106 protein-coding genes (1 of these 106 running past the window's edge) are annotated in these 115,343 nt (G+C 33.5%); 48 read left to right on the top strand and 58 right to left on the bottom strand.

What is annotated here, in order from left to right; all coding sequences use genetic code 11:
• From JOD96_RS17405 to murQ, 7 genes are all read right to left on the bottom strand, one after another.
• Positions 1-440: the 5' portion of a DUF294 nucleotidyltransferase-like domain-containing protein gene (locus tag JOD96_RS17405; protein WP_209565503.1), read on the bottom strand. It extends 1,483 nt beyond the left edge of the window; only the first 440 of its 1,923 coding nucleotides appear in the window; it begins with the start codon at positions 438-440; its stop codon lies off the left edge, out of view.
• Positions 441-560: 120 nt separating this feature from the next.
• On the bottom strand, positions 561-932 hold the full coding sequence (locus tag JOD96_RS17400; RefSeq protein ID WP_209565502.1) for a DNA topoisomerase IV: 372 nt from the start codon (positions 930-932) through the stop codon (positions 561-563).
• Between the two features lie 63 nt (positions 933-995).
• Positions 996-1,571 (bottom strand): DUF1572 family protein, encoded by a 576-nt coding sequence (locus JOD96_RS17395; protein ID WP_209565501.1) that lies wholly within the window; start codon positions 1,569-1,571, stop codon positions 996-998.
• Positions 1,572-1,573: 2 nt separating this feature from the next.
• Positions 1,574-2,146: a pentapeptide repeat-containing protein gene (locus JOD96_RS17390; RefSeq protein WP_209565500.1), complete on the bottom strand. Its 573-nt coding sequence runs from the start codon at positions 2,144-2,146 to the stop codon at positions 1,574-1,576.
• A gap of 33 nt (positions 2,147-2,179) precedes the next feature.
• Entirely contained in the window at positions 2,180-2,401 is a 222-nt protein-coding gene (locus tag JOD96_RS17385; protein ID WP_209565499.1) for a DUF6095 family protein, read from the bottom strand.
• Positions 2,402-2,403: 2 nt separating this feature from the next.
• Positions 2,404-2,868 (bottom strand): hypothetical protein, encoded by a 465-nt coding sequence (locus tag JOD96_RS17380; RefSeq protein WP_209565498.1) that lies wholly within the window; start codon positions 2,866-2,868, stop codon positions 2,404-2,406.
• 20 nt (positions 2,869-2,888) lie between these two features.
• A complete protein-coding gene (murQ, locus tag JOD96_RS17375; protein ID WP_209565497.1) occupies positions 2,889-3,704 on the bottom strand; it encodes an N-acetylmuramic acid 6-phosphate etherase in 816 nt (271 codons plus the stop codon).
• 177 nt (positions 3,705-3,881) lie between these two features.
• Between murQ and JOD96_RS17370 the strand changes: the two genes are divergently transcribed.
• Both JOD96_RS17370 and JOD96_RS17365 read left to right on the top strand, forming a co-directional pair.
• Positions 3,882-5,015 (top strand): helix-turn-helix domain-containing protein, encoded by a 1,134-nt coding sequence (locus JOD96_RS17370; RefSeq protein ID WP_209565496.1) that lies wholly within the window; start codon positions 3,882-3,884, stop codon positions 5,013-5,015.
• A 155-nt stretch (positions 5,016-5,170) separates the two neighbouring features.
• Positions 5,171-7,558: an outer membrane beta-barrel family protein gene (locus tag JOD96_RS17365; protein WP_209565495.1), complete on the top strand. Its 2,388-nt coding sequence runs from the start codon at positions 5,171-5,173 to the stop codon at positions 7,556-7,558.
• 171 nt (positions 7,559-7,729) lie between these two features.
• Here JOD96_RS17365 and JOD96_RS17360 read toward each other — a convergent pair whose 3' ends face one another.
• On the bottom strand, positions 7,730-8,398 hold the full coding sequence (locus JOD96_RS17360) for a ZIP family metal transporter (RefSeq protein ID WP_209565549.1): 669 nt from the start codon (positions 8,396-8,398) through the stop codon (positions 7,730-7,732).
• A gap of 87 nt (positions 8,399-8,485) precedes the next feature.
• Entirely contained in the window at positions 8,486-9,250 is a 765-nt protein-coding gene (locus tag JOD96_RS17355) for a class I SAM-dependent methyltransferase (RefSeq protein ID WP_209565494.1), read from the bottom strand.
• A 159-nt stretch (positions 9,251-9,409) separates the two neighbouring features.
• Between JOD96_RS17355 and JOD96_RS17350 the strand changes: the two genes are divergently transcribed.
• Both JOD96_RS17350 and JOD96_RS17345 read left to right on the top strand, forming a co-directional pair.
• Positions 9,410-10,567, top strand: a complete 1,158-nt coding sequence (locus JOD96_RS17350; RefSeq protein ID WP_209565493.1) for a class I SAM-dependent RNA methyltransferase — start codon at positions 9,410-9,412, stop codon at positions 10,565-10,567.
• A 250-nt stretch (positions 10,568-10,817) separates the two neighbouring features.
• Positions 10,818-11,054 carry a hypothetical protein gene (locus JOD96_RS17345; protein WP_209565492.1) on the top strand — a complete coding sequence of 79 codons (237 nt, stop codon included), beginning with the start codon at positions 10,818-10,820 and terminating at the stop codon, positions 11,052-11,054.
• A gap of 182 nt (positions 11,055-11,236) precedes the next feature.
• Here JOD96_RS17345 and JOD96_RS17340 read toward each other — a convergent pair whose 3' ends face one another.
• From JOD96_RS17340 to rlmD, 3 genes are read right to left on the bottom strand one after another with little or no spacing between them, the layout of a single operon-like run.
• Positions 11,237-12,031, bottom strand: a complete 795-nt coding sequence (locus tag JOD96_RS17340) for a DUF6048 family protein (RefSeq protein ID WP_209565491.1) — start codon at positions 12,029-12,031, stop codon at positions 11,237-11,239.
• Positions 12,003-12,530: a DUF6452 family protein gene (locus JOD96_RS17335; protein ID WP_209565490.1), complete on the bottom strand. Its 528-nt coding sequence runs from the start codon at positions 12,528-12,530 to the stop codon at positions 12,003-12,005. Before JOD96_RS17335 ends, JOD96_RS17340 begins: the two co-directional genes overlap by 29 nt.
• 12 nt (positions 12,531-12,542) lie before the next feature.
• Positions 12,543-13,955 carry a 23S rRNA (uracil(1939)-C(5))-methyltransferase RlmD gene (gene rlmD, locus JOD96_RS17330; protein WP_209565548.1) on the bottom strand — a complete coding sequence of 471 codons (1,413 nt, stop codon included), beginning with the start codon at positions 13,953-13,955 and terminating at the stop codon, positions 12,543-12,545.
• Between the two features lie 383 nt (positions 13,956-14,338).
• On the opposite strand from rlmD, the gene JOD96_RS17325 reads away from it, so the two are divergent.
• Positions 14,339-15,163, top strand: a complete 825-nt coding sequence (locus JOD96_RS17325; RefSeq protein WP_245188440.1) for a sensor histidine kinase — start codon at positions 14,339-14,341, stop codon at positions 15,161-15,163.
• Here JOD96_RS17325 and JOD96_RS17320 read toward each other — a convergent pair.
• The 5 genes from JOD96_RS17320 to epsC form a co-directional block, all read right to left on the bottom strand.
• Positions 15,160-15,606, bottom strand: coding sequence for a hypothetical protein (locus JOD96_RS17320; protein ID WP_209565488.1), 447 nt, complete (start codon positions 15,604-15,606; stop codon positions 15,160-15,162). The genes JOD96_RS17325 and JOD96_RS17320 overlap by 4 nt on opposite strands.
• 127 nt (positions 15,607-15,733) lie before the next feature.
• On the bottom strand, positions 15,734-16,483 hold the full coding sequence (locus JOD96_RS17315; RefSeq protein WP_209565487.1) for a hypothetical protein: 750 nt from the start codon (positions 16,481-16,483) through the stop codon (positions 15,734-15,736).
• 117 nt (positions 16,484-16,600) lie between these two features.
• Positions 16,601-17,587 (bottom strand): aldo/keto reductase, encoded by a 987-nt coding sequence (locus JOD96_RS17310; protein WP_209565486.1) that lies wholly within the window; start codon positions 17,585-17,587, stop codon positions 16,601-16,603.
• A 128-nt stretch (positions 17,588-17,715) separates the two neighbouring features.
• Positions 17,716-18,603, bottom strand: coding sequence for a cysteine synthase CysM (gene cysM, locus JOD96_RS17305; protein WP_209565485.1), 888 nt, complete (start codon positions 18,601-18,603; stop codon positions 17,716-17,718).
• A 1-nt stretch (position 18,604) separates the two neighbouring features.
• Positions 18,605-19,396: a serine O-acetyltransferase EpsC gene (epsC, locus tag JOD96_RS17300; RefSeq protein WP_209565484.1), complete on the bottom strand. Its 792-nt coding sequence runs from the start codon at positions 19,394-19,396 to the stop codon at positions 18,605-18,607.
• A 192-nt stretch (positions 19,397-19,588) separates the two neighbouring features.
• On the opposite strand from epsC, the gene JOD96_RS17295 reads away from it, so the two are divergent.
• Positions 19,589-20,290, top strand: coding sequence for a DUF1003 domain-containing protein (locus tag JOD96_RS17295; protein ID WP_209565483.1), 702 nt, complete (start codon positions 19,589-19,591; stop codon positions 20,288-20,290).
• A gap of 15 nt (positions 20,291-20,305) precedes the next feature.
• Here JOD96_RS17295 and JOD96_RS17290 read toward each other — a convergent pair whose 3' ends face one another.
• Positions 20,306-20,590: a DUF2752 domain-containing protein gene (locus JOD96_RS17290; RefSeq protein ID WP_209565482.1), complete on the bottom strand. Its 285-nt coding sequence runs from the start codon at positions 20,588-20,590 to the stop codon at positions 20,306-20,308.
• Between the two features lie 104 nt (positions 20,591-20,694).
• Here JOD96_RS17290 and JOD96_RS17285 point away from each other — a divergent pair, with 104 nt between their 5' ends.
• Both JOD96_RS17285 and JOD96_RS17280 read left to right on the top strand, forming a co-directional pair.
• Complete coding sequence (locus JOD96_RS17285; RefSeq protein WP_209565481.1) at positions 20,695-20,880, top strand: hypothetical protein; 186 nt, start codon at positions 20,695-20,697, stop codon at positions 20,878-20,880.
• Complete coding sequence (locus JOD96_RS17280; RefSeq protein ID WP_209565480.1) at positions 20,870-21,418, top strand: Smr/MutS family protein; 549 nt, start codon at positions 20,870-20,872, stop codon at positions 21,416-21,418. Before JOD96_RS17285 ends, JOD96_RS17280 begins: the two co-directional genes overlap by 11 nt.
• A gap of 140 nt (positions 21,419-21,558) precedes the next feature.
• Here JOD96_RS17280 and JOD96_RS17275 read toward each other — a convergent pair whose 3' ends face one another.
• On the bottom strand, positions 21,559-22,548 hold the full coding sequence (locus JOD96_RS17275; RefSeq protein ID WP_209565479.1) for a hypothetical protein: 990 nt from the start codon (positions 22,546-22,548) through the stop codon (positions 21,559-21,561).
• An 83-nt stretch (positions 22,549-22,631) separates the two neighbouring features.
• On the opposite strand from JOD96_RS17275, the gene JOD96_RS17270 reads away from it, so the two are divergent.
• On the top strand, positions 22,632-23,756 hold the full coding sequence (locus tag JOD96_RS17270; RefSeq protein ID WP_209565478.1) for a cysteine desulfurase family protein: 1,125 nt from the start codon (positions 22,632-22,634) through the stop codon (positions 23,754-23,756).
• A gap of 100 nt (positions 23,757-23,856) precedes the next feature.
• Here JOD96_RS17270 and JOD96_RS17265 read toward each other — a convergent pair whose 3' ends face one another.
• Together JOD96_RS17265 and JOD96_RS17260 are read right to left on the bottom strand one after the other, a co-directional pair.
• Positions 23,857-24,429 (bottom strand): L-threonylcarbamoyladenylate synthase, encoded by a 573-nt coding sequence (locus JOD96_RS17265; RefSeq protein ID WP_209565477.1) that lies wholly within the window; start codon positions 24,427-24,429, stop codon positions 23,857-23,859.
• A 43-nt stretch (positions 24,430-24,472) separates the two neighbouring features.
• Positions 24,473-25,549, bottom strand: coding sequence for a DegT/DnrJ/EryC1/StrS family aminotransferase (locus tag JOD96_RS17260; protein ID WP_209565476.1), 1,077 nt, complete (start codon positions 25,547-25,549; stop codon positions 24,473-24,475).
• Between the two features lie 255 nt (positions 25,550-25,804).
• Between JOD96_RS17260 and JOD96_RS17255 the strand changes: the two genes are divergently transcribed.
• From JOD96_RS17255 to JOD96_RS17225, 7 genes are all read left to right on the top strand, one after another.
• The gene (locus JOD96_RS17255; RefSeq protein ID WP_209565475.1) at positions 25,805-26,035 is read left to right on the top strand and encodes a phosphopantetheine-binding protein; all 231 of its coding nucleotides are present in this window, start codon (positions 25,805-25,807) and stop codon (positions 26,033-26,035) included.
• A 68-nt stretch (positions 26,036-26,103) separates the two neighbouring features.
• Positions 26,104-27,096, top strand: coding sequence for a ketoacyl-ACP synthase III (locus JOD96_RS17250; RefSeq protein WP_245188438.1), 993 nt, complete (start codon positions 26,104-26,106; stop codon positions 27,094-27,096).
• Positions 27,093-28,181 (top strand): aromatic ring-hydroxylating oxygenase subunit alpha, encoded by a 1,089-nt coding sequence (locus tag JOD96_RS17245; protein ID WP_209565473.1) that lies wholly within the window; start codon positions 27,093-27,095, stop codon positions 28,179-28,181. Before JOD96_RS17250 ends, JOD96_RS17245 begins: the two co-directional genes overlap by 4 nt.
• Entirely contained in the window at positions 28,181-28,924 is a 744-nt protein-coding gene (locus JOD96_RS17240; protein ID WP_209565472.1) for an SDR family NAD(P)-dependent oxidoreductase, read from the top strand. The genes JOD96_RS17245 and JOD96_RS17240 overlap by 1 nt, the downstream gene beginning before the upstream one ends.
• Positions 28,925-28,932: 8 nt before the next feature.
• Positions 28,933-29,946, top strand: a complete 1,014-nt coding sequence (locus JOD96_RS17235) for a ketoacyl-ACP synthase III (protein ID WP_209565471.1) — start codon at positions 28,933-28,935, stop codon at positions 29,944-29,946.
• Positions 29,943-30,578, top strand: coding sequence for an acetyltransferase (locus JOD96_RS17230; RefSeq protein ID WP_209565470.1), 636 nt, complete (start codon positions 29,943-29,945; stop codon positions 30,576-30,578). The genes JOD96_RS17235 and JOD96_RS17230 overlap by 4 nt, the downstream gene beginning before the upstream one ends.
• 31 nt (positions 30,579-30,609) lie before the next feature.
• Positions 30,610-31,578, top strand: coding sequence for a glycosyltransferase family 2 protein (locus tag JOD96_RS17225; RefSeq protein ID WP_209565469.1), 969 nt, complete (start codon positions 30,610-30,612; stop codon positions 31,576-31,578).
• Positions 31,579-31,594: 16 nt separating this feature from the next.
• On the opposite strand, the gene JOD96_RS17220 is transcribed toward JOD96_RS17225, so the two are convergent.
• Entirely contained in the window at positions 31,595-32,599 is a 1,005-nt protein-coding gene (locus tag JOD96_RS17220; RefSeq protein WP_209565468.1) for a glycosyltransferase family 2 protein, read from the bottom strand.
• 127 nt (positions 32,600-32,726) lie between these two features.
• Between JOD96_RS17220 and JOD96_RS17215 the strand changes: the two genes are divergently transcribed.
• On the top strand, positions 32,727-33,593 hold the full coding sequence (locus JOD96_RS17215; protein ID WP_209565467.1) for a hypothetical protein: 867 nt from the start codon (positions 32,727-32,729) through the stop codon (positions 33,591-33,593).
• 2 nt (positions 33,594-33,595) lie between these two features.
• On the opposite strand, the gene JOD96_RS17210 is transcribed toward JOD96_RS17215, so the two are convergent.
• Positions 33,596-34,672, bottom strand: coding sequence for a glycosyltransferase family 4 protein (locus JOD96_RS17210; RefSeq protein ID WP_209565466.1), 1,077 nt, complete (start codon positions 34,670-34,672; stop codon positions 33,596-33,598).
• Positions 34,673-34,755: 83 nt separating this feature from the next.
• Between JOD96_RS17210 and JOD96_RS17205 the strand changes: the two genes are divergently transcribed.
• Complete coding sequence (locus tag JOD96_RS17205) at positions 34,756-35,523, top strand: Kdo domain containing protein (RefSeq protein WP_209565465.1); 768 nt, start codon at positions 34,756-34,758, stop codon at positions 35,521-35,523.
• Here JOD96_RS17205 and JOD96_RS17200 read toward each other — a convergent pair.
• The 4 genes from JOD96_RS17200 to JOD96_RS17185 all read right to left on the bottom strand — a co-directional run bounded on the left by JOD96_RS17200 (position 35,504) and on the right by JOD96_RS17185 (position 40,273).
• Positions 35,504-36,289 (bottom strand): glycosyltransferase family 2 protein, encoded by a 786-nt coding sequence (locus JOD96_RS17200; protein WP_209565464.1) that lies wholly within the window; start codon positions 36,287-36,289, stop codon positions 35,504-35,506. The two genes, JOD96_RS17205 and JOD96_RS17200, sit on opposite strands and share 20 nt — an antisense overlap.
• Positions 36,286-37,359 carry a glycosyltransferase family 9 protein gene (locus JOD96_RS17195; RefSeq protein WP_245188437.1) on the bottom strand — a complete coding sequence of 358 codons (1,074 nt, stop codon included), beginning with the start codon at positions 37,357-37,359 and terminating at the stop codon, positions 36,286-36,288. Before JOD96_RS17195 ends, JOD96_RS17200 begins: the two co-directional genes overlap by 4 nt.
• A gap of 119 nt (positions 37,360-37,478) precedes the next feature.
• Positions 37,479-39,347 (bottom strand): LTA synthase family protein, encoded by a 1,869-nt coding sequence (locus JOD96_RS17190; RefSeq protein ID WP_209565463.1) that lies wholly within the window; start codon positions 39,345-39,347, stop codon positions 37,479-37,481.
• 110 nt (positions 39,348-39,457) lie between these two features.
• On the bottom strand, positions 39,458-40,273 hold the full coding sequence (locus JOD96_RS17185) for a 2,3,4,5-tetrahydropyridine-2,6-dicarboxylate N-succinyltransferase (RefSeq protein ID WP_209565462.1): 816 nt from the start codon (positions 40,271-40,273) through the stop codon (positions 39,458-39,460).
• A gap of 263 nt (positions 40,274-40,536) precedes the next feature.
• Between JOD96_RS17185 and JOD96_RS17180 the strand changes: the two genes are divergently transcribed.
• The 3 genes from JOD96_RS17180 to JOD96_RS17170 all read left to right on the top strand — a co-directional run bounded on the left by JOD96_RS17180 (position 40,537) and on the right by JOD96_RS17170 (position 43,314).
• Positions 40,537-41,148, top strand: a complete 612-nt coding sequence (locus tag JOD96_RS17180) for a PAS domain-containing protein (RefSeq protein ID WP_209565461.1) — start codon at positions 40,537-40,539, stop codon at positions 41,146-41,148.
• A 130-nt stretch (positions 41,149-41,278) separates the two neighbouring features.
• Positions 41,279-41,695, top strand: coding sequence for a Holliday junction resolvase RuvX (gene ruvX / locus JOD96_RS17175; RefSeq protein WP_209565460.1), 417 nt, complete (start codon positions 41,279-41,281; stop codon positions 41,693-41,695).
• 122 nt (positions 41,696-41,817) lie between these two features.
• Entirely contained in the window at positions 41,818-43,314 is a 1,497-nt protein-coding gene (locus tag JOD96_RS17170) for a malate:quinone oxidoreductase (protein ID WP_209565459.1), read from the top strand.
• 37 nt (positions 43,315-43,351) lie between these two features.
• Here the strand turns inward: JOD96_RS17170 and JOD96_RS17165 are convergent, their stop codons facing one another.
• Positions 43,352-45,574 (bottom strand): FUSC family protein, encoded by a 2,223-nt coding sequence (locus tag JOD96_RS17165; protein ID WP_209565458.1) that lies wholly within the window; start codon positions 45,572-45,574, stop codon positions 43,352-43,354.
• Positions 45,575-45,772: 198 nt separating this feature from the next.
• Between JOD96_RS17165 and def the strand changes: the two genes are divergently transcribed.
• From def to mazG, 3 genes are all read left to right on the top strand, one after another.
• A complete protein-coding gene (def, locus tag JOD96_RS17160) occupies positions 45,773-46,363 on the top strand; it encodes a peptide deformylase (protein ID WP_209565457.1) in 591 nt (196 codons plus the stop codon).
• Between the two features lie 57 nt (positions 46,364-46,420).
• A complete protein-coding gene (locus tag JOD96_RS17155) occupies positions 46,421-46,918 on the top strand; it encodes a DUF5606 domain-containing protein (protein WP_209565456.1) in 498 nt (165 codons plus the stop codon).
• Positions 46,919-47,020: 102 nt separating this feature from the next.
• Positions 47,021-47,791, top strand: coding sequence for a nucleoside triphosphate pyrophosphohydrolase (gene mazG / locus JOD96_RS17150; protein WP_209565455.1), 771 nt, complete (start codon positions 47,021-47,023; stop codon positions 47,789-47,791).
• Here the strand turns inward: mazG and JOD96_RS17145 are convergent.
• Positions 47,786-48,472, bottom strand: coding sequence for a Crp/Fnr family transcriptional regulator (locus tag JOD96_RS17145; protein ID WP_209565454.1), 687 nt, complete (start codon positions 48,470-48,472; stop codon positions 47,786-47,788). The two genes, mazG and JOD96_RS17145, sit on opposite strands and share 6 nt — an antisense overlap.
• A gap of 202 nt (positions 48,473-48,674) precedes the next feature.
• On the opposite strand from JOD96_RS17145, the gene JOD96_RS17140 reads away from it, so the two are divergent.
• The 8 genes from JOD96_RS17140 (at position 48,675) to JOD96_RS17105 (ending at position 57,297) form a co-directional block, all read left to right on the top strand.
• Entirely contained in the window at positions 48,675-51,065 is a 2,391-nt protein-coding gene (locus JOD96_RS17140; RefSeq protein ID WP_209565453.1) for a heavy metal translocating P-type ATPase, read from the top strand.
• 112 nt (positions 51,066-51,177) lie between these two features.
• Positions 51,178-51,360: a cbb3-type cytochrome oxidase assembly protein CcoS gene (gene ccoS / locus JOD96_RS17135; RefSeq protein WP_209565452.1), complete on the top strand. Its 183-nt coding sequence runs from the start codon at positions 51,178-51,180 to the stop codon at positions 51,358-51,360.
• Between the two features lie 12 nt (positions 51,361-51,372).
• Positions 51,373-53,556: a cytochrome-c oxidase, cbb3-type subunit I gene (gene ccoN, locus JOD96_RS17130; RefSeq protein WP_209565451.1), complete on the top strand. Its 2,184-nt coding sequence runs from the start codon at positions 51,373-51,375 to the stop codon at positions 53,554-53,556.
• Between the two features lie 8 nt (positions 53,557-53,564).
• Entirely contained in the window at positions 53,565-53,759 is a 195-nt protein-coding gene (locus JOD96_RS17125) for a CcoQ/FixQ family Cbb3-type cytochrome c oxidase assembly chaperone (protein WP_209565450.1), read from the top strand.
• A 1-nt stretch (position 53,760) separates the two neighbouring features.
• Positions 53,761-54,696: a cbb3-type cytochrome c oxidase N-terminal domain-containing protein gene (locus JOD96_RS17120; protein ID WP_209565449.1), complete on the top strand. Its 936-nt coding sequence runs from the start codon at positions 53,761-53,763 to the stop codon at positions 54,694-54,696.
• A 9-nt stretch (positions 54,697-54,705) separates the two neighbouring features.
• On the top strand, positions 54,706-56,124 hold the full coding sequence (gene ccoG / locus JOD96_RS17115) for a cytochrome c oxidase accessory protein CcoG (protein WP_209565448.1): 1,419 nt from the start codon (positions 54,706-54,708) through the stop codon (positions 56,122-56,124).
• Between the two features lie 12 nt (positions 56,125-56,136).
• Positions 56,137-56,589: a FixH family protein gene (locus JOD96_RS17110; RefSeq protein ID WP_209565447.1), complete on the top strand. Its 453-nt coding sequence runs from the start codon at positions 56,137-56,139 to the stop codon at positions 56,587-56,589.
• A 6-nt stretch (positions 56,590-56,595) separates the two neighbouring features.
• On the top strand, positions 56,596-57,297 hold the full coding sequence (locus tag JOD96_RS17105; protein ID WP_209565446.1) for a sulfite exporter TauE/SafE family protein: 702 nt from the start codon (positions 56,596-56,598) through the stop codon (positions 57,295-57,297).
• Positions 57,298-57,302: 5 nt separating this feature from the next.
• Here JOD96_RS17105 and hemN read toward each other — a convergent pair whose 3' ends face one another.
• From hemN to prfB, 8 genes are all read right to left on the bottom strand, one after another.
• Positions 57,303-58,667, bottom strand: a complete 1,365-nt coding sequence (gene hemN / locus JOD96_RS17100) for an oxygen-independent coproporphyrinogen III oxidase (protein ID WP_209565445.1) — start codon at positions 58,665-58,667, stop codon at positions 57,303-57,305.
• A 119-nt stretch (positions 58,668-58,786) separates the two neighbouring features.
• Positions 58,787-59,263, bottom strand: a complete 477-nt coding sequence (locus JOD96_RS17095) for a hypothetical protein (RefSeq protein WP_209565444.1) — start codon at positions 59,261-59,263, stop codon at positions 58,787-58,789.
• 112 nt (positions 59,264-59,375) lie between these two features.
• Positions 59,376-59,723 carry a hypothetical protein gene (locus JOD96_RS17090; RefSeq protein WP_209565443.1) on the bottom strand — a complete coding sequence of 116 codons (348 nt, stop codon included), beginning with the start codon at positions 59,721-59,723 and terminating at the stop codon, positions 59,376-59,378.
• Between the two features lie 121 nt (positions 59,724-59,844).
• A complete protein-coding gene (locus tag JOD96_RS17085) occupies positions 59,845-60,267 on the bottom strand; it encodes a DoxX family protein (RefSeq protein ID WP_209565442.1) in 423 nt (140 codons plus the stop codon).
• A 121-nt stretch (positions 60,268-60,388) separates the two neighbouring features.
• Positions 60,389-62,017: an acyl-CoA carboxylase subunit beta gene (locus tag JOD96_RS17080; protein ID WP_209565441.1), complete on the bottom strand. Its 1,629-nt coding sequence runs from the start codon at positions 62,015-62,017 to the stop codon at positions 60,389-60,391.
• 154 nt (positions 62,018-62,171) lie between these two features.
• Positions 62,172-63,170, bottom strand: coding sequence for a UDP-3-O-(3-hydroxymyristoyl)glucosamine N-acyltransferase (lpxD, locus tag JOD96_RS17075; protein ID WP_209565440.1), 999 nt, complete (start codon positions 63,168-63,170; stop codon positions 62,172-62,174).
• 590 nt (positions 63,171-63,760) lie between these two features.
• Positions 63,761-64,207, bottom strand: a complete 447-nt coding sequence (gene msrB, locus JOD96_RS17070) for a peptide-methionine (R)-S-oxide reductase MsrB (RefSeq protein ID WP_209565439.1) — start codon at positions 64,205-64,207, stop codon at positions 63,761-63,763.
• 70 nt (positions 64,208-64,277) lie between these two features.
• Positions 64,278-65,376, bottom strand: a protein-coding gene (prfB, locus tag JOD96_RS17065) for a peptide chain release factor 2 (protein ID WP_209565438.1) whose coding sequence is annotated in 2 segments (ribosomal slippage) — positions 64,278-65,312 and positions 65,314-65,376 — 1,098 coding nt in all. Because the reading frame shifts where the segments join, the coding sequence is not laid out codon by codon here.
• A 150-nt stretch (positions 65,377-65,526) separates the two neighbouring features.
• Here prfB and JOD96_RS17060 point away from each other — a divergent pair.
• Positions 65,527-66,546: a threonine aldolase family protein gene (locus JOD96_RS17060; RefSeq protein ID WP_209565437.1), complete on the top strand. Its 1,020-nt coding sequence runs from the start codon at positions 65,527-65,529 to the stop codon at positions 66,544-66,546.
• A 68-nt stretch (positions 66,547-66,614) separates the two neighbouring features.
• On the opposite strand, the gene JOD96_RS17055 is transcribed toward JOD96_RS17060, so the two are convergent.
• Entirely contained in the window at positions 66,615-66,935 is a 321-nt protein-coding gene (locus tag JOD96_RS17055; protein WP_209565436.1) for a YbaB/EbfC family nucleoid-associated protein, read from the bottom strand.
• A gap of 141 nt (positions 66,936-67,076) precedes the next feature.
• On the opposite strand from JOD96_RS17055, the gene JOD96_RS17050 reads away from it, so the two are divergent.
• The 3 genes from JOD96_RS17050 (at position 67,077) to JOD96_RS17040 (ending at position 71,533) form a co-directional block, all read left to right on the top strand.
• Complete coding sequence (locus JOD96_RS17050; protein WP_209565435.1) at positions 67,077-69,140, top strand: S9 family peptidase; 2,064 nt, start codon at positions 67,077-67,079, stop codon at positions 69,138-69,140.
• Between the two features lie 69 nt (positions 69,141-69,209).
• Complete coding sequence (locus JOD96_RS17045) at positions 69,210-70,250, top strand: PLP-dependent cysteine synthase family protein (RefSeq protein ID WP_209565434.1); 1,041 nt, start codon at positions 69,210-69,212, stop codon at positions 70,248-70,250.
• A gap of 353 nt (positions 70,251-70,603) precedes the next feature.
• Positions 70,604-71,533: a LamG domain-containing protein gene (locus tag JOD96_RS17040; RefSeq protein WP_209565433.1), complete on the top strand. Its 930-nt coding sequence runs from the start codon at positions 70,604-70,606 to the stop codon at positions 71,531-71,533.
• A 61-nt stretch (positions 71,534-71,594) separates the two neighbouring features.
• On the opposite strand, the gene JOD96_RS17035 is transcribed toward JOD96_RS17040, so the two are convergent.
• The 4 genes from JOD96_RS17035 to gcvT form a co-directional block, all read right to left on the bottom strand.
• The gene (locus tag JOD96_RS17035; protein ID WP_209565432.1) at positions 71,595-71,786 is read right to left on the bottom strand and encodes a hypothetical protein; all 192 of its coding nucleotides are present in this window, start codon (positions 71,784-71,786) and stop codon (positions 71,595-71,597) included.
• A 133-nt stretch (positions 71,787-71,919) separates the two neighbouring features.
• On the bottom strand, positions 71,920-72,633 hold the full coding sequence (locus JOD96_RS17030) for a YebC/PmpR family DNA-binding transcriptional regulator (RefSeq protein ID WP_194655583.1): 714 nt from the start codon (positions 72,631-72,633) through the stop codon (positions 71,920-71,922).
• Positions 72,634-72,882: 249 nt separating this feature from the next.
• The gene (locus JOD96_RS17025; protein ID WP_209565431.1) at positions 72,883-74,913 is read right to left on the bottom strand and encodes a S41 family peptidase; all 2,031 of its coding nucleotides are present in this window, start codon (positions 74,911-74,913) and stop codon (positions 72,883-72,885) included.
• A 180-nt stretch (positions 74,914-75,093) separates the two neighbouring features.
• Positions 75,094-76,176, bottom strand: coding sequence for a glycine cleavage system aminomethyltransferase GcvT (gene gcvT / locus JOD96_RS17020; RefSeq protein ID WP_209565430.1), 1,083 nt, complete (start codon positions 76,174-76,176; stop codon positions 75,094-75,096).
• A gap of 263 nt (positions 76,177-76,439) precedes the next feature.
• Here gcvT and JOD96_RS17015 point away from each other — a divergent pair, with 263 nt between their 5' ends.
• The 3 genes from JOD96_RS17015 to JOD96_RS17005 all read left to right on the top strand — a co-directional run bounded on the left by JOD96_RS17015 (position 76,440) and on the right by JOD96_RS17005 (position 78,593).
• Positions 76,440-77,288 carry an NAD(P)H-hydrate dehydratase gene (locus JOD96_RS17015; RefSeq protein WP_209565429.1) on the top strand — a complete coding sequence of 283 codons (849 nt, stop codon included), beginning with the start codon at positions 76,440-76,442 and terminating at the stop codon, positions 77,286-77,288.
• 149 nt (positions 77,289-77,437) lie between these two features.
• Positions 77,438-78,220 (top strand): HipA family kinase, encoded by a 783-nt coding sequence (locus JOD96_RS17010; RefSeq protein ID WP_209565428.1) that lies wholly within the window; start codon positions 77,438-77,440, stop codon positions 78,218-78,220.
• Positions 78,210-78,593, top strand: coding sequence for a DUF3037 domain-containing protein (locus JOD96_RS17005; RefSeq protein ID WP_209565427.1), 384 nt, complete (start codon positions 78,210-78,212; stop codon positions 78,591-78,593). Before JOD96_RS17010 ends, JOD96_RS17005 begins: the two co-directional genes overlap by 11 nt.
• Before the next feature lie 270 nt (positions 78,594-78,863).
• Here the strand turns inward: JOD96_RS17005 and JOD96_RS17000 are convergent, their stop codons facing one another.
• Positions 78,864-79,370 carry a GNAT family N-acetyltransferase gene (locus JOD96_RS17000; RefSeq protein WP_209565426.1) on the bottom strand — a complete coding sequence of 169 codons (507 nt, stop codon included), beginning with the start codon at positions 79,368-79,370 and terminating at the stop codon, positions 78,864-78,866.
• Positions 79,371-79,718: 348 nt separating this feature from the next.
• Here JOD96_RS17000 and JOD96_RS16995 point away from each other — a divergent pair, with 348 nt between their 5' ends.
• Positions 79,719-80,489: a hypothetical protein gene (locus JOD96_RS16995; RefSeq protein WP_245188436.1), complete on the top strand. Its 771-nt coding sequence runs from the start codon at positions 79,719-79,721 to the stop codon at positions 80,487-80,489.
• Between the two features lie 172 nt (positions 80,490-80,661).
• On the opposite strand, the gene JOD96_RS16990 is transcribed toward JOD96_RS16995, so the two are convergent.
• From JOD96_RS16990 to thrA, 5 genes are all read right to left on the bottom strand, one after another.
• On the bottom strand, positions 80,662-81,186 hold the full coding sequence (locus JOD96_RS16990) for a hypothetical protein (protein ID WP_209565425.1): 525 nt from the start codon (positions 81,184-81,186) through the stop codon (positions 80,662-80,664).
• A 2-nt stretch (positions 81,187-81,188) separates the two neighbouring features.
• Positions 81,189-81,791, bottom strand: coding sequence for a hypothetical protein (locus tag JOD96_RS16985; protein WP_209565424.1), 603 nt, complete (start codon positions 81,789-81,791; stop codon positions 81,189-81,191).
• Between the two features lie 210 nt (positions 81,792-82,001).
• Positions 82,002-83,291 carry a threonine synthase gene (gene thrC, locus JOD96_RS16980; protein ID WP_209565423.1) on the bottom strand — a complete coding sequence of 430 codons (1,290 nt, stop codon included), beginning with the start codon at positions 83,289-83,291 and terminating at the stop codon, positions 82,002-82,004.
• A 297-nt stretch (positions 83,292-83,588) separates the two neighbouring features.
• Complete coding sequence (locus tag JOD96_RS16975) at positions 83,589-84,509, bottom strand: homoserine kinase (protein ID WP_209565422.1); 921 nt, start codon at positions 84,507-84,509, stop codon at positions 83,589-83,591.
• 151 nt (positions 84,510-84,660) lie between these two features.
• Entirely contained in the window at positions 84,661-87,108 is a 2,448-nt protein-coding gene (thrA, locus tag JOD96_RS16970) for a bifunctional aspartate kinase/homoserine dehydrogenase I (RefSeq protein ID WP_209565421.1), read from the bottom strand.
• Between the two features lie 563 nt (positions 87,109-87,671).
• Between thrA and hutH the strand changes: the two genes are divergently transcribed.
• The 5 genes from hutH (at position 87,672) to JOD96_RS16945 (ending at position 94,647) form a co-directional block, all read left to right on the top strand.
• Entirely contained in the window at positions 87,672-89,186 is a 1,515-nt protein-coding gene (gene hutH, locus JOD96_RS16965; RefSeq protein ID WP_209565420.1) for a histidine ammonia-lyase, read from the top strand.
• Positions 89,187-89,234: 48 nt separating this feature from the next.
• The gene (locus JOD96_RS16960; protein WP_116754333.1) at positions 89,235-89,879 is read left to right on the top strand and encodes a DUF47 domain-containing protein; all 645 of its coding nucleotides are present in this window, start codon (positions 89,235-89,237) and stop codon (positions 89,877-89,879) included.
• Positions 89,880-89,910: 31 nt separating this feature from the next.
• Positions 89,911-91,251: an inorganic phosphate transporter gene (locus tag JOD96_RS16955; protein WP_209565419.1), complete on the top strand. Its 1,341-nt coding sequence runs from the start codon at positions 89,911-89,913 to the stop codon at positions 91,249-91,251.
• A 586-nt stretch (positions 91,252-91,837) separates the two neighbouring features.
• Positions 91,838-93,349 (top strand): WG repeat-containing protein, encoded by a 1,512-nt coding sequence (locus tag JOD96_RS16950; protein ID WP_209565418.1) that lies wholly within the window; start codon positions 91,838-91,840, stop codon positions 93,347-93,349.
• Positions 93,350-93,702: 353 nt separating this feature from the next.
• A complete protein-coding gene (locus JOD96_RS16945; protein ID WP_209565417.1) occupies positions 93,703-94,647 on the top strand; it encodes a hypothetical protein in 945 nt (314 codons plus the stop codon).
• A gap of 157 nt (positions 94,648-94,804) precedes the next feature.
• Here JOD96_RS16945 and JOD96_RS16940 read toward each other — a convergent pair whose 3' ends face one another.
• The 3 genes from JOD96_RS16940 to JOD96_RS16930 form a co-directional block, all read right to left on the bottom strand.
• Complete coding sequence (locus JOD96_RS16940; protein WP_209565416.1) at positions 94,805-95,323, bottom strand: DUF421 domain-containing protein; 519 nt, start codon at positions 95,321-95,323, stop codon at positions 94,805-94,807.
• 213 nt (positions 95,324-95,536) lie between these two features.
• Positions 95,537-96,907 (bottom strand): 30S ribosomal protein S6--L-glutamate ligase, encoded by a 1,371-nt coding sequence (rimK, locus tag JOD96_RS16935; protein ID WP_209565415.1) that lies wholly within the window; start codon positions 96,905-96,907, stop codon positions 95,537-95,539.
• A 140-nt stretch (positions 96,908-97,047) separates the two neighbouring features.
• Positions 97,048-99,594 (bottom strand): ATP-dependent Clp protease ATP-binding subunit, encoded by a 2,547-nt coding sequence (locus JOD96_RS16930; protein WP_209565414.1) that lies wholly within the window; start codon positions 99,592-99,594, stop codon positions 97,048-97,050.
• A 257-nt stretch (positions 99,595-99,851) separates the two neighbouring features.
• Here JOD96_RS16930 and gyrA point away from each other — a divergent pair, with 257 nt between their 5' ends.
• Both gyrA and JOD96_RS16920 read left to right on the top strand, forming a co-directional pair.
• Positions 99,852-102,491, top strand: a complete 2,640-nt coding sequence (gene gyrA, locus JOD96_RS16925) for a DNA gyrase subunit A (RefSeq protein ID WP_209565413.1) — start codon at positions 99,852-99,854, stop codon at positions 102,489-102,491.
• A gap of 44 nt (positions 102,492-102,535) precedes the next feature.
• The gene (locus JOD96_RS16920; RefSeq protein WP_209565412.1) at positions 102,536-103,804 is read left to right on the top strand and encodes a tetratricopeptide repeat protein; all 1,269 of its coding nucleotides are present in this window, start codon (positions 102,536-102,538) and stop codon (positions 103,802-103,804) included.
• Positions 103,805-103,872: 68 nt separating this feature from the next.
• On the opposite strand, the gene JOD96_RS16915 is transcribed toward JOD96_RS16920, so the two are convergent.
• From JOD96_RS16915 to JOD96_RS16885, 7 genes are all read right to left on the bottom strand, one after another.
• Complete coding sequence (locus tag JOD96_RS16915; RefSeq protein ID WP_209565411.1) at positions 103,873-104,292, bottom strand: OsmC family protein; 420 nt, start codon at positions 104,290-104,292, stop codon at positions 103,873-103,875.
• Positions 104,293-104,624: 332 nt separating this feature from the next.
• Positions 104,625-106,613 (bottom strand): DUF349 domain-containing protein, encoded by a 1,989-nt coding sequence (locus JOD96_RS16910; RefSeq protein ID WP_209565410.1) that lies wholly within the window; start codon positions 106,611-106,613, stop codon positions 104,625-104,627.
• Between the two features lie 247 nt (positions 106,614-106,860).
• A complete protein-coding gene (locus JOD96_RS16905; RefSeq protein WP_209565409.1) occupies positions 106,861-107,601 on the bottom strand; it encodes a lipid A phosphoethanolamine transferase in 741 nt (246 codons plus the stop codon).
• Positions 107,602-107,670: 69 nt separating this feature from the next.
• Positions 107,671-108,420: a shikimate dehydrogenase family protein gene (locus JOD96_RS16900; RefSeq protein WP_209565408.1), complete on the bottom strand. Its 750-nt coding sequence runs from the start codon at positions 108,418-108,420 to the stop codon at positions 107,671-107,673.
• Positions 108,421-108,422: 2 nt separating this feature from the next.
• The gene (locus tag JOD96_RS16895; protein WP_209565407.1) at positions 108,423-109,817 is read right to left on the bottom strand and encodes a tetratricopeptide repeat protein; all 1,395 of its coding nucleotides are present in this window, start codon (positions 109,815-109,817) and stop codon (positions 108,423-108,425) included.
• A 208-nt stretch (positions 109,818-110,025) separates the two neighbouring features.
• Positions 110,026-111,222 carry an aspartate aminotransferase family protein gene (locus JOD96_RS16890; RefSeq protein WP_209565406.1) on the bottom strand — a complete coding sequence of 399 codons (1,197 nt, stop codon included), beginning with the start codon at positions 111,220-111,222 and terminating at the stop codon, positions 110,026-110,028.
• 122 nt (positions 111,223-111,344) lie between these two features.
• Complete coding sequence (locus JOD96_RS16885; RefSeq protein WP_410744291.1) at positions 111,345-113,027, bottom strand: OstA-like protein; 1,683 nt, start codon at positions 113,025-113,027, stop codon at positions 111,345-111,347.
• Between the two features lie 346 nt (positions 113,028-113,373).
• Between JOD96_RS16885 and JOD96_RS16880 the strand changes: the two genes are divergently transcribed.
• Positions 113,374-115,245, top strand: a complete 1,872-nt coding sequence (locus tag JOD96_RS16880) for an alpha-amylase family glycosyl hydrolase (RefSeq protein WP_209565405.1) — start codon at positions 113,374-113,376, stop codon at positions 115,243-115,245.
• Positions 115,246-115,343: the final 98 nt, after the last annotated feature.

The following is a 115,343-nucleotide window of genomic DNA, read 5'->3' as shown; positions in this document are numbered from 1 at the left end:
TCTTTATGAATATCTGAGTACGGATTTCGGGTATTAGAAGCGTAACTTTCGATCAGGAAATTTCCAACATTTCTATTTTCAAGTGCATAGGGTTTAAAAACTGCAATAGGAACGGCATATAAAATACTTTCTTCATGCGTTACAGCTTCCATGATATAATTTTCCTGTGCCAAAAGCGGACGTAATCCAAAAATATCCCCTTCGTCGCACATGTCCAAAACCACATTTTTCTGATTTTTCTTTAAAGCCACAGCGCCTTTATGAACAACATAGAAAGAATCATGTGTTTCTTCGTTTTCGGCAAAAATTACAGCATCTTTATCTTTATAAACAATAGAAATTTGTTCAGAAAGTTTTTCAAGATCTTTTTGATGCAAAAAACTAAACGGCGGATAATTTTTTAAGAAGTCGGCAACTCTCTGGGAAATGGTATTTTTCATTTGGTTAGATTAGAGTTCTAAATTACTATTAAAAATAGAAATGTAAAAGAAACACCATTAAAAAAAAAATCTCAAAAAAAAGCTCCAAAAACTGGAGCTTCAATAGTATATAAATCAGATTTAATCAATTTTAACAACCGTTCCGCGTTGTTTTTCCTCAGAGCCAACCATACCAAATTCAAATGTGTAAGAATCTTTGGTTGTTGTTAGGATTTTCATATTAATAGCCTTTTCTTCGGCCATATTTTTAGGATGTTTTTTTTGCAGAATATATTCGCAATCGCTTACCCAACGTACGGTAGATGTATCGGTTTTGCCATCAAAAGTTTCAATTTCAATACTGTCTTTGCGTTCAAAAATCGTTGTTTTTTTTACACCGTTTACTTCAAATTCAAATTTAAATTTCCCGTTTTTAAAATCCTTGCAATTGTGTTCTGCGTTATAACATGATACTAAGGCCAATAACGGAAGTAAGAATATAATTTTTTTCATAATTAATTGTATGTTGTATTTTAAGAATGCTCAATTCCTTTGCGGCCAGAGCCGTCATTTTGACTATTTTAGCCTTTTGAGTTCATCATCGGTAAAGTTCTTAATTTCTTTCTCTTTGGCAAACTTTTCGGCATTGTAACTTCCGGATTTATTTTTTGGAATTGACAAACTGCTCCAGTCACTTTTTTTCAATTGTTTGGCATAAAAAACAATCTGCCCAATATGATATGGATAATGCGCCAGTTGGCGATTTATGGCTTCGATAACTGTATGGCCTTCATTTCTAATGTAAATGATATCAGAAAGTTGTTCCGGTTTTAGTTCATTTAGCGCATTTTCAAAACAATCCCAGCCTTTGTTCCATACAGACAAAACTTCTTGTTTGTTTTGCAAATCATTTTCAAATTCGGCATCTCGTTTTCGCCATTCTTTTTCACCATCAGAAGTTAAAAAGTCTGTCCAGCGCGAAAGCATATTTCCCGAAATATGTTTTACGATTGTAGCAATGCTATTAGTATCTTCATTTACAGCAACAAAAAGCTGTTCAGGCTCCAGTTGTTCCATGGCTTTTTCGCCTAAAGCTTTATAATATAAAAATTGCTTTTTTGCACTTTCTAAATAGGAATTATCGGCACTCATAATCAAATGATTTTAATATCGTATTTGTCTAAAAGCCCTTCAATTCCCTGAGTTGAGAATTGTGCTTTTCGCATCGGATTAAATTCCGGGTCAATTTTGTAATTATAAGCCGTTCTAAAATCAACTCCGGCTAATTGTGTTTCATTAAAGATTGCTCCTTCAAGGTTACAATTATTAAAAACAGAACTGGTTAAATTTACGCCAATAAAAGTAACATCACGTAAAGAAGAATTTATAAACTTTGTTTTTGGCATTTTCTTATTTGAAAAAGCAGCATAATCTAAACTGCATTCTTCAAAATAAACCTGAAATAAAAAATCATCACATTCATTAAAAGCAATTCCGAGAAGTTTGCAATTTTTAAAAGTTATATTTTTTAAGCTAGTTCCGGCCAGACTTGTCATTGACAAGTTACAATCGACAAATTCACAGTCTAAAAAACTGTTGTAAGCAAAATTACTGTTCGAGAAATCACAGTTTTTAAAAACACAATCTTCAAACTCCCGATTGTTTATTTTTTTGTCAATATAAATGACTTTTTCAAATGTTTTCTGAATGTGGATCAGACTTTCCATAGTATCGTTTTTGCAGGTTTATTAAATTGAAAATTAGTCATTAAACAAACCTTTCATAATGATTTTTAATCCATAAAAAATTAAAAACATAGCACTTAAACAAGCAATGATACCAATTCCTAATACCAAATAATGCCAAGCGGTGTGCTGATTCATAAATGCATTATAAATCAACGAAGGCCCAATAAATAATAAAGGCAATGAACCCGATAGATATTTAATTCCTTTTCCTAATAACTGTTTGTTTGTTGCCATTTTTAAAAAGATAGTTGCATCCCTATTCCGTTTCTATTTGTTATGAGACTCATTTTGTCAACCGAAAATCCAACTTTCCCGGCAGATGAATTATTGTAACCATCAATTGCAGACTCAATTTTTTTTGTGCGTCCTGATAGAACAGGTATTGAAATTAAGGTAGCTGCCAAACCTACATAAGTTAGAGCAGTTGGGTATTTTATATCCTGTGTTAGACCTCCTACTAAGTCTGCTGCAGTTAAACCAAGTCCAAATCCTAAAAGGAACCCTCCGGCCTTGCTTTTTGTTCTCCCTGCATTATATGTTGCTAAAAGTTCAGGCTGTGATGACAATAAATTTTTCACTTCGGCATTTGATAATTTTTGACCATTTGAATCTAATATTTTACCTTTTTGATAACTAAGCTGCTGAGAAAAAGAGCATACAGAAATTAATAAGAATAGTAGAATCAGAATTTTTGTTTTCATGTTAAAGTAGAATGTAAGGATTATATTTTATTGAAGTTGTCAACTGCATTTCTCACGCTGCCGTATTTTTTTAATAATTCAGAAGCTTCTTCATAAGAAACGGGAATTTCTCCCATGATCATTTTCACTCCACGATCTACTAATTTGATATTACTTAACTGCATATCGACCATTTTGTTTCCTTTTACTTTTCCAAGCTGGATCATAGCTGCAGTAGAAATCATGTTTAAAACCAATTTCTGAGCTGTTCCTGCCTTCATTCTCGAACTTCCCGTAACGAATTCCGGACCCACTACAACTTCTACAGGAAATTGTGCAGTCAACGCCAATGGACTTCCTGCATTATTAGTAATACAACCCGTAAGGATATTATTTTGGTTACAAGTTTCTAAACCGCCAATGACATAAGGTGTAGTACCAGAAGCCGCAATCCCGATTACAACATCATTTGCACCAATATTATGAGCTTGCAGATCAATCCAGGCTTGGGTTGCATTGTCCTCGGCATTTTCTACCGCACGACGAATAGCAGTGTCACCGCCGGCAATGATTCCGTTTACTAAATCAAAAGGAACTCCAAAAGTAGGGGGACATTCAGAAGCATCAACAACACCCAGACGTCCTGATGTTCCGGCACCAATATAAAATAGTTTTCCGCCCAGCTTTAGCTTAGTCACTACTTGTGCTACAAGGGTTTCTATTTGGGGTATGGCTTTTTCTACTGCATCAGGAACTGTTTTGTCTTCATTATTAATGTTGGTAAGCAGTTCATGAACTGACATTTTCTCCAAATGTTCGTATTTTGAAGATTGTTCGGTTGTTTTTGTAAAGGTCATTTTTTACTGAAATAGTTATCCTCCAAAATTAAACTTTTTTATCGCAATTTGGGAAAAATCAGAAAGCAAAGTCACTATGATTTTAAATCTTTTTTGAATGATTTCTTTTGATGAAACCACTTTGTAAATCTTGTTGGAACAAGTAAAATATTATATTTGTTAAATAATAGGAGATAAATGGATCAATTAGTTTTATTAGAAGGGATAGCCCGGATTTCAGTTTTTGTTTCTTTGCTAATGGCATTTTTTCTGCTGACTGTTAAAACCGACAATAAACTCGCTAACCGTTTATTTGCTTTCTTTTTTATATTCTCTGCTATTGATCTCAGCGGGTTTTTTATGTATATGTATACAGAGAATCACAGGAATCTTGAGATTTTCAGATCGACTTTCTGTTTGTTAGGAATGCCGTCGTTTTATCTTTATGTGATGGCTGCCTGCTATTCTGATTTTAGATTACAATGGAAACATTTAGTTCATCTGATCCCTTTTATAATTATCAATTTGCTTTTTATTCCCAGAATTTACATCAGTATTGATGAAGGAAGTTTTATTGGGCCTTTAAATCAAATGTCTGAAACTTACTTTATTCAGATTTTGATTGAATTTCAATATGTATTTTATATTGTGAGTGTATTTTTGATTTTGAAAAAATACAAAGAAATCTATTTAGAAAATTACACCAATCCAGGTACTTCGACTTACAAATGGCTTTTTCAGATGACATGTGTTTTTCTTGCGGCACATTCTGTTGTAGCATTAAAAAATATAATACGATACAGTGGTTTTAGGGAAGTTTTCCTTTGGGCAAATGTTCTTGTTGGCACTATTGCCTTATTTATAACCTGCTGGTTTATAATGAAAGCACTAAAGCATCCGGAACTTTTCAGGGGAGTTAATTCTAAATTGAAACTTACAAAAGATATCCTTCCAGAAGTAGAGGAGAAGCCTGAGTCTGCAAATGAGCAAAACGATTTGATAAGAAGACAGATAACAGAACTGAAATACTATATGACCGAAAAAGAACCTTTTCTTGATCCATCCCTTACTATTCAGGAACTGAGTAATCAGATTAATATTCCGGTTCGGGATTTATCCATTTTGATTAATCATCATATTGACCAGCATTTTTTTGATTTTGTAAATGAATACCGTATTCAGAAAGCAATGAATATTTTAAAGGATCAGTCGAAAAGCCAGCTTACGGTTCTTGAAATTTTATACGAAGTGGGGTTCAATTCAAAATCTTCGTTTAATACTTCTTTTAAGAAATATACAAATCTGACACCGACAGCCTACAGAAATAGTTGAAAATAAACTATTTGTAAAAAGTCGTACTTCATGGCCAATAAAGTCGAACCAATTTCTGTGATAGAAAATGGTTCGACTTTTTTTGTCGGTCGCGTACGGAGATTTTCTAAGGCAACTTTGCTTCAAATTAATCGAACAAGTTAAAATTAGAAATCATGAAAAAAGCAAATCTCCTTATTTTTTTAGTATTGCCTTTATTTTGTTTTGCGCAGTCAAAATTAAGATTAAAAGGGAAAATAACAAGTGAAACAACTTCTCTGGAATGGGCAGATGTTTCTATAACAAACTCAGAAGGAAAAATTATAGACGGAACGACAACCAAACAAGATGGTTCTTTTGAAATGAATCTTAAAAACGGTTTTTATAAAATCGGAATTAATCTTTTGGGATTTACTGATTATGAAAAAGATTTTTTATTAGAAAAAGACACCGATCTGGGGATCATTATTCTAAAGGAAAACACAACAAAATTAGGCGAAGTTGTCATTCAGTCCAAAAAGAAAACAATTGAGCAGAAAACAGATCGTTTGGTTTATAATCTGGAAAATAATGTTACAACAACTGGAGGCGATGCTTTGAGTGCGATTAATACAGCGCCTGGGGTGGTTGTAAAAAATGATCTGATTATGATATTAGGAAAAGGAACTTCACGTGTCATGATCGATGGACGTTTGATTGAATTAACAGGTGAGGAACTGAATAATTTCTTAAAATCAATATCGGCAGGTGATATCAAAAATATTGAAATCATTAGTAATCCTCCCGCAAAATATGAAGCAGACGGAACTGGCGGACTTATCAATATTATTATGAAAAAAGGAGTGCGTGATTCCTGGAAAAATACAACTACGGCTTCTTATGACCAGAATAAATATGGTGTTTATACTTTGAGAAATAATTTTTTCTACAATAAAAATAAGTTTAGATTTTCTGCAAGTGTAAACGGAAAAACGGGTTATAAAAATGCCGATGAATCTCTTAAAATGTATTTTCCTGACGGGCTTTCTAAAATGAGCAGTACAACAAAAGTTAAGGATGAAAATCTTTCGGGAAAACTAGCTTTGGATTATGATTTTTCTAAGTCGACAACAATTGGTTTTCAGTTTTTGAATGACAGGAACAATCCGGATTTTGGTTCAGATATCAGAATTGAAAAATATAATCTTCAAAATGAATTGAAGGATGTAACATTGAATAAGAGCTTTACTGATAAAGGATCTAAAAACCAGACTTACAATGCGCATTTGATAACTAAATTAGATTCTCTGAACCGAAAGTTGTCTTTTGATGTGGATTATTTTAATTACAGTTCAAAATTCGACCGTGACTTTATCGCCAATAATTATACTCCCGATATGCAATTTGTTGATGTAAATCAGGCAGGGAGAAATATTTCGAATCAGGATATTGATAACTGGAGTTTCAAGGCAGATATGGAACATCCGCTTAAGGCATTGAATTTATCTTATGGCGCAAAAATGAGTTTTACAAATAGTGTGAGCGATGTACTTTTTTACAATAATACTACAGGAACGCCAGAATTAGACCCAAACCAATCTAACCGATTTAAATACACTGAAAATAATCAGGCAATTTATATTAACGGAGATAAAAAAATAAATGAAAAATGGAATCTTCAAATGGGATTAAGAATTGAAAATACCCAAACAAGCGGATTTTCTGAAACGCTGAACCAGGAAAATGTAAATGATTATTTGAAATTGTTTCCAACATTTTATGCTTCATATAAGAAAAACGAGAATAACAGCTTTAGTCTCAATTATGGAAAAAGAATCAACAGGCCCCGTTTTGATTTACTGAATCCGTTTAAGGTTTATATTAACAGTAATAGTTATTCTGAAGGAAATCCTTTTTTAAGACCTTCATTTAGTGATAATTTTGAATTGTCACATTCGTATAAAGAGATTCTGAGAACGAGCATTTTTATGAATGTAATTACAAATGGATATGGCGTTGTATTCACCTCAATTCCCGAAACAAACACGCAGATTATCACGCGTGAAAACTATTTTAAAGGTTTGAATTATGGACTGGGAGAAAGTTACTCAGCTGGTTTTTCAGACTGGTGGCAGAGTGAAAATTCGTTATACTTTTTGGGCTCAAAAACTGAATTTATAAAAGATATAAACGCAACACCGTCAAACAGCCTGCAAATTGATTTTTCTACAAATAATACTTTTATTTTAGGAAAAACCACGAAACTTCAAATTGATTTTAGTTACAGTACGCCTTTTAAAAATGGTTTGTATGAAGTTGGATATATGTCAAGTTTTGACATTGGTTTCAAACAGGATTTTTTAAATAAAACATTACAGGTTGCATTTCTGGCCAATGATATATTTAATACTTCTTACTTAAAAGATTTTGTTTCGGTTGTAAATGGTGTAAAACAAGTTTACAGTCAAAATGAAAGTAACCGATTTGTTCGTTTATCTGTGGTTTACAATTTTGGAAACAAAAAGATTAATGTGAAGGAACGTAATTTTGGAAATCAGGAAGAAAGAAAGAGAACGGGAAATTAGATAATTAGCCAATGAGATGATTAGATAATTTGAAACAGAAATATAATAGTTAGTATCCTAACAGGTTTTTTTCAACCTGTTAGGTATTTTTTTTCAGTATGTGTAAATTTATACCTAACAGGTTGAAAAAACCTGTTAGGATATCTATAAACAATAGGAGTAGTACACAGATTATAAAAAGAATGCCAATAAAATTCCGAGAACGATCATCGAAACTTTGGCGACATTGAATTTGTGTCCTTCGCTGCTTTCAAAAATAATGGTGGATGAAATGTGAAATAAAATACCGATTACAATGGCTGTGATTTCGGTATAATAATCATTTAAAACGGGTAAATAAGCAGATGCTATGGTACCTAATGGCGTCATGACAGCAAAAGTAATCATAAAAGCAAAAATGGCTTTTTTGTTTAAACTGGCATTGATAAAAAATGTCGTTAAAATTACTGCGATTGGCAAATGATGAATAGCAATTCCGATTGCGAGATCGTGGTGATGGCTTACCGGAAAACCTTCTAAAAAAGCATGAATACAAAGGCTTATAAAAAGAAGCCAGGGAATCTGCGACATTTGCGCATGTCCGTGGACATGGCCATGTTCGGCGCCTTTGGAAAAAAATTCAAGAATGATCTGGAATAAAATTCCGATCATGATAAAAAGCCCTATATTATGATTGTGCGAATGATAAACTTCGGGTAAAAGGTGCATAACGGTCAATGACAGTAAAAATGAACCGCTAAATGCCAATAATAATTTTAAATTGGTTTTGTTTTGTGGTTTAAAAAACAAAGCCACAATATATCCTAAAAGTACAGAAAATAAAGGTAATAGATAATTCATCATTTTGGTTTAATCGTTGATTTGTTTTATTGCCTAACTGTTTATTGTAAAATCGGCCAACCGATTGTACAATAACGATTACACAAACTATTTAAAAATCATAATTAATCGTTCGCTTTCTGTTTTATGGAATTTTTTGAGTTTATAATCTCCAAAAATATCTAATAGAAAAATACCCGCTTCAGCCATTAGATCTTCAAAATCCTTTAAAGTCAAAGCTTTTACTTTTTCGGTAAAATGAAATTTTCTGCCCTGATCTTCAAAATCAATTTCTTTTAGAATGTGTCCGTCTTCAACGTATCTTTTAATTTTAAAATCAATTCCGTCAACGGTTTTTACTTCTTCGGGAACCAGAGTTTCAATTACCTGAGTTACATTCATAAAGTCAATTACGGCAAAACCATATTCAGATAAACTTTCTTTGATGGCTTTTAAGGTTGTAAGATTGTCATCATCGCTTTCGAAGTAACCAAAACTGGTAAATAGATTGAATATTGCATCAAACTTTTCATCAAAAGGCTCACGCATATCATGTACCTTAAAATGCAGCGTTTCATTACTGTTTTTACTGGCTTCTGCAATACTGTTCTCAGATAAATCAGCTCCTAAGACATTAAAACCTAATTGATTTAAGTATATAGAATGACGTCCCTTTCCACATGCCAGATCAAGAACTTTTGCTTTTTCAGGAAGATTAAGATAATGTGTCAGATTATCCATAAAAATCTGAGCTTCGCGGTAGTTTCTGTCTTTATAAAGAATGTGATAATACGGAGTATCAAACCACGAAGTAAACCAATTTTCGTTATTGCTTTCCTGATTTGGTGTTGATGAGTTAGGTGCGTCAGACATTTATTCTATTTCAATTAATTCAAAGTACCGCAAATTTAGTGTATTTTTGCCGAAAAATAACTATTTCGCAACGATACCTTGTGAATCGTTATGTATAAAGTAAAGTTTTTAATGCAGATTTGATTTTGATAGCAAATCTGTTTTAATTCAAATATAAAGATGGAAGAAAATTTTAGAATGATAGCCAAATGTTTTTTTGGTTTTGAAGAAATATTAGAGAATGAATTACGTGCGCTAGGTGCTCAGGAAGTAGAAAAAGGAGTACGAATGGTAAGTTTCAAGGGAGACAAAGGTTTTATGTATAAAGCCAATCTGTCGCTGCGAACTGCCCTTAAAGTCTTAAAACCAATATATTCTTTCAGAGCCAATAACGAGCAGGCATTGTATAAAGGGATCTCTGGTATAAACTGGTCAAAATTATTAAACGCCAACCAAACATTTGTAATCGATGCTACAGTACACTCTACCTATTTTAATCATTCGGAGTTTGTTTCTCAAAAATGTAAAGATGCCATCGTAGACCAGTTTAGAGAAAGAACAGGGCAGCGCCCAAGTATTGATAAGGCTTTTCCTGATTTGCGTATTAATGTTCATATAGATAAAGATCAGGTTTCTGTCGCTTTGGACACTTCGGGAAATTCTTTGCACCAACGCGGTTATAGAACAGCTACCAATATAGCACCTATAAATGAGGTTTTGGCAGCAGGGATTTTATTGTTGTCAGGCTGGGAAGGACAGAGCCATTTTTTGGATCCTATGTGTGGTTCTGGAACTTTTTTGGCAGAAGCGGCGATGATTGCCTGCAATATTCCGGCAAATATTAACCGAAAAGAATTTGCTTTTGAAAAATGGAAAGACTGGGACAATGATTTATTTGATCAGATTGTAAACAGCCTTATGAAAAAAACAAAGGAATTTCATTATACTATAAAAGGTTTTGATAAAGCGCCAAGTGCTGTAAGCAAAGCCAAAGATAATATCAGAAATGCTAATTTAGAAGATTATGTTACAGTCTCAGAAAATAACTTTTTTGATTCTGAAAAAGACATTGAAGGAAAATTGCATATGGTTTTTAATCCGCCTTATGATGAGCGTCTGGATATCCATATGGAAGAGTTCTATAAAAATATTGGCGATACCTTAAAGAAAAGCTACCCGGGTACAAACGCATGGTTTATAACTGCAAATCTTGAAGCACTAAAATTTGTGGGACTAAAACCATCCAGAAAAATCAAACTTTTTAACGGAAGCCTTGAAGCACGTTTGGTAAAATACGAAATGTACGAGGGAAGTAAGAGAACGAAATTTCAGGTCTAAGGTCCTGAGTTTTATATAATAATTAAGGTTAGGTAATATATTTAAGCTTTTCAAAACTTAGAATAGTAGCACCAGAACCTTAGCAACTTTAATAATTAAGATTAGGTAATATATTTAAGCTTTTCAAAACTTAGAATCTTAGTACCTCAAAATCTTAGCAACTTTAATAATTTAAGGTTAAGTAATAAATTTTAAGCTTTTCAAAACTTAGAATCTTAGTACCTCAGAACCTTAGCAACTTTAAAAAAAAATGACAAAACTACAAGTAAGAGCTTTTTTATATCAATTAGGATGTTTCGCAATTTTATTTGTTGCAGGGAGATTTATAATTGCTGAATATACAGAACTAACAGGAATTTGGATACCGCTGACATCTTTTATTGTGGCGACTTTAATCTCGCCTAAATTTCACGCAGTAAAAACCAAAGACGGTGAAAAACTTTTTATGAAATGGATTTTTATAAAAGGAATTAGGGAAATAGGTTAGTCTAAGGTTCTGAGGCACTAAGATGCTGAGGTTCTAAGACTTTTAAGGGACTAAAGTAAACTTAAAAAGAAAGCCACAAATTCTTGAATAATAATTAATTCGGGAGTTCGTGGCTTTATTATTTATAAATTCAAAGAAAAAAACCTCAGCACCTCAGTATCTCAGCATCTTAGTACCTTAGATTACTTTTTCGGAGTAACAATTTCCGGAACAATTACTTTTTTCTTGTAAAGCGGAATAAAATAAGAGACGGTATAATTAAAACCTACTCCAAAATTTCCGTCATATGTTCTGTTAAAACCCGGAATATAAAGGTTTTCAAAATTTCCCGGTTCCTTATTACTTACTAAAAGTTTTAGCTGTACAGCAAAACCAACAAATATATTGTTAAAGACTTTTGCCTTAACTCCTGCGGCAACTTCAAGCCACGCTGCCGTAAGGCCGTTGTATTTTTCCCCGGAAACAATTGATGGCTGTTCTCCCCAATAAGGATTTGGATTATATATCTTATAACTGTTTAATTGCTGACTAAAAGTGCTGAATCCTCCTCGTAACCCAATGGTTATAAGGTTTTCCATGTCAAGCCAGTTTTGATATGTATTATAATCAAAACCTCCTTTTATATACGTTCCTGTTGCTGAAGAATTTAGTCTGTCGTCATCAGTAGTTTTGTCTTCAAAACCTAATTCTGCAGCTAAATAATATTTCTTAGTCAGACGAAAATCTCCTGTAAACTCAACTCCTTTATAATCTTTATCATAAAAACCACGTGTCAGTTTGTATAAATCTACACCAACCCGCAGCCCGTATCGATCCGTTTTGGGAAGCGTATCAATTTTTGCTTGCTGAGGAGATGGTTTTGTTTTAGCTTTTTCGTCTATTTGTACAATATCTTTTTTTGTGGTTTCCTGAGCGTGAACCAAAAGCATTGAAAACAATAGAGAAATACTAAAAAAATACTTTAATGTGTGTTTCATTTTCGTATTCAATGTTAGGGTTTATTATAAAAATATCCTGCATCCAAAATCCGTCTGCATTAGGATCTGTTCGTTGTAATATCAATGATTGAAAAATACTCTTAAAACCACAGGCCCGTGATACATATATTTCCTGATGGGTGTAATCAAACTTTAATCGGTCTGAATTGATCAGTAATGGATTAGGGTTTCCGGAATTTAATATAAAATCATAGGTTGTCGTTTGTGCATCTGTTCTTAGCGGAACAGCAATAGAGTCGCTGGTTGTCAGATATTTTGCTTCATCCAGAGCCGATTCATTAAAAATAATTCCTTCGTCCTGATCTAAGCCAATTACTTTAAGGTTGGTGACTTTTTTTCTCACGGTCGGATTATTGATATCATAAAATGTGATTATCAATCGGGGAGTTGTTGGCGTATTTGCATCGCAAATATCATCTTTCTCGCAGCCGGACAAACCAAAAGCAAATAGCAATAAAAAAGAGATTATTTTTTTCATGTATATTTTTTCTTATCGAAGTTCTAAAAGTACAACATTTTCAACATGATGTGTCTGCGGAAACATATCTACAGGACGAACTCTCGTTACTTTGTATTTACCATCCATTAGAGCCAGGTCGCGCGCCTGTGTGGCAGAATTACAACTTACATAAACTACTTTTTTGGGAGCAATTTTTAGAATCTGATCAATAACAGCAGCATGCATACCATCTCTTGGAGGATCTGTGATAATTACGTCAGGTTTTCCGTGTTGTGCAATAAAACTTTCGTTAAATACAACTTTCATGTCACCAACAAAAAACTCACAATTAGTAATATTATTGCGTTCTGCATTTGCTTTAGCGTCCAGAATGGCTTCCGGAACACTTTCTACGCCAATTACTTTTCCGGCTTTTTTAGAAACAAACTGGGCGATAGTTCCCGTTCCTGTATATAAGTCATAAACAGTTTCATTACCCGTAAGGCCTGCAAAATCACGAGTTATTTTGTACAATTCATACGCCTGATCAGAATTGGTCTGATAAAATGATTTAGCATTAATGCTGAATTTTAAACCTTCCATTTCTTCCAGAATGTAATCTCTTCCTTTGTATAAAATTATGTTCTGGTCATAAATTGTATCATTTGCTTTTCCGTTTATAACATATTGCAATGAAGTTATCTGTGGAAATTTTTCGTACAAGTGATCCAAAATTAACTCTCTGTTCTTCTTGTCTTCCTGAAAAAACTGAATTAAAACCATAATCTCTCCTGTAGAAACAGTTCGAATCATTACAGTGCGCAGTAAACCAGAGTGTTCTCTCGGATTGAAGAAGGCTAAATTATGTTGATTGGCAAAATCCCTGATTTCGTTGCGTATAGCATTTGAAGGATCTTCCTGTAAATGACATTTTGTGATATCAAGAATTTTATCCCACATTTTAGGAATGTGAAATCCTAAAGCATTTCTGTTTCCTAAATCATCTGTGCTTTCAATTTCTTTTTCAGTTAGCCAACGGCTATTCGAAAAAGAAAATTCCATTTTATTTCTGTAGAAAAATTGTTTTTCTGAACCCAAAATAGTTTCGAATTCAGGAAGTTCGACTTTTCCGATACGCTGCAAATGATTTTTTACCTCGTTTTGTTTGTAATGCAACTGTTGGCTGTATTTCATATTTTGCCATTTGCATCCTCCACAAACTCCAAAATGAACGCAAACAGGTTCAATACGATGATCTGATAATTCGTGAAATTTTACGGCTTTGCCTTCATAATAGGCTTTTCTTTTTTTAAAAGTTTGTACGTCAACAACATCACCAGGTACAACATTCGGAATAAAGATTACTTTTCCGTCAGGAGCTTTTGCTACTGATACACCTTTTGCTCCGGCATCAAGAACTTGAATTTGATGAAAGACAACTTTGTCTGTATTTTTTCTTCCCATAGCGCAAAAATAAGGGTTTGTAAACTTTTTCAAATTTAAATTTTAAAATATTTTACCATTTTTTTTATTTTGTTAGTTTAATCAACTATAAAAAGTAACTTTGTTTTAGCAATTCTCCCAAATGCTACATTTTTAACCTATTGTTTTTGTTATTTTTTATGAAGTTGTATCACAATCTTTCAAAAATTGGCTTTTTAAAAAAAAGTTATGCATCCAAGTTTTTGTTTGTTGCATTTATAGGTATACACATCCCTCTGATCGGTATTTTATTTTTTGTTCTTTTTTTTGATAATAATATTTCTCCGGCTTCTATCCTGATTTTTTCTATTGCTATGACTTTGTTGGCGACTTTAATTACCCTGGTGGTATTAAAACAGCTAATAATGCCGATTGCAATAGCGTCAAAATCCCTGGACGATTACAGGAATGACAGGAAATTATCAGTATTACCAACAGAATATTCAGATGAGGCCGGTTTGTTGATGTGTAATATTCAGGAATCTATCTACGAAGCAGAAAGTTTTATAAACGAAAAACAGGATTTGATTTATATGCTCTCGCATGATTTAAAAAATTTTGCCGGAAATCCGCAAGGGCTTGCAAACCTTATTATAAGTGAAAATCCCTCAGATTCTGTAAAAAATCTGGCTGGTTTAATCTGTGAATCAACAAATTTGCAATTTCGATATATTGATAATTTTATAAAATTACTTAATGAACACGATCAGGTAGCAAAAATAAGTCAGGAAGTAAGAACAATTGTGTTTCCCGCTATTTTACCTTTTATAAATGAACAGGTAGAACAGCGTTTACTGGATAAAAATATAAAACTCTCATTAAGTTTAGAATTAGTCGAGGCCAGACTAAGAATTGATGAAGGTTTGCTAATTCAGGTTTTGGTAAATTTAATAAGCAATGCTATCAAATTTTCTTATTTTGATAGTGAAATCAAAGTGAGAATCTACTTTGAAAATGAAAAATTGATTATTACCGTTACTGATAAAGGAGTAGGTTTTGATAAACATCAGATTGATGAATTATTTAAAAAATTCACTAAAATGAGCCGTTTAGGAACTGCAAAAGAATCTTCTACCGGTATTGGATTGTATTTATGCAAAAAAATTATTGAAAGAAATAAAGGAGAATTAACCGCAGCCAGTGAAGGCAAAAACAAAGGAGCTGAATTTAAGATTGTATTTGAAGTTTAGTTTCGTCGTCTTTTCAGAATCTCGTAATTTATAATGGTAAAGAAATAAAAGCAGGAGTCGGCTGTTAATTTGCCAAGTATGATTCCGAAGAAATAATTGCCACACAAAATAGGCATCCAGTACATACAAAACGGACGGACTACCAGAAAGTCTAAAAAAGCCGGATAACCAAATTCTAAAATCAGATTTTTTACCAGCGAAAGAATTTCTCTAAATGTTGTTTTTTTGTTATCAACTTTATGCTGACGTGCTATTTTTTTATAAGACAAGATCAGGATAACCCCATAGAATGCCAGATATTCTGCAAAAGTAATTAAGTAAGCAGTTGTTAATCCGCTATAAATTTTACTGAACAAAGAGGTGAGAAGTGCTGCTGACGTGCTTGCTAATTCTGCATATTTATATCTGTTAAACCATTCTTTGAAATTTGATTTTGTAAGCATTTAATTTTGAAAATTCTGAGTTTCTAAGTTGCAAAGATACTAAGATTAAAAGCTTAAAATATAAGCGATCATAGACGAAGCTGAAATATTTAATGCAACTAAGAAACACAGAGTTCAAAGCTTTATACTATTTATAACTTAATGTTGCTTTTCCATCCATACATTCAATAGATGTTGGTACAGGAGTAATATCGCATATACTATTAATGCCCCATTTTTCATTGAATTTATTCTGCAGGTCATTATATCTGCTAATCATACCAAGAAAAGCATCTTTGTCAATTGCTAATGAATAAGGAATATATTTTTCTGCTCCACCGCAAGATTTTATACCAATTGCTGTAAAAGCCCACTCTTTCGGATTATTACACGTTTTGGAGTTTATCTGTGAGAAGGTCACAATTTCATTATACAGATTTTTTAAATTTTGTTCTTCTTCCTTCTGAATATTTTCATAAACAAGTGTCGGTTTCCCATTAACGCATTCAACTGATTTTGGTACAGGAATCACCTCACAACTAGATACCACTCCCCATTTTGTATTAAATTCTGATTGCTTATTTGTATATTCTTTTACCTTCTTAAGAAAGTTATCAGTATTTATTTTTAAGGAATAGGCAATGTATTCTGTTGGGCCTCCACAACTTTTTGATCCAATTGCTGTAAAAGCCCAATCCTTAGCATTATCGCATGTTTGAGAATTTACCAATGAAAGTTCCAAAATCTTATTGTACAACTTTGTTAATTCCTCGCTTTCTTTGTTTTTTGTGTTTTTTTCAGTCTTGATTTCCTTATCAGTATACTTTATTAAATCATCACTGTTACACGAATTTAGCGTTAGGCAGATAGCAATTGCTAATAAACTTATTTTTTTCATAATACTTTTTTTTTGATAACTTTTTCAAAAATATTATTTTATAAATAAGAAAAAGGGTACGAAATATTATAAAAAATAACATTATAAGACAAATCTCAAGGATAACAGGTTGTTTGATTACCAAAGATGATGTACAGAGGATTTGATATACTTTTCGTATATTTCATTCATAGCCTTAATTTTTTCGGCACTTAATTCTGGTAAATTATAAACCGATAAATTGGATAAGACATGACTATTTTTTGAAGCGCCGGGAATAATACAGCTAATATCGCTAAAACTCAAAATCCATTGTAATGCGTAAGGAGCAAGATTCTGAGCGTCTGGAAATAAGCTTTTTAATTCCTGAACTGCTTTTAGTCCTAACTCATAATTTATTCCTGAGAACGTTTCGCCTTTATCAAAAGCATCTCCGTTACGATTAAAATTTCGATGATCCTGAGCATCAAAAGTAGTTTTTGAATCAAATAAACCAGTTAAAAGTCCGCTTGCCAAAGGAACTCTGGCGATTATGCCGACATCCTTCTTTCTTGCTTCAGCGAAAAACAATTGAGACGGACGCTGGCGGAACAAATTAAAAATAATCTGAACGGTAGTTACATTAGGAAATTCGATTGCTTTTAAGGCTTCTTCAACTTTTTCTACACTAACGCCCAAATTCAAAATCTTACCCTGATCTTTTAAGCGATCAAACATCTCGAATATTTCAGGCCTGTAAAAAACTTCAGTAGGAGGACAGTGTAGCTGAATCAGATCCAGGGTTTCTAATCCCATTCTTTTTAAACTGTCTTCAACATATTTCTGAAGTATTTTTGGCTGATATCCCTCATTAACATGCGGATTAATATGCCTTCCGCATTTAGTGGCAACATAAATACGCTCAGATCGCGAACGGACAACACGACCAACCGCAGTTTCGCTTAAACCATTTTCATAAACATCAGCAGTGTCAATAAAATTAACGCCATTGTCTATTGCGGTATTTAGAAGTTCATCTGCAGTTTTATCATTAAAACCTGATCCCCATTTTCCTCCAACCTGCCAGGTTCCCAGTGAGATTTCGGAGATATTAAAATTTGTTTTTCCTAGTTTTCTGTAGTTCATTGTTTTTTGAGTTGCTAAGTTGCTAAGGTTCTGAGATGCTAAGATTTGTTAGATTGCAGGTTCTGAATTGATAAGTTTAAAGCTAAAAAAAACTTAGCATCTTAGCATCTCAGAACCTTAGCATCTTTCTAATCAAATAAATCCGAAGAAAGATAACGGTCGCCTCTGTCACAAATAACCGCTACGATAACTCCCGATTCTAGTTTTTCTGCAATTTTTAAAGCTACGGCAACAGACCCGCCGCTGCTCATTCCCGCAAAAACACCTTCTTCCAGAGCAAGACGTTTAGTCATTTCACGCGCTTCTTCTTCTGTGACATCAATTACTGTATCGACCTTTGATGCATCAAATATTTTTGGTAAATATTCCTGTGGCCACTTTCTGATTCCAGGAATTTGTGATCCGTCACTTGGCTGTGCGCCAATGATCTGAATGTTTTTGTTTTTTTCTTTTAAGTAAGTCGAAGTTCCGATAATAGTTCCTGTTGTTCCCATTGCAGAAACAAAATGAGTTACAGTACCTTCGGTATCGTTCCATATTTCGGGACCTGTAGTTTTATAATGTGCTTTCCAGTTATCATCATTTGCAAACTGATTCAGCATTACATAACCTCCCTGCGCTACTTTTTTGTCGGCATAATCACGGGAACCAATGATACCCTCACTTGCAGGTGTCAGAATTACTGTTGCACCATAAGCACGCATTGTTTGTGTACGTTCTTTTGTTGAATCTTCCGGCAATACTAATTCTATTTCTATTTGAAATAATTGTGCAATCATAGCCAGGGCAATTCCTGTATTTCCGCTTGTTGCCTCAATTAATTTATCACCTTTTTTGATGTCGCCTCTTTCCAAAGCAGCAGCAATCATATTATACGCAGCTCTGTCTTTTACGCTTCCTCCGGGGTTATTTCCTTCCAGCTTCAATAAAAGTTTTACGTTTTTATTTTTAACCAAATTGACTGTTTCCATCAATGGCGTATTCCCAATTAGGTCAAGCAGTTTCTGTGGGCCCATATTATTTTCTTTCTTTTATTTTAACTTCTGTAGTTGTAGTATTCAGCACAATAGAATCTGCAGGAATCGATTTGGTGATCCAGGCATTACCTCCCACAACACTATTTTTTCCAATTACGGTCTGTCCTCCCAAAATGGTGGCATTTGCATAAATGCATACATTTTTTTCTACCGTAGGATGTCGTTTTGCATTTTTCATTTCTTTGCTAACGCTCAAAGCACCCAGAGTAACTCCCTGATAAATTTTTACATTTTTCTCAATTACTGTAGTTTCTCCGATAACAATTCCGGTTGCGTGATCAATGAAAAACGGTGATGCAATATTGGCTCCCGCATGAATGTCTGTTCCTGTAATTCTATGTGCATATTCACTCATTAAACGCGAAAAAAGCAATAAGTCCAAAAGATATAATTCATGGCTTAAGCGGTAAATAGCAATCGCATAAAAACCCGGATATCCCAAATAAACTTCATCAATACTGTTTGAGGCAGGATCGTTTTCTAAAATGTATTCGGCATCCTGATTTAATTTTTCCAGAACCCCTGGAAGTTTTTCCAAAAAACGGTCCCAGATAGATTCGCATAAATTTTCCGGCTTTTTACAGGCCAGAACAGCAATTTCCTTAAACCTGATTTCAAGTTCATCTATACTCTGATCTAACGGCGCGTTTGAATCAAAAAGGGTATAAAAAAGCTTCTCGGTAAAGTCTTCTGTTTTAGTTTTGATCCCGTAGTTTATATTGGAGTGGCTTTTTAAAGCTTTTATATTTTGTATGATAAGATTTTTTGACACAATTAAAAAATTGAATGAATGTTTTTGAAGCGTTAAAAGTAAGGCGTTTTTTGTAAATAAAGGCAAGATTTGAACAAAGAAATTTTGTTTTGTGAATCGTATTTGTGATAAATGAAAGTATTTTAAATGGATCTGATTTGTATGATCCATAAGAACTTAAATGCTTAAATTAGCCGGTAAAATTTATTCAAAATGAAAAATAATTCAACTTTTAAAAGTGCCATTTCTAACCTGTCTTTTCCTGCAAATGAAAAAATTTCAGGAAAATCTATTCATAATCCAATTTTAGGGCTTATTATAAAAGATCATCCCGATTTTTGTGACGCCGATTTTATTTCCATTGAAGAGTTAAATAAATACCGTCAGAAATATATCGCAACTTATTTGTCTACAGAAATAGGCGCATTGTCTGATCTGGAGAAAAGTGTTATTGAATCTTTAAAAGAAGATAAATCTATAGTAACTATTGTAGAAGATGAAGATGAAAGCAGAAATTTTGGTCAAAAAATTGCAGATAAAGTAGCAGATTTTGGAGGAAGCTGGACTTTTATAATTTCTTTTTTGCTTTTTATAGTGATCTGGATTAGTTCAAATGTCTGGATTCTCGTTAATAAAGGTTTTGATCCTTATCCTTTTATTCTGCTAAATTTGATTTTGTCCTGTATTGCAGCTTTGCAGGCTCCGGTAATTATGATGAGCCAGAACCGCCAGGAAGAAAAAGATCGTAATCGTGCTAAAAAAGATTATATGATTAACCTAAAATCAGAATTAGAAATCAGAATGATTCACGATAAAATTGATCATTTAATAATGCATCAGCAACAGGAACTGATCGAAATTCAGAAAGTGCAAATCGAAATGATGAATGATATTCTTAACCAGATTAAAAAATAAACTGGCTAACAGAAACTAAATGTAAAAGTGTTTGTACCAATATCCGGCAATCATAAAAATGGCGTTTACAGTTCCCGAAATCCAAAGTAATTTTTTATAGTTTTTTGTTTTGTCTAAAAAATACAACGCGAGGATTCCTAAAAAAAAGAGCGTAGTATAAAGGGCCGGATACATCTGAAAGGCATCAGAAAAATGCCCTTGAAAAAGTAAGAATAAAGAACGCTGAAAACCGCATCCCAAACACTCAAATCCGAATAGTGTTTTGAACAAACAAGGCAGCATAAATCGTTCTAAATTCATGGGGGTTATTTTTTACAATTTTACAAAAAATATGTGAATCGTTTTCTGAAATTGAGAAGTAGTATTTAAAGTTTCTTACTTTTGAATTCTTAGACTAAAAAATTATGAAAGCTTTTAAAATTTTAATAATGATACTTGCGATTTCAGTTGCATTATATGAACAGGTTTCAGAAGAAAAAAATATCTATATAATGGTGATTGCAATTGTTGTTTTTATGTATGGCATGATGCAGTTAAGTGCAAAAACACCAAGTAAAAATAAAGAAAAAGACGAACAGGATGTTGAGTAAAGGAGATAAAGTTTCCGTTTTGGATGAAGCCATAAACGGGGTAGTTGTTTCTGTAAAAAACAACGAAGTTTTGATAGAAACTGAGGATGGATTTATGATGACATTTTTTGTCAGTGAATTACTTAAGATTCAGGATTCCAGTAATTTAATGAATTCTATTAAAAGAATTGATTTAGAAGAAATTACAAAAGAAAAAACAGAACCAAAACCAAGAAGTTTTGTAAAAGAACGCAAAGATAAGCGCGAAGTTGCGGTTCCGGAATTTGATTTGCATATTGAAAAACTGGTTCCGAATAAGCGTGGGATGTCAAATTATGATATTCTCACTTTGCAGACAGATACGGCAAAAAGGCATATCGAATTTGCAATTCGAAACCGTATTCCGAAGATTGTTTTTATTCATGGTGTTGGTGAAGGAATCCTTAAGGCTGAACTTGATTTTTTATTAGGCCGTTATGACGGAATAGATTTTCAGGATGCCAATTATCAGAAATATGGTTTGGGAGCGACAGAAGTTTATTTCAAACAAAATAAATAAACAAGACAGTTTTCTTTATTTATAAGCTCAAATAGGACATAAAAAATATCCGTTTTTCATTCTAATTTCATGATAAAATTAGGTAATGAAAAACGGATATTTTTTGTAAGAATAAAACTTGTCCCGGAGACTTGAATTTATTAGTTTGTTGTGGTATACAATTCGCCTAGCAAGTAACTTGTTCCTAAGTTAAATTTATTATTTCCCTTAACAAGGAAAGTGTTTCTAAGTCTGATCGTATGTTTAAATGTACCCGGTACATCTGTAGTTGTAGTGACTTCTATAATACCGCTTTCGTTGGCAACTCCATTAACAGCAGCCCATGTTTCTTTTAACAATGGCGTAGCTGGCACAGGCGATTTACAAAAATAACTGTCGCTAAGAACACCACCGGTATAAACCTTATATAAAAGTTTATTGGTAGTTGCGCCTAATACCGAAGTTCTTGGCTGGTTGGCTGGAGTGGCTACATTTTGAATTAACAGCGGGTCTATATTGTCAATTGTCATAGCCGAACTTTCATTATAAACATAAATCTGTTTTATAGCAGGACATTGACCAACTGGTTTGGTGAAAGTTAAATTCAGTCTGTCTTCAGAATCGACAGTTGTTTTAAAATCACCAAAGACCACTTCTGGTTGTGTCACATCAAGACTTTCTACAGAATAGGTAAGATTGGTAATAACAATGTTATGGGTATATCCGCTGATGGTAGTAGCTCCCGTAGTTTCGTTTAATGTTGTTTGTACAGTAGTACGGATTTCAATTGTTCCTGATTTGGCATACCACTCATCAATAATTTTTGGAGTTGTCGGAGGAATAAGATCACAAATATTAGTCGCTGCTACAGCTCCGTCATAACTTCTGTAAAAGAGCCTGAAATTATTATTATTGATACTAAATGTTCTTGGTTTATCTACAGGTGTCGGTTCGTTTTCAAGCGTACCGTCAGGCATTTGTAACAATAATGCTTCCTGACTTTTTAGTTTATAAATTAACTCATTAGTTTCCGGATTACAGCTTGCTGCTGTTACCTCGGTAAAATCTATAGTATCTACTGTTATATCACCGTCATCACAACCATTTAATAAAAGGGCGAATAATAGAAGGCTTGCAAATTTTCTCATCATAATTTTATTTGGGTCAAAAATAGTGAAAAATTTGGCAAATGATATTTTAGAATTCACAATTGATATTTCATAACTTTGCCATAATGAAAAAAGTATATCTCGATAACGCTTCTACAACTGCCATGCGTCCTGAAGTTATTCAGGAAATTACAAAAGTGATGGCCGATGATTTTGGAAATCCTTCTTCAACGCATAGTTTCGGACGAAATGGAAAGACTATTCTGGAGCTTTCCAGAAAGAGCATAGCTAAGCATCTCAATTGTTCTGCTCAGGAAATTATTTTTACTTCGGGGGGGACCGAAGCCGATAACTGGATTCTTCGTTCTGCAGTAAAAGATTTAGGGGTTCAGCGTATTATTACATCCAGAATAGAGCATCATGCTGTTTTATATACTGTTCTGGCTTTGCAGTCTCAATATAACATTGACGTAGATTATGTGAAAATAAATACTGATGGAAGTATTGATTTTACAGACTTATCGAATTTATTATCTGATGGAAAAAAAACAATAGTAAGCTTGATGCATGTAAACAACGAAACCGGAGCTGTCTTAGATCTTGATCGGGTAAGCATTATTTGCAAACAATACAATGCTTTGTTTCATTCTGACACGGTTCAGTCTGTTGGAAAAACTGAGATTGATCTTCAGAAAACCCAGGTTGATTTTATTGTAGCGAGTGCACATAAATTTCATGGGCCAAAAGGAATCGGTTTTGCTTTTATTCGAAAAAATTCCGGATTGCAGCCTTCTATTTTTGGAGGTGAGCAAGAAAAAGGACTTCGCGCGGGAACCGAAGCCGTTCATCAAATTGCCGGAATGGCAAAAGCTTTATCTTTATCGTACCAAAATTTAGATCAGGAAAGAAAATATATTTCTGAGTTGAAAATGTATTTAATTGACCAACTTGAAATTCATTTTCCGGGTTTCCGAATAAACGGAAAAAAAGAAGATTTTTATAATATTATAAATATTATTTTGCCTTTTTCTTCAGATAAAACTTCGATGCTTTTGTTTAGTCTGGACATGAAGGGGATTGCAGTTTCCAGAGGAAGTGCTTGTCAGTCCGGAAGCATTAAACCTTCGCATGTTTTAAAAGAAATGCTTTCAGAAGAAGATTTGAAATTACCCAATCTTCGAATTTCATTTAGCCATTACAACACTAAAGAAGATATTGACTGGCTGATTGAGAGTTTGAAAACGATCTGAGATGCTGAGGTTCTGAGAAACTAAGATTCTAAGTTTTTTATTTAGATTTTGAGTTATATTTCGAAATCTAATCTGCGTATTCAGACTAAAATCTCAAAATTTATTTACGAATAACTTTTACTTGTGAATCGTTTGTTAATTTGATGATTGTTGACGGTTTTCCTGCAATTTTATCCTGATTAAGTTTTACAACATAATCTACACCGTTTATAATTTCCGGATTAATATCTTTAAAAGCAATTGGAGTAGGCTGCCCTGAAATATTAGCAGAGGTTGAAACTAATGGTTTTTTCATTCTTTCCATTAATTTAAAACAAAAAGGCTCTTTTACCAATCTTATTCCAAGAGATTTATCTGCAGCAATAATATTATGGGCTACATTTCTGGCATCATCTAAAATTAGAGTTGTTGGCTTTTCAGATACATCTAAAATCTGCCAGGCAACTTCAGGAATGTTTTTAAAAACATTGTACATCATCTTTTCGCCGTTCATCAATACAATCATACTTTGTGTTTCGGCACGCTGTTTTAATTTGTATATTTTAGCAACAGCATCTGCATTTGTTGCATCGCAGCCAATTCCCCAAACCGTATCCGTTGGGTAAAGAATGATTCCGCCTTCTTTAATAACTTCGTAAGCGTTGTGAACTTCTGTATTTATATCCTGACTCATGATTAAAAATTTTACCTGAAACTTTGATATTATCTTAAATTTTTTAAACTGTTATTTTGTTTATGATATGTGTGATTTTTTCCAATTCATTTTCAGAAAGCCCTACGTATAAAGGCAAACACACTATTCTTAAAGCAATAGATTCTGATATTGGCATTTTCTCTCCTTTAGTGTAATCAATAGTGTTTAGAGAAGGATAAAAATAGCGTCTTGGTACTATGTTTTCTTTTTGTAATTCTTCAAGAACTTTTAATAGTGTATCTTCCGAATCAAAAATTACCGAATAATAACTATAATTCCACTCTGTGTTTTCTCTGATTTTTAAAGCTTTTATATTTTTAAAATTCAGGTTATTATTGTAGAAATCCGTTACTTTTTTTCTTTCTGTAATAATATGATTTATATAAGGAAAAAGTGCTAGTCCCATTGCCGATTGTAATTCAGAAATTTTAGCATTGATTCCAAGACCGTGAAATGCCAACGGGCCGTCATGTCCAAAATTATGGCTGTAATATAATTCGTGCTGTATTTTATCATCATTGCAGAACATCGCTCCGCCTTCTCCCGTATGAAACAATTTTGTAGCATGAAAACTACAGGTACTTACATCTCCAAAATTAAACACAGATTCATTATTGTATTTTACGCCAAAACAATGTGCTGCATCGTAAATCACTTTTAGATTGTGTTTTTTGGCGATGCTTTCAATAGCTTCAATATGACAAGGATTTCCAAAAACGTGAGTCGCAAGGATAGCAGTTGTTTTGGGAGTAATAGCAGCTTCAATTTTACTTTCGTCTATAGTAAGGTATTCCGGGTTTATGTCTACAAAAACAGGAGTGCAGTTTTCCCATACAATAGCAGCCGAAGTCGCTACATAAGAAAAGGGTGTAGTGATTATTTCTCCTCCTTTACCAAATAATTTTAATGCAATTTGTATTGGCATTGTACCGTTATTAGTAACAGTAATATGCGTAACATTCAGATAATTTTTAAGTCTGCCTTCCAGTTCCAGTGTTAATTCCCCACGATTGGTGAGCCATACATTATCCCATGCACGTTTTACATAAGAATTATATTCTTCCTGCGGAGGTAAAAAGGTTTTGGTTACCGGAATCATTTTAATTATGGATTTAGTAGTTTTAATTTACCTTAAAGGGTAAACTATTGTTATATTTGTGGGGTAAAAATAACAAAAGAAAGCTGATTTATCAGCATAAGCTGGAATTATAAAAAATATAACAATTATTGGTAGTACTGATTCTCTGAGAAACAATATTTTATGAATAGTTTTTCCAGACTAAAATAAATAGCTTTGCTGAAAAAATAATCGGAATAAAACACATAATAAACCCAAAATAAAATTAAGAATACTATGGAAATCAACACTTTTTTGCAAAATTTTGCAGATCTTTTAGATGATACAGATGCAACATTAATTAAACAAGAAACTGTTTTTAGAGATTTGGACGAATGGGATTCATTGACAGCCTTATCATTAATTGCAATGGCTGATGAAGAATATTCAGTAAAATTGACAGGAGATGATATTAAATCATCAAATTCATTAAACGATATCTTCGAAATTATAAAAAATAAAGCATAATTTAAATGGCTACTTTTTCAGTAAATAGTATTTCAATAAAAGGTATATCTTGTTGCGTTCCTAAAAATATGGAACGCAATATTGATTTGGATATATTGACACAAGAAGAAATCCAGAAGTTTGTTGAGGCAACCGGAGTCGAAGAAAGACGTATTGCGACAAATGAAATATGTACTTCTGATTTGTGTTGTGAGGCTGCTGAAAAATTAATCAAAGACCTTAACTGGCAGAAAGAAGAAATTGAAATTTTAGTCTTTGTCTCTCAAACTGCCGATTATATTTTACCTGTTTCTGCAGCTATTCTTCAGGACAGATTAGGATTATCTACAAATTGCATTGCTTTTGATGTGCCTTTGGGCTGTTCAGGATACGTTTACGGAATTTCGATAATTGCAGCAATGATGAAAGCGACCGGATTAAAAAAAGGTTTGCTTTTGGCTGGAGATACAAGCAGCAAATTACTTTCTAAAACAGATAAAAGTACTGTTCCGCTCTTTGGGGACGGAGGCAGTGCCACTGCATTTGAATTTGATGAAAATGCAGATGATTTACTTTTTGATTTGGGTACAGATGGTTCAGGTTATAAAACGATAATGATAAATGACGGAGGATCAAGAAACAGAATAAATGCTGATTCATTATTATACCAGACCATTTCACCGGGAATAGAACGAAATGCCTGCCAGTTAATTCTGGATGGGATGGATGTTTTTAGTTTTGGAATTTCACAGGCCCCAAAAACAGTAAATAAACTTATCGAAAAGTTTGAACTCGATAAAGAATCTATAAACCATTTTGTTTTTCATCAGGCTAATTTAATGATGAACAAAATGATCGTTAAGAAATTAAAACTACCTGTTGAAAAAGTTCCGTATTCCTTAAAAGAATTCGGAAATACATCTTCTACAACAATCCCCCTGACAATTGTAGCAGAATTAAAAAATGATCTTACCAATACCACCAAGGATTTAATTCTCTGCGGATTTGGAGTTGGATTATCCTGGGGAACAGCAAAAATCAGATTGCAAAATGCTGTAATTTCAGATTTGATAGAAATATGATAAAAAACCTAAATTACATAGATGAAGATATTTATCAAAAAGAAAAATCTTTGTTTTTTAATGAATCATGGATACTGGTTGCTCATAAAAATGAACTATTAAACAACAATGATTTTATCACTTTTGACTATTTTGGAAATAAAATTTTTGTCCAAAACTATAATGGTGCAATAAAATCTTTTCAGAATGTGTGTTTGCACAGATTCAATACAATTCATGAAGAACCCTACGGAAACAGGGTTTCATCCTGTTTATATCATAACTGGACATACGGAAAAAAAGGAAATGTTATCGGATTAATGTGCCGTAATTCATTTGAAAAAGATAATATTAATGAATTGCGACTAAAAGAATACCAAATTGATTTTTGCGGCGATTTTGTTTTTTTAAAACTGAATGATCAGCTGGATAAAACCTTGCCCGATTATCTGGGTTCGATGTTTACCCCATTAGAAGATATAAGCCGTCATTTTGGTGCTAAGACCATCGATTATACTATTGAGCATAAAGTAAACTGGAAACTTCTTGTTGAGAATGTTTTAGAATGCTATCACTGTACTTCTGTTCACGAAAACTCATTTGCAAAAATGGGATTTGGATCTGTTCCTCCCGAAAAATTTGATTTTTTTGATGCGCACAGCTGGTGTGAATTTCCAAAAGGAGAAAGTGCAAAACAAAACAAAATAATAGAAAAATCGCTGGCCGGAAGAACTTTAAAAATTCAAGGATATCTGCACTTTTACCTTTATCCAAATGCCTTTATAAGTTCGGTAGAAGGAAAAGGGTTTTATTTTGGATTTATGCTTCCGGAATCACCTTCAAAAACCATTTTGAGAGTGCGTTATTTTTCTCCCAGATTTGAGAAAGAACTAAGCGAATCTGAACAAAATATTATTGATTTTATTAATAATAGCTCAAATGAGTCTTTGGATTTGGTTTTGAATGAAGACAAAAGAATTGTAGAAAATATTCAAACCAACTTAGTAAACTTTAAAGACAGTTCTCCCATATTTGGCGAAGAGGAATTTAGAATTTTGAATTTCTACAAATATTTTAATAATAAAAAAGAATTAAAAAATATATAATGAATCCATTTGATTTATCAGGAAAAAAAATAGTAGTAACAGGAGCATCTTCAGGAATTGGTTATGAAACCTGTCTGGCAATTGCAAGACAAGGCGGAACTTTTATTGCTATTGCACGACGAAAAGATTTTCTGGAAAAACTGATTGATGAATGTGGGAGCGAAAATAGTTTTATCGTTGCCGATTTATCTAAAATGGATGATATTAAAACTATTGTTGATTCAATTGAAAATATCGACGGAATTGTACATTCGGCAGGGATTGTGTCATTGGCACCTGCCAAGTTCTATTCAGAAGAATTAATGAACGAGATGCGATCAATAAATTTTGATTCAATTGTCTATCTCATTAATCTCATTTTCAAAAAGAAAAAAATAAACAAGGCAAGTTCGATTGTTTTGGTTTCATCAATAGCCGGTTTGTTTGGAATGAAAGGAAATGGAATTTATGCGGCAAGTAAGGGCGCATTAATTGCAATTTCTAAAGTTTGGGCAAGTGAATTTGCAGCTAGCAAAACACGTGTAAATTGTGTTTCGCCAGGAATGGTAAAAACCGAAATCACATCAAAATCTATTGAGGATTTGTCTTTAGAAGTAATTCAGCAGGACGAAAAGAAATATCCTCTCGGATATGGAGATCCTGTTCAGGTTGCCAATCCGATTGTATTTTTATTGTCTGAAGCAAGCAGCTGGATTACAGGACAAAATATAGTACTGGACGGAGGAAGAACTTCAACGATATAATTCTCACAATGAAAGCTAATATAAAAGCCATTTCGTATTATCTGCCTGAAACAGTTTTATCTAATGATCTGATAAACGAGGAGTTTCCGGAATGGGGAATTGAAAAAATCAGTTCAAAAACCGGAATTAATTCCAGGCACATAAGCGGCAAAGATGAATTTTCGTCTGATATGGCCGTTAAAGCTGCCGAAAAATTATTTAAAGAACATAACATTAATAAATCTGATATTGATTATTTATTGTTTTGTACGCAAAGTCCAGATTATTTTCTGCCGACGACAGCCTGTATAATTCAGGAAAAGCTAGGTTTGGAAACTTCAATTGGAGCACTAGATTTTAATCTGGGATGTTCTGGTTTCGTATATGGTTTGAGCCTGGCCAAAGGTTTGATTGCCGGAGAAATGGCAAAAAACGTCTTGCTAATCACTTCAGAAACCTATTCAAAATTCATACATCCAAAAGATAAAAGCAATAAAACTATTTTTGGAGATGCTGCAGCTGCAGCTTTAATAACCAGTGACAAAGGATTCTGTTCTATTGGTAATTTTATTTTTGGAACAGATGGGAAAGGTGCTGAAAACCTCATTGTAAAACAAGGAGGAATGCGTTTTCCTGTTTCTAATGAAAATGAAGATAAGGTTGATGAATTTGGAAATGTCAGAAATGATAAAAACCTTTTCATGAACGGAACCGAAATCTTCAATTTTACAGGTGAATTTGTACCTAAGCTTACAGAGGCTATTTTGGAAAAATCAAATTTAAGTAAAGACGATATTGATTTGTTTGTTTTTCATCAGGCAAATAAATATATGCTAAACCATTTGAGAAAGAAAATCAAAATACCTGAAGAAAAGTTTTTTATTGCAATGGAAGATTGTGGAAATACAGTTTCATCAACAATCCCGATTGCATTGTATGAAGCTCAGAAGCAAGGAAAAATTGGAGAAAGCAAAAATATTATACTTGCAGGATTTGGCGTTGGATATTCCTGGGCTGCCTGTAACTTAAGCACAGAAAAATGAAAAACTTAATTATAATAGGAGCAAGAGGTTACGGACGTGAGGTTCATGATCTGGCAAAAGATTGCTCGGGATATAACACAGAGTATACAATAAAAGGGTTTCTTGATGACAAATCAGATGCCTTAAACGATTTTGACAATTATCCAGAAATTATTTCATCTGTTGAAGCGTATGAAGTTCAGGAAAATGATGTTTTTGTTTGTGCACTGGGAAGCGTACAATGGAAAAAACATTATATCGAGCTCATATTGTCAAAAGGTGGCAAATTCATTAATTTGATTCATCCCACATCATTTGTAAATACAAATGCTGTTATTGGCAACGGGGTAATTATTTTCATGTATTCTAATGTCAGCAATGATTGTGTTATTGAGGATTTTGTTACTATACAAGGTTTTGTGGGCTTAGGACATGATACTAAAATTGGTAAATGGTCACATCTGAATACCTATAGCTTTACAGGTGGATTTGCTGTATTAGAAGAAGAAGTTTGCCTGCATACAAGAGCATCTGTCCTGCCTAATATAATTGTGCGAAAAGGTGCAACAGTAGGTGCATCAAGTCTTGCAATCAAAAATGTAAAGGAAGGAACTACTGTTTTTGGAGTTCCTGCAAAAGTTCTTAGTTTTTAGATAGTATAAGTATAATTGGAATTATAATTGAATGAAAGATCAAAATAGTATTATTTTAAATTGGAAAGGAAATCCTGAACAGCCTCTGGTAAGTATTTTATGTGATGCCTTTAACCACGAGAATTTTATTCGTGAAGCTATAGAGGGTTTTTTAAGTCAGGAAACAAATTTTCCTTTTGAAATAATTATTCATGATGATGCTTCTACAGATAAAACAGCTTCGATAATAAAAGAATTTGCAGCCCAATATCCGTTAATTATTAAACCTGTTTTGCAAACGATTAATCAATATTCTCAAAAAATAAATTTTTGGAGCGATGTTACTTTCCCAAAAGCAAAAGGAAAATATATTGCTTTATGTGAAGGGGATGATTACTGGATCGATCCTTTGAAGTTGCAAAAACAAGTTGGTTTTTTAGAAAGTAATGACGAATATGTTATTACATGGACTGACTTTTTTACGAAAAAAGGTGATGAACTGGTCCCGAATGATTTTAAAAATTCATTACCTGAAATTTATGCTATTGATTTTGATAATATATTTGAACCGTATTGCACTTTTACACTGACATCGGTATTTAGAAAATCAGCAGTTGATCCCCTTGATTATAAAAAGTTTGTTTACGGAAAAGATAATACGCTTTATGCATTGGCTTTGTGTAACGGAAAAGGAGCTTTTATGAATTTTCAGAGTTCTGTTTACAGATGGCACCCCGGAGGAATATATTCGCTGCAAAAACCTTTTATACAGCGTTATTCTTCCTATCTCAATATAAAAGAGATATACGATAATATTCCTCAGTCACGTACAAAAAATATTGAACGTATTATGAAGAGATTATTAAAAGCCTCTGCTTTTGAAGCTTTGAAATCTGTTAATGACAAAACACTTGATAATACAAAACAAAAGGATGCAATCAAAGAGTATATTGATCAGGCATCACTAAGCGCTAAAGTCAAGTTTTTTATACGTTCTGTAAAAAGCAAAATATTCAGATAAAGAGGAGATTCTATTCTTATCCAATTAAGGATTTAAAAAATAAGATTGTTTTATCAAGGATGTTTATTTTTCGGAATAACACCTTTTCATTTTTTTGTAACTGTTTGTAAAATGCAAGGTTATATTTTGCCGCGTTCCTTATAGTTCGTATTAAAGTTTTTTCAATATGTTTTTCAAGTAATTCCTGATTGTAAATATGGAGTTTTTTATTCTGTTCAATCAAATGTTTTGAAGCGGCAATAACCTCGAGAATCTCATCAGGAAACAGCCTTTTTTTAACCGAAACAGCATTTACATAAGAATCAATTTTAGGATCTGAACTTTCGATTCCTAATCGTCTCAATTGATTAATTTTAACTTTTTTTACAGCACGGTTTACATTATCAATTTTTGTCTTGCTAATATTATTACTGTGTTGCCTGTAGTTTAATAAAGACTCTGGAATATTATAAAAAGAAGTTTTAGATAATAATCTGCTCCATAAATCGTAATCTTCTACAGGTACATATTCGTTTTCGAATTGCAGGCCGTCGAGTGTTTGTTTACGCAGCATAACAGTAGGGTTTCCTATAGCGCAGCTATGAAGAAAAGAAATTTTAATATCCTCAGGTTTCTCACTGTGTTTAATTAGTTTGGTTTCAGAACCAAAAAAAGTAAACCAGGTTCCACACAATCCAATTTCGGGATTGCTCTTTAAAACGTTTATTTGTTTCTCAAAACGTTGTGGCATGGCAATGTCATCGGCATCCATCAAAGCGATAAATTCACCTTTTGCAATCTTAAGCCCTTCATTTCTAAGATTTGCCGGGCCAACGTTAATATCCTTATTAATTATAATAATTCTGGAATCACTTCGTTGATATTTAGATATTACGTCTAAACTGTTGTCTGTCGATTTATCGTTCAGAACAATCAATTCAAAATTAGTGAAGGTTTGGTTCAGTATGCTTTCGATACTTTCTGCTAAAAAGTCCGCAGCATTGTAAACGGGCATTATAACAGAAATTTCGGGAGTAGTCATAAACATAGATTTTTATTAAAATAACAAATATATAATATATGTTTTTCCTATATTATATAAATCAAAAGTAATTTTATTATGATAATTTATGAATGTTATTATCTTTGTTTTTTTAACAAAATTTTAAATGAAAAAAATTCAGGTTGGTTTTTTGGTCTCGTACGATTATGAATTGCTTAAAAACGCTATTCCTCAAGTATATAAAGAATCCGACTCAATTTTTTTAGCAATTGATAAAGGAAGAAAAACTTGGAAAGGAGAGAGTTTTACTATTAAAGATGATTTCTTTCAATGGATAAAATCTGTTGATACAGATTCAAAAATTCAAATAATAGAAGAAGATTTTTATCGTCCGGAATTAACAAGCATGGAATGCGAGGTTAGGGAGCGTAAAATTCTAGCCGAAAAGATGGGAATTGGAAATTGGTTAATACAATTAGACGCAGATGAATATTTTTTAGATTTTAAAGAATTTGTTGATTATCTAAAATCCAAGAATCATTATTTAGATAACCCGGAAAAAAACCAGGTACAGATATCCCCATTTTTGATAAATATGTACAAATGGGTAGATGATGGTGTACTGTATGTTGAGAAACCAACAAAAATAATGGTTGCTACAAATTTCCCAAGTTATAAAGTTGGAAGGCAAACTCGTAAAAGAATAATTTATTATAAAGGAGCTGTCCTTCACGAATGTATTTCAAGAACAAAAGAAGAACTTGAAATGAAATTCAATAATTGGGGACATGATACAGATATCAATAAAAACGAATTCCTAAATAAATGGGAAACCGTAAATGAAAGCAATTACAAAATGATGCGTAATTTCTTTTACATGGAACCGGAGAAATGGAAAAAACTGGCTTTTGTAAAAGGTAAAACATTTAGGGAAATCGAAGAAAACTTAAATTTTCTACAAGTTTTGCCAACATTCTTTTATATCGCCAAGAAAAACTTTGGACAATGGTTTAAACATTTATTTAAAAAATAATTCTATTTAAGAATATCTTTATAAATTTTCAAATAATCAGCAGCAGCAATTTTCCAATCGAAACTTGCTGCTCTTTTTTTCATTTCGGTTTCAATTACGGCCTTGTTGTTTTCAAAATTGTGTAATCCGTCCAATAATACATTTTTCATGTATTCAGGATCAAAATCGGTCCAGTAATTGGCCATTTCACCGCCAATTTCCGGCAAAGAAGTTTTATCAGATAAAAAAACCGGTTTACCAAAACTCATTGCCTCAATAGGAGGAAGACCAAACCCCTCTCTTATTGACGGAAAAAGAAATGCAGTGCAGTTTTTCATGTAATATTGCTTGCCTTCATCACTTACTTTACCCGTTAAAAAAACCTGGTTGCTAAGGCCCTTTTCTTCTATTAAGCTTTTAATTACCTGACCGTATTTTTTAGTATTATTGCCTGAAATAATAAGGTTAAAATCCTTAAGCAATCTCATCATATTAATGATTGAGGCATAATTTTTTCTTTCGATAAAATCCCCAATTGTATAAAAGAAAGGTTTATCCACAGGGACAGTACTGACAAATCCAGAAGTATCCAGCAGTGTAGAAATTGGGTTTCCGTTATATATTACATATTCAGGAACATCCGGAACCTTAAAATAATCATGAGTCTGCTTTTTTGCAAATTCAGAAATATAAGTAATCGCAGTTGCTTTTTTAAGCTTTTCCATAAAAAGCTGATTCCTTTTGTGGCTCATGTCAGAAGAGATTTCTTCTACGAAATTTACATCATGAACAGTTAAAAGGTATTTGGCAGCAAATCTAGGCTCAAGTTTTGAGTTTTGATTTACAGAGTGCCACAAATCAAATTTATGCACAGGCCTAAAAGTCTTATACCTATGAAAAGACATGTATTTGTGATATTTAAATACTTCGCCAAATTCACTTTTAAGCAATTTTGGTTTTCCAGAGTTAAGGTGAAGTTCTAAATTTTCAAAATCGAGCCTGTGTAGACCTTTAATCAACTCGTAATTAAAGGTACCTAATCCAGTGGCTCTATTGTTAATATTATGTGTCTCTAAAAATACACTTTTTGTATTTGGCATTAATTTTTTTTTTACGAAAATACAATAATAATTTGAAGTCTAAAATTCTATCCCTATTTTTGTTGGTTATAAAGAACCTCTGAATGAATTTTAAGATAAATCCAATTTTTGAAAATAGTACCTCGTCGGTGCTTGAAAACATTAAGTCATTTAATACATCAGGGACTCTTTTTGGGAATGGTGACAGAAATAAAATAAAACTTTTTGATCTTAATGAGAAAAAGATTAACATCAAGTCTTTTAAGATTCCGAACATTATTAATAAGATCGCTTACAGATACTTCCGAAAATCAAAAGCAAAACGTTCTTTTGAGTTTGCGATGATTTTATTAGAAAAAGGTATTGGTACTCCTGCACCGATAGCATTTTTTGAGAATTTTAATCTTATTGGACTAAAAGACAGTTACTATGTGAGTGAACATTTAGTTGCTGAACTAACATACAGAGAACTAGTAGAAATTCCGGATTATCCCGATCATGACGCAATCCTTAGACAGTTTGTAAAATTTACTTTCGAATTGCATGAAAAAGGAGTAGAATTTTTAGACCATTCTCCGGGTAATACTCTGATCAAAAAGGTAAGCGAGAATAATTATCATTTCTTTTTGGTCGATTTGAACCGAATGAATTTTCATGAAAACATGAGTTTCGAGCAGCGTATGAATAACTTTAGACGTTTAACACCAAAAAAAGAAATGATTGCCGTAATGAGTAATGAATATTCAAAATTTTATACGAATAAAACCGAAGCTGAAATTTTTGAACAAATGTGGAAGGCTACCGTTCATTTTCAGGAGGAATTTGCCAAAAAGAAAAGACTTAAAAAGAGACTCAAATTTTGGAAATCGTAGGTTTTGTCCTAATTTTTCTTAATTCCTTAAAACGCACCGCAACACTCAGGGCATTAAGATAACAAATTATAATTCCTTTTTTGCCATCTAAAAAACCAAAACGCACTATATATTGATTTAAAAATTTATAAGCCGGCCGAATATAAAAATGAAAGAAATTTGGTTTTGTTTTTTTTTCGAATTCTTCCTGCGCTTTTAGCTGACCATAAAAGATCATTTTTTGTTTGTAATCTTTATAGTTTGAGTAAGAATGGTGTATAAGCCTGTTCCTGAGTTTTTTTGTCTTTCCTTCAACAATTAGTTTTTCGTGAACAATTTTTTTCGGATTGTAACTTGCGTTGTCTTTTTTAAAAAGGCGGATAATTTTATCTGTTTGCCAGCCGCTGTATTTTAATTTCTTGTTTTCGAACATGAAATCACGATAAACAAAATAAGCCGAAGCACTTTTTTCCTGATTAATTACGCTATGAATTTCGCTTTGCAATTCAGGCGTTAATCTTTCATCAGCATCAATAAAAAGAATCCAGGGATGGTTGGCCAAGCTAAGGGCAAAATTACGCTGAGAAGCAAAATTGTCAAAAACACGCTGTGTGATTTTTATATTTTTGAACTCTGCAGCAATTTCCAGCGTCTTATCCGTACTATAAGAATCAACTATGATTATTTCATCGGCAAAAGAAAGATTATTGAGCACTTCTTTTATATTCGATTCCTCATTGTAAGTAATAAGTAAGGCCGATAAAAGTTTTTTTTCTGTCAAAATCATTTTGTACTGATAAGATTTTGATTTAAAAACAACTCCATTTTATCCTTAAAAAATTCAGGCTTAAATTCCTGATATAAGGATAAAGATTCTTTCTTAAGTGTTTTTTCGGTTTTATGCTCAAATAAATCAGGACGAAAATCGTATAAGTGAACAGAAAGATGGTGAACTCCATCTTCAAAAGTTGCCCAGATTTTCTTTTCAATCCAGGGAGAAAAAATAATAAACGAAGGTTTATTTAATGCTTTGGCCATATTTATCGCTCCTCCGTCATTTCCTATAATGAGATTGCATTGATTCATAATAGCAATAAACGACCGTAAATCATTACCTAATAAATCAAAATAAATTTTTTCCTGAGTAGATGGTTTACAGCCATCAAAAACAACTTTAGCTTCATTAATTTGTTTTGGAAAATAATTAAAAAGGATATTAACATCTTCATGATCTGCAATATAATCAACAACTTTAGACATAAAATCTAAAGGATAAGTTTTGATTTTTTCGCTTCCTAAAAGGCTTATCATAACAGTTTTTCGATCCTTCTGAACCTTGTGTTTTTCAAAAAGCGCAATAGCTTCGTTGTTTTCTTTGTCAGAAACAAATAACTTTGGTACAGGATCTGTTTTTACAGGTAAATTCAGCGGTTCTAATAAGGAAAGACGTCTTTCTATTGCCAAACCTAGATTGGTTTTAGGAAAAGGCTCAAACGGTACATTATCAGTATAAAGAAAATTTCTTCCTGGTTTTTTGTACGATATTTTTCTTTTGGCATTACTTAATAAAACCAGGATCCAGCTTTCTAGTTTAGAATAAGCGTCAATCAATAAATCATATTTTTCATTTCGAAGCTGAAGACCAAGTTTTAGTAATTCTTTTTTACTTTTTCTGTGTTTTTCTTCAAACAAAATAATAGTATCAATACTTGAGTTTCCTTCTAAAACTGGTGTTGTTGAGGCATATACCAAATAGTCGATCTGAGCATCGGGATAGGCAATGCGCAGGTTGTTGCATATAATACTGCTGACCAAAACGTCACCAATCATTTTTTGCTGAATTACAAGTATCTTCATATAGGAACTATCAACTTTTTAACAGTTACAAATTGAAGCAAAAAATTCCAAATTACAATCATATTATTGATTGGAATTTGGAATTTTTATCTAAAATATCGGTGAAGTGCTTTTTATTTTTAGATCACCAATTGATTATTCGTTACTCTTTCATTAAAAGACTGAATATAAGTTTTTATAAATTTTTCTGCTTTTTGAACTCGCGGTTTATCGATTTGCATTAAGTTATTTTTCAATAAAACATCTTTTTTCCAATTATATAAACCAGTTACTTTATTATCTGTAAAGGCAACATAATAATCGTCCTGAATATAATGATAAGTTCCCTGAAGATAATACACTACAAAATTTTCTTTTGATTTGTAACTTTTACCAAAACTTACCATATCTGTTTTGATATGTAAGTAGTCCAGAATACTTGGCATGATGTCAATTTGTTGAAAATTTTTCTCATTTACACTAGCTAGATCAGGATTAGAAGGGTCAAAAAATAAGATCGGAATTCTAAATTTTCCAATGTTTGTTTTATCTATCTCGTTATCTCCGCTAGATGAGGTATGGTCTGCCGAAAGAACAAATAAGGTATTTTTATACCAATCCTGTTTTTTTGCAGTTTCAAAGAATTTTCGAAGAGAATAATCGGCATAGGCTACACTTTCATGTATATCAGTAGTTCCCTTTGGAAATTTATTCTGATATCTTTCGGGTATAATATAGGGTACGTGTGATGAAATAGTAAAAACAGAGCTGAAAAATGGCTTTTTGAAAGTACTCAGTTTATTAGCATAAAATTGCAAAAACTCTTCATCAAAAATTCCCCATTTCCCATCAAAGGATTCTTTTCCAGCATATTCATTTTTTCCATAATATTCGTCAAATCCGGCTACTTTTGCATATTCATCAAAGTTTTGGCTTCCATTAAACGCGCCATGAAAAAAAGAAGTGCTGTATCCTTGTTCCTTAAATATTTTTGGAAGGCTGCGAACTTTGTTCAAAGCAAAACTTGACGATATAAATGAATTATTCATAAGGCTCGGGATACTTGAAATTATCGAAGGAACAGCATCAATTGAAACCTTACCGTTTGCAAATCCGTTCTTAAAGTAACATGATTTTGTAATCAGCGAGTCTAAGAAAGGGGTTTGACCACGTCCGACATTTTCACTTCCAAAACTTTCTAAAATTATAATCACCACATTTTTTCTGACAGGTGCCTGATCTGACTTTAGTGAAATTATTGGATTATAAGTTTTACTTAATTCCTTACTGTCAAAATAATGAGTGCTTTCAATATCTTCTTTTTTAAATAAAGTTTTTAAAATAGAAAACGGAGTATTCAATACTAATCCGGCGTTGTTCACTTCACCATACTCTACAGCATCTACAATTCTGATTGGTTTTTTTCGGAATCCGCCACGACCAATAAGCAATATTGCAAGAAGCAAAACAATCACATAAGAATATTTTTTAAAATAATCTTTTTTCGTTAGCCTATGAATGACAATTGTATCCTTAGGATTTGGGATCAATTTCCAAAGAATAATACTGGTAATTAAAAACAGAACGCCGACATACCAAAAATCCTTTAAAAATGAAGGAATTAGTCTTATGGTATCGTTCTCCATACCTCTTGCAGTAATCAGTGCAAAAGTACTTCTTCTGCCAGTAAAACGATAATAGATAATATCAACGAAGTTTGTTGATATAAAGAGGAGATTTACAGCGTAAAAAGCAATTTTTAATATGGTTTGATAGACAGTTTTATATTTAAAATTGCCGGGAATTACGTGAAAAAAAAGAAAAATGAAATTGATATAAGAAATAACCGCTAAATCAAAAAGTACACCACCTATGAAAATCTTAAGGGTAAACCTTTCAAACAATTCCATATTCATAAAGAAAAACAGAATTCGGCTAAGTTGATAGGTTACTAATATTAAAATAAATCTTTTTAAAAATAGGATTACATTTTGATTTATATTATTCATTTACAAATTTTTAGGTTTTCTTTGGAGGATTAATTTTGCGCAAAAATATAAATCCTGATCAGAAAAACCTAAAAATTTTAATAAATTTTTAACATTAGCTTAACAATGTGTTAAACTGCTACATCATATTCGCGTAAAGCATTGTTTAACGAAGTTTTTAAATCTGTAGATGGTTTACGAGTACCAATAATCAGTGCGCATGGAACCTGAAATTCTCCTGCAGCAAATTTCTTAGTATAACTTCCCGGAATTACAACAGAACGTGCAGGAACGTAACCTTTCATCTCAACTGGTTCATCGCCGGTAACATCAATAATTTTTGTTGAAGCTGTAAGACATACATTTGCACCAAGAACTGCTTCCTTACCAACATGCACACCTTCTACAACTATACATCGTGATCCAATAAAAGCACCATCTTCTATAATTACCGGAGCAGCCTGTAGTGGTTCAAGAACGCCACCAATACCAACACCGCCGCTTAAGTGAACATTTTTGCCAATTTGGGCACAACTACCCACAGTTGCCCATGTATCTACCATAGTTCCTTCGTCAACATAAGCTCCGATATTTACATAACTTGGCATTAAAATAACACCGCTCGAAATATAAGCTCCGTAGCGTGCTACAGCATTTGGTACAACACGAATTCCTTTTTCAGCATAACCCTTTTTTAGTAACATTTTATCATGGTATTCGAAAATGCCCGACTCCCATGTTTCCATTTTTTGAATTGGAAAATACATTACAACTGCTTTTTTTACCCATTCGTTAACCTGCCATTTGTCTCCAATCGGCTCAGCAACCCTTAGTTTTCCTGCATCTAACAATTCTATAACTTCTCTGATAGCAGTCGTTGTAGTTGTTTCTTGTAATAAAGCTCTGTTTTCCCAAGCTTGTTCGATTATTGTCTGTAAAGAATTCATAAGTTTAATTTTTTGCAAAGATAGAGTATTTGAATAAAAGCAAAAAAGCAAAACCATTTTGAAAATGTTACAGTTGTAACTTTTTGTTTTTAATTTGATAAATTAATTTTTTTGTTGTAAATAATTTTTTAAATGAATATCCATTAAAAGTTTTTTTTATATCAGAATATGACAAAAGTCAGATTTTCTCTTTTTTATTCCGATTAGTTTTGCCGCATAATTCCGACACAAAGAATTATTATTCTAATACAAAATAAATTAAAATGAATCAGGAAAATCACCTTCAGGGACGTACTATTATTGATAAAGAAGTATCATGGGATAAAACTCAGGTTATTATGAGTAAAACAAATGCTTTTGGAATTATTGAGTATGCTAATGAAGTTTTTATTGATGTTTGCGGATATGAAGATTATGAACTTATGGGACAGCCACATAATATTATAAGACATCCTGATATGCCAAAAGTGATTTTTAAAGTGTTATGGGAAAACCTAAAAGCGGGTAAAAACTTTCATGCTGTTGTAAAAAATCTTGCAAAATCGGGCAGATATTATTGGGTAATTACAGATTTTGAAATTGCCAAAGATGAAAATGGTGTTATTGTAAATTATTTTGGAAGAAGACAAGCCGTTCCGCAAGAAGTTATTGCAATGCATATTGAACCCTTGTATAAAAAGTTATTACAGATAGAAGGAGCCGGCGGAGTAGAATTTAGCGAAAAATACCTTATTGGTTTTTTAGAGGAAAAAAAGAGAAGTTATGTTGAATATATTAAGGAATTAATTTTGGAACATGAAAAATCACAATCCAAATTTTCTCATCCGGAAGAGGAAGATGAAAGAGGTTTTTTTAGTCGATTATTTAATAAGTAGCCCCATTTTTTAATTAGGTTTTAAATGTTGGATAAGTCCGTTTTGAGAAATCAGGACGGATTTTTTTATAATTGACATAATTTTTTTCAGGTTATGGATTTCCTGTTTATCTTTGATAAAAATTATAAAGATGCCCAGGATACTTTCTATAGACTACGGACAAAAGCGTACCGGAATTGCTGTTACTGACGAAATGCAGATTATCGCTTCGGGTCTTACAACCATTCCGACGAATACTTTAATAGATTTTTTAAAAGATTATTTTGCCAAAGAAAAAGTAGAAGCAGTATTAATTGGTGAACCTAAACAAATGAACGGACAGCCATCTGAAAGTGCTCCCATAATTAAAGGTTTTGTAACGCATTTTTCAAATATTTTTCCCGATATGAAAGTAGTTCGGGTAGATGAACGCTTTACATCCAAGATGGCATTTCAGACAATGATTGATAGCGGATTAAGTAAAAAACAACGCCAAAACAAAGGCCTGATTGATGAAATTTCTGCTACAATAATGCTTCAGGATTATCTTTCATCAAAACGATTTTAATTTTCAAATTAAATTTGTTTAAAATTTATAGGTTTTTAGAAAATCCTAACTTTTATCATGTTTTTATTAGTTTTTTTTTGCAATTAAAAAAGTACCTTTGCATTTTAAAATAAAATACTGTTATGCCTGACGAAACAATACGTTCAAATAGTGAAGTAGTACTCATTGGAGCTGGAATTATGAGTGCCACTCTTGGAATAATTTTGAAAGAATTACAACCTGATATCAAAATTGAGATTTACGAAAGATTAGACGTTGCCGCTGCAGAAAGTTCTGATGCCTGGAATAATGCCGGAACGGGACACTCTGCTTTTTGTGAGTTAAATTACACTCCGGAAAAGGCAGACGGAAGTATTGATCCTAAAAAAGCAATAAGTATAGCAGAATCATTTGAGGTTTCGCGCCAGTTCTGGTCTTACTTAGTGCAGCAAAATAAAGTACCGTCTCCTGAAAATTTTATAAAAAGCGTTCCTCATATGAGTTTTGTGTGGGGAGATAAAAACGTTGAATATCTTAAAAAACGTTTTGAAGCTTTGCAAAGCAATCCGATTTTTGCTCAAATGGTTTTTAGTACCAATTTTGAACAATTAAAAGAATGGATGCCGCTTGTAATGGAAGGCAGGGAAAATAATGAAAGTTTAGCAGCAACACACATGGCAATTGGTACCGATGTAAATTTCGGGGCATTAACCAGAAGTATGTTCAGTTATTTAGAAAAACTTGATGGCGTTTCCCTATATTTTAACCACGAAGTCAAAAAATTAAGACAGCGTGAGGACAAATCCTGGAGAATTAAAATTACGGATTTATCTACAGGTAAGACCCGAAAAGCGTATACAAAATTTGTTTTCATTGGTGCAGGAGGTGGTTCATTGCCATTACTGGAAAAAGCAAATGTCCCTGAAGGAAATGGTTATGGAGGTTTTCCTGTAAGCGGACAATGGCTGAAATGCACAAATCCCGAAGTAATTGCCAAACATCAGGCAAAAGTTTACGGAAAAGCAAGTGTTGGAGCACCACCAATGTCTGTTCCTCATATTGATACTCGTGTAATAGATGGTGAAAAAGCACTTCTTTTTGGGCCTTTCGCAGGATTTTCAACAAGATTCCTTAAAAACGGCTCTTATCTTGATTTGCCACTTTCTATAAAAGCAAATAATTTAATTCCGATGTTATCAGCGGGATATCATAATATTCCCTTAACTAAATATTTAATTGAGCAGGTTCGTCAGTCTCCAAAAGACAGAATGAATGCACTGCGTGAATATTTGCCAACTGCCCGTTCTAAGGACTGGAAATTAGAAAGAGCAGGACAACGTGTTCAGGTTATCAAAAAGGATGAGAATGGAGGTGGAGTTTTAGAATTTGGAACTGAAGTGATTAATACGCATGATGGAACTTTAGCTGTTTTATTAGGAGCTTCTCCAGGAGCATCAACTGCAGTTTCGATTATGATTGATTTAATCAGCAGATGTTTTACAAATCAAATTAAAACACCGGAATGGGAGGGGAAAATGAAAAATATGATTCCTTCTTATGGTAAAACTTTAAATGATAATCCAGAGCTTCTGGCAGAAATGAGAAAGCATACTTCTGAAGTTTTAAAATTGAATAATTAGATTCAATTCTTTATAAAAAATAACAAATCCAGATGAATTAATCTGGATTTGTTGCTTTTAGTTCTTTTGTGATTTTTAATATTTTTTCAGACATATTACTCATCCATATCAATTGCTCAATCACCATTTGTGCCTCCTGCATCTTCGCCTGACGGGTTTCCTTATCAAGATCGTCATCTGTGGCGAGACGTGTAAAATTAACTCGTTTTAATTCTTCAAATTGTAATGTTACATCTTCTTTGTCAAAAAAAGTATCTGTCAGAATGGTTTCGCTTCTTAAAATTGAAATCGAGTGATCTAAATTTAATAATATGGTTTTTATAATATAATTAAATGAATCTGAAGCCGATGTTGTCTGATGTGACTGAATGTATGTCGATAATGAAGCTAAAGCAGAAAGTAATGAGTGATTTAAAACTACCAGTTTATTAACCAGCGGCAGCGTTTTCTGTTTTGACTTTGGTTCCTGCATCATTCGTTGAAAAGAAGTCATTAAATTACCAATTTCTACAAAAGCATTCTTTCTTGCTAGTCTGTAAGACGTAGGGATGTCTCCCTTTTTATTATAATAATCAGCAATTTCCTTAAGATAGCTTCTATTGGCACGAATCGAATTTTCGATATGTATCGGAGTATTAATAAACTCCCATGCCGGCCATAAAAACTGATTGGCAATAAAAGCTAAAGTTGCTCCGGTAAGCGAATCGAGTATTCTAAACTGAATAACTTCTACAACATTTGGAGTTAAAATTCCATAAATAAAAACCACATACATCGTAACAAAAGTGGCACTTATTTTATAGTTAATTTGTGTAAAAGAGAGACCAAGCAGCATACAGACAATAGAAAATATACTTAATGCAACGTGATTTTGAATAACAGAAACTATTCCAAATGCCAGTAATCCGCCTAACACAGTTCCGAACATTCTATTATAAGAACGTTCTTTTGTTAATCCATATCCCGGTCGCATGATTACCACAATAGTCAGTAAAATCCAATATCCATTTTGAAAAGTCAGGAGATTGCCAATAATTAAACCAATAAGAATTGTGATTGTAAGTCTGAGTGAATGCCTGAAAATTGAAGATGAAAAACTCATGTTTTCAATCAGTGTACGCAACGGGTAATATTGTGGGGTTAAGAATTTTTCCAGCTCCTTATCTTTGTCCTTCAATTTATAAGACTGCATTGCAAGAGAAAAAGCTCTTTGGATAATTTTGATTTTTCCAACCTGATTTTTTGCATATTTCAGCATGTTGGTCAGCATCAGGACTCCTTCGGCAGCTTCTTCTTTACCCAGACGTTTTTCATAATCAAAAATGGCAAACTCAAGAGCATCAATTTCATTTTTAAGATCATTTTTGTCTACGTAAGCCGCAATATGATTTACATTTTTAGAAAGTTTTTTTAAAGTTGAAGCCAGCTTATAAGCTACATTCTGGTAGGTTCGTAAAACTTCAGGATGTTTGTCAAATTTTTCGAGCAACTTGTTATGATCAAAAGACGTATACAAGGCCAATTCTTGAATTTCAATCAAAGTAATAAAAACAAGCAGCATCTTTCTGTTTTGACTTGTTGCTGCCGAAGTATTTTGATTTCCAATCAAAACCTTTCTCAAATCTTCATTGATTAAATTCAGTTCGACCTGCAATGCTAATTGTTTTTCGATGATCTTTTGGCGGTTAGCTTCCGGACTCCATAAATCGCCTCTTAATTTTAAATATTTGGCGGTTAATTTTATACCGTCGGCAATCTGTAATTCTACATATTTATAAGGCTGCACAAAATGAAATACAAGCGAAACAATTAAATATAAAATACCTCCAGTAAAAATAAATGCAGAATATTCTACAGCCTCAAGACCTTGATGAAAATGCCCAAAAGATAAAGAAATAGAAAGTAAAGCAGAAAACGAAACCAATGTGGCACGCTGACCGTAAACAGAAATCATCGAACAAAAAAACAGCAGTAATCCTAAAAAAGGATAAAACAGAAACGGATAAGGATAGGCAAGATTAACAAGCAAATTAACGCCGGCAACAATAAATGATGCAACAATAACTCCTTTTATTTTATGCCCCAAAGTACTTGGTATATCACTGGGATAAGTAAAAAATGCACCTAATGCTATGGTAAAACCAATCTCAAAATACCCGAAGAAATTTAAAATTAAAACAGGTACAACAGAAGCAATCGTTACTTTTGAAGCATTTAGAAAAGAGGTACTGTTCGTAAATTTAGTGATTCGATCAAACATATAGAGAAGTTTACAAGCAAAGGTAAGAATTGTACGAATTATTTTGGCACAATTATAGATGAGTTTTTTTCTAAGTTGCGAAATTGAGAGATAATATCTTGTTTAGAATTATTCATTGACTATTTTTTACTATTTTTGCCAGCTGAATTATGATATAAAATTCAGGATTTTCAGTAGATAATGCATAAATAAATACAAATGATTTTACCAATTGTAGGATATGGTGATCCGGTTTTAAGAAAAGTTGGAGAGGCTATCACGCCAGATCATCCAAACTTAAAAGAGATAATAGCAAACATGTATGAAACCATGTACAATGCTTATGGCGTTGGGCTTGCTGCACCACAGGTAGGTATGGCAATTCGTTTGTTTGTAATTGACACGACTCCTTTTAGTGATGATGAAGATCTATCATTAGATGAACAAAAAAAATTAAAAGGTTTTAAGAAAACTTTCATCAATCCTAAAATCATTAAAGAAGAAGGTGAGGAGTGGAGTTTTAATGAAGGCTGCTTAAGTATTCCTGACGTTCGTGAAGATGTTTACAGAAAACCAACCGTAACAATTGAATATTGTGAAGAAGATTTTGTTGTAAAGACAGAAGTTTTTGATGGTTTGGTTGCAAGAGTGATCCAACACGAATATGATCATATTGAAGGGGTTTTATTTACAGATAAAATATCTTCACTTAAAAAACGTTTGATTCAGAAAAAATTGAAGAACATTACAGAAGGAAAGACTTTTCAGGATTACAAGATGAAATTTTTTGCTGCTAAAAAAGGGAGATAATTGCTTCTTTAAAAGATAAAAAAATAAACGAAATTCTTAATACAAATTATAATAAACATGAATTTAGAAAAAATATTAGCTGTTTCAGGGAAGCCAGGTTTATATGCTTTAAAAGTACAAACCCGTACAGGATTTGTTGCTGAATCATTAACTGATGGAAAAAAAATCACTGTAAGCTTAAAAAGCAATGTAAGTTTATTGTCTGAAATTTCAATTTACACACATGATGGTGAAAAACCATTAACTGAAGTATTTCAACGTATTGGTACTAAGGAAAACAAAGGTCAGGCGATTTCTCATAAAGAAGACAATGCAAAATTAGCAGCTTACTTCAAAGAAGTTTTACCTGATTATGATGAAGAAAGAGTTTACCCGTCTGATATTAAGAAAGTATTAAACTGGTACAATACACTTCAGGCTAAAGGTTTAGTTACTGATTTGGCTCCGGCTGCCGCTGAAGCTAAAGAAGAAGCTGTAGTTGAAGAAAAACCAAAAAAAGCCCCGGCTGCTAAGAAAGCCCCGGCAAAGAAACCTGCTGCTAAAAAAGAAGAATAGTAAATATTACTTTCAAAAATATAATAATCCTGTTAAGATGTTTTCTTGACAGGATTTTTTACTTTTACATTATCCGGTATTAAACCAATAAATACAGTACAAATGAGCAAAGAACTTCAATTAAAAGCTTTCGAAAGATTATTAATCATTATGGATGAATTGCGTGAGCAATGTCCGTGGGATAAAAAGCAGACGCTGCAGACGCTAAGACATCTTACCATCGAAGAAACTTATGAATTAGGAGATGCCATTTTAGACAACGATTTAAATGAAGTTAAAAAAGAACTTGGCGACTTATTGTTGCATATTGTTTTTTATGCTAAAATAGGTTCAGAAACCAATGATTTTGATATTGCTGATGTTTGTAATGAAATTTGCGAAAAGCTTATTCATCGTCATCCGCACATTTATAGTGATACAGTAGTAAAGGATGAAGAAGAAGTAAAACAAAATTGGGAAAAACTAAAACTTAAAGAAGGCAAAAAATCTGTTTTGGAAGGAGTGCCAAGAAGTTTGCCTGCTCTTGTAAAAGCCAGCCGAATTCAGGATAAAGTAAAAGGGGTTGGTTTTGACTGGGAAGAACCACATCAGGTTTGGGACAAAGTCCAGGAAGAGCTTGAAGAACTTCAGGAAGAAGTTAAGTCTGGTGATCAGGATAAAATAGAGGCTGAGTTTGGCGATGTTTTATTTTCAATGATAAATTATGCCCGGTTTTTAAATGTAAACCCCGAAGATGCTTTAGAGCGAACAAATAAAAAATTCATTAAACGTTTTCAGTATTTAGAAGCTAAAGCAGGCGAATTAGGGAAACCGCTAATGGATATGACTTTAGCGGAAATGGACGTATTTTGGAATGAAGCTAAGAAATTATAATTGTTCTGCTAATTTTTTTAATGCTCGTATATTTTTAAGAATAATCTTTTTTCCAGCCAGCTCAATAAGTTCAAGTTTATTAAAATCAGATAAGAGTCGTATACAGCTTTCTGTTGCAGTACCTATGATACCAGCCAATTCTTCTCTCGTCAGCTGTACTTTTAGAGTGCTGTCACTATTTTCTCCAAAATCGTCATGAAGCTGCAATAAAGTTTCTGCTAAACGCTGTTTTACTGTTTTTTGTACTAAAGCGATTTTATCATTTTCAGATTCTTTTAAATCTTCGCAGACAGTCTGCATCATATTTAAAGAAAACTGGTTGTTAGTATTGAAAAAATTTATGATTTCGGCTTTAGGAATAAAACAAACCTCCATGTCTTCAATCGCTTTTGCAGACAGATTTGCAGGTTCATTGCTAATCATAGAGCGTTGTCCCAAAAGTTCTCCGGATTTTACCAGTTTTACAATCTGATCTTTTCCGTTGGCACTTAATTTAGAAAGTTTTCCAATTCCGTCCTTAATACAAAAAACACCATTAGTGACTTCTCCTTCCTCAAAAATAGCTTCTCCTTTTTTTATCTGGTAAGTAGTTTTGCTGTTAGCTAATTTTATAACTTCTTCTTTATTAAGGGCTTTTAAGGAGCTAAGCTGTCGTACAATGCATTGGTCACATTTATTCATGACAATAGTAGTTTGATGCAAAATTAATCATATTTCGGAGTTATAAGCAGTATTATTGATTAAATTTATAAGAAAAAAAAGCGCGTTATTTCTTCGCTGGTTTAATTTTTTTACATTAAAACTCAATTTCATTATAATATGATAATTGTCATCTTTATAATCGGTTGTTGTGTTGATCTTTGCACCACTAAAAAAACAAATTATGAGTGCGCAAAATTGCTTTCATTGCGGTCTGCCCATTAATGAAAATGAAGAAATACATTTTGATGAAAAACTATTTTGCTGTGCCGGATGCAAAACAGTTTACGAAATTTTCAGCACTCACGATTTAACCTCCTATTATGATTTTGAAAAATCTCCGGGCGCAACTCCTCAGGACACTAAAGGGAAATACGATTTTTTAGAAAACGAAGCTATACTTTCAAAAATATTAGAATTTCAGGAAGCAGGCACTGCGATTGTATCATTAAACATTCCGCATATTCACTGCAGCTCTTGTATTTGGATCCTGGAAAATCTTAACCGGATTCAATCAGGGATAAGTGCTTCCCAAGTTAACTTTCCGGAGAAAAAAGTTCGTATCACATACAATTCAGATCTTGTATCACTCAAAACAATTGTCTATTCACTAAGTTCAATTGGTTACGAACCCTATATCAGTTTAGAAAATTACGAAACAGGTAAAAATAGCATTGACAGAAGTCTGACATATAAACTGGGAGTTGCTTTTTTTTGTTTTGGTAATATAATGTTATTGTCTTTTCCTGAATATTTTGAGATTAAAGAATTTTGGCTTGATAATTACAAGCCATTTTTTAGAGGTTTGATTTTTGTTCTCGCCTTGCCAAGTTTTTTATATTCTGCTAGCGGGTATTATGTTTCGGCTTATAAAAGCATAAAGTCAAGAATGCTTAATATTGACATTCCGATTGCATTAGGAATTATTGTAATGTTTATTAGAAGCACTTACGATATAGTAATGAATTATGGTTCAGGCTTTTTTGACAGTTTAGCAAGTCTGGTATTTTTTATGCTACTCGGAAAAATGTTTCAAATCAAAACGTACAGTTTTTTAAGTTTTGAACGCGATTTTAAATCCTATTTTCCAATAGCAGTTACAAGAATTAATTCAGATTCATCAGAAGAAAATTTACCAATTTATGATGTCGTAAAAGGCAACAGATTGCTAATCAGAAACCAGGAATTAATTCCCGTAGATGGTATTTTAATTAGCGAAAGCGCTGAAATAGACTATAGTTTTGTAACCGGAGAAGCGATTCCGATTACCAAAAGATCAGGTGACAAGATATTTGCAGGCGGAAAACAGATTGGCAAAGTAATAGAAATGGAAGTCTTGCATTCTGTTTCTCAAAGTTACCTGACGCAATTATGGAGCAATGAAGTTTTTCAGAAAAATGTAGACCAAAAGCATAAAACTATTACAGATGCCATTAGCAGGTATTTTACTCCTATATTGCTTCTGATAGCTTTTGCGGGTTTTGGCTATTGGATTTTTATTGACGCCAATATCGCTTTTAATGTTTTTACAGCTGTATTAATTGTAGCCTGCCCCTGTGCACTTGCCCTTACTGCTCCATTTACTTTTGGGAATATTTTGAGGATTTTGGGTAAGCAGAAATTATATCTTAAAAATGCCTTGGTAATAGAACAATTAGCAAAAGTTGATACCATAGTTTTTGATAAAACAGGAACAATTACAACCAATAAAAAATCAAACATTTCGTATGAAGGAAATGTGACTTCTGATGAAAATTTTATATTGATCAAAAACGCACTCCGTGCTTCAAATCATCCGTTAAGCCGTATGTTATATGATTTTCTTCCAGAATCAAAGAAAATTAAAATTGATAATTTTCAGGAAATAACAGGAAAAGGAATTTTGGCTCAAGCCGAAAACAAGCAAATAAAAATTGGTTCCGGAACTTTTGTTGAAAGCCCTGTACTGGATACATCAGAGATCGAAAAAACATCCCTTCATATAAAACTAGATGCTGTTTATTATGGGAAATTTGTATTCGAAAATCAGTATAGAGAAGGCCTGGAAAAATTATTTGATAATTTAAGTAAAGACTATCAAATAAAGGTTCTTTCGGGAGATAACGATGGTGAAAAAGCTAATCTAGAAGCTCTTTTACCCAAAGGTACCGAATTAATATTCAACCAAAAACCAGAACAAAAACTGGATTTTATAAAAAATCTGCAGCAAAACGGACAGAACGTTATGATGGTTGGTGATGGTTTAAATGATGCCGGAGCGTTGGCACAAAGTAATGTAGGAATTTCTGTTTCAGAAAATGTCAATGTTTTCTCTCCTGCCTGTGATGCAATTTTAGATGCAAGTGAATTTTCACGTCTTAACTATTTTTTAAAATTATCTCATAAAGCGATTTTTATAATCAAGATGAGTTTTGGCTTGTCATTGCTGTACAACGTTGTCGGACTTGCCTTTGCAGTTACAGGAAATCTTCTTCCCTTAGTGGCGGCTATTATTATGCCCTTAAGTACAATTACGATTGTAAGTTTTGTTACTTTAATGTCTAATTATTTCAAAAACAGAAAATTAGGTTCTTGATTTGATAGTTTGTGTAATTTTTTTCTTAATTTTAACATTCCTTTCGATTATGATAATTATCATATTTTATCCGCCCGTAACCTAATAATTTTGTTAATATAAATTAGATGGTATGAGTGTTATTTATCTATTAATTACAGTAAGTATTTTCGTGGCAATAGGGTTCTTTATTGCTTTTATAGTCGCAGTTAAATCTGGTCAGTACGATGATGATTATACGCCTTCAGTCAGAATTCTTTTTGACGATGAAACTACATTCACTCCCCAAGAAAACAAATCAAAAACAAAAGAATAAACACGTATAATTATGGAAATGGAACAGTTTTATTACGACAACAAAATTGTAAAAAAGTTCATTTACGCCACTATCCTGTTTGGGGTTGTAGGTATGCTAGTGGGACTGACCTTAGCGGTTATGTACCTTTTTCCCAACATGACAGATGGGATTTCATGGCTGAGTTACGGCCGATTAAGGCCTCTGCATACCAATGCGGTAATTTTTGCCTTTGTAGGTAATGCTTTTTTTGCGGGTATGTATTATTCGCTTCAAAGATTATTAAAAGCGAGAATGTTCAGTGATTTTTTAAGTAATGTCCATTTCTGGGGCTGGCAGCTTATTATTGTAGCCGCAGCAATTACTTTGCCTTTGGGCTATACATCATCAAAAGAATATGCCGAACTGGAATGGCCAATAGATATTGCTATTGCATTGATCTGGGTTGTTATGGGTATTAATATGATTGGTACCATGCTGCGCCGTAGAGAACGTCATTTATATGTAGCAATCTGGTTTTATCTGGCAACTTTTGTAACCGTAGCAGTACTCCATATTTTTAATAATATAGAAATTCCTGTTTCTGCATTAAAAAGTTATTCTGTTTATGCAGGAGTTCAGGATGCTTTGGTACAATGGTGGTACGGACATAATGCAGTTGCATTTTTCCTGACAACACCATTCTTAGGATTAATGTATTATTTTATTCCAAAGGTTGCCAACAGACCTGTGTATTCTTATCGATTGTCTATTATTCACTTTTGGTCTTTAATCTTTATTTATATCTGGGCAGGACCTCATCACTTGTTATACTCAGCTTTACCAAACTGGGCACAGAATTTAGGAGTAGCGTTTTCTGTAATGCTTATCGCTCCGTCCTGGGGAGGTATGATCAATGGTCTTTTAACTTTAAGAGGAGCATGGGATAAAGTTCGTGAAGAACCAGTCTTAAAATTCTTTGTAGTAGCGATTACAGGATACGGAATGGCAACTTTTGAAGGGCCAATGTTATCTCTTAAAAATGTAAATGCTATCGCACACTATACGGACTGGATCGTAGCACACGTACACGTAGGAGCATTAGCATGGAACGGATTTATGTCATTTGGTATTATTTACTGGTTGATTCCGAGAATGACAAAAAGTAATTTGTTTTCTAAAAAACTAGCTAACTTCCATTTCTGGATCGGTACTTTAGGAATTATATTATACACATTGCCATTGTACGTAGCAGGATTTCTTCAGGCTTCAATGTGGAAACAGTTTAACCCAGACGGAACTTTAACCTATGGGAATTTTCTTGAAACAGTGACGCAGATTATGCCAATGTACTGGATGAGAGCTATTGGTGGTTCTTTATATCTGGTAGGTATGCTGACATTGGTTTACAATATCATTATGACCGTGAAAGCCGGAGAAACAATCGAAGACGAATTGGCTCAGGCTCCTGCTTTGCAAAGAATCAGCAACGGCAGAGTGAGAGGAGAGAAATTCCATTCCTGGTTAGAAAGAAAACCTATTCAGTTGACCATTTTGGCTACAGTTGCAATTCTAATTGGGGGAATCATTCAGATAGTTCCAACCATTATGGTAAAATCAAATATTCCAACAATAAGCAGTGTAAAACCATATACACCTTTAGAGCTTGAAGGTCGTGATTTATATATTCGTGAAGGTTGTGTAGGATGTCACTCACAGTCAGTTCGTCCGTTTAGAAGTGAAGTAGAACGCTACGGACCACAAGCAAAAGCGGGAGAGTTTGTTTATGATCATCCATTCCTTTGGGGATCAAAACGTACAGGTCCGGACTTGTTAAGAGTAGGAGGAAAATATAATGATAACTGGCATTTTAATCACTTCTGGAATCCGCAGAGTATCTCAGCTGGTTCAATTATGCCGGGTTATAAGTGGCTTTTTGATAACAAACCGATGGATACTTCGCTGATTGAGACTAAAATGAAAGCAATGGTTTCGCTTGGAGTTCCTTACACAGATGCTGATGTTGCAAATGCTCAAAAAACATTAAGAGCTCAGGCAATTGCCATAGAAAAAAGTTTAGAAAATGATCCTGATTTTGTAAAAAGTTATGAGGACAGCAGACAAAAAGCAGCAGCAAAAGGAGAAAAATTTATTCCGATGAATGAAAGGGAAATTGTTGCATTGATTGCCTATATCCAAAGACTTGGAATAGATATTAAAGTTAAAGAAACTAAATAACAAGCGTTATGTTCGAACAAATTAAGCACAATATGGAAACAATATCGGGAGTAGAAATTTACCCGATACTTTCTCTCCTGATATTCTTTTTCTTCTTTGTAGGTTTAGGCTTCTGGGTGTTTTCTTATAAGAAAGATAAAATTAGAGAAATGAGTGAAATTCCTTTAGAAGAAGGACTTATGATAACTTCAAAAGATAACTAAAATGAAAAAGTTTTTTCCAGTATATGTGAGAGTCCCTGTGATTTTCTTTATCGTCTTTGGTTTAATGGAATACTTTATTGATTCAGGTGACAGGCCTGCGTTTGTAAAATATCCAATGTTAGCCGTTTTTTTATTTGTCTTTTTATTTATTTTAATAGCAATAGAAATTACATTAAGCGCCGTAAACCGCGTTATGTATCAATTAATGTCTCCAGAAGAGAAAGCCAGGTTAGAATATGAAAACAGTTTGAGTTTTAACGAAAGCACATGGTACAAAAACTTAATGCAGAAACTGACCAAAACGCAGCCGATTGAAAGAGAAGGCGATCTGCTAATGGATCATGATTATGACGGAATAAAAGAACTAGATAATAATTTGCCGCCATGGTGGGTATACTTATTCTACATCTGTATCATTTTTGGAGTAATATATGTTGCTCGTTATGAATTGTTTGGTGGCGATAATCAGGAAACTGAACTAAAAATGGAAATGGCTCAGGCTAAAATAGATGTTGAAGAGTATCTAAAAACCGCGCCCGATTTAATGGATGAAAAAACCGTGGTTTTATTAACAGATAAAGCTGATTTAGCAGCAGGTAAAGAAATTTTTACAACAAATTGTGCTGCCTGCCACCGTGCAGACGCCGGAGGACAAATAGGGCCAAACTTAACAGATGACCATTGGATTTTAGGCGGAGGAATTAAAAACTTATTCCATACTATAACAAACGGAGGCCGTGATGGTAAAGGGATGATTTCCTGGAAAGGAACTCTAAAGCCGAAAGAAATTCAAAAAGTTGCAAGTTATATTTTGTCATTGCAGGGAAGTAATCCTAAAGATCCAAAAGCACCGGATGGTGAGGTTTGGGTTGACGAAAGCGCCCCTAAAAATGATGCGGCAGCAAAAAAGACCGTAGATACTACACAAGTTAAATAATACCATATCATGTCAAATTTACCAGACGAAGCATTTAGAGATACCATTGGAACAATTGATGAAGGCGGTAAAAGAAAATTTATTTTTCCTAAAAAACCGTCTGGTAAATTTTATAATTACAGAAAGATAGTCAGCTATGTCTTACTGATTATTTTAGTTGCAAATCCATTTATAAAAATAAATGGAAATCAATTCATGATGTTCAATATTATAGAACGTCGTTTTAATATTTTTGGATTTCCTTTCTGGCCACAGGATTTTTATCTTTTTGTGATATCAATGTTGGTAGGAGTTGTCTTTATTATTTTGTTTACAGTAGTTTTTGGAAGGATTTTTTGTGGATGGATTTGTCCGCAGACGATATTTCTGGAAATGGTTTTTCGCCGAATCGAATATTTGATCGACGGTGACCGCGGTTCTCAGCTGCGTTTGTCCAAACAAGAATGGAACGGAGAGAAAATAAGAAAAAGGCTCCTGAAATGGACTATATTTTTTCTGATTTCGTTTGGTATTGCTAACGTCTTTTTAGCATATTTAGTAGGAAGTGATAAATTATTTTTAATGGTTGAGGAAGGGCCAATTTCTCAAGCAAGTAATTTTATTTCATTACTAATCTTCACAGGAGTTTTTTACTTTGTTTTTGTATGGTTTCGCGAACAGGTTTGTATTATAGCCTGCCCTTATGGCCGCTTGCAGGGTGTTCTTTTAGATAATAAATCTATAAATGTTGCCTACGATTTTGTTCGTGGTGAAAAAGAAGCCGGACGCGCAAAATTCAATAAAAAAGAAGACAGAAGTTTAACCGGAAAAGGGGATTGTATAGATTGTCATCAATGTGTTCACGTCTGCCCAATGGGAATTGACATTAGAAACGGAACCCAATTAGAATGTACAAACTGTACTGCTTGTATTGATGAATGTGATCATATAATGGATTCTGTCGGCTTGCCAAAAGGCCTCATCCGATATGCTTCTGAAGATGAGATCGAGAAAAAAGCGCCTTTTAAATTTACTGCAAGAATGAAAGGTTACTCCGCTGTATTATTTATTTTATTGAGTGTATTTGTTGGAATGTTATTTTTAAGAACTGATGTACAGGCTATCGTTCTTCGCCTGCCGGGACAGCTTTTTCAGCATAAAGGAGATAAAATCAGTAATGTTTACACGTATAAAATTGTCAATAAGACAATGAAAGATTATCAGGATATACATTTTGAATTAATTGATCAGAAAGGTGAAATAAAAAATGTCGGTAAAACGCATTTTAAAGTTGCTAAAGAAGGAATTTCTCAGGGAACATTATTTATCGAAATAGAACAGGCTTTGCTGGAAAGCGACAAAACCAAAGTAAAAATTGGTGTTTATAACGGCAAACAATTATTAGAAACCACAACAACAAACTTTTTAGGGCCACGAAGTTTTAATTAAAAAAGAAATATTATGAAAATCAATTGGGGAACAGGAATTGTTATTGCTTTTGCACTGTTTATGAGCTTTATTTTATATTTTGTTTTTGAAGTGCAGTCGAATAGCAAATACGACAACGATTTGGTTGTGGAAGAATATTACAAACACGACACGCATTTTCAGGAAGAAATGGCACGTATTCAAAATGCACATGATCTGCAGCAAAGACCTTCAATAACTTATATCGATAATCAGGGAGTAAAGGTAGTTTTTCCCGCAGGTTTTGAGAATGATAAAATAAAAGGGAATATCCTTCTTTATCGTCCATCAAACAAAAAGTTTGATTTTAATACTGCAATAGCTTTGACAAATTCATCTCTGGTTATTCCGGAAAATAAATTAGTAAAAGGACGCTGGGATGTAAATATGGAATGGCAGTACAACGGTAAAAAATACCTGACGAAACAAGTAATCTATGTAAACTAATTAAAAATGTTATACTCGGCTTTTATATTGGGGATCATTAGTAGTCTGCACTGCATCGGAATGTGTGGCCCGATTGCTATGATGCTCCCGGTTGATCATAAAAATGAAGCTAAAAAAGCAACACAAATTATAACGTATCAATTAGGCAGATTAAGTGCTTACGCATCAATTGGTTTAATTTTTGGTTTATTAGGAAGAGGTTTGCTTATTGCGGGAATACAACAAAATATATCAATATTTATTGGCATTCTGATGATATTTGTTGCTTTGGTTCCCGAAAAAACATTTGCAAGGTATAATTTCTCAAAACCGGTTTACAAAATTATTTCTAAAGTTAAATCAAGTCTTGGAAATCAGTTTAAAAATAAAAGTTACCAATCTATTTTTACAATTGGTTTATTAAACGGATTTTTGCCTTGCGGAATGGTTTATACGGCCTTATTTGGAGCAATTGCAATGCAAAGTGCAGGTTTTGGAACATTATATATGCTTTTGTTCGGATTGGGAACTGTGCCTTTAATGACAGTTGTAGTATACATAAATTCAGTAATTAAACTGCCTTTTAGAAATAAGGTCCAAAAAATAATTCCTTATGCCGCAGTAATTATTGGGGTTTTATTTATACTTAGAGGCTTAGGTTTGGGAATTCCATATATTTCACCTTCAAATATGAGTTTATTTGTTCAGGCAGCACCAAACTGTCATTAACAAAACTATACAGTCATCGAAAATAAATTTGTTTGAGGTGACTTTCTTTTTAGATGTAAATCAAAAGCCATACAAATATTACGGACAAAAGGTCTTCCAGCTTCTGTAATTTTCAATTTATCTTTTTCTATAACAATTAAACCGTCTTTTTCTATTTCCTGTAAATTTTCTAAAACGTCTTCAATTTCTTTAAAATAAAGAGCACTGTCATTCCAGGAAGTTTCGAGCTGACATGTTAAATTAAGAATGTGTTTTCTAATAATAAGATCTTCTTCAGTCAAAATATGACCTTTTACAACAGGAAGTTTATCCCATTCTAATAATTGATAATAATCTTCGAGGTTTTTTGTGTTTTGAGCAAAACTATACCAGCTGTCACTGATTGACGAAACGCCTAAACCAATCATAAGCTGGGTTTTTGATGAACTATAGCCCATGAAATTCCTGTGCATTTTTTTATTGTGAGCCGACTTATACAAACTGTCAGAAGATAACGCAAAATGATCCATCCCGATTTCGTGATAATCATTTTGAGAGAGTAATTGTTTTCCTATTTCGTACAGCTTTCTTTTTTCGGCATCTTTTGGAAGGTTTTCTTCATTAAAACCGCGCTGTCCATTGCCTTTTATCCAGGGCACGTGTGCATAACTGTAAAATGCCAGCCTGTCTGGTTTTAGAGAATTTGTTTTTTCTATAGTATCTACAACATCTTCAATTGTTTGATAAGGAAGCCCAAAGATAATATCATGTCCTATAGAAGTGTAGCCAATTTCTTTTGCCCAAAAAGTTACTTTTGCAACATTATGAAAAGGCTGAATTCGATGGATGGCTTTCTGCACTTTTTCTGAATAATCCTGCACGCCAAAACTCACTCGGCGAAAACCTAAGTCATATAATTTTTTTAGCTGCTCGTAAGTTGTATTGTTTGGATGTCCTTCAAAACTAAACTCATAATCAGATGCTTTATTGGCATAATTAAAAATTCCATTTATAAGATGCTCCAGATTATTTATCGAGAAAAAAGTAGGTGTTCCGCCACCCAGATGAATCTCTTTAATACTTGGTTTTTCTGGCAGCAATCTGCAATAAAGGCTCCATTCTTTTAGAAGTGCTTTTATATAGGTTTCTTCTACAGAATGATTTTTTGTAATACGCTTGTTACAGCCGCAAAAAGTACACATACTTTCACAAAAGGGCAGATGAATATATAAACTGATTCCGTTTTGAGAATTGCTTTCTGAAAACGCTTTCTGAAAAGAAGATTCCCATTTCTCTGTTGTAAAAGTGGCTTCGTTCCAATAGGGTACTGTTGGGTAACTCGTGTATCTTGGGCCAGGGACATTATATTTCTGAGTCAGCGAAATTTTCATAAAGACGGATTTAGTTTTCATCAAAATTAAAATATGCTTTGCAAGGATAAAATGACAAATATCATGTATGCAGCAAAAAAAAAGAGGCTCAATTTGAGCCTCTTTTCGTGAATTAATAACTAACGTGAAATAGAATCCTGAATGATTTTAAGCCATTTTTTTGCAAACATATGATCTTGATAGACACTTATTTGTTTGATGCGGTCATCATCAAAATCATAAAAAGGAATGGTGATTTTTTTTGATGTATTTTTTTCCTGAAATTCGAAATCAATCTTTACGATAGTAGCAGAATGTGATTCTGTTGTTGGGATTAACTTACAGGATGTTACGGTACCTAAATCTACAAAAATGGCTTCCTGTTGATTTGGATTAAAATTCATCAGAATAAATTTTTTATTTTTCCGATCGATTGTCAGTGTTTTATTGCTTTGAGATTCGGTTAAATCAAAACTTTCAGGATTTGATGGGTTGAATCTTTTTTTAATGTTTAGAATTCTTGATTTGTTAGCTGCATTTGTTCTTGCAGAAAAATATACCGGGATGGCTACTATGATAGCAATCACAATACCAATTATAGTTACACTTGTATCCATTTTATCTTAAAATTAATTTGTATGAAATAGCAATAGCAAGCGGTTTTCATATTGAAAACGGCTTAATTGTTTGAGAAGAAGTATTTCTTCGGGCTAAAATTCAAAAAATTAATTACCAGAAATAATGGAAGGGATAGAGCAGTAATGCTATTCTTGTACTGTGACCTAAATGTTGGTTGTTGAAGTTCGAGACTGATCTTACAGCCTGGTGACCAGGAATTATTATCAGTATAGAGTCAAACCATTTGGCTAAATTGGGATAACTTGTTTTGATATTTCCAACAAAATGATAGCCAGCCTGAGGTTGTATAAAAGATAATGAATCGGGTATATCAACAGATAAGGTCGTATTCGTTTTTGTATTTTCGGTTTTTTCAATAGAAATTTCGTTCGCCTGAGCAGCGAAGAAAGCTATAATCAAAAGTGAAATAAAAATAACGGTTTTACGAATCCAGTTCATGGTGGCGAATTTAACTCATAAAACACAATTAAAGAAATTTTATAGAATTAATTAACGCTATGAAAAGATGTTATTGTTTTATCCTCAATTGTATCAAAAAACTATTGAGGATAAAACAATGTTATTGCTGCATTTTGAAATAATAATCAGCTGAATGTTTGCCTCCTCCATAAAATAAAAAGAAAATACAAACTAATAATACCACAATTGCTAGGATTAAGCTTTCAGAACGCATATGTCCCAGTGAGTTTACAAGAACAGCTCCAAATAATATTGGCAATTGTGCTGCGATAGCCCAGCGGGTAAGTAATCCGAAAAAAATCATAATCCCTCCAATCATGTGGGCCGGAGCGATGTAATGTAATAAAAACATTCCGCCTCCAAATTGATCAATAGGTGAAATTAAATCATGCAGATATTGAGCATTCGTAACAAAATAAACACCTTTCATAAATAAAAAAACGCCTAATACAACACGTATCAGATCTACTGGTAAATAAGTGTGCGCATTTGCCCATTTATTTAAACTTTTTACATTTTCCATGATATTCCCGTGATTAAAAATTACATACTAAGTTACGAATTTTTAATCAATTGTCATTTATAAGTGCTTGAAAATAAGTTTTTTAATTTTTGTTTTACGGAGTTTTAAGAATTCAATAAACCTAGACCTGAATTACTCCTAAATTAAAAGGCTTTTGTATCGGAGCATGATTGGCAGCTTCTATTCCCATTGAAATCCAGGTACGCGTTTCCAGAGGATCAATAATTGCATCTGTCCATAATCTTGAAGCAGCATAATACGGAGATGTCTGTTCGTCGTAACGTGCCTTAATTTTATTAAATAATTCGGTTTCTTTGGCTTCATCTACAATTTCTCCTTTTGCTTTAAGCGAAGAAGCTTCAATTTGCGCCAATACTTTTGCTGCCTGAGTTCCTCCCATGACAGCCAATTCTGCACTTGGCCAGGCAAAAATCAATCTTGGGTCATAAGCTTTTCCGCACATTGCGTAATTTCCTGCGCCATAAGAATTCCCTACGATTACAGTAAATTTTGGCACTACAGAATTGCTTACAGCATTTACCATTTTAGCACCATCTTTTATGATTCCGCCATGTTCTGATTTTGAACCGACCATAAATCCGGTAACATCCTGCAAAAAAACTAATGGAATTTTCTTTTGGTTGCAATTGGCAATAAATCGGGTGGCCTTATCAGCACTGTCAGAATAAATAACACCTCCAAATTGCATTTCTCCTTTTTTGGTCTTTACTACTTTTCTCTGATTGGCTACAATACCCACCGCCCAGCCATCTATTCTGGCATAACCGGTAATTAATGATTGTCCATAACCATCTTTGTAAGCTTCAAACTCCGAATTATCAACCAAACGATTAATGATTTCCATCATATCGTATTGTTCGTTTCTTGCTTTTGGCAGTATTCCATAAATATCTTTTGGATCAAGAGCCGGTTTTTCAGCTTTAATTCTGCTGTATCCCGCCTTATCAAAATCCCCAATTTTATCAACGATATTTTTTATTTTGTCTAAAGCATCTGCATCATCCTTTGCTTTATAATCTGTTACTCCCGAAATTTCGCAATGCGTTGTTGCACCTCCCAGCGTTTCATTGTCTATAGTTTCGCCAATAGCAGCTTTTACCAGATAACTTCCTGCGAGAAAAATACTTCCGGTTTTATCCACAATCAAAGCTTCATCGCTCATAATTGGAAGGTATGCACCACCGGCAACACAACTGCCCATTACGGCAGCAATTTGAGTAATACCCATGCTGCTCATTTGAGCGTTGTTTCTAAAAATGCGCCCAAAATGTTCTTTGTCAGGAAAAATTTCATCCTGAAGCGGTAAATAAACACCAGCACTGTCTACCAGATATATAATAGGCAATCTGTTTTCCATGGCAATTTCCTGTGCGCGTAAATTTTTCTTTCCCGTAATCGGAAACCATGCTCCGGCTTTTACAGTAGCATCATTGGCAACAACAATACATTGTTTCCCTTTGATGTATCCGATTTTAACGACAACACCACCGGAAGGACAGCCGCCGTGCTCTGCGTACATTCCGTCTCCCACGAATCCTCCAATTTCTATACTTTTTGAATTTTCATCCAATAAATAATCAATACGTTCGCGGGCTGTCATTTTGCCTTCGGCGTGGAGTTTGGCAATACGTTTTTCGCCTCCGCCTAATTTAATTTTGGCAAATCTTTGTTTTAATTCAGAAAGTAATAGTTTATTGTGATCTTCGTTTTTATTGAAGTTTAAATCCATAAGAAATTGATGTTTTTACAAAATACTGTGTGCTAATTTACAAAATCAATTGAAATAAACGTGATAAACTGAATTGTTTGAAATTAAAAATTTGTTTAAAAAGCAAAAAAAAACAGAAGCGAACTTCTGTTTTGAATATATCTTAAAAATTAAATTATTTTTTTGAATCACCAACGAGCCTTTTTAATATTGCCCACTGTTTTAGAGCATCACGTGCTTCTACCGCAGGATATCCCAACATTGTTTTTCCTGCAGGAATGTCACCGACAACTCCAGATCCGGCTCCGACAACAGCGCCGTCTCCAATTGTAGTATGGTCTTTTATCGATGCGCTTCCGCCAATTATAACTCCATTTCCTAAAGTTACAGAACCAGCCAAACCGCTGTTTCCGGCCATAATACAAAATTTACCTAATTTACTATTATGTCCAATCTGTACTAAATTATCAATTTTACAACCGTCTCCCAATATGGTAGAACTAAATTTACCTCTGTCCACACAAGTATTAGCTCCAATTTCAACTCCGTTGCCAATCACTACATTTCCTATTTGTGGAATTTTCACCAAACCTTTTTCTTTACAAGGGCGGAAACCAAAACCATCGGCTCCAATTGTTGCATTAGGATGAATGATACAATCACTACCAATATGACAACGCTCACGAACTACAGCACCAGACCAGATTATGGTATTTTTACCAATAGTACATTCGTCTAAAATAGTAACATTTGGATAGATAGTAACATTTGAAGCTATTTGTACATTTGGACCAATGTAACAGCCGGCACCAATTCTGCTTCCTTCACCAATAATGGCTGTTTCGTCTATAACAGCTGTTCTGTGAATTTCATTATGAAACAGAGGGGTAGGAGGGGCAAAAAGTGCTAAAATTTGAGACATTGCCAGATCGGCATTTTTTACTTTGATAAAAGCACGATTATCACCCGGTTCAATAGAAATGTCTTCATTAACAACTGCTACTGAGGCTTTTGAAGCTTCCCACAATTTTTCGTATTTTTTATTTCCTATAAAAGAAATTTCAGAAGTTGTTGCTTTTTCTAATTGTTCCGTAGCTGTTATACACTGAGAAGTACTGCCGTAAATTTCACCATTGATAACTTCATTAATTTCTTGGATTGAATAGGATTTCATCTATTGAATTAAATTTATTTGGGGTTAATTTTCGCCAAATAAAATAAAATAGATTTGAATTACCTAATCTTATTTTGAAGTTTCTTAAATATTTTTTGCGAAAATGATTTTTAAATTATTTTTTTAACATTTAAAATATTGAATTATTAATTGTTTTTTAAAATCCTGACTATCCTTTAGCTTTCTTTTTATACTGTATTATGCTTTTCTTGAATTTGAACTATAAAGCTTTTTAAAATCATTTAATTTGTAATTATTTGATTTTAAGCTATTTAAATAAATATATAATAGTTATTTTTCATAATAAGTTTAAATATTTCAAATTTCTTGATTTAAAATAATCTACGCTGTTTCGCTATATGTGTTTTATTTTTAACAGAAGCAGAAAAATAAATAAAAAACTTATTTTTTTGCGTATTTGTAGAATTAACACTCTGTAAAAAAAACATTAGTAAGATAAACATTAAAAAAAAATACTTAACAAATAAATTTGATTTATACTTGTAATGTCTTTATAATCAATTTACAACGCAAAAAAAAGCGATTCATTTCTGTAAATGAATCGCTTTTGAATATTACTAAAAACTTATTTATTCTTTTATTTTGTTAAGTGAAACAGCATTAATGCAATATCGTAGTCCACTTGGTTCAGGGCCATCGGGAAAAACATGCCCCAAATGGGCATCGCATGTATTGCATACCACTTCTACACGAATCATTCCGTAAGATTTGTCGGCATGATATGCGATTGCATTTTCTTTTAATGGCTGCGTGAACGAGGGCCAGCCTGTTCCTGATTCAAATTTTTCATTTGCGTCAAAAAGTATAGTGCCACAACATTTGCATGCGTAGATACCCGGATCAAATAAACTGCATAATTCTGAACTAAAAGATCTTTCTGTTCCTTTTAAGCGTGTTACCTGAAATTCTTCAGGAGTTAAAATTTGTTTCCATTCTTCTTCAGATTTCTCTACTCTTTTATCAGGAGTTGGATTTCCTTTGTTTGTAAAACGAATTACATCTGCCCATTTTATCATAATCTTTATTTTTAGTTACAGTCTCAGTTTACAGTCTCAGTAACTAAAACTGAGACTGTAAACGAAACACTTATTCATCTTCTTTTTGCCCCATCATCATTAAAAATGCTTTCAGGAATGGATCAATATTTCCGTTCATTACGCCATCAACATCGCTGGTTTCGTAGCCAGTACGAACATCTTTCACTAATTTGTAGGGCTGCATTACATAATTACGTATTTGAGAACCCCATTCGATTTTCATTTTTCCGGCTTCGATATCCGCTCGTTGTGCTTGTTGTTTTTTTAGTTCGATTTCATACAACTGAGAACGTAACATCTGCATGGCACGCTGTCTGTTGTCTTGCTGCGAACGTGTTTCTGAGCATTGAATCTGAATTCCGGTTGGTTTGTGTACCAATTGTACTTTCGTTTCAACCTTGTTCACGTTTTGTCCTCCCGCACCACTTGAACGTGAAGTTGTAATTTCGATATCAGCAGGGTTAATGTCAATTTCGATACTGTCATCAACAAGAGGATAAACATACACAGACACAAACGAAGTATGACGTTTGGCATTACTGTCAAAAGGAGAGATTCTTACTAAACGGTGAACACCATTTTCTCCTTTTAAATAACCAAAGGAATAATCGCCTTCAAACTCTAAAGTTACGGTTTTTATACCGGCAACCTCGCCTTCCTGAAAGTTTAATTCTTTGATTTTGTAGCCATAACTTTCGCCCCACATCATGTACATACGCATCAACATTCCGGCCCAGTCACAGCTTTCAGTTCCTCCGGCTCCGGCAGTAATCTGAACAACGGCACTTAAACTGTCTCCTTCGTCAGAAAGCATGTTTTTAAACTCGATGTTTTCGATATGAGCCTGAGTTGTATTATAATGCTCATCTAATTCCTCTGCAGAAAGTTCCCCTTCTTTATAAAAATCATATGCAAGCTGCAGCTCATCAGTAAGTTCGATGGCTTTATTATAATCTTCAATCCATTTTTTCTTGTTTCGAAGATTTTTTACAATAATCTCGGCTTCTTTGGCATTGTTCCAAAAATCAGGTGCAAAAGTTTTTTCTTCTTCGTTGGCAATTTCAATTAGTTTGGCATCAACGTCAAAGATACCTCCTCAACGCACCAAGGCGCTCCACAATACCTTTTATTTGCTCGGTAGTTGTCATAAATTAATAGTAGTTTTATATGTTTTTTATAAATATTACGTTATTTTGGTTCCGGATATTCATAAGGTTAAAGTTTATTAAAACTTGTCTCGAATAACTGTCAGTAATACGTAATTTTGTTGTACAAAAATAAGACATAGTTTTTATAATATGGAAATAAATTTAATTAGCGATACCATTACCAAACCTTCACATGAAATGTTACAGTATATGTTTAATGCCCAGGTGGGTGACGACGTATATAAACAGGATCCTACAGTTATAGAACTTGAAACAAGAGTAGCTGAATTTTTTGGAATGGAAGCCGGACTTTTTTTCCCTTCCGGAACTATGGCAAACCAAACTGCGATTAAATTACATACACAGCCGGGAGAACAATTAATTGCAGACAAATATGCCCATGTTTATCATTATGAAGGCGGTGGAGCTTCTTTTAACAGTGGAGTTTCATGCTGTCTGTTAGACGGACACCGCGGAATGATAAATGCCTCTCAGGTTGCAGCTGCAATCAATGATCCTGAATTTTATCACAGCCCGCTGACAAGTTTGGTTTGTGTAGAAAACACAACCAATAAAGGCGGTGGTGCCTGTTATGAACTTGATGATTTAAGAGAAATAAAAAAAGTTTGTGATGCTAATAATTTGAAATTCCATTTGGATGGTGCCAGAATTTGGAATGCGTTGGTTGCAAAGAGACAAAACCCGAAAGAATTTGGTGCTATTTTCGATACGATATCGGTTTGTCTGTCAAAAGGATTGGGAGCTCCAATTGGTTCTGTATTGCTTGGAACCAAAGCAGATATTCACAGAGCGTTGAGAATCAGAAAAATACTTGGTGGAGGAATGCGTCAGGTTGGATATTTGGCTGCAGCAGGATTATATGCATTGGCACACAATATAGAAAGATTGGCTGAAGATCACAGAAGAGCAAAAGAAATTGCAAATATTTTAAGTACAAAATCCTGGGTAGCAGCTGTAGAACCTGTAGAAACTAATATTTTGATATTTTCACTTGCAGAAGGATACAGCGACCAGCTTTTAATAGAAAAATTGAAACAAAAAAATATCTCAATAAGTTCAATGGGGCATAATAAGCTCCGAATTGTAACACATCTGGATTACAGAGAAGTGATGCATAACTATGTACTTGAAATGCTCTCGAAGATTTAAAAGTATAAGTTTGAAGTTATGAGTTAGAAGCCGTTCAACCTTTAACCCATAACTTCTAACTATATTTTTTACTTAAACAAATTATCCATTCCAGGAATCATAGGCATGTCCATTTTGGCAACGGCATCAAGTTCTTTTTCGTTTACACTTGTAGCTTTTTCTATAGCTTTATTTAAGGTTACGATTAAATAATCTTCCAGTTGTTCTTTATCTTCAAGTAAAGAATCATCTATAGAGATTGATTTTACTTTTCTATTCGCTGTCAATGTTATATTCAATAATCCATCAGCACTTTGTTCGTCAATTAAAACAGTATCAAGACGCTTTTTTGTATCTTCAATTTTTTGTTGGGTCTCTTTAAGCTTACCCATCATTCCCATTAAATCCATTTTTGTTGATTTTTAAATTATTTCATACAAAATTAGTATATTGCTGTATTAAATCAATGCAATAATTTAAGAAAAAATTAATTCTGTTCTATTGTGTTTATAGTACTTTTGCCCTTCATATTTAAAATTAATGCTTAATCCATGCCAGACAATATAAAGGCTCCAAAGGCCAGGATAATTCCAAAAACGCTAAAAAAACATAAAGAAACCCGAATTGATAATTATTTTTGGCTAAATGATCGTGAGAATCCGGAAGTAATTGATTATCTGAATCAGGAAAATTCATATTACCAAAGCATGACTGAACATACAAAGGAGCTTCAGAATGCTTTGTATGAAGAAATGAAAGCAAGAATCAAAGAAGACGATTCCTCTGTTCCATACTTCTATAATGGTTATTATTACATTACACGATTTGAAACCGGGCAAGACTATCCAATTTTCTCAAGAAAAAAAGGAAGCCTTTCTGCAGAAGAAGAGATTTTATTTAATTGTAATGAATTAGCAAAAGGACATGCTTATTTTAAACTAGGAGGTTTAAGTATAAGCCCTGATAACAAATTTGCAAGTTTTGGAATTGATATTGTCGGAAGAAGAATTTATACTATCCAGATCAAAAATTTGGAAACGGGTGAAATTCTGGCAGATAAAATCGAAAATGCTACAGGCGGATCTGTATGGGCAAATGATAACAATACAATTTTTTATACCAGACAAGATGAAGTTACACTGAGAGCAGATAAGGTCTTCAGACATAAACTAAATACCGACTCTAAGAACGATGTATTGGTTTTTAATGAGACCGATGATACTTTTAGTGTTTCTGTAAGCAAAGAAAAGTCAAGGAAATATATTGTAATTGGTTCAGGAAGTACCTTAACAACAGAATACAGAATTCTAAACTCAGATAATCCTGATGGAGAATTTGAAGTTTTTCAAAATCGTGTACGCGGACTGGAATACAGTATTTCGCATTTTGAAGATTCTTTTTATGTTTTAACAAATAAAGATAAGGCGACCAACTTTAAGCTTATGAAGACGCCTGAAAACAGGACAGAGAAAAAGTTTTGGGTAGATGTCATTCCGCACCGTGAAGATGTTTTGTTAGAAGATATTGAAATTTTTAAAAACTATTTAGTGGTTGAGGAGCGTGCAAAAGGATTAAATCACATTCGTATTATGCCATGGAATAATACCGAAGAAGATTACTATTTGCCTTTTGAAAATGAAACTTATAACGCTTACACGACAACAAATATAGATTTTGATACCGATATTTTGCGTTACAGTTACCAGTCACTTGCGACTCCGTCATCTGTAATTGATTTTAATATGAAAACTAAAACCAAAGAGATTCTAAAAGAACAAGAGGTTTTAGGAGGAAAATTTGACAAAGAAAACTATACAGAAGAACGTGTTTGGGCAACAGCCAGAGATGGAGTAAAAGTTCCGATTTCTATGGTTTACAGGAAGGGTCTTAAGAAAGATGGTAAAAATCCATTATTGCTTTATGCTTATGGCTCGTATGGAATCACAATGGATACCTATTTTTCATCGACAAGACTTTCTTTGTTAGACAGAGGATTTATATTCGCAATTGCCCATATAAGGGGAGGTGAGGACCTGGGAAGACAATGGTATGAAGATGGAAAACTGTTAAAAAAGAAAAATACCTTTACAGATTTCATCGATTGCTCTAAATTTGTAATTAACGAAAAGTTTACTTCTTCGAAACATTTATATGCAGAAGGAGGATCGGCAGGAGGATTGTTAATGGGAGTTATCATAAATGATGCGCCAGAATTATACAACGGAGTTATTGCTCAGGTTCCTTTTGTTGATGTTATAACAACAATGCTTGATGATAGTATTCCGTTAACAACCGGAGAATATGATGAGTGGGGAAACCCAAACAATAAAAAATATTACGATTATATGTTATCGTATTCACCATATGATAATATAAAGCCACAAGAATACCCTAACATGTATGTTTCTACAGGATTACACGATTCACAAGTGCAGTACTGGGAACCGGCAAAATGGGTGGCGAAGCTGAGGGAAATGAAAACAAATGATAATTTTTTGTTTTTGGATACCAATATGGATGCCGGACATGGCGGAGCTTCAGGACGATTTGAAGCATTAAAAGACTTAGCAAAGGAATTTAGTTTTTTATTAGATTTAGAGAAAATTAAAAGCTAATTAGAAATTTTTTGTTAAATTTGCAACCTATCAGGGTCATTAAAAATACCTTTGATTAACTATTTTTTTATGAAAGAAGAAATAAACGCTTATAATAATGTTTTAGAATTAATAGGTAATACCCCGCTTATTAAACTAAATAAAATCACCGAAGAGTTAGAAGGAAATTTCTACGCAAAGGTAGAAGCTTTTAATCCAGGACATTCCTCAAAAGATAGAATAGCGTTATATATTATTGAAGAAGCCGAGAAAAAAGGAATTCTTTCTCCAGGAGATACCATTATAGAAACTACATCAGGAAATACAGGATTTAGTCTTGCAATGGTAAGTATTATTAAAGGTTACAATTGTATTTTGGCAGTAAGCTCAAAATCATCGAAAGATAAAATTGACATGTTGAGAAGTTTAGGAGCCAAAGTATATGTTTGCCCCGCTCACGTTTCTGCCGATGATGAAAGATCTTACTATAATGTCGCTAAACGATTACACGAAGAAACGAAAGGATCAGTTTACATTAATCAATATTTTAACCAGCTGAATATTGATGCCCACTACAACACTACCGGTCCCGAAATCTGGGAACAGACAAAAGGACAAATTACACATTTAATTGCATGCAGCGGTACAGGAGGAACAATCTCCGGAACAGCAAAATTCCTGAAAGAACAAAATCCTAATATAAGAATTCTTGGTGTTGATGCATTTGGATCAGTATTGAAAAAATACCATGAAACAAGAGAATTTGATAATAAAGAGATTTATCCGTACCGTATTGAAGGTTTAGGAAAAAATCTTATCCCATCTGCAACTGATTTTGATATTATTGATAAATTCATGAAAGTAACCGACGAAGAAAGTGCTCACTCAGCCAGAGAGATCACTCGTAAGGAAGGTTTATTTGTTGGATATACTTCAGGAGCAGTAATGCAGGCAATCAAACAATATGCAGAAGAAGGCGAGTTTACCAAAGACAGTAATATTATTGCTATTTTTCCAGACCACGGTTCAAGATACATGAGTAAAGTATTTAGCGATGACTGGATGAACGAACAAGGATTCTTTGATAGCATCAATGAAGAAGAAGTTCAAAAAATTGAATTTGTAAAGTAGTATAAAATACTTTTTAGATATAAAATCCTGATAGTTTGCTATCAGGATTTTTTTATTTTCTGTTTTCAGAAATACAGATAATTTTAAAAGAATAGTTGTGAAAGAAATTTTCTTAAAATTATAATGATAATGTATTCGTATGGGATGAAGTTAATTTTTTTTTGCAGTAAAATTATTATTTTAAGAAAAATGATAAAATTAATATTTTATATTAAGTAAGTAAAATCTTCTGTTTTTATTTTTTCAACGATTATTTATGTCGATCATCGGTAAAATTTTCGATAAACTGTATAATAGTATAGATTAGATGTGTTAAAATGCCGCATGTTTTAATGTCCAAAAAATCTACCCCAATGAAAAAAATACTACTCACTATAATGTTTGTAAGTTTTTTAAATATCAATGCCCAAAATCCTGTACAGGAATTTAATTTTGATGGAAATCTAAATAATAAGGATAATACTCTTTCCTTTTTAGGAACAGCAAATTTTGTTAATGACAGAACGGGAGCTCCAAAAGGTGCTCAAAGATTAATAAACAAAGCTTTGCAGGTTGTAGTTGGAGATCTGCCGCAAGATAATAAACCAAGATCTATATCGGTCTGGGTTAAATTTAATACGATTACAGCGCCAAATTATATTTTAGGTTATGGCAGTCCTGCAAATGGCCAGTATTTTGGTTTGTTACAGCAAACCGCAGCTGGAGGAAACTCAGATGCTAATTTTACCGGATGGGGTGCCACAAATGATGTTGTCGTTTCAGCTCCGTTGCTAAAGGAAGTTTGGTATCAATATGCGATTACCTATGACGGTAAAATTTCAAAAATATATCGTAATGGCGAATTGCTAAAATCCGCAGAAGGTATTTTGCGTACAACAAAAGGTTATATTTTTAGGCTAGGGGCATTAAACACAACAACTGGTATAAATGCAGATATAGACGACCTTAAAATTTATAATGTTGCAATGACCGATGAACAAGTTATGGAATCTTATACAAGTTCAAAACCTAGTGCATCGCAGGCAGCCGAAACATTCGCTGCTCCGGTTACAGCAAAAAAAGCAACATCTGTTGCTACTACAGCTGTAAAAACTAAAACTACAGCTCCTGCGACAGCAGCTCCTGTTACAACGACTTCTGCGACTACTGATAATACGGGATCAAAGACTGTTGAAGTTTTCTCTCAGGGAAATAAGGTGTTGGGATTTAATGCGTCGAACATAGCCGATTTACCAGAAGGAACTTATTTATTAAAAGTAACAAATAAGCCGGCAAAAAAGTAATAAATAAAACATATACTGAAAAAATGAAAAAGCCTTCTGAAATTCAGAAGGCTTTTTATATTTAGCGTTTTTGCTGACCTGGAGCATATGCCTTAGCACTTTTGCTTCCTGACATTTTCTTTGCCTGCCCAGGAGGTATTTTTCCTGATCCGTTACTGTGTGAATGGTGAACTACGCAGCTCATTACGCTTAGAGCTACAAACAAAATTACCATGATAATCACAGCAATTCGTGTAAATTTTGTTGTTTTCATATTTTTTATCTTCTTGAGGTACTACAAATATAGTAGTTCATTTGATTTTTCAATGCCTGTACAGATAGTTTAAAATCATTAAAAACAAAAAAGCCCTGAAAATTTCAGAGCTTATGAATATTTTGAAAGAAATTTATTCCTCTTTCATTGTGTGATAAACGTTCATTACGTCATCATCTTCTTCAATTTTTTCGATTAGTTTTTCAACGTCAGCGATTTGAGATTCTGTAAGTTCTTTAGTGATCTGTGGAATACGCTCAAAACCAGAAGACAAGATTTCGAGACCTCTGTTTTCTAATTCTTTTTGCAGAGCACCAAAACTTCCAAAAGGGGCGTAGATTAATATTCCATCCTCATCTTCAAAAACTTCTTCTGCACCAAAATCAATAAGTTCTAATTCTAATTCTTCAGGATCAAGATTACCTTTTGCAATTCTAAAGTTACAAGTGTGATCGAACATAAATTCAACAGAACCCTGAGTTCCCATTGTTCCGTTACATTTGTTGAAATAACTACGAATATTTGCTACCGTTCTGTTATTGTTATCAGATGCTGTTTCAATCAAAATTGCAATTCCGTGAGGAGCATATCCTTCAAACAAAATCTCTTTATAATTGGCAGTATCTTTATTACTTGCATTTTTTATAGCGCGCTCCACATTATCCTTAGGCATGTTGGCGGCTTTTGCATTTTGTATTACAGCTCTTAATCTAGAATTGGCATCTGGGTTAGGTCCGCCTTCTTTAACAGCCATAACGATATCTTTACCAATTCTGGTAAATGTTTTGGCCATTGCAGACCAACGTTTCATTTTTCTTCCTTTTCTAAATTCGAACGCTCTTCCCATTTCTAATTTTTAGTTTTGTGATGCAAAAATACGGTTATTCCTTATTTTTCCAAAATCAAAACTATTCTTTTTTAGGTATAGTTGGAAGTTAAAAATGTTAAACGTTAGAAGTTAGATGTTAAAAGTTAGCTTTTAAGATAAATGTTCAGGTTGTTAATACTTTAATATCCTGGTGTCATCCTGAGCGAAGTCGAAGGCTTCAAAGTTAGAAGGCTTCGACTCCGCTCAGCCTGGACAAAAACCTGAAACCTATTTCGAAGCATTAAATTCAGTAATAATATTAATAGCCTCGTTGAGGTATGGATTTGTTTTAAGATTATTGATCTGATATTGATTTATGGTTTTTTCAGTCGGATATACTCCCAATAGAAATTGATTGACTGTGGAATTATAAATGTCTAAAGGATTATTATCATCGTTAAAAGTGTGAATATCTGTCCAGAGTGAGTTTATTTCCTTTTTCTGTTCAAAAACAGCTTCTAAAGTCATTGGAATTTCTGATTTCGGAACATTTACTATCTGATCAATTTTTTTGTTGATTTTCTTTATGTCATTAAAATAAAAATTATCCTCTAACCTTACAGAACTGTTATGTGCAATTTTGTCTATAATACTTCTTTTTACATAAGGTTTGTATTTTAAAAAAGTCTCAATACTGTCATTTTTAATAGCTGTCGGAAAATCACTTTCTTTTTGATAGACGTCTTCGTAGAATTCCGGCAGGATAACATCTGGTTTAACACCAACATATTGATGGCTTTTGCCTGTAACTCTATAGAATTTATTAATTGTAATTTTCAGGAAATCAGTGTTTTTATCTTCGTCAAGCGAAAGAATGGTCTGCATGGTAGCTTTTCCAAGCGTATTACTGCCTAACAGCAAAGCGCGGTTGTAATCCTGCAAAATAGAAGAAAAAAACTCACTTGCCGAAGCTGTGTTACTATTTATCAAAATTACAATCGGACCTTTGTAAATAAGTCCTCTGTAAGGGTCTTGTATTACAGATTTATTTTTTTTATTATCTACAACTACCGAAAGCGGGCCATAATCTACAAACATCCCGGCCAATTTTATGGCTTCTTCCATTGAGCCACCTCCATTGTCAATCAAATCAATTACAAGCCCTTTGATATTATCTTTTTCTAGTTTTATTACTTCACGGGCAACATCATCAGCACAGCCTTTTCTGCTGTTTCCGTCTAAATCGGCATAAAAACTAGGGATTTTAATGTATCCAATTTTATCGTCTTTGCCAACTATAAAACTAAAAACAGAATTTTCTTCATCCTTCATGACCTGCTTTTCAATATAGACATCAAAATTTTTACCCGAATTTCGTTTTAACGTCAGTATAATATTCTTGTTCGATTCAGATAAAATCATTGTCGAAATTGATTCCAGTGAAGAGCAGGAGACATGTAAAGTCTCTTTTTGATTGGATACAGAAACTATCTGATCGCCTTTTTTGATTTGACCCGTTTTAAAGGCAGGGCCATTTGGATCAATTTCATCAATTATAATTTCGTTCTTTTCATTTAGGTTCACTGTCATTCCCAGCGATAAATGCTCTTTGGACAATGAGGCCACAAAACTCGACTTTAAATCATTACTAAAGTATGCTGTATGCGGATCAAAATAAGTACAGAACAAGTTGTACAGTTTTTCTTCCTGTGTACTTTTTGTTTCCAACAGTGTATTTATCCTGCAGATTTCATTAGATAAGATTAATTTTTTTGAGGCTGCCTCAATCGATTTGAAATTTGCTTTTAAAGAATCAAGGTTATCGCTTGTTTCTGCGATATCATCCAAAATCTGATAGCGAAGTTTCTTGGTCCACACTTTTTCCAGATTCTCTTTTACGAGATAAAAAGGGAATGATTTTTTGTAAAACCGGATTGTATCTTTTTTGGTATAATCAATAGGTTCATTTTGAATTTTCTCCAAAACACTTTTGGTTCTCAAAAGCCCGTTTCTGTATTTATTGGTAATATCTCCCAAAAAACGACAATCATTTTCCAGAATTAAATTATCTAAATTCAGTCTGTAATTCTGGTACATTTCATTGTATTCATTGAGAAAAAATATATTTCTCGAAGGATCCAACTCATTAATAAGATTGTCAAAGACAAAAACAGACAGGCTGTCATCGATTGGTTTTGGGCGTACATGTTCTGTCTGGATTACCACATTTATCTTGTTTAGTATCTCGCATGTATTGTCACTTTCCTGACCAAACAGGAAACCTGTAACAAAAAAGCATACTAAAAATATATTTTTCATAAATCTAAAAGTCATCGTTTACCCTAAAATTACGGTAATTTTTCGATAAAAGACAGTATTTTCTTTAAAAATAATAATAGATTAATTCATTATTTTAATTTTTTTTAAACGAGAATTAATGATAAAAAAAAATGCATTACAATCAGGATTGCAATGCATTTTAATATAGTTTAAAAAAAATTATTTCTTATAAAAAGGCAGTTTTACCACTTTTGCAGGAACATCATTCTTTCTGATTCTAATGTAGATATCGCTGTCAATTGCACTATTGTTAACTGTTACATAACCTAATCCAATTCCTTTGTTCATAGAAGGCGACATAGTTCCTGAGGTTACAATACCGATAACTGCACCAGAAGCATCAACGATTTCATAATCATGCCTTGGAACTGCACGTTCCTGCATTTCAAATGCTACTAATTTTTTTGTAACACCTTCTTCTTTCTGTTTTTTCAGATTATCCGAATTAGTAAAATCTTTTGTAAATTTAGTAATCCATCCTAAACCAGCTTCCAACGGCGAAGTAGTATCATTAATATCGTTTCCGTATAAGCAGAACCCCATTTCAAGACGCAAAGTATCACGCGCTGCAAGACCGATAGGTTTAATTCCGAAAGCAGCTCCGGCTTCAAAAACCTTATTCCAAATTTGTTCTACTTCACTATTCTTGCAGTAAATTTCAAATCCGCCAGAACCTGTATAACCAGTTGCAGAAATGATTACATGTTCAATTCCGGCAAAATCAGCTACTTCAAAATGATAATAAGCAATAGCAGATAAATCAATAGAAGACAAAGATTGCATTGCTTCAACAGCTTTTGGCCCCTGAATTGCCAATAACGAATAATCATCAGATATATTTTTCATCTCAACACCCAAATCATTGTGAGATGAAATCCAGTTCCAGTCTTTCTCAATATTAGAAGCATTTACAACCAGTAAATACTGCTCTTCTTTCATTTTATACACAATTAAATCATCTACAATACCGCCTTCATTATTAGGAAGGCAAGAATATTGTGCTCTTCCAATCGTAAGAGTCGAAGCATCGTTTGATGTCACCTTTTGGATCAGCGCCAGAGCATTTGGTCCGGAAAGTAAAAATTCGCCCATATGCGAAACATCAAAAACGCCAACACTGTTACGAACCGTTTCATGTTCAGCATTAACACCCTCATAAGTAATTGGCATATTATAGCCGGCAAAAGGAAGCATTTTTGCTCCTAAACTTTCATGTATGTGCGTAAGCGCAGTATTTTTCATTGTGTTGAATTAAGAAATTGAGTCGCAAATTTATTTAAAAAATATCGAAAATTACTACTGTAAATTATAAAATTCGTAATGATTGACAGCTATTTCGAGCTATTCGCTATATCTTTAGATTTTATACCAAAACACAAACGATACAACATTCTCATAATTCTATTAAAATACGGTATCGTAAAAGAATGATAACCAATTTTTAACCTATAAGAAATTCCTGATGTTTGATATTTTTTGTAAATTTAAAATTGAAAATAGTCACAATGAAAGTTCCTCTTCAGATCACAAAACAAGAAATACTAACTTTTTATAAACCGGTAAATCCTTTAGCACATAAAGGGACTCAGGGTCACGCTCTTATTATTGGTGGAAGTTACGGTAAAATCGGCGCTGCAGTTTTGGCTTCAAAAGCGTGTTTAAAAACCGGCTGCGGGCTTGTAACTGCTTTTGTTCCCAAATGCGGTTATCAGATTTTACAAATCAGTATTCCTGAAGTAATGGTTGTCACCGATGAAAATGAAAAATTTATCACCAATATATCTTTTCAGGCAGAACCTCAGGCGATTGGTATAGGACCCGGAATAGGGCAGGATAAAGAAACCCAGAAGGCACTTTTTGATTTTTTGAAAACAAACAGGAAACCATTAGTTCTTGATGCTGATGCCTTGAATATTTTGTCATTTAATAAATCCTGGCTGGAGCTGTTGCCCGAAAATACAATCCTGACACCACATCCAAAAGAACTTGAAAGATTAATTGGAAAATGGGAATCTGAAACTGAAAAGTTTGAAAATACAATTGCCTTTTCTGAACATTATAAAGTTATTGTTGTAATGAAAGGAGCTCCGACGTTTATTGTAAACCAAAATAAAATTTATCGAAATACCACAGGCAATGCGGCATTGGCCACAGCCGGGAGCGGTGACGTTTTAACGGGGATTATTACCAGTTTATTGGCACAGAATTATATCCCTGACCAGGCCGTAAGACTTGGGGTTTACCTTCACGGCTTAACAGCAGATATTGCAGTGGAAAAAACAGGGCATCAGTCTTTTATTGCTTCTGATATTATTGAGAATCTGGGAAAAGCATTTTTGGAATTAGGAAATTAGATGTCCTTCGACTTAGCTCAGGAAGACAAGAAATGAGAATAAACCTGAAAATATACGTGAACAGAAACTTTAAAACGCTGCGCCTTTGCGAAAGTAAAAAATTTTGTGTCTAAGTGTCTTCGTGGCAAAAACCTTAGTAAGTTTGTAATATGGAAAACAATTTTGATCTGAGAACGGTAAACGTTACACGATATATAACGCCTTTGCGTGAAGGCGGATCTCTGCCGGCTTTGGCAGAAGCAGATGATGATTTTAAATATGTATTAAAATTTAAAGGTGCCGGACACGGTGTAAAAGCCTTAATCGCCGAACTGGTGGGCGGACAAATTGCAAAGGCTTTAAAATTGCAATTGCCCGAATTAGTATTCGCCAATCTCGACGAAGCCTTTGGGAGAACCGAGGCCGACGAAGAAATCCAGGATCTGCTGCAAGGAAGTCAGGGATTAAATCTGGCACTTCATTTTTTGTCAGGTGCAATTACTTTTGACCCCGTTGTGACAACTGTAGATGATAAACTGGCCTCTCAAATTGTGTGGCTGGATGCTTATATTACCAATGTTGACAGAACCTTTAAGAATACCAATATGTTGATTTGGCATAAGGAATTATGGCTTATCGACCATGGTGCATGTTTGTATTTTCATCATTCCTGGAACAATTGGGAACAACATGCCAAAAGCCCTTTTGCGTTGATAAAAGATCACGTTTTACTGCCTCAGGCTTCACTTTTAAAAGAAGTTGATGCGGAATATAAAGCAATTTTAACTCCAAAAATTCTCGAAGAAATTGTCAATACAATTCCGCTCGGGTGGCTGCAATGGGAAGACACAGATGAAACACCCGAAGCATTGCGAAATGTATATTTACAGTTTTTGCAGACGAGATTAAATAATTCAGAAATCTTTGTAAATCAGGCTCAAAATGCAAGATAATCACTTATATGAGTATGCCGTGATTCGTGTGGTACCAAGAGTAGAGCGCGAAGAATTCCTGAATATCGGAATTATTTTATTTTGTAAAAAAGCAAAATTTATAAAAGTATTATCACACATTGACGATGCTAAAATAGAAACGCTTTCAAACGATTTTGATATAGAACAATTGCATTGTAATGTAACTGCCCTAAAAAAAATTGCAACCGGAGACAAGGAGGGAGGCCCAATTGCACAAATGGATATTCCGTCACGTTTTCGATGGTTAACAGCCATTAGAAGTTCTGCCATACAAACGTCAAGACCACATCCGGGTATTTGTGAGGATCTGGAAAAAACAATTCAGAGATTGTTCGAAGAGTTGGTTCTTTAAATTTAAGGTTCAAAGGGGCTGAGGTTCTAAGGGACAAAGGCTTGAATTTTAGAGTTTTGAAGTTGGGTTTTATTTCATGCATATGATTTATTCGCAATCTTGTCATTTCGACAAAGGAGAAATCGCACAAGTTAATCGACAAAGATTGACGACATTTCTTTGCGGAGTTTCTAGTGTGATTTGCTTCGCCAGTCGCTATCGCTCGAGTCTCCTTCGTCGAAATGACAAACTGTACAAATCTCTGTCCCTTTGAACCTTTAAAAAAGAAACCTAAATTTTCTTCTCCAAAAAGATAAATTCCAAAGGATTTGGTGAAATAGTCACATGAATTTCACTTTCAGGAAAAGCTTCTCTTTTGCCAGTGTCAACATAACCATGACGTTTGTACCATGCAATAAGTTCTTCACGCACAGAAATTACCGTCATTATAATCGAAGATAATCCTAAACGTTTAGCATGGTTTTCGGCTTCGGCTAGCATTTTTTTGCCAATTCCGCTATTTTGCAGTTCAGGAGAAACAGTGAGCATTCCCAGATACAATTGATTTTCTTTTTCTACCAACAAAACAGAACCGATTATTGTATCATTTTCGGTATATTTCAGAATAGTGTTTTTGGGATTATTTATAATTTCCGACAATTCTTCTTCATTAGTTCTTTTTCCTTCTAATAAGTTAGCTTCTGTAGTCCATCCTTTTTTTGAAGATTCACCTCTGTAGGCAGAATTAATTAATATGTTGAGCGCAGGAATATCTGCCAAAGTTGCTTTTGTAATCATGAAAGTAAAATTGAATGTATTTTTCTCTCAAAGGTATAAAAAGACTGCAAAATGAAAGTATTTATAAAATAATTGAAATCAAAAAAGTGCAAAAATTATAATAATTGGCATTGGCAGACAAACAATAAAACAGGCAAAGTAATTTTTTTATGTTTAAGGTAATTATTTGACTGAAAATTTGATTTTGGAAGGTAGAACTTTATTCTTTTGTACCAAATTTAATTTCAGCTGTTTTGATAGTTTTTAAACTAAAATAAATTATATTTTTACCGTAAATTATTTTTTTTCCGGAAATAAGAAACCAGACAAAAAATAATGAGATTTTACCTGAACTGACAACTAAATAATATGGCAAGAATTCATTTGTTCGAATTTGAAGATCAAAATTGGCTCCCGAGTTTCATTAGAAATTATATGACCGATTTTTTACAATTCCTTTCTAATAAAACACCCATGTACAAAGGAATTGTGCCAGTTATTGAAAAAGGTTTAAAAGAAAGCAATACCAGCCAAATTATAGATTTAGGTTCCGGCGGCGGCGGCGGATTAATCTGGCTGAATAAGGAATTGCGAAAGAATAACCCCGGTTTAAAAATTCTGCTAACCGATTATTTCCCAAATATCCCGGCGTTTGAACACACGCAAAAAGAAGCCAACAATTTTGAATTTATCAGAACTCCAATAGATGCCAGAAACGTTCCCGAAAACCTAAACGGACTCAGAACACAGTTTTTATCATTACACCACTTTAAACCCAAAGACGCTCAGCAAATCCTGCAAAATGCTGTTGACAGCAATAGTTCGATTGCTATTTTTGAAGGGCAGGAAAGAAGTTTTCAGAGTATTATGGCGATGATTTTTTCGCCCATAAGTGTATTGCTGACAACGCCTTTTATCAAACCGTTTCATATTGGCAGAATTATTTTCACGTATCTTATTCCGATTGTCCCAATTTTAATTTTATGGGACGGTGTAGTTTCTTCCTTAAGAACCTATTCTGTTGATGAAATGAACGCATTAGTATCTAATTTAAATAATAAAGAAAATTTTAATTGGGAAGTTGGCAGGGTAAAATCAGGGCCTACTAAGATTTTGTATCTTTTGGGAACTAAGAAGTAAGCCGTTTTTTTGACTAAAGCCGAATTTGTCAATTTGAATATCCCTTATATTGTAATTAGGATTTCTAGGATCAGTAGTTTCCTGAAATTCATTAACGCCAAGATTAAAAGTGCCTGTCCAAATCTTTGGCTTGGATTTTTTTCTAAATGATTGTAATAAATTCAGTATAAGTTTATGTTCTTCCTTCATTTGAATTGTTTTTGCTTAAGTTTTCTAAAAATTTTATTGGATCACTAAGAAAAGCTGTTGCATTTGACGTTTTCATGCTTTCTAAAATGTCTTCTAATTGTGGTTTATAAATATTGCCTTTTAAATCAATTAGAACAAACTGATTTTTTTTACAGATATTTAAAATTGATTGAAGAAAATTAGTAATATTTGATATTTTTCTCAAATCAATTCGAAAATGAAATTCATCAATTTTGGTTCGATCATCACTTAAGCAAATACAAGCATCATTATCTTCTTCATTTTTTTCATTTCCTTTCCAAATTAAACAAGTTTCATCGCCCCAGTCAGCTTTTGGAATAATTTGATCAAGTTCAGAAATAATCGAAGAAATATCCCCATCAAAATTTTTCCAAAAAGAATTCGTGTCAGGTAAAAAATCTGATTTATTGTTTTTAAAAATGCATTGATAATTGCTATCAATAGAATTTTCAGGAACAACGATGAGAAGATGTTGCCAGATTGCCATTGTTATTGAATATTTGGAGTATTCTTTTTTATTTTATCAAGTAATATCTTTTGATTATCTATTAATTTTTCAAAAGGTGATTTCTTTGGAAGATTTTCAATTTGATATTTTTCAATTATTGGAATGGTCAGGATAATCTTTAGTGCGTTGTGATAATCTCTAATATCTCTTTGATTCTTATTGATTGTTTTTATTAATTCGTTTACTTCAGTAGTTTTTTGGTTATATTTTTCATTACTCTTTTCTAATAAAGCGATCATCTTATTTTTTAAAATACTGTCTTTGATGGAATTCGCATGCATAGTAGCAGAACTATAATAATCTTCAGATTTTCCATTATAGTGAGAATATATATTTAAAGTATCCGCAGTATTGAAATTTTCCAGTTCAGTTTCCAGTTTTTTTAATTCAGCATTCTGTGTAACAAGTTCCTGATATAATTCTTCTGATAATCCATCGTTACTTCTGTATCTCCCAATTTTTAAAGTTATTCCGTCATCTTGCAATGCTTTAGGAACTTGATTTTGTGGATTTTCATTATTGGTTTCATTTCCTCCACAAGCAGTTAAAACCAGAATAGAAAGAATAAGTATTTTTTTTAGCATCTGTATTTTGTTTTACAATTGATTTTTAAAATGATTTTTTACTACAAGATATACTTTTAGATTTCTCTCTTTTTAAAGCCAATTTCGATTTGTTTTAATAAATATTAATCAAACATAACAAACTAATTCAACAGTAAAAAGAAAAGCCACAAATTACACGAAAATAGATTCGTGTAATCTGTGACTTAAATTTTTATACTGAGAAAATTACTACCCCAAAAACGCTTTCAATTCCTCATAATTAGAAATCTTCACACTAACTTTTTCCTCATTCATAACACTTTCAATTTGTTCCGGTATCGGAAGCGTAATTCCTAAAGCCGGTTCAACAACATCAAGAAATTTAATTGGATGTGCCGTTTCTAAGAAAACACCAATCGCGTTCTCGTGTTTTTGCAATTCTTTTTTCAAACCTAAATAACCAACAGCGCCGTGCGGTTCTGCGATATAACCGTCTGTGTTATAAATATTTTTCATAGCTTCGAGAGTTTGTTCATCGGTATAACTATAAGAAGAAAAATCTTTTTCGAAAGCTTTTAAGTCATTATTGTACAATTCCTGAATTCTAATAAAGTTACTTGGGTTTCCAACATCCATTGCGTTAGAAATTGTCGCTTTAGAAGGTTTAGGATCGTATTTTCCGTTTTCTAAAAATCTTGGTACAGTGTCGTTTACGTTTGTAGCCGCAACGAAATGTTCAATTGGCAAACCTAATTTCTTAGCCATAATTCCGGCGCAGATATTCCCGAAATTTCCGCTTGGGCAGGAGAAAATCAACGGTTTGTTTTGGCTTTTCAATTCTTTGTAAGCAAAGAAGAAATAAAACATTTGTGGCAGCCAGCGCGCAATATTAATAGAATTTGCCGAAGTCAGGTTTTTATGTGCTAAGGTTTCATCCAAAAACGCTTTTTTCACCATATCCTGGCAATCATCAAAAACACCGTCTACTTCCAGCGCTGTGATGTTTTGTCCTAAAGTTGTCAGTTGTCTTTCCTGAATGTCGCTCACTTTTCCTGACGGATATAAAATCACAACATCAACGCCATCTACACCAAGAAATCCGCTCGCAACCGCTCCGCCCGTATCTCCGGAAGTCGCTACCAAAACGGTGTTTTTAGCGTCTTTTTTTTCTTTATTGAAATATCCCAGACAACGCGACATAAAACGCGCTCCAACGTCCTTAAAAGCCATTGTCGGGCCGTGAAATAACTCTAAGGAATAAATTCCGTTTTCAACTTCCACAACCGGAAAATCAAAAGACAAAGTATCGGCAATGATTTCTCTTAAATTGTCCTCAGGAATGTCATCACCCACAAATTGCTGAATGACATCAAATGCAATATTATGATAGGTCAGATTTTCGATGACATTAAAAAATACCGGATTCAAAGGCGTGATATTTTTCGGAAAATACAATCCCTTATCACTCGCTAATCCTTGTATTACAGCTTCTTTAAACGAAACTTCCGGTGCATTATGGTTTAAACTATAGTATTTCATGGTTTATTTTAGATTTTAGTCCCGAAGTCTCGGGATAGATTTTAGATTTTTTTGAAAAACAGATTTCAAATTTTTATCCCGAAGCTTCGGGACCAAATTCCAATAATTATTATTCGACTTTTTGTCATTTCGAGGAACGAGAAATCACACTCTGAACTCGACAACAGTGCGTCATCACTTGTGTGATTTCTCGTTCCTCGAAAAGACAAACTGGACGTGTCTTACTTTGCGCGAACTTCGACTTCGCTCAGTCTGACAAACATGACGCAATTTTTTAATTCTAAATTTTTAATTCCTTTAAAGAATCCTAACTCCATCCGGATTAATTTTCGAAACGTGAATTTCATACGGCAAATTCATTTTTTCGTAAACCTCGCTCATGGCTTTGGCAATTTGGTCTGCTGTGTTTTTTCCTTTGCTTAAAGCAAAAATAGACGGACCTGAACCTGAAATCCCGGAACCTAAAGCGCCGTTTTCAAGAGCCGTTTGTTTGATCAGATCAAATCCCGGAATTAAAACGCTTCTTAGAGGTTCTACAATCTCATCATGAAGCGATCTTCCGATCAAGTCATAATCTTTTGTGTATAAGCCCGCTATAAGTCCGCCGACATTTCCCCACTGCATAATCGCGCTTTTTAGGGAAACGGTTTGTTTTAAGACCGAACGCGCATCAGAAGTTTTCAATTCAATTTGCGGATGAACCACCGTCGCGTACAATTCTTCCGGACTGTCAATTCTGATGATGTCCAGAGGCGCATAACTTCTTACCAAAGTAAAACCTCCCAAAAGGGCAGGGGCAACGTTGTCTGCGTGTGCATTTCCACTGGCTAATTTCTCGCCCTGCATGGCAAATTGCACCAAATCTTTGCGGGAATATGGTCTTCCCAATAATTCATTAATTCCGAAAACCGCACCTGCAGAACTTGCAGCACTGCTTCCGATTCCGCTTCCGGCTTTGATGTTTTTGTAAATTTCGATTTCAAATCCAAAATCCAAATCACCCAAAGTTTCAAGCATTGCCAAAGCTGCTACACCCGAAACGTTTTTCTCGGTTTCAAGAGGCAGGTCGGCACCCACGATTTTAGTAATGCGAACGCCTTTTTGATCTGATTTTCGAACAATCATTTCATCGCCCGCATTGTCTAAGCAAAGCCCCAATACGTCAAATCCGCACGAAAGGTTTGCGATAGTTGCCGGGCAAAATAGTTTAATTTCCATTTTTTTAAAGGTTCTGAGTTGCTAAGGCCCTAAGGTTCTAAGGTTTTCTTTGCAACTGTTTATTGTAAGTTTCTAAGGCTCTGAGGTTCTAAGAGGCTAAGTTTAGGTTAAAAAAACCTCAGTACCTTAGCATCTCAGAACCTTAGTACCTTTAATTATTCCCTATTCTAATAACGTCGGCAAAAATTCCTGATGCGGTTACTGCGGCTCCGGCACCGGCGCCTTTTATCAATAACGGCTGATCTACGTAACGATCGGTGTAGAAAAGTACGATATTGTCTTTTCCTTCCAAATTATAAAAAGGATGATCTTTTGGAATAAACTGAAGACCAACGCTTGCTTTTCCGTTTTCGAATTGTGCTACGTATTTCAATCTTGAATCTTTTGCTAAAGCTTCTTTATATATGTTTTCAAAATGTGCAGCGTGTTTGGTTAACGAAGCAAAAAAGTCATCGTTGTTGGTTGTTGCCAAACATTCTGCCGGCAGGAACGATTCGTTTGCGATGGCGTCAATATCCATTTCATAACCGCTTTCACGAATTAAAATCAGGATTTTACGTGCCACATCGATTCCGCTTAAGTCAATTTTCGGGTCAGGTTCTGTGAACCCCTGAACTCCGGCTTCTTTTACAACATCGTGAAAAGAATTATTTTCATCAAAATTGTTGAAGATAAAGTTCAGGCTTCCAGATAAAACTGCCTGGATTTTATGTACTTTATCGCCAGAAGCAATTAAGTTTTTTACGGTATCAATAATAGGTAAACCCGCACCAACATTGGTTTCAAATAAAAACGGAGCGTTGTATTGGCGAGATAAACTTTTTAGTTTTTTATAATTGTCGTAAGCAGAAGAACAAGCAATTTTGTTGCAGGTTACAACTGCCATACTTTGTTTTAAGAATTGTTCGTACGTTTCAGAAACGCTTGCATTTGCTGTAATATCCACAAAAATACTGTTACGTAAATTCAGTTCTTTGGCGCGCTCAATAAAAGCTTCCTTGTCTGCTGGTTCCCCTTTATCCAAATCAGACTGCCAGTCTTTTAGCGAAATTCCGTCTTCATCAAAAAGCATTTTTCTTGAATTCGACAAAGCAATAACACGAACATTTATCTTTAGATTCTCTTTTAAGAATTTCTTTTGGTTGTGAATCTGCTCGATGAATTTCTCACCTACATTTCCAACTCCCATTACAAATAAATTCAGCTGTTTGGTATTTTCTTCAAAGAAATTTTCATGTAAGGTATTCAACGCTTTTTTAACATCTCTTTCGTTAATAACTGTCGAGATATTTCTTTCAGAAGCTCCCTGGGCAATCGCACGAATGTTTACGTTATTTTTTCCTAAAGTACTGAACATTCTTCCGCTTAAACCCTGGTGATTTTTCATGTTTTCACCCACCAAAGCAATAATGCAAAGATCTTTTTCTACGATACAAGGATCTATTTTGTTTTGAGAAATTTCGATCTCAAAAGCCCTGTTGATTGCAGCCTCTGCATTTTCAGCATCCGAATTCAGGATTCCGATACAGATAGAATGCTCAGAAGAAGCCTGAGTAATAAAAATCACGTTGATTTTTTCCTGAGATAATACTTCAAATAAACGTCTTGACGAACCTGCAACACCAATCATTCCCGGGCCTTCTAAAGTTACCAATGAAATATGGTCGATATGGCTGATTCCTTTTACAACAGTATCTTTTGATAAAACATGATCTGAGATTAAAGTTCCTTCAGCCTCAGGTTCAAAAGTATTTTTGATTAAAATTGGAATATTTTTTCTCAATACCGGCTGAATTGTCGGCGGATACAAAACTTTTGCTCCAAAATGCGATAACTCCATTGCTTCCTGATACGAGATATTTGCAATTGGCTGGGCTTGTTTTACAATTTTCGGGTTTGCAGTAAACATTCCGTTTACATCAGTCCAGATTTCAAGTTGCTCTGCATCAATAGCTCCGGCAATAATAGCTGCGGTATAATCAGATCCGCCTCTTCCCAAAGTCGAAGTAATACCGTCCAGAGTCTGGGCGATAAATCCGGGCAGGATATTAATTTTTGCTTCGTTTTGAGCAAAATACTCCTGAATGAGATTATTTGAAACTTCGAAGTTTACAGCTGCTTTTCCGAAATCAGCATTTGTTTTAATTAACTCTCGGCTGTCTTTATAAACCGAATCAGTATTAATTTGCTGATAAGCCTGAGCAATTATATAAGAAGAAAGTAATTCTCCAAAACTTAAAATGGTATCGGCAGTTCTTGGCGATAATTCACCCAATAAGAAACAGCCGTCTAATAAAGTTTCTAAATGATTGATGATTCGTTTTACATGGCTTAACAAACTGCTTTGTTCGCTCACGGGAATCAATTCCTTTAAAGTGTCTAAGTGTTTTTTCTCGATTTCGGCAACAACTTCTCTAAAACTTTCGTCGTTTGCAGCTGCTTTTGCTGCTGCCGACTGTAATAAATCTGTTACTTTGCTTAAAGCAGAAACTACTACAACTAATTTACCCTGCTTTGCTTTTTGTTCGACAATTTCGAGAACGAGTTTTATATTTTGAGCATTGGCAACCGAAGTTCCGCCAAATTTTAATACTTTCATTTTATGATATTTTTTTTCTTTTGATGCAATAGTTTTTATGTATCCAACAACCTTCTTCTTTTAAGAAAAAAAGTATAGATAACCTGGATTATATGTAAAAATGTATACCCCTAAGGGGTAGTAGTTGTTGTAGTAGAAATCGTGGTAGCAGCAATTGCAGCTCCTGTTTGAGCTGTCATTGTAGATTGATATTTTGTGCTGTTACTTTTCATTATTGATTTTTCAAAAGTACATCTTTTAAACAGCATTAAAAACTCTCAGAGGCTTTTTGCGAATATTTTAATAATTCAAATTTCAAAAAAAATATATTGAGTATTTGTTAAAATTAAATATCCTAATTTGAAGTTTTGATATATTTAAGGTTGGTTTTTTGTATATATAGCTCCTACAATGAATTGATTTTTAACAAAAAGGCTATGAAAAAATAGCTTTTAAATCAAAATTTAGGATTGTCAAATAATTAAAAACAGAGATTCACTTTAGTATGAATTTTAATTATTGTGATAAAATGTTGCTTTTTAATATTGATTTGTTGAATTTTGACGTCTTAAATTAAAATAATCATGAGAGAGATTCATTATATAAGTACTGAGACCATAACTTTAGAAACATTGCAGGAGATTTTAAGCCAGGATAAAATGCTTGAATTATCTGAAGAAGCAAAAGTGAATGTTCAGAAATGCCGTGATTATTTAGACAAAAAAATGGCAACGCATTCTGATCCTATTTATGGAATCAATACTGGTTTTGGATCACTTTATAGTGTGAAAATCTCTAATGAAAACTTATCTAAACTTCAGGAAAACCTTGTAAAGTCACATGCATGCGGTACGGGAGAAGAAGTTCCTGCCGAAATTGTAAAAATGATGCTTTTGCTTAAAATTCAATCTTTGAGTTATGGGCATTCTGGTGTGCAGCTTATTACATTACAGCGTTTAGTCGATTTTTATAATAATGATATTCTTCCTATAATATATACACAAGGTTCACTTGGAGCTTCGGGAGATTTAGCGCCCCTGGCTCATTTGTCTTTGCCTTTGTTAGGAGAAGGAGAAGTTTTGTTTGAAGGTAAAAAAACAACTTCAAAAGAGGTTTTAAAACATTTTAACTGGGAACCAATTGTTTTGCAGTCAAAAGAAGGTTTGGCATTGCTGAACGGAACTCAGTTTATGAGTGCTTACGGTGCACATATTTTAATTAAAGCCTATAAATATTCATATCTGGCAGATTTAATCGGAACTATTTCTCTGGAAGGTTTTGATGGAAGAATTGAGCCTTTTAATGAATTGATACATTATATTCGTCCGCATAAAGGGCAAATTGTAACAGCCCAGAGGATAAATGAGTTTTTGGAAGGAAGCGAAATTATCGTTCAGGAAAAGAAACATGTTCAGGATCCTTATTCTTTTAGATGTATGCCTCAGGTTCATGGTGCCTCAAAAGATGCAATTGATTATGTTAGAAAAGTTTTCAAAACAGAAATTAATTCAGTTACCGATAATCCTAATATATTTATTGAAGCCGATCAGATTATTTCCGGAGGAAATTTCCATGGACAGCCTTTAGCTTTAGCATTGGACTTTATGGCAATTGCGTTGGCAGAATTAGGAAGTATTTCGGAGAGAAGAACCTATCAGTTAATTTCGGGATTAAGAAACCTTCCTGCTTTTCTGGTTGATAATCCGGGACTGAATTCAGGATTTATGATTCCGCAATATACTGCCGCAAGTATTGTAAGTCAAAATAAACAGCTGGCCACGCCGTCTAGTATTGATAGTATTGTGTCAAGTAACGGACAAGAAGATCACGTAAGTATGGGGGCAAACGGAGCAACAAAAGCATTGCGTATTTTAGATAATTTAGAGCGAATTCTTGCTATCGAATTAATGAATGCTTCACAGGCAATTGCTTACAGAGAACCTTTAAAATCAAGTGATTTCATCGAAATGTTCTTAAGCAGTTACAGAGAAGTTGTGCCTTTGGTTAAGGAAGACAGAATCCTGCATTACGATATCGAAAATACAGTAGCGTTCCTTGATAGTTTCCAAATTGAAAACGATTTGTTAACAATGGCTTAACATTGCAAAATATTAATGAAGTAATTTTGCACTATCAAAAATAAAAAAATGTCAATAAACAGTATTTTCCAATTTTTAGTGCCGAAAGACAAGAAATTCTTTCCACTTTTTGAAGAGGCTTCAAGCAATTTAATTGAATTAGCTTCTAACTTACACGAAGCTGTAAATTTACCATTAAAAGAAAGAGAAGTCCTTTTTCAGAGAATTGACGAATTAGAGCAGAGAGGGGAAGACATTACACGTCAGACTAATCTTGAGTTGAGCAGAAACTTTATTACTCCTTTTGACAGAGAGGATATTCATACCTTAATTACTTCAATAGACAACGTTGCAGATTATCTTCACGGGGCTGCGAGCAGAATGAGATTGTATCAGGTTGATAAGATTACAAAATCGATCAGAAAAATGACCGAAATTAACCTTGAGGCTTGTCAAAACATTGATAGTGCAGTAAAAGAGTTAAGTAACTTAAAAAACATGAAGGTTATTAAAGATGCTTGTACCAGAATTAATAAACTGGAAAACAAATCTGATAACGTTTATAACAAAGCAGTTTTTGAAATTTTTGAAAACGAAACAGATGCTAAAAATATTATTAAATATAAAGAAGTTTTATCTGTTTTAGAATCAGCTACAGACAAATGTAAGAGTGTTGCAAACATACTGGAGTCAATTTCTGTAAAACATTCTTAATTCAATTTATTTCATTCTGAAGTTATAATTTATGACTATACTTATAATTATTATAGTATTAGCTTTAATTTTTGATTACATCAATGGTTTTCATGATGCAGCAAACGCTATTGCTACTGTTGTTGCCACAAAGGTATTAACGCCTTTTCAGGCCGTACTTTGGGCAGCATTTTTTAACTTTCTGGCCTATTGGGTTTTCGGATTTGGTGTTGCAGATACTGTTGCCAAAACTGCGCATACCATGGAGATTAATCTGGTAGTAATTTTAGCCGGTGTTATTGCGGCAATCTGCTGGAACTTATTAACCTGGTGGTTAGGAATTCCTTCCAGTTCTTCCCATACTCTTATTGGTGGTTTTGCGGGTGCAGCGGTAGCTCATGCTATTGCAGTTCATGGTTTTTCCGGTTATGTTGGAGAAGACGGAACAACGCATTACTGGTATGAAATCGTAAGCTGGTATAAATCAGGAAAAGATGGAGGAATGCCTTCGGGGGTTCTTATTATTATTGCTTTTATCGTTTTAGCACCATTATTGGGAGCGCTTGCGTCTTATTTAATTTCGATTTGGTTATTAAATGCTTCACGTAAAAGCATTTGGCCTAAAATATTTACAGTTGCTTTAATGATAGGAACTATTTGGTTTGTATACGCACAAATGGTTTCTTATGAAGAAATTTTAGAGCACGGAAAACCTCGTTTTGACTCTCATTTCTGGAGTGTTATTTTCGATTCACATAATATTAAATGGTTTTTAGTTGCATTTATTATCTTGACTGTAAGTGCTTTCTGTTTGATATTTAGTAGTTTAAACTTACATCAGGCAGATGCGGCTTTGAAAAAAATGCAGTTATTATCTTCAGCGGCATTTAGTTTAGGTCACGGAGGAAATGATTCGCAAAAAGTAATGGGTATTATTGCTGCAGCTGTAGCGGTTTATATCAATACAAATCCTGGTGTTCATATGAGTGAGTGGCTGGATGTGGTACTTCCAAATGATGATTTAGGTGTCAAAGGTGTTATGCCCGGCTGGATTCCATTAGCCTGTTATTCGGCGATTGCAGCGGGAACTTTGAGCGGTGGATGGAAAATTGTAAAAACAATGGGTTCTAAGATAACTAAAGTAAGTTCGTTTGAAGGTGTTGCTGCTGAAACTGCAGGAGCATTGACACTTTACTTTACAGAGCATTTAAAAATTCCGGTAAGTACAACACATACCATTACAGGATCTATCATTGGTGTTGGATTAACAAAACGTGTATCTGCCGTGAGATGGGGAGTTACTGTGAGCTTAATCTGGGCATGGATATTGACGATTCCTATTTCTGCTATTCTAGCAGGTTTGGTATACTTTATATTGAGTGTATTTATTTAATAAAAATGATTATTGAAAAATGTGAGATTTAAAATCTTTTAAAGATTCTAAGTTACTTAGATACTAAGGTTCTAAGATTGAAAAATCTAAAATCCAGCATTTTAAAACATATAAAAAAAGCTGATTTCCAATTGGAAATCAGCTTTTTTGTTTTTGAGAACGTTGCCTTAAATTACTATTTTAAAATTTTTTTGTGATCATTTTTGTTATTATTGATAAAGATATTTGTGAGATTTTGGTATGGCGCATAAAAATCCCATAGCTATTAAAATCGTTACTCAATTCAATACAAAATATACTAACATTACATCAGTACTTTGCTAGATATGATAGTGGAAGGTTATGCAAAAAGTATGGCACTGTAAAACTAGAACTAATTATATTAAAATTTTAAACAATGTCAGAGTCAGAATTGATAATAATGACATTTGCCAATAAAACAGTAAAAAGTAACATCATTAAAATAGCATACAGTAGGATATTTTAAATAATGACTTTGTAATTACAAAAATAAAATTAATAAATACTCTTTTCCTATTTCTACTTCTAATTTGTGGATTTTTGGAATTTGCAAATATTAAGGTCAATGAAAAGAATAATTTTAGCGATGCTACTATTTTGTGTTTTAGGTTTTGCAATAATTTATAAAGTAAAATTTCTTTCTGTAAAAAAAGAGCATAAAGAAATACAGTATTTTTTAGTAAAACCAGATACTTCCGAAATAGATTCTAATGCCAATAACGAAATTGATTTTTTTTTTACGAAATATGGTTTTATCGATAAAAATGGTAAAGAACTAGTTCCGATTATATACGATGGATTGTCAGTGGTTTCAGAAAATTTTATATTATTAAAATTAAATAATAAATGGGGCGCGATAGACAAAACAGGTAATCAGATTTTTCCTTTTAAATATGATGATGTTGATGATTTAGGTGATGGAATTAAAGTGAAACTTAATGAAAAGTGGGGACTTGTTAATGAAGAAGGAGTTGAAACAATTGCTTTAAAGTATGATGAAATAAATTCTTATAATGGTTTTGCTGAGGTAAGAATTAATGACAAATGGGGGATTTTAAATAAAGTTGGAAAAGAAATAGTATCAATTAAGTGTGATCAAGTTGATATTTATAACGAGAACATTTTTTTAATAAGCATTAATAATAAGTATGGTTTTGTAGATAGAAGAGGAACTATGGTGACATCAGTTAAGTATGATGAATGTTTGACTGATTTAACTGAAAACTATAGAGTTGGCTTAAATACTAGCCAATATTGGGTCAATAAATATGGAAAAGAAATAAAATTATTAAGATCCTATGATAAAATAAGTTTTTTTCATGAAGGAGGCGCTTTAGTAGTATACGATGGTAAATGTGGATTTATAGATAAAACAGGAAAGGAAATAATCCCATTAAAATATGATTACGAGGAGGGAGTAAGATATGATCCTCAATTTTTTAGTGAAGGTTATGCGGCTGTAAATAAAAAGGGCAAGTGGGGTTTTGTGAACGCATTAGGAAAAGAAGTTATAGCATTAAAATATGATTATGTATATCATTTTTCTGAAGGTATGGCAGGTGTATTCTATAATAATAAATGGGGATTTATTGATAAGAAAGGTAAGGAGGTAATTCCTATAAAATATAATTTCGTTGGTCATTTTTATAACGGAATAACACGTATTGAACTTAACGGTAAAATTGGATTTATAAATAAAAAGGGAGTTTTGATAACGCCAATTAAATATGAAAATACTTTTGGTTGGGCAGATGAATGCCGAATGGATTCAGAAGAAGGCTTGGCGCGTGTACAATTAAATCATAAATGGGGATTTATAGATATGACAGGAAAAGAGGTTATTCCTCTAAAATATGATAAAGTTGAGCAATTCTATAAAAACAGGGCAAAAGTTTGTTTAAATAATAAATACGGTTTTATTGATAAAAACGGAAAAGAAATTACTCATATTAAATACGATGATGTAGAAAATTTTAATAATGGTTTTGGAATTGTAAAAATAGAATTTAATGAGTATGGTTTTCCATGCTCTACGCCTTATTTAATTAAAGGATTTCCTGACTTTACATATAATTAATTTTGAATGATATTAATAAAAAAGCCAGTCTTATTTTTGATGAAACTCCAGCCTGATCAAATTTGAAATATTGACTCAGTAACTCCTATGCAAAAGAACGTTATTGTATTGGTTTGTGAACTAATAGGTTTTCTTTTAGAATACTTATTTATGGAATTTGCTAACTGCATATATTCTTAAATTACGAATCAAGAGTTTTTGCAGATAAATTATAAGTAGGCGTTTGGAAGGGTTTGCATTGGAACTAATCATAATATCTTAAATTATTAATTTTAAAACCTTTGCTGGCTTCGGTATAAAAAGGATTGAAATAATTTTACAGTTATTAAATAAATAAAATTAATTTAAATATTATGAAAAGAATTTTAATAACTGCCTTTTTTTTAAGTCTGTTTATAAATATAAATGCGCAAAAAAAGAAAAGCCCAGCAAAGACAACAGCTACAAAAACAACTGTTGAAAAGGTAGATACAACCAAGGGTATTAACGAAAATAATTATGGATCTGTTGTTCAGTATATTAACGAAATAGTAAGCTGCTTAAATAAACAGCAAAAAGAACTAAGTGATCGTGAAGAATATTATAAAACCTGGTCGGATTATTTTTTGAATAATAAGAGCAACTCTAAAAACAAGGTGATTTACAGTCCTTATATTTCCTATGATCTAACCAAAAATAATGCTCGCTGTACAAAAGCCGATGCTCCTAATATTATGGAAACAACAGATGTTAGTTTCTATAATGAAAATTATAATACTCTTGGTGATACCTTTCAAAAGATTGCTTTAATATGGAATGATATGGCATCTTTTAGTAAGCCTAATGTTCCAACTTTAGATTATGGTAAAAAGAAATGTGAGGAATTAAGCACTTTATTAGACACTTATTATCAAACGCGTGAAAAATTAAGCTTGCGTAATAAACAATTACAAAAACAACTATTTCCTTATTCAGTCGCAAAATCTCCATATAAAGTTGCTTATACCAATCTGTATAATGATTTAGATGCCATCAAGGACTTTATCAGTTTATGTACCAGTTCCAATAATTTAAATAGTGATTCGATTAAAAATAGTTTAATTGAACTTGAAGGTCCTGTGTCAGAGCATTTATTGTATGGTAATGAAAACCAAACACCATCGAATTACAAAGATTTTTATGAAACGGCTAGCAAGTATATCGTTTTAAGTACAAAAGCCAAACTTAATGGAAAAGGACTTCAAAGTAAAGATATAGAACAGTTGGTTTACAATTATAACAATTATCTTATTCCTTCATATAACAATGCCATGCGTTAATTTAAAAATTTGTATGTTTATTTATTGTAAGAACATTAAGTAGGATATTTCTATAACAAAAAAAGCCGATTTCAATAAAAATGCCCAAATAGTGTCTAACTTTTTTGGGGCAGTTCATCAATTTGAAATCGGCTTTTTTGTTTACTAATATAAAAATTTACTTCTGAAAATTTTTATGATTGTGTTTGCGCTTGTAATGTGTTTGCTTTAATTGTTTTTTATCTTCCGATATAATACTTATAGTACCGTCAATTTCTAACATAGCAAGCTTTACTTCAGTAAAATATTCAATTCCATGTTCGCGCATGGCTTCTTTTAATTCTTCATGTGAGATGTCTAATTTGCTTAATACTTTAAAATCTAATTTTCCGTCGTGAATTAGAATTTCAGGTTTCTCTAAAAGTAAATCGTTTAAACCTTTGTATTTATGCGTAAGTTTTTTGATTATATAATTAATTACAAATAAAACCAAAGCAGCGACTAAACCTCCCCAAAGACTTGTATCAGGCCCAACCATTGCATTTTGAACTGAATTACTAATTAGTAAAATCAGAATAATGTCAGCAGTATTTAATTGGGAAAGTTCTTTTTTTCCAAAAACTCTTAAAGCAATGGTCATGAAAAAATAAACTGCCACACTTCTTAAAATAATATCTAAATAGGGGTATAGTGTCATTTTTTTTTTGGATTTATGTTTAAAAAAAAGCTTTGTCATAGTTTAAAACTTTGACAAAGCTAGTATGTGTTTTTGTCATCCCGAGGAACGAGGGATCGCATTAGAAACTCCGCAAAGTAACCGAAAATCGTTGTCGAGTTACGTGTGCGATCCCTCGTTCCTCGGGATGACAATATAGGGTTACTTTGTTTTTTAGTATACGAATTGATTAACTTATATCAATTTGAAATTCTTTTCAATTGCTTTGATCATTTCTCCGGCTACATCTTTATTGGTTGCTCCTTCAATTCCTTCAAGACCCGGAGAAGAGTTCACTTCGAGCAATAGAGGGCCTTTAGAAGAACGAATAATGTCAACACCTGCTACTTTTAAGTCCATAGCTTTTGCGGCCTTAATAGCAATCTTTTTTTCTTCGGCAGTCACCTTTATGACAGAAGCAGTTCCTCCAAGGTGAATGTTTGCCCTAAATTCGCCCGGCATAGCTTCACGCTGGATTGCAGCAACTACTTTTCCGTCGATTACAAAACAACGAATATCTTTTCCGTTTGCTTCTTTAATAAATTCCTGAACTAAGATATTGGCATTTAAGCTTTTAAAAGCATTAATTACACTTTCTGCAGCTTTTTTGGTTTCGGCCAAAACAACTCCTTTTCCTTGGGTTCCTTCAAGCAACTTCACAATTAGCGGAGAACCGCCAACCATTTTAATCAGATTATCGGTATCTAAAGGAGAATTGGCAAATCCGGTTGTCGGAATGTCAATACCGCTGTTTAAAAGTAATTGAAGTGAATATAATTTATCACGCGATTGTGTTATGGCTGTAGCCGAATTTAAAACGAAAACCTTCAAAGCCTCAAATTGTCGGGTCAAAGCACAACCGTAAAAAGTAATGCTTGGTCTGATTCTCGGAATAATGGCATCAAACTGATTTAAGATTTTTCCGCCTCTGTAATGAATTTCAGGGGTCTTGGCATCCAGTTTCATATAACATTCCTTAATATTCAAAAAATGCATTTCATGGCCACGCATTTCTCCGGCTTCCATGATTCTTTTATTACTGTATAATTCAGGATTACTGGCCAAAAGCCCAATTCTTAATCCCGAGCTTGCTTTTTCGGAGTTTTTGTAAAGCTCTTTTAAAGCTTCAGTTGTTGGCTGTCCCAGTAAATATTTTTCTTCCGGATCAACCAGAACGCGCCCACTCATGGCTTCACGTCCCAAAAGCATTCTAAAACCCATTGAATCACGATTGGTAAGAGTCATTTCTATAGGCCATTTTACATCGCCTATTTTGAGACTGGTCTGGATTACATATCGATGTTCTCTAAATCCGCTTGAACTTTTTACAATTCTTTTGTCAACCAGAGGCGCTTCGCAATGGATAATTGTTTTTATGTTGTTCTGAATTGGGTTGATATCAAATTTTACCCAGTTCGCATCATTTTTTATAAATGGAGCTATGTTTATGGCGTGCATTGCCGAAGTTTTGGCACCGGAATCAACACGGGCTTTAATTGTCGGGATTCCAAGTTCTGGAAATGAGCACCATTCTTCGCTGCCTAAAATGACCTTGTTTTGAAGCATATATTGTTTTTTATTATAAATTTTTAAATTCAAAAGTAGCTATTTGCTTTTACTAAAGATACTAATTTCCGCAAAAAAAATACCCGTTATGTTATGAAAACGTAACGGGTACTTTATTTTTGTTATAAATTTTAAGTAATTTATTGATTTGTCGGCTCTTCGGCTTTGTGTATTTCTACTGAAAGTTCCTGAGAATCGTCTTTTAGGTCCATTAAGATTTCGTCACCTGAATGAATTTTAGAAGTGATAATTTCTTCGGCTAACAAATCTTCAACATATTTCTGAATTGCTCTTTTTAGAGGTCTTGCTCCAAATTGTCTGTCAAAACCTTTCTCTGCGATAAAAGCTTTAGCTCTATCAGTAAGACGTAAGTTGTAACCTAATTCAGCAATACGAGAGTATAGTTTTTTAAGTTCAATTTCGATAATTAAATCAATATCAGATTTTTCTAAACTGTTAAATACAATTACATCATCAATTCTGTTTAGGAATTCTGGAGCAAAAGTTTTCTTCAATGCATTTTCGATGATACTTTTTGAGTTCTCATCGGCCTGAGCTACTTTTGCAGCAGTTCCGAATCCTACGCCTTGTCCGAAGTCTTTCAACTGACGGGCTCCAACATTCGAAGTCATGATAATGATAGTGTTTTTAAAATCAATTTTACGACCCAAACTATCTGTCAAATATCCATCATCCAAAACCTGAAGCATCATGTTGAATACATCCGGATGCGCTTTTTCAATTTCGTCTAAAAGCACAACACAATATGGTTTTCTGCGAACTTTTTCTGTCAGCTGACCGCCTTCTTCATAACCAACATATCCCGGAGGCGCTCCAACTAAACGGGAGATTGCAAATTTCTCCATGTATTCACTCATGTCGATACGAACTAATGCATCCTCAGAATCAAATAATTCTTTTGCTAAAACTTTCGCCAATTGTGTTTTTCCAACTCCGGTCTGACCTAAGAAAATAAACGAACCAATTGGTTTGTTAGGATCTTTAAGCCCGGCTCTGTTGCGTTGTATAGAACGTGCAATTTTCAATACAGCTTCATTTTGACCGATTACTTTATTCTGAATCAATTCAGGTAATTTGGCCAGTTTGTTGCTTTCTGTTTGTGCAATTCTGTTTACTGGTATTCCGGTCATCATAGAAACAACATCAGCTACATTATCTTCTGTAACTTCGATACGGTTGTTTTTAGAATCTTCTTCCCATTGTTCCTGAGCAACAGCTAGATCTTTCTCAATGCGTTTTTCATCATCGCGAAGTTTGGCAGCTTCTTCATATTTTTGTTTTTTAACAACCATATTTTTAAGCTCACGAACTTCTTCTAACTGACGCTCTAAATCTAAGATTTGTTTTGGGACATCAATATTGGTAATGTGTACACGAGACCCTGCTTCATCCATTGCATCGATAGCTTTGTCCGGTAAAAAACGCTCAGACATATATCTGTTTGTTAATTTAACACACGCTTCAATTGCTTCCTGAGTGTAAGTTACATTATGGTGATCTTCATATTTGTCTTTTACGTTATTCAAAATCGCAATAGTTTCTTCAACAGAAGTCGGTTCAACAATTACTTTTTGGAAACGTCTTTCTAATGCACCATCTTTCTCTATATATTGTCTGTATTCATCAAGAGTTGTTGCACCAATACATTGGATTTCGCCTCTTGCCAAAGCAGGTTTGAACATATTGGAAGCATCAAGTGAACCTGTTGCTCCGCCAGCACCTACAATAGTGTGAATTTCGTCAATAAATAAAATAATATCATCATTTTTTTCAAGCTCGTTCATTACAGCTTTCATTCTCTCTTCAAACTGACCGCGGTATTTTGTTCCTGCTACTAAACTGGCAAGATCTAAAGTTACCACACGTTTGTTGAAAAGAATACGTGATACTTTTTTCTGGATTATGCGCAATGCCAATCCTTCTGCAATTGCAGATTTACCAACACCAGGTTCTCCGATAAGGAGTGGGTTGTTCTTTTTTCTACGGCTTAAAATTTGAGAAACACGTTCAATTTCTTTTTCGCGTCCTACAACAGGATCCAGTTTTCCTTCCTCGGCCATTTCTGTTAAATCTCTCCCAAAATTATCTAACACCGGAGTTTTAGATTTTTTGTTTGACTTATTGGCGGGATTATTAAAACTACTCTCTTTAAGACTGTCATCTTGTCCTGAATCATCGTTGTATGATTCGTTTCTTGGCAAGTTTTCTAAGAATTCTTCTTCGTTTGGCGTCATGTTTAAATATTGTTCTTTAGCTATGTCATAATCTATTTTTAGTTTATTCAACAGCTTGGTTGTTGGATCGTTTTCGTTGCGTAAGATACATAATAGCAGGTGCGCCGTACTAATTGATGAGCTTTGAAATACTTTAGCTTCGAGAAAAGTGGTCTTCAGGGCTCTTTCGGCCTGTCGGGTAAGGTGAAGGTTTTTCTTTTCGGCATTTATTTCTACGCCCAGATTAGCAGGACTCAGTATTTCTACTTTTCTGCGCAAATGATCTAAATCGACTGCCAGGTTATTAAGTATATGAATAGCTTTTCCGTTACCATCTCTTAAAATGCCCAACATTAGATGTTCAGTACCAATAAAGTCGTGGCCCAAACGTAAGGCTTCCTCTTTACTGTAGGTAATAACATCTTTTACTCTTGGTGAAAAATTATCATCCATAATATATAATTGATATAGTAAATTTAATGATTTACAGTTTCAAAAACAAAAACCGTACCCTTCAATATCTCCTGACAGCTAATAGACAAAAAAAATAACAATAAAAGCGTTAAAAAACGCTTAATTTATTAACTAAAAGACCAAAAAATGTTGTTAATAAATCATTGAAATAAGTGTAAGTAAATAGCTGAAAAAATTTCAAAAAAACGTATCTTGGCACGCTTTGAAACTAATATAATTATTAAACATAACAACTTATGTCTGAAGGAGAAAAGTTAATTCCTATTAACATAGAAGATGAAATGAAATCAGCTTACATCGATTATTCGATGTCAGTAATCGTATCGAGAGCGCTTCCAGATGTTAGAGATGGCTTGAAACCAGTGCATCGAAGAGTTCTTTACGGAATGTATGACTTAGGAGTAACATCAAGATCTGCCCACAAAAAATCTGCAAGAATCGTAGGAGAGGTTCTGGGTAAGTACCACCCGCACGGAGATACCTCTGTTTATGATGCAATGGTGCGTATGGCTCAGGAATGGAGTATGAGATATTTATTAGTTGATGGTCAGGGTAACTTTGGTTCTGTCGATGGTGACAGTCCGGCAGCAATGCGTTATACTGAGGCCAGAATGCGTAAAATCTCAGAAGATATTATGGCAGATATCGAAAAAGAAACAGTTGATTTTCAACTAAACTTTGACGATACTTTATATGAACCAAAAGTAATGCCTACAAGAGTTCCTACCTTGTTAGTGAACGGAGCAACAGGTATTGCAGTAGGTATGGCAACTAATATGCCTCCTCATAATTTAACTGAAGTTATCAATGGTACTTTAGCGTACTTAGATAATAACGATATTGAAGTTGACGAATTAATGACACATATTAAAGCTCCCGATTTTCCAACCGGTGGTGTAATATATGGTTATGAAGGCGTTCGCGAAGCTTTTAAAACCGGAAGAGGACGTATTGTAATGCGTGCTAAGGTTGGTTTTGAAGAAGTTGACGGAAGAGAATGTATTATTGTTACTGAAATTCCGTATCAGGTTAACAAAGCCGAAATGATCAAACGTACGGCGGATTTAGTTAACGATAAAAAAATTGAAGGCATTGCCAATATTCGTGACGAGTCGGACAGAAACGGTATGCGTATCGTTTATATCCTGAAACGTGATGCTACACCAAACGTAGTGTTGAATACCTTATATAAATTCACTTCATTACAATCTTCTTTCAGTGTAAATAATATTGCATTGGTAAAAGGCCGCCCACAAATGCTGAATCTAAAAGATATGATTCACTATTTTATTGAGCACCGTCATGATGTTGTTGTTCGCAGAACGCAGTTTGAATTGCGCAAGGCAGAAGAAAGAGCTCATATTTTAGAAGGGTTAATTATTGCATCTGATAATATTGATGAAGTAATCGCTATAATAAGAGGTTCTAAGAATACCGAAGAAGCTCGTGAAAAATTAATCGAAAGATTCAAATTATCAGACATTCAGGCTCGTGCTATTGTTGAGATGCGTCTGCGTCAGTTAACAGGTCTGGAACAGGATAAGTTAAGAGCTGAGTTTGAAGAATTAATGAAGTTAATTGAGCACTTAAAAGCTTTATTGGCAGATGTTGATTTAAGAACAGCTTTAATTAAGGAAGAACTGGAAGAAATCCGTGAAAAATACGGAGATGCCCGTCGTTCTCAAATTGAATATTCTGGTGGAGATGTAAGTATCGAAGATTTAATTGCTGATGAAAATGTAGTTATTACAATTTCGCACGCTGGTTATATCAAACGTACAAACCTAACAGAATACAAAACGCAAAACAGAGGAGGAGTTGGACAAAAAAGTGCAGGAACAAGAGATCAGGATTTCCTTGAGCACATGTTCGTTGCAACCAACCATCAATATATGATGTTCTTTACACAAAAAGGAAAATGTTTCTGGATGCGTGTTTATGAAATTCCGGAAGGAAGTAAAACAGCAAAAGGCAGAGCAATCCAAAACCTGGTGAACATTGAAAGTGATGATAAGGTAAAAGCTTTCATTTGTACACAAGACTTAAAAGACAAAGATTACATCAACAGCCATAATCTTGTTATGGTAACCAAACAAGGCCAGGTTAAGAAAACTTCTTTAGAGAAATATTCTAAGCCTCGTGTAAATGGTGTTGCTGCTATTACAATTAAAGAAGGGGATGAATTACTGGAAGCAAAATTAACTGATGGGGAAAGCCAAATTATTCTGGCAGTTAAATCTGGTAAATTAGTTCGTTTTGAGGAAACAAAAACACGTCCGATGGGAAGAACAGCTTCAGGAGTGCGTGGAATTACCTTAAAAGATGATACTGATGAAGTAATTGGTATGGTTACTGTAGGTAAAAATGATGTTACAGATTCTCAGATTTTGGTAGTTACTGAAAATGGTTACGGTAAACGTACTAAATTGGTAGATGACGATGGAGAAGATGTTTACAGAATTACAAACCGTGGAGGAAAAGGTGTAAAAACACTTAATATCACGGAAAAAACAGGAAAATTAATCTCGATTAATGCTGTAACAGATTCTGACGATTTAATGATTATCAATAAATCAGGATTAACAATCAGAATGGCAATTGAAGATCTTCGTGTAATGGGTCGTGCTACTCAGGGTGTAAGATTAATTAACCTGAAAGGAAAAGATTCTATCGCTGCAGTTACTAAAGTAATGAAAGACGAAGCAGAAGAAGTTGTTGTTGATGAAGATGGTAATGTTATTGAATCTGCCATTGAAAGAATAAAACCAGATTTGGAAGTTCTTGAAGATGATGGTGTAGTCGAAGATGACGACGATGATGCTGATGATGTTCCGGAAGAAGACGAAAACGATTCTGAAGAAGAATCTGAAGAATAAGAATAAAAACCACTATAATTAAAATTAAATACAAATTGAATATTATGAAAAGTAAATATGTAATACTAGCATCAGCATTCTTGATTTCAGTAGCTACTTTTGCTCAGAAAGATCAAATTAAAGGTGCTGAAAAAGCATTAAAAAGCGGAGATGCTCAGGGTGCAATTTCACAATTAAAAGATGCAGAGAATCTTATTGTAAATGCAAAAGATACAGAACAAGCTCAATATTATTTTGTTCAGGGAAATGCTTATTTGGATTTGGCTACTAAAAAAGTAGATGAAAGCAAAAATCTGTCACTTGCTGCAGAAAGCTATAAAAAATTAATTGAAGTTGAAAAAACATCAGGAAAACAAAAATATTCCACTCAGGCTGCTACTTCAATTACAGATATTAAAGGAAAGCTGATTAACTCAGCAATTGCAGATACACAGGCAAACAAACATTCTGAAGGAGCTAAAAAGTTGTATGATGCTTATACATTGGATAAAAATGATACAATTAACTTGTATTATGCAGCTTCTACTGCAGTAAATGCTCAGGATTATGATACTGCACTTCCTATGTATGAAGAGTTAAAAAAACTTAACTACTCAGGAAAAGGTACTAGCTACACAGCTATTAACAAGGCTACTCAAAATGAAGACGGTTTTAATAATGCTAAAGAAAGAGATTTGGCTGTCAAATTAGGAACTCACGAAAAACCAAAAACAGAAGCTATTCCTTCTAAAAGAGGTGAGATCTATAAAAATCTTGCTTTGATTTTAGTTCAGAAAGGCCGTATAGAAGATGCTAAAAAAGCTATCGCAGATGCACGTAAAACTAATCCGGAAGATTCTTCTTTGATTCTTTCAGAGGCAAATTTATACCTTGAATCTAAAGATTTTGAAACATACAAAAAATTAGTTGGTGAGGCTTTACAAAAAGACCCAAACAATGCTGATTTAGTATTTAATTTAGGAGTAATTAGTGCTAACTCAAAAAACAATGCAGATGCTGAAAAATATTATTTAAAAGCTATCGAAATCAATCCTAATTATACAAATGCATACTTAAACCTTGCTGCATTAAAGTTAGAAGCTGAAAAACCAATCATTGATGAAATGAACAAATTGGGTACTTCTGCAAAAGACATGAAACGTTATGATGTTTTGAAAGCTCAGAGAGAAAATGTATTTAAAGGAGTGATTCCTTATCTTAAAAAGGCTAACGAACTTGATCCTAAAAACGAAGATGTTTCTAAAACGTTATTAGGTGTTTATAAAGCACTAGAGATGACTGCTGAGGCTAAAGAGTTAAAAGCAAGAATGTAATCTGAAAATAAAGCATAAAAAAACCAAGGCTAATTAGTCTTGGTTTTTTTTATGCCTTATAATTTTATTTAGCTTAATAAAGTAGCAGATAAGGTAATAGTTGTATTTAATAATTTAGAGATCGGACAGATTTCTTTTGCTTTTGCTGCTGTCTTCTCAAATTCTTCTGCAGAAATTGAAGGTACTTTTCCTTTTAAATCTAAATGTATCAAAGTTATCGTTCCGTCTTCAAATGTAACTGTAGCTTCTGTGGTTAAATCATCTGCAGTAAAGCCTCCTTCATTTAGTAAAAAACTTAATTGCATCGTAAAACAGCCTGAGTGAGCTGCAGCAACTAATTCTTCAGGATTGGTTCCTACGCCGTCAGCAAATCTTGTTTTAAATGATAATTGCGCATTGTCTAAAGTGGTACTTTGTGTGCTGATTTTTCCTGTACCTTCCATACCGGTTCCTTTCCAGTTGGCATTTGCTTTTCTAGTAAATTTCATATTCTAAGATATTAAGTTTATAACCTTTTGATACTCAAATATAATCAATATTTTGCAGAATAGTTTTATAGAATTTTGTTACAATGTTAAGTTTGGGGGTTTATAGCCTTATCTACAGTTCAGATTCGTCATGCTGAGCGGAGTCGAAGCCCGTTGCTATTGGAAAATATTCCAAACAAAATTCCGTTGTCTTTGATTAAAATATGTTACTAAATATAAAAGCTGTAATGAAAATTTTCCATTACAGCTTTTGTATTTAATGTTTCGGCTAACGTTTCGTGGGTTTCGACTCCGCTCAACCTGACAATTATTGGCCAAAATTATGAATCAACTTATTCCTGACCTAAGTTTCTCAATTGTCTTAATTTATCCTTCCAAACCTCAAGACTTTCCTTGTGAATTGCAATATTTTTGCGAACTTCAAGAACTATAGAATTCTCTTTTTTAGCGTTTTTGGTATTGGTAAAAAACTGAATATTGTTTTCTAACTGGAAGATTTCATTTTGAACTTCCTCAATTTTACGCATCAGGAATATTTTTTCATTATCTAATTTGCGTGTATCATTACTATCAGACAAAGAATCTATTCGGTTAGAAAAACGCATCATTTCAGTTTCTTTTTTACTAAGACTTAACTTTTCAAAAAGGGCATCCAGTATTTTATTGAATTTACCTTCGATGTGACGTCTTGCAAACGGAACTTTTCCAAAACCTTTCCAGGTTTCGATATGTGCTTTTATAGCATCTAAATCTGTTTTGTGATCGCCGGTAAGCTGAAACGCTCTTAAGGTTTCTAAGTATGCTTTTTTGTTGTCAAAAGAAGCTACTTCCTCGACATTCTCCTCAGATTTATGTTCTTTTAGCTTATCAAAGTAATGGTTGCATGCATCTTTAAATTCTTTCCAGATTTTATCAGAATATTTTTTAGGTACATGACCAATTTGTTTCCATTCCTCCTGAATTTGCTTCATAATTGGAGTAGTAGAACCAAAATCTGTACTTTCCTGTAATTCTTTTGCCTTGGCAACCAATGCCATTTTTTTATTTAAATTATCGTTCTGATCCTTTTTAATGTCTTTATAAAACGAATTTTTAAATGAATTAAAGTTTCTTACAGCAGTTTTAAAGGCAGCCCAGGTTTCTTCATTTACATCAGAAGGAACTTTTCCTGCCGCAAAAAACTCATTTCGTAATGCTTCAACTTTTTCTATTTGTACAAGCCATTGAGAGTGAGAGTTCACTTTCTCGGTTCCAAGAACTTCAAGTTTGGCAATTATTTCTTTTTTTGCTTTTAGATTTTCATGCTCATTAACTCTTTGGCTTTCAAACAGCACTTCTCTTTTATCATGGATTTTTTTAGTCAGTTCGCTAAATTTATTCCAGATAGTATCGCGATGTTCTTTAGAAACCGGTCCAATATCTTCTTTCCAGATTCGGTGTAAATCCTGAAGTTCTCTAAAAGCTTTACTGATATCAGTTTCATTTACCAGTTCTTCAACACGAGTAATGATTTTTTGCTTTTGTTCAAGATTGTATTTAAAATCTAAATCCCTTGCTTCACGGTCTAAATGCAGATAATCATAGAAATTCTCTACATGAAAATGATAGTTATTCCAAACATGATTGTATTTGTCTTTTGGAATAGAACCTGCATTTTTCCATCTTTCTCTTAATTCATTAAAATGTTTAAGAGTATCTTTAATGTTTTCCTGCGGATTTATAAGTTCTTTTAGCTCTTCGACAATGGCAAGCCGAACTTCTAAATTAGATTTTAAATTGGTTTGCAGATGTTTAAAGTGTTCATTCCTTTTTTCTCTGAAAACATTATAATATTCATCAAATTTTGATTTTAAAGGAGAATGATATTCAAATTCTTCATTTGGGTCCTGATTAGAAGCATTGAATTCTTCTCTTTTTTCCTCTATAAGATGATTGTATTGTAGTAAAAATGATTTTTTAATTTCTTCAATATGCCCTTTTACAGACATTACCTTATCTGTGCTTATAAGTTTTTTTAATTCATCAACAAGCGCATCTAAAGAAAAAGTATCATAATCCTGCATAGGAATGTCATGGCGCTCTTTTAGCGTTTCATCTTCACTTTCTTCAGCATTCGAATTGGTTATCGCATCCAAAGCTTCCTGATGATCAGCTTCCTGAGCAGGAAGATTTTCCTGTTCACTTTCATCATTTGAAACTAAACTTTCTGCTGTCGCTACAGAATTCGATTCTTCAATAACATTCTCTTGACTCGAATTATTAATTTCGATTTCTAATTTTCCGTCTGCTTCCTGCAGGTTGTCATTCTTTTCTTCTAACATTTTAAAATGTGTAAGGTTTTTATTTAAACAGAGCGAAAGATACTAAAGGAGTTTCTAAATACAAAATAAATCATTTATTTATGCGCTATTTTAAGATGAAATTCATATCCTTTGCTGTAATTTTGACTCAGGTTAAATGTTTATTTATGGTTTTATTGAAATAAATTTAAATCAGGATTTAGTATTGTTTTTAGAAAAATCATATTAATCTATTAATTAAGAGAGGCATATAATAGTAAATCATAAATCAGAACAGGATAAGTATTCCAGCTTCAATTCCGTAATTATATGATTTTTTTCCTCCAAAAGCTACGCTGGGATGAATATAGATAAGATTATCAGGTGTGATCTTTCGTCCAAATTCTAAAAAAGCATTGTTTTGAAACCCTTCTAAGACAGTATTGTATCTAAAAGCAACATCACCGGAAATCCAATTTTTTCCAAAAAAGTACAATAATGTATTTTCACCGACAATTACACTTACATCACTTCGCTGGGAGGAACCGGCAAAACTTGCCTGATATTCTATAGAGGTGAGCCAGAGTAATTTTTTTTCTTTTAAATAAGAAGAAAAGAAAACAGCGGGCATTATGACCCATTTCCCAGATCCGAGATTTGGATCAACTGCAGAATTAGCGGATACTTTTATTCTAAATGCAAAAGCATTATTTATTTCTCTATAGGGAATATAGCTGATTCCTGCACCGACATCGCCAAGTCCGGTTTTATTATCAGAATTAGTATTGGCAGAAATTAATGGTAAATCAAACCGTAAATTCCATGCCTTGCTTCCGATCGGTACCAACAGCCGCATTTGTGTAGTATTATACGAACCAGTATCGGTATCCAGATATTCATTAAAAAACAAAAGTGTGTTTACAAAATAATGATATCGTAGAGCAGAGTAAGGACTATTGGACTCAATTGTCCCCTGAGCATTTGTTGCAATTGAAATTAAAAGCGAAATGAAAATTACTTGTTTTTTCATAACCACCTGCTAATTAGTGGTATAAAAATACAAAAAAAATAGCTTAACAGTTGTTTTTCAGGTGCTTAATTATTTGTTCCATATTTTCCATGCTTTTTCAGCCTGGAAAATTAACATATCATAACCATTCTTTATAACTGCTCCATGTTCCTTTGCATTTTTCAAAAACTGAGTTTCTTCCGGATTATAAATTAGATCATAAGCAATGTGTTTTTCAGTAAAAAACTCATAAGGAAGATTAGGACATGCTGTAATGTTGGGGCTTGTACCGACTGGGGTACAATTGATTATGATCTGAAAATTGTCAAAAGTAGTTGCATTTATTAAATCATAATCAATAATGTTTTCCTTTGCTTCTCTCGAAACAAAAGTGTAGGGAATACTTAGCTCATCAAGAGCAAAGGCAACTCCTTTTGAAGCACCGCCAGTGCCCAAAATGAGTGCTTTTTTGTGATGTGGCTGTAATAAAGGTTCTAATGATTTCTTAAAGCCATAATAATCGGTATTGTAACCTTTTAGTTTTCCTTTTTTGGTAAATTTTATTGTATTGACTGCACCAATTAAAGTCGCTTTTTTTGAAAGTTTATCCAAAAACGGAATAACTTGTTCCTTGTAGGGAATCGTAACATTTAAACCTTTTAATTCAGGATTATTTGCAACTAACTCTGTAAAATCATTAATATCAGAAATATCGAAATTTTCGTAACTGTTGCCAGTAAATACTTCATCATTAAATTTTTCAGTAAAATATCCCTTAGAAAAAGAGTAACTAATATTACGTCCTAACAAGCCAAAACGTCTTTTTAAAGTATCAATCATTATTACTTTCTATGTTTTTCAATATAATTTTTAACCATTTTTTTTGCCCATACAACCGGAAAAAGATCTTCAATTAATATATAATTGTCAAAGTTCAGACGTAATCCGTTGCTCAAGTGAAATTTTGCTTTGGTCGTATCCTGAATCATAAAATATAATCCGGCTAAGCGATATTCAATTTCGTTTTCTTCCGGGAAATATTCTGATGCTTGTAATAAAGTTTGAATAGCACTTTCAAATTCTCCTAAAAACTGAAGTATATCAACCCAGAACAACCATGTATCTAACGCATAATCTCCAAATTCTACTGCTTTTCTATATCCGAATTCTGCCTCTTCAAAGAAATTCATTTGCTTGTTTATCGTTGCATAACGTTTCCAGTACAAACGATTCTGATTGTCGATTGCCAATGCTTTATTGACAAAAAACAATGCTTTTTGAAAGTTTTTTTGACGAACATGAAAATCTGTAATGGCAATCCAGCCTTTATCTAAAAGAGGATCTTCGTGTACAGTCTGATTGTAGTATTGTAATGCTTTTGCAGAATTACCCAGCTTTTCATAACACTTACCAATACGCAATAGAGCATACGAGGTTGCATCGTCTAATTCGATGGTACGGTTATAGCTTTCGATCGCTTTATTATATTTTTTCAAGCGTTCATACGCTTTTGCTTTTTCCATAAACGCGCCCAAAAATTCATCATCGATTAATGTTGCATAATCAAAAGCGCGAATTGCATTTTCATATTCTTTTACACCATAATGAAGGCGCCCTAATTGATGCCAGGCAATTTCACTATAAGGGTTTTTATTGATATAATCGTTAAGATAAACAATGGCTTCCTGATTTTGATCTAAAAATTCAAAACAATAAACTACGTTATACAAAGCAGACTGATCTTCTAAATCTTCCTCAAGGCACTTGATAAAACTTTCTTTTGCCAACTCAAGGTTATCCATAAAAAGATATTCCATTCCAATTAAGTTGTAAACGTCAGCATAGTCGTCAGTATATTGCAGGGCAATTTTAAGTAATTCGACTGCTTTTTCGTGTTGATCTCTTTTAGAACAGATATTGGCTTTCTGGATATAAATTTCCTCGTTATTAGGTTCGATTGCGTATAACTCATTCAAAAGCTTTTCAGCCAATTCGAGTTTTTCATCATAAACCAGCATTTCTACTTGTACTAATTTTAAGCCTGTAGATTTTGGATGTTGGTCTAATGCAAGTTTTAAGGCCTTTTTTGCTAAATTAGCCTTACCTATGTCTAAATAATGAAGAATAATTTCTTCAAATTCTTCAGAATCAAAAAAGAGCACTTTGTTAGTTTTTAACATAGACTCAAATTTGGATAGGGATAGGTTATAATCTTCTTCTTCGTTGCTTAATTGCATACTTTTTTTATTTGAAATTAGCCTGTTATAAATTTAGGCAACCATATTAGTGTTGAGAGGAACGCAAATTAATTGTTTTGAACAATTTAATTAACAATACAGACAGGATTTTGGCTGTTTTTTAAGTTGTAATCTTTTTATTTTTAAAAGATTATTGATTATGGGTTAATTGCTGTACTTGTTTTTTTGAAGCAAATTGTCTGCTCAGTTAATTTTTTAAACCTTCGTTCATTATATCATCCATAACGCTTAAAATTATGGCACAGCCTTCTCTTATTTCTTCATCAGAAATTGTCAAAGGCGGTGTTATTCTTATAGCGCAGCCTTCAAAAAGCAGCCAGAATAAAATCAGTCCTTTGTCCTGACAATTCAATATGACCTGATTTGTAATATCTGCGGTTTCGGTCATAGCGGCAAGCATTAATCCTTTTCCTCTTACTTCCTGTATCAAAGGATGTACCAAAAGCGATCTGAAGAGTTTTTCCTTTTCTAATGCCTCAGTCATCAAATTAGTTTCAGTTAATTCCTGCAAAGTGGCCAAACAAGCTGACGCAATGACAGGATGTCCTCCAAAAGTAGTTATATGTCCTAACTTTGGATTTTCAGTTAAAAGGTCCATTTTTTCTGCCGAAGCGGTAAAAGCACCAACTGGCATACCGCCGCCCATACCTTTTCCCATTACCACAATATCCGGAATTACATCATAATTTTGGAATCCAAAAAGTTTTCCTGTCCTTCCAAATCCAGGCTGAATCTCATCTACAATCATCATGGCGCCAACTTCATCACATCGTTTACGGACTTTTTGGAGAAAATTATCCTGTGGCTGAATAAATCCGGCACCACCCTGAATAGTTTCTAAAAGAATTGCAGCTGTTCTGGTTGTTATTTTTTGTAAATCTTCTTCGTTGTTAAAAGTGATAAAATCAACATCAGGAAGTAAAGGGCGAAAAGCCTGTTTTCTTTCTTCAAAACCCATAACACTCATTGATCCCATTGTATTACCGTGATAAGCATTGTGGCATGAAATAAGCTGACTGCGGCCTGTTGTTCTTTTGGCTAGTTTAAGGGCCCCTTCTATTGCTTCTGTACCGGAATTCACCAAATACGTTTTGTTTAATGATTCGGGCAGGAGAGAAGCCAGTAACTTGCAATATTCGACAGCCGGACTTTGAGAATATTCGCCATACACCATTACATGTGAATATTTGTCTAACTGATCCTTTATTGCCTGATTCACTCTTGGATGCTGATGACCTAATGTACAGGCTGAAACTCCTGCAACAAAGTCTAAATATTTTTTATTGTTTGTGTCGTATATGTAAGAACCGATGGCGTGCGAAACTTCCATTCCTAAAGGATATGGAGATGTTTGTGCCTGGTATTTTATAAAATCTGAATTCATTTCTTTTATAGGTTCAAAGTTGCAAAGGTACTAAGGTTCTGAGGTTTTAATTTTAGCATTAAGTTAAGTTTTATTAACTGAAAACCTGAATGTTAACCAATTGATTTTTAGTTGCCAAGAATTTATTGCTTCTTGGCTTTCTCTTTTGCTTTTGTAACTGTTTTAGATGTTGTTATAGGAGCTGTTTTCTTTTTATCATAATCTAAAGTTTCTTTCCTGATTTCCAACGGAACATTTTCTTTGGCATCTTCGTCTTTTCCTTCTTTGATTAATTTATCATTAAGCTCATTTTCTTCTGCGGTAAAAATATCATCTTTAGATTTTATTCGCTCATCACCACGCCATACAAGGCCTCTTAATTTTCGGGCATTTTCGGGCAAATCTGCTTCGGGGTAAATATCACCGTCAACTTTATTAAAAAAGGTAATAGTTTCGATAGCATTATTTTCTAAAATCATATTGATTTTACTGCTTACATTTTTATTGATACCAATAAGTTCATTCGCGTCATTCCGCATATAATAAATAACTTCGGTATTTTTTATGACATCAACATCGTGCAGTTTTCCTTCTCTGAATTTCCCAAATAAATTAATTCCTTTTACCTGATTAAATCCTGTACCAAGCGTATCCCTCGAGACAATAAAGGTGTTATTAAGCACTTTTAAGGAATCTATTTTTCGGGTTGTATTATCTCCGATCAAATGCATTACATCACCCGTAATCTGACTTTCTCCGTTCCATAATATTGGATTTCCGATAAGTTTTGTCAACGCAGTTTTAGAGTTTGAATGTATCGAATCGCATTTTCCGCTCATATCAGTTTTATAAAAACGGACATTATTAAAAGCTCTTAAAATTCGCTCGCCCTCTTTTCCTGTTACCATTAATTTTTTTCCGTGAATGTAAACAGAATCATTGTCTACAAAATTAACAGCGACAGCCCTTTTGGTTACAAACATCGAATCCTTAAGTTTAAAAACTTCAGCATAATGACCTTTAACAATCCCGCGATTTATAGAATCCGTGATTTTTACATTCCGGGTAGCCGATGCAAATTCAGTATTTCGGTTATAATATAAACTGTCTCCTTCTATTCGCCGGTCGTCATATTTTATATACGATTTTCTGAGTAAGTGTGCCAGATTTTTCTTGGTGTCATAAAACCCTTTTTCAGTATAAATATAATTGGTTTTACTGGTAATGGTCGAAGGCCCAAATAAATAACTATGCCCGGAATTGCTATAATAATCCAGATGATTGGATTTTATAACATATTTAGGGTTGGTTAACACGACTGCCGTCAAAAAACGAAATTTTTTCTCCGTAACATAATATCTTCCTGATTTACTCACCAAAGTATTGTCCTTATTGACTATAGTACCTTTTGTGTTATAGAAAACCTGTTGAACATTACGATCAAAATTAATAGTATCCGTTTGTAAAGTTGCATCAGGAGAGGTCATAACCGCATTTCCTGTAGCAAAAGCCTGTTTCATGTTTCCATTATATTCAGCATATTTACTGTTCAGATACAATGTATCACCCTGTACTAATTGTACATTTCCAAAGGCTTTTAAATAATTTTCTTTTTGAAAAAAGTAAGCTTTATTACAAGTTAGTACAACACCATCATGATTAACCCTTACATTTCCGGTTAGTAAAAGAGCATCTGGCATTGCTACCTGATCGACATCAGAAAAATCAGCATTCTCTACAATGATTTTTTTTGGCGCTTGCGCAAAAATGCTCTGAACACTTAAAAGAAGCAAACAATAAGTTATGAAAAAGAGTAATTTCTTCAATTGATTAAATTTTTGTCAAATTTATGAAAAAGGTTACAACCTTTACTGATATTAGGATTAATTTATATTTTTAGGTAAAGAGGTACAGAGTGGCAAAGGTTCAAAAGTTTTTGATTAAGATTTCAAAAGACCTTTGTCACTTTGAACCTTTGTAACTCTGTACCTTTTTTTAATTTATTAACAAAACACAGAACTCTCACGTTGTAGTAAGTCATTTCTAATACGTTTTGAGACAATTTGAGGTGATTATTATTTGAACTTTAAAAATTAGTCTAAATTTAGAAAATGATTTCAGGTGCTTTAGTTTAATTCTGAGATTCAAAAAGATCAGATTATAAAAAGGAATATGATAAATAAAAAAATTATTGTTGCAGGATTAGCTGCAACAATGCTGCTTTCGGCATGCAAAACAAAAGATTTAAGAATGAATACAGCAAAGGAAGAAACTCCAACAGATAAAAAAGTTGTAGTTTATCAGGTTTTTACGCGTCTGTTTGGGAATAAAAATGCAACTAATAAACCATGGGGTACTATCGAAGAAAATGGTGTTGGAAAATTTAATGATTTTACAGATAAGGCATTAAATGAAATTAAGGATTTAGGAGTTAATTATATTTGGTATACAGGGGTTCCGCATCATGCGCTCGTCCGTGATTATACCGCATACGGAATCTCAAATGACGATCCTGAGGTTATAAAAGGAAGAGCTGGCTCGCCGTATGCAGTAAAAGATTATTATAATGTAAATCCGGATTTGGCTGTAAATCCTGCAAATCGATTGCAGGAATTCGAAGCCTTGATTGCACGAACACACAAAGCTGGCTTAAAAGTTATTATAGATATTGTACCAAATCATATTGCCCGTAAATACGAGGAAAAAAACAATCCGGACGGAGTCAAGGATTTTGGAGCTGATGATAATGTAAATGTAGAATACAGCAGAGATAATAATTTCTATTATATTCCGAATGAACACTTTCAGATTCCGGATGGGGATATTCCGTTAAACGGAGAAAAAAATCCTTTGATTGATGGTTCTTTTGATGAAAATCCTGCAAAATGGACAGGAAACGGATCAAGAAAAGCGAAACCGGACCAAAATGACTGGTATGAAACCGTAAAAGTAAATTACGGGATACGCCCTGATGGTTCAAAAGATTTTCCAGAACTGCCAGCGGGTTTTGATCAAAAAAACTATGAAGAACATTTTGCTTACTGGCAGGATAAAGATGTTCCGGATTCCTGGAAAAAATTTAAATCGATTGCTTTATACTGGACAGCAAAAGGAGTAGATGGCTTTCGCTATGATATGGCAGAAATGGTTCCGTACGAATTTTGGAGCTATATGAATTCGGCTATCAAGATGAAAAATCCAAACGCTTTTTTATTAGCCGAAGTTTATAATCCTAATGAATACCGTAATTATATCCGTTTAGGAAAAATGGATTATTTATATGATAAAGTAGAAACGTATGATAAACTAAAGGATATTATTCACGGAAAAGCATCTCCTGATGGATTATCTGATATTCAAAAAGGAATGTCAGACATAGAGCATCATATGTTACATTTCTTAGATAATCATGATGAGCAGCGGTTAGCAAGCCCTGAATTTGCAGGAACTCCCGAAAGAGGAAAACCTTTAATGGTTGTTTCTGCCACAATTAGCACATCGCCAACAATGGTTTATTTTGGACAGGAAGTAGGAGAGGCGGGTAATGAGGATGCAGGTTTTGGAAAACGTTCCAGAACTTCAATTTTTGATTACATCGGGGTTCCTAATCACCAGAGATGGATGAATGGTGGTAAATTTGACGGAGGACTACTTTCAGAATCAGAAAAGAATTTGCGTGATTTTTACAAGCGATTATTGAATTTTTCAATAAACAGCTCAGCTTTAATGGGAAGCTTTCAGGAAATTCAATCTGTAAACCGTCAAAATAATTCGGGTTATGATGAATCATTGTATTCTTATGTTCGCTGGTCAGCAAAACAAAAATTAATTATTGTTGCTAACTTCTCCTCAGATAAAACAAGCGAATTTGAATTGAGAGTTCCGGCAGATGTTATTTCAAAATGGAAATTAAAAGACGGTTCATATGTTCTTTTAGATCAGTTGTACTCAAAGAATAAAACATACTTTACCGTAAAGAATGGCGAAGGAGCAGCTAATATCAAAATTCTGCCTTCAGAATCTTTTATTTATGAAGTAAAATAAATGATGACTAGTCCTAAATAATCGATACAGATTATTAGACAAATATATTTAATTAAACACCTGTAAGAACTTTTTTTACAGGTGTTTTTCTTTTATAA

The organism is Flavobacterium sp. 1355 (assembly GCF_017833415.1).
Taxonomy (GTDB): domain Bacteria; phylum Bacteroidota; class Bacteroidia; order Flavobacteriales; family Flavobacteriaceae; genus Flavobacterium.
Note: the sequence above shows the minus strand (reverse complement) of the source record. Positions and strands in the feature narration are given on the sequence as shown.

Bases quoted from the DNA above. Each gene is read 5' to 3' on its own strand.
- JOD96_RS17155 (WP_209565456.1), top strand. From the start codon at position 46,421: ATGAATTTAGAAAAAATATTAGCTGTTTCAGGGAAGCCAGGTTTATAT.
- JOD96_RS17360 (WP_209565549.1), bottom strand. From the start codon at position 8,398: ATGAATTATCTATTACCTTTATTTTCTGTACTTTTAGGATATATTGTG.
- JOD96_RS17395 (WP_209565501.1), bottom strand. From the start codon at position 1,571: ATGAGTGCCGATAATTCCTATTTAGAAAGTGCAAAAAAGCAATTTTTA.
- JOD96_RS16880 (WP_209565405.1), top strand. From the start codon at position 113,374: ATGATAAATAAAAAAATTATTGTTGCAGGATTAGCTGCAACAATGCTG.
- JOD96_RS17295 (WP_209565483.1), top strand. From the start codon at position 19,589: ATGAAAAATAATTCAACTTTTAAAAGTGCCATTTCTAACCTGTCTTTT.
- JOD96_RS17185 (WP_209565462.1), bottom strand. From the start codon at position 40,273: ATGAATTCTTTACAGACAATAATCGAACAAGCTTGGGAAAACAGAGCT.
- JOD96_RS17015 (WP_209565429.1), top strand. From the start codon at position 76,440: ATGAAAGTTCCTCTTCAGATCACAAAACAAGAAATACTAACTTTTTAT.
- lpxD (WP_209565440.1), bottom strand. From the start codon at position 63,170: ATGAAATCCTATTCAATCCAAGAAATTAATGAAGTTATCAATGGTGAA.
- JOD96_RS17285 (WP_209565481.1), top strand. From the start codon at position 20,695: ATGAAAGCTTTTAAAATTTTAATAATGATACTTGCGATTTCAGTTGCA.
- JOD96_RS16975 (WP_209565422.1), bottom strand. From the start codon at position 84,509: ATGGAAATTAAACTATTTTGCCCGGCAACTATCGCAAACCTTTCGTGC.
- JOD96_RS17350 (WP_209565493.1), top strand. From the start codon at position 9,410: ATGGAAGAAAATTTTAGAATGATAGCCAAATGTTTTTTTGGTTTTGAA.
- JOD96_RS16910 (WP_209565410.1), bottom strand. From the start codon at position 106,613: ATGTTAGAAGAAAAGAATGACAACCTGCAGGAAGCAGACGGAAAATTA.
- JOD96_RS17040 (WP_209565433.1), top strand. From the start codon at position 70,604: ATGAAAAAAATACTACTCACTATAATGTTTGTAAGTTTTTTAAATATC.
- JOD96_RS17315 (WP_209565487.1), bottom strand. From the start codon at position 16,483: ATGAAAAAAATAAGTTTATTAGCAATTGCTATCTGCCTAACGCTAAAT.
- JOD96_RS16930 (WP_209565414.1), bottom strand. From the start codon at position 99,594: ATGGATGATAATTTTTCACCAAGAGTAAAAGATGTTATTACCTACAGT.
- mazG (WP_209565455.1), top strand. From the start codon at position 47,021: ATGAGCAAAGAACTTCAATTAAAAGCTTTCGAAAGATTATTAATCATT.
- JOD96_RS17090 (WP_209565443.1), bottom strand. From the start codon at position 59,723: ATGAACTGGATTCGTAAAACCGTTATTTTTATTTCACTTTTGATTATA.
- JOD96_RS17370 (WP_209565496.1), top strand. From the start codon at position 3,882: ATGGATCAATTAGTTTTATTAGAAGGGATAGCCCGGATTTCAGTTTTT.
- def (WP_209565457.1), top strand. From the start codon at position 45,773: ATGATTTTACCAATTGTAGGATATGGTGATCCGGTTTTAAGAAAAGTT.
- JOD96_RS17230 (WP_209565470.1), top strand. From the start codon at position 29,943: ATGAAAAACTTAATTATAATAGGAGCAAGAGGTTACGGACGTGAGGTT.
- JOD96_RS16960 (WP_116754333.1), top strand. From the start codon at position 89,235: ATGTCAATAAACAGTATTTTCCAATTTTTAGTGCCGAAAGACAAGAAA.
- JOD96_RS17380 (WP_209565498.1), bottom strand. From the start codon at position 2,868: ATGAAAACAAAAATTCTGATTCTACTATTCTTATTAATTTCTGTATGC.
- JOD96_RS17025 (WP_209565431.1), bottom strand. From the start codon at position 74,913: ATGAAAAATATATTTTTAGTATGCTTTTTTGTTACAGGTTTCCTGTTT.
- gcvT (WP_209565430.1), bottom strand. From the start codon at position 76,176: ATGAAAAATACTGCGCTTACGCACATACATGAAAGTTTAGGAGCAAAA.
- JOD96_RS16920 (WP_209565412.1), top strand. From the start codon at position 102,536: ATGAAAAGTAAATATGTAATACTAGCATCAGCATTCTTGATTTCAGTA.
- hemN (WP_209565445.1), bottom strand. From the start codon at position 58,667: ATGAAAATTTCGCTGACTCAGAAATATAATGTCCCTGGCCCAAGATAC.
- JOD96_RS17205 (WP_209565465.1), top strand. From the start codon at position 34,756: ATGAATTTTAAGATAAATCCAATTTTTGAAAATAGTACCTCGTCGGTG.
- JOD96_RS17210 (WP_209565466.1), bottom strand. From the start codon at position 34,672: ATGCCAAATACAAAAAGTGTATTTTTAGAGACACATAATATTAACAAT.
- JOD96_RS16905 (WP_209565409.1), bottom strand. From the start codon at position 107,601: ATGAAAAAACAAGTAATTTTCATTTCGCTTTTAATTTCAATTGCAACA.
- JOD96_RS17270 (WP_209565478.1), top strand. From the start codon at position 22,632: ATGAAAAAAGTATATCTCGATAACGCTTCTACAACTGCCATGCGTCCT.
- JOD96_RS16955 (WP_209565419.1), top strand. From the start codon at position 89,911: ATGACTATACTTATAATTATTATAGTATTAGCTTTAATTTTTGATTAC.
- JOD96_RS17290 (WP_209565482.1), bottom strand. From the start codon at position 20,590: ATGAATTTAGAACGATTTATGCTGCCTTGTTTGTTCAAAACACTATTC.
- JOD96_RS17180 (WP_209565461.1), top strand. From the start codon at position 40,537: ATGAATCAGGAAAATCACCTTCAGGGACGTACTATTATTGATAAAGAA.
- JOD96_RS17320 (WP_209565488.1), bottom strand. From the start codon at position 15,606: ATGCTTACAAAATCAAATTTCAAAGAATGGTTTAACAGATATAAATAT.
- ruvX (WP_209565460.1), top strand. From the start codon at position 41,279: ATGCCCAGGATACTTTCTATAGACTACGGACAAAAGCGTACCGGAATT.
- JOD96_RS17400 (WP_209565502.1), bottom strand. From the start codon at position 932: ATGAAAAAAATTATATTCTTACTTCCGTTATTGGCCTTAGTATCATGT.
- JOD96_RS17055 (WP_209565436.1), bottom strand. From the start codon at position 66,935: ATGGATTTAATGGGAATGATGGGTAAGCTTAAAGAGACCCAACAAAAA.
- JOD96_RS16990 (WP_209565425.1), bottom strand. From the start codon at position 81,186: ATGGCAATCTGGCAACATCTTCTCATCGTTGTTCCTGAAAATTCTATT.
- JOD96_RS17140 (WP_209565453.1), top strand. From the start codon at position 48,675: ATGAGTGCGCAAAATTGCTTTCATTGCGGTCTGCCCATTAATGAAAAT.
- JOD96_RS17170 (WP_209565459.1), top strand. From the start codon at position 41,818: ATGCCTGACGAAACAATACGTTCAAATAGTGAAGTAGTACTCATTGGA.
- thrC (WP_209565423.1), bottom strand. From the start codon at position 83,291: ATGAAATACTATAGTTTAAACCATAATGCACCGGAAGTTTCGTTTAAA.
- JOD96_RS16950 (WP_209565418.1), top strand. From the start codon at position 91,838: ATGAAAAGAATAATTTTAGCGATGCTACTATTTTGTGTTTTAGGTTTT.
- JOD96_RS17220 (WP_209565468.1), bottom strand. From the start codon at position 32,599: ATGACTACTCCCGAAATTTCTGTTATAATGCCCGTTTACAATGCTGCG.
- JOD96_RS17120 (WP_209565449.1), top strand. From the start codon at position 53,761: ATGAAAAAGTTTTTTCCAGTATATGTGAGAGTCCCTGTGATTTTCTTT.
- thrA (WP_209565421.1), bottom strand. From the start codon at position 87,108: ATGAAAGTATTAAAATTTGGCGGAACTTCGGTTGCCAATGCTCAAAAT.
- JOD96_RS17385 (WP_209565499.1), bottom strand. From the start codon at position 2,401: ATGGCAACAAACAAACAGTTATTAGGAAAAGGAATTAAATATCTATCG.
- JOD96_RS17240 (WP_209565472.1), top strand. From the start codon at position 28,181: ATGAATCCATTTGATTTATCAGGAAAAAAAATAGTAGTAACAGGAGCA.
- JOD96_RS17200 (WP_209565464.1), bottom strand. From the start codon at position 36,289: ATGATTTTGACAGAAAAAAAACTTTTATCGGCCTTACTTATTACTTAC.
- JOD96_RS17165 (WP_209565458.1), bottom strand. From the start codon at position 45,574: ATGTTTGATCGAATCACTAAATTTACGAACAGTACCTCTTTTCTAAAT.
- ccoS (WP_209565452.1), top strand. From the start codon at position 51,178: ATGAGTGTTATTTATCTATTAATTACAGTAAGTATTTTCGTGGCAATA.
- JOD96_RS17050 (WP_209565435.1), top strand. From the start codon at position 67,077: ATGCCAGACAATATAAAGGCTCCAAAGGCCAGGATAATTCCAAAAACG.
- JOD96_RS17190 (WP_209565463.1), bottom strand. From the start codon at position 39,347: ATGAATAATATAAATCAAAATGTAATCCTATTTTTAAAAAGATTTATT.
- JOD96_RS17035 (WP_209565432.1), bottom strand. From the start codon at position 71,786: ATGAAAACAACAAAATTTACACGAATTGCTGTGATTATCATGGTAATT.
- JOD96_RS17275 (WP_209565479.1), bottom strand. From the start codon at position 22,548: ATGATGAGAAAATTTGCAAGCCTTCTATTATTCGCCCTTTTATTAAAT.
- JOD96_RS17000 (WP_209565426.1), bottom strand. From the start codon at position 79,370: ATGATTACAAAAGCAACTTTGGCAGATATTCCTGCGCTCAACATATTA.
- JOD96_RS17110 (WP_209565447.1), top strand. From the start codon at position 56,137: ATGAAAATCAATTGGGGAACAGGAATTGTTATTGCTTTTGCACTGTTT.
- JOD96_RS17045 (WP_209565434.1), top strand. From the start codon at position 69,210: ATGAAAGAAGAAATAAACGCTTATAATAATGTTTTAGAATTAATAGGT.
- JOD96_RS16940 (WP_209565416.1), bottom strand. From the start codon at position 95,323: ATGACACTATACCCCTATTTAGATATTATTTTAAGAAGTGTGGCAGTT.
- JOD96_RS17235 (WP_209565471.1), top strand. From the start codon at position 28,933: ATGAAAGCTAATATAAAAGCCATTTCGTATTATCTGCCTGAAACAGTT.
- JOD96_RS17335 (WP_209565490.1), bottom strand. From the start codon at position 12,530: ATGAAAAAAATAATCTCTTTTTTATTGCTATTTGCTTTTGGTTTGTCC.
- JOD96_RS17355 (WP_209565494.1), bottom strand. From the start codon at position 9,250: ATGTCTGACGCACCTAACTCATCAACACCAAATCAGGAAAGCAATAAC.
- JOD96_RS17145 (WP_209565454.1), bottom strand. From the start codon at position 48,472: ATGAATAAATGTGACCAATGCATTGTACGACAGCTTAGCTCCTTAAAA.
- ccoG (WP_209565448.1), top strand. From the start codon at position 54,706: ATGTCAAATTTACCAGACGAAGCATTTAGAGATACCATTGGAACAATT.
- JOD96_RS16995 (WP_245188436.1), top strand. From the start codon at position 79,719: ATGGCAAGAATTCATTTGTTCGAATTTGAAGATCAAAATTGGCTCCCG.
- JOD96_RS17030 (WP_194655583.1), bottom strand. From the start codon at position 72,633: ATGGGAAGAGCGTTCGAATTTAGAAAAGGAAGAAAAATGAAACGTTGG.
- murQ (WP_209565497.1), bottom strand. From the start codon at position 3,704: ATGACCTTTACAAAAACAACCGAACAATCTTCAAAATACGAACATTTG.
- JOD96_RS16985 (WP_209565424.1), bottom strand. From the start codon at position 81,791: ATGCTAAAAAAAATACTTATTCTTTCTATTCTGGTTTTAACTGCTTGT.
- JOD96_RS16900 (WP_209565408.1), bottom strand. From the start codon at position 108,420: ATGATTGATACTTTAAAAAGACGTTTTGGCTTGTTAGGACGTAATATT.
- JOD96_RS16890 (WP_209565406.1), bottom strand. From the start codon at position 111,222: ATGAATTCAGATTTTATAAAATACCAGGCACAAACATCTCCATATCCT.
- cysM (WP_209565485.1), bottom strand. From the start codon at position 18,603: ATGGGCCCACAGAAACTGCTTGACCTAATTGGGAATACGCCATTGATG.
- JOD96_RS17095 (WP_209565444.1), bottom strand. From the start codon at position 59,263: ATGGATACAAGTGTAACTATAATTGGTATTGTGATTGCTATCATAGTA.
- JOD96_RS17085 (WP_209565442.1), bottom strand. From the start codon at position 60,267: ATGGAAAATGTAAAAAGTTTAAATAAATGGGCAAATGCGCACACTTAT.
- JOD96_RS17250 (WP_245188438.1), top strand. From the start codon at position 26,104: ATGGAACGCAATATTGATTTGGATATATTGACACAAGAAGAAATCCAG.
- JOD96_RS17265 (WP_209565477.1), bottom strand. From the start codon at position 24,429: ATGAGTCAGGATATAAATACAGAAGTTCACAACGCTTACGAAGTTATT.
- JOD96_RS17005 (WP_209565427.1), top strand. From the start codon at position 78,210: ATGCAAGATAATCACTTATATGAGTATGCCGTGATTCGTGTGGTACCA.
- JOD96_RS16895 (WP_209565407.1), bottom strand. From the start codon at position 109,817: ATGCAATTAAGCAACGAAGAAGAAGATTATAACCTATCCCTATCCAAA.
- JOD96_RS17010 (WP_209565428.1), top strand. From the start codon at position 77,438: ATGGAAAACAATTTTGATCTGAGAACGGTAAACGTTACACGATATATA.
- ccoN (WP_209565451.1), top strand. From the start codon at position 51,373: ATGGAAATGGAACAGTTTTATTACGACAACAAAATTGTAAAAAAGTTC.
- JOD96_RS17245 (WP_209565473.1), top strand. From the start codon at position 27,093: ATGATAAAAAACCTAAATTACATAGATGAAGATATTTATCAAAAAGAA.
- rlmD (WP_209565548.1), bottom strand. From the start codon at position 13,955: ATGGGAAGAAAAAATACAGACAAAGTTGTCTTTCATCAAATTCAAGTT.
- JOD96_RS17195 (WP_245188437.1), bottom strand. From the start codon at position 37,359: ATGAAGATACTTGTAATTCAGCAAAAAATGATTGGTGACGTTTTGGTC.
- JOD96_RS17105 (WP_209565446.1), top strand. From the start codon at position 56,596: ATGTTATACTCGGCTTTTATATTGGGGATCATTAGTAGTCTGCACTGC.
- JOD96_RS16945 (WP_209565417.1), top strand. From the start codon at position 93,703: ATGAAAAGAATTTTAATAACTGCCTTTTTTTTAAGTCTGTTTATAAAT.
- JOD96_RS17260 (WP_209565476.1), bottom strand. From the start codon at position 25,549: ATGATTCCGGTAACCAAAACCTTTTTACCTCCGCAGGAAGAATATAAT.
- JOD96_RS17280 (WP_209565480.1), top strand. From the start codon at position 20,870: ATGTTGAGTAAAGGAGATAAAGTTTCCGTTTTGGATGAAGCCATAAAC.
- JOD96_RS17340 (WP_209565491.1), bottom strand. From the start codon at position 12,031: ATGAAACACACATTAAAGTATTTTTTTAGTATTTCTCTATTGTTTTCA.
- JOD96_RS17255 (WP_209565475.1), top strand. From the start codon at position 25,805: ATGGAAATCAACACTTTTTTGCAAAATTTTGCAGATCTTTTAGATGAT.
- JOD96_RS17215 (WP_209565467.1), top strand. From the start codon at position 32,727: ATGAAAAAAATTCAGGTTGGTTTTTTGGTCTCGTACGATTATGAATTG.
- JOD96_RS17310 (WP_209565486.1), bottom strand. From the start codon at position 17,587: ATGAACTACAGAAAACTAGGAAAAACAAATTTTAATATCTCCGAAATC.
- JOD96_RS17365 (WP_209565495.1), top strand. From the start codon at position 5,171: ATGAAAAAAGCAAATCTCCTTATTTTTTTAGTATTGCCTTTATTTTGT.
- JOD96_RS17345 (WP_209565492.1), top strand. From the start codon at position 10,818: ATGACAAAACTACAAGTAAGAGCTTTTTTATATCAATTAGGATGTTTC.
- gyrA (WP_209565413.1), top strand. From the start codon at position 99,852: ATGTCTGAAGGAGAAAAGTTAATTCCTATTAACATAGAAGATGAAATG.
- JOD96_RS17080 (WP_209565441.1), bottom strand. From the start codon at position 62,017: ATGGATTTAAACTTCAATAAAAACGAAGATCACAATAAACTATTACTT.
- JOD96_RS17225 (WP_209565469.1), top strand. From the start codon at position 30,610: ATGAAAGATCAAAATAGTATTATTTTAAATTGGAAAGGAAATCCTGAA.
- rimK (WP_209565415.1), bottom strand. From the start codon at position 96,907: ATGCTTCAAAACAAGGTCATTTTAGGCAGCGAAGAATGGTGCTCATTT.
- hutH (WP_209565420.1), top strand. From the start codon at position 87,672: ATGAGAGAGATTCATTATATAAGTACTGAGACCATAACTTTAGAAACA.
- JOD96_RS17125 (WP_209565450.1), top strand. From the start codon at position 53,565: ATGTTCGAACAAATTAAGCACAATATGGAAACAATATCGGGAGTAGAA.
- JOD96_RS17325 (WP_245188440.1), top strand. From the start codon at position 14,339: ATGCCGATTGCAATAGCGTCAAAATCCCTGGACGATTACAGGAATGAC.
- JOD96_RS17390 (WP_209565500.1), bottom strand. From the start codon at position 2,146: ATGGAAAGTCTGATCCACATTCAGAAAACATTTGAAAAAGTCATTTAT.
- msrB (WP_209565439.1), bottom strand. From the start codon at position 64,207: ATGATAAAATGGGCAGATGTAATTCGTTTTACAAACAAAGGAAATCCA.
- JOD96_RS17060 (WP_209565437.1), top strand. From the start codon at position 65,527: ATGGAAATAAATTTAATTAGCGATACCATTACCAAACCTTCACATGAA.
- JOD96_RS16915 (WP_209565411.1), bottom strand. From the start codon at position 104,292: ATGAAATTTACTAGAAAAGCAAATGCCAACTGGAAAGGAACCGGTATG.